Source organism: Selenomonas sp. oral taxon 892 str. F0426 (assembly GCF_000468035.1).
Lineage (GTDB): Bacteria > Bacillota > Negativicutes > Selenomonadales > Selenomonadaceae > Centipeda.
Window position 1 is genome coordinate 57672 of the sequence record NZ_KI260546.1, and the last position, 115343, is coordinate 173014.

Genomic DNA, 115343 nt, shown 5'->3' on the forward strand with positions numbered 1-115343 from the left:
CGCGTCTGAGGGACGAATACGGTAAAGAAACACAGCTGACAAAGGTCGCTGAGAGCTGGGAACTCGCCTGTCATAAGGATGGCATGAGCGTGATTGCAAACGGTGCAGCAGCGGGGCGGACCCTCGCGGATTGGCTTGCCGCAGAAGGGCAGGATGCGCTCGGCAGGAATGCAGAGAAGTTTCCCTATTTTCCCCTGCTCATCAAGCTGATAGACGCACATGACGACCTCTCCGTGCAGGTACACCCAGCAGATGACTATGCGCTGCCCGTTGAGGGGGAGTACGGAAAGACAGAGCTCTGGTATATCGTGGATGCTGCACCGGGAGCGGAGTTGATCTATGGATTTGCCCATGAAATTTCAAAGGAGGAGTTTCAGCACCACATCGAGGATGATACACTGCTTGATGTCGTGCGTCATGTATCTGTACAGAAGGGCGATGTGTTCTTTATCCCCGCAGGAACCCTCCACGCGATTGGCAAGGGGATTCTCATCTGTGAGATTCAGCAGAACTCAAATACGACATATCGCGTCTACGATTATGGGCGCCTTGGTGCCGATGGTAAGCCGCGTGCGCTGAATGTAGAGAAGGCGCTCGATGTGACTTGTCTTGCGCCCTCGCGGGAGCAGGAGCAGCCTGTACCGATGGCTGATATCTTCGCGGGAGCGAAGGGACGCCTTCTCGCTTCGTGCGATTACTTCACCGTTTATCATGTGAACGCAGCGGGTGTATGTACGCTAGAGGCGGGCGCAGATTCGTTTCACTGTCTGACCGTGCTTGACGGCGCGCTGACACTTCAAACGTACAGTGACAAGGTGTGTATGCTGAAGGGAGAGAGTGTATTCCTGCCCGCGGGACTTGGACGCTATAAACTGCATGGCAATGGGGAATTGATCCTTAGCAAAATCTAAATAATCGTGATAAGGGCAGGGCTTGACGGCTTTGTTATAATGAAACCATTAGGAGAACTTTTTAGGAAACCCAAAGGGAAGGTGAGCCTCATCGAATTTCATGCATTGACAAAGGAAGATAAGCCTTTGCTCGACCGATATTTTCGTGCGAATTACTACGAGAATTCGCATTTTAATTTTACGAATCTCTACATGTGGCGCGAGCCGTTCCATGTTCACGTTGCGGAGGAGGACGATGTCCTCTACGTGGTGAGTGAGTGGAAAGCCCGCGTCTCGGCGCTGCAGCCGTTTTGTGATCCTGCACTCTATCCGGCGGCGACGAAGAAACTGCTCGCGTACTTTGAGGAGATCGAGCAGCCTTTCCTCATTTACGATATGGAGCGTGGTTATGCCGATTTCCTCCGCAGCTGTGACTGCGCGAACTTCGAAGTCGTTGCCGATCGCGACAATTTCGACTATGTGTACCTCTCGGAAAAGCTGATCACCCTTGCGGGGCGAAAGCTGCACTCGAAGAAAAACCATCTGAATGCATTCCGCAAGGAGCATCCCGATGCGCAGTTCGTGCCAATCACGGATGAAATCGTAACGCTGTGCAAGCTCGAACTGAACAGTTGGTACAAGCAGCACAAGCAGGAGGATGGCACGGTTGACCCGTTCATCGGCTACGAACGCACGGCGATCCTTGAGGTGCTGAACAACTTCGAGGACTTTGGACTCAAGGGCGGTGCGATTCTTCTGGACGGTCGCGTGATTGCCTTTACGTTCGGTGAACAGCTGAATACGGATACGGCAGTCATCCATGTCGAGAAAGCGGATCCAGAGCTGCGCGGTGCGTATCCCGCGATCAATCAGGGCTTTGTGGAGCATGCATGGAGTCACCTCACCTATATTAACCGCGAGGAGGATATGGGGATCGAGGGACTGCGCAAGGCGAAGGAGTCGTACAAGCCCGAGAAGCTGATTGAGAAGTTTAATGCGACCTTGGTCGGATTTGCAAACTGCTCGTGAATATGGTAAGATAGCACAACGCTAGGATAACGTAGGTTCGTCCTTCGCCCCACATAAGCGGCGAGGGACTTTCTTGTTTTAGTAAGATGTTTTGATAATGCGGGGGGAACGATCATGAATCACACGAAATACACGAAGGGATACTATATGCCGCCCGAGATCCGTCTGGACTGGCTGCGCAAGGACGCACCCGACAAGGCGCCGATCTGGTGCTCGGTCGATCTGCGCGACGGTAATCAGGCACTCATCATCCCGATGAGTTTGGACGAGAAGCTGGCGTTCTTTGATCTTCTCGTACGTGTGGGGTTCAAGGAAATCGAGGTCGGCTTCCCTGCCGCGTCGGAGACGGAGTACGAGTTCCTGCGCCGCCTCGTGGAGGACAATCTCATCCCCGATGATGTGACCGTACAGGTGCTGACGCAGGCACGTGAACACATTATCCGCAAGACATTCGACGCGCTGCGCGGCGTGAAGAACGCGATTGTGCACGTCTACAACCCCACATCTGCGGCACAGCGCGAGCAGGTCTTTGCGCGCTCAAAGGAGGAGATCCTTCAGATTGCCGTGGACGGCGCAAAACTCCTCAAGAAGCTGACGGAGGAGGCGGGGGCGAACTATCGCTTCGAGTATTCGCCTGAGAGTTTTACGGGCACGGAGCCGGAGTATGCGCTCGAGGTCTGCAATGCCGTTCTCGATGTGTGGCAGCCCACGCCCGATCGCAAGGCGATCATCAATCTTCCCTCGACGGTTCAAATGTCGATGTCACACGTCTACGGGATGCAGATTGCCTACGTCAATGAGCGGCTGAAATACCGTGACAGCGTCATCCTCTCCCTCCACCCGCACAACGACCGCGGCTGCGGTGTAGCGGATGCGGAGATGGGGCTGCTCGGGGGTGCAGACCGTGTAGAGGGCACACTCTTCGGCAACGGGGAGCGCACGGGCAACGTCGACATCATCACAGTTGCGATGAATATGTTTGCGCTTGGCGTCGACCCGAACCTCGACTTCTCCGATCTCCCGCACCTCGTCGAGGTCTACGAGCAGGTGACGCGCATGCAGGTCAACCCGCGTCAGCCGTACTCGGGTTCGCTTGTCTTTGCCGCGTTCTCCGGCTCGCATCAGGACGCCATCGCCAAGGGCATGAAGCACTGGGATGAGAACAAGCCCAAGCACTGGGCACTGCCATACCTCTACATCGACCCAAAGGATGTCGGGCGCACGTACGACGGCGATGTCATCCGCATCAACAGTCAGTCGGGCAGGGGCGGCGTTGGTTACATCATGGAGCAGCAGTACGGTGTCATCATGCCGAAGAAGATGCGCGAGGATTTCAGCTATCGGGTGAAGTCCGTCTCCGACAATGGACACAAAGAACTCCTGCCGGATGAGATCTACAAGGTGTTTACAGATACCTATGTCAATGTCATTTTCCCCTTTGAGCTGTCCGACTTTCTGCTGAAAAAACAGCCGGACGGTACGCGTGTGGGCGAGGTTCACCTCAAGGTCGACGGTGAGGATCGTACTTATGAGGCGCGCGGCAACGGCCGCCTCGATGCGATCTCGAATGCGCTGCAGGCGAACCTCGGTCTCCACTATACGAATCTGACGTACAGCGAGCACGCTCTCGAGATCGGTCAGACCTCGCGCGCCATTTCCTACATCAGCATCACAGGTGAGGATGGCAATGTCTACTGGGGCGCGGGACTGGATACGGATATCATCACTTCGTCCATCCTCGCTCTGTTCAGTGCGATCAATCGGATGAAGGCGGGACACTGAGCGTGACAGACCTTGTTGCTGAAAAGCTGAAGCTGCTGCCGGATTCGCCGGGTGTCTATCTCATGAAGGACGCGCGCGGGAAGATCATCTATGTGGGCAAGGCAATCGTTCTCAAAAATCGCGTGCGGCAGTATTTTCAGAGCAGCCGAAACCAGACGCCGAAGGTGCGTGCGATGGTCTCCCATGTCGTAGATTTTGAGACCATCATGACTGCCAACGAGGTAGAATCGCTCATTCTCGAGGCGAACCTCATCAAAAAACATCGGCCGCGCTACAATATTCGGCTCAAAGATGACAAGAGTTACCCCTATGTGAAGGTGACGGTGCAGGAGGAATATCCGCGCGTCTTCATCACGCGGCGTGTGCTGCGCGATGGAGCGCGCTACTTCGGCCCCTATACGAATGTGACGGCGCTGCGGGACAGCTTGAAGCTCCTGAAGCGCCTTTTTCCTCTGCGTACGTGTCGGACAATGCCCGATCGCCCCTGTCTCGAGTATCATATCAAGCGCTGCCTCGCGCCCTGTGTGGGGAAGGTGACGGAGGAGGACTACCGCGCAATGATCCGCGCCGTTCTGCTCTTTCTTGAGGGGCGGACGGATGATGTGGAGCGTGAGTTGGAACACCGTATGCAGCTTGCGGCAGAGGCGTATCATTTCGAGACAGCGGCGCGCCTGCGCGATCAGCTCGCTGCAGTGCGCAAAGCGGCAGAACGGCAGAATATCGTGACGGGTGCAGGGGATCAGGATGCGATCGGTATGGCACGGTCGGCGGCGGGGGTCTGCGTGCAGATCTTCTTCATTCGCGGCGGCAAGATGATCGGGCGCGAGCATTTCCTCCTGCGCGGGAGCGAGGAGGAGAGCGATGCGGACATTCTGCGCGCGTTCCTCGAACAGTATTACAATCAGGCGACCTTTGTTCCTCGCGAAGTTCTGTTGCCGCACGTGATCGACACGGCGGGGCAGGAGATCATCGAGCGCTGGCTTGCAGAACGCAAGGGCGGGGGGAAGGTCGCGCTCCTCACACCGCAGCGCGGGACGAAGCGCGATATCGTCGTGATGGCGACGGGGAACGCGGAGAAATTTCTCACGGACGAGGAGACACGTCGCAGCCTTGCGGATGAGCAGACGATCGGTGCGGTCGAGGAACTGGGGCGGTATCTCGGGCTTAAGAAGCCGCCGTATCGCATGGAGTGCTTCGACATATCACACAATCAGGGGCAGGAGACGGTCGCCTCGATGGTCGTATTTGAAGGCGGCCAGCCGAAGAAGTCGGACTACCGCCGCTTCAAGATCAAGAGTGCGGAGGGAAAACCCGATGACTTTCTCTCCATGCGCGAAGTGACGACGCGGCGCTACGTCGGGCTCCCCGAGGAAGAACTGCCTGACCTCATCATTATTGACGGCGGCAAGGGACAGCTTTCCTCGGCCCTTGAAATCATTCGGAATGAGGCGGGGCACAGAAATGTTCCCGTCGTCGGACTTGCCAAGCAGTTCGAACTCGTCTTTACGGAGGGCAGCTCCGAGCCGGTCGAACTGCCGCGCCGCAGTCAATCTCTCTATCTCATCCAGCGCATCCGCGATGAGGCACACCGCTTTGCCATTACCTTTCATCGTAAACTGCGAGGAAAACGCAACCTTGTCTCTGTACTCGATCACATTGTGGGGGTCGGTCCGAAACGACGCCAGAGCCTCTGGTCACACTTCGGGACACTTGACAAGATCAAGGCTGCTTCGATCGATGAACTTGCTGCTGTTCCGGGAATGAACCGCCCATCAGCAGAGGCGGTCTATTATTTCTTCGAAGCACAGCGAGAACTAAAGGGAAAACAATAGTCTTGGTTTTGCCCCTCTTTTGCATATTTCCTATCCTTGCGACTCATCAAGATAGGATCCTCCCCCAAAAATGACGAACTGTATGATTGCTATGCAGTTCTGATTATTGTAGAATTATCAAAAAGATTTGAAATTGATGACATCTCGTTGAGGAGGTGTCGCACGATGATCATCTTTCAGCGTATGCAGATATGGGGTGCGGCGTTCCTTCTTACAGTAGGTCTCGCACTCTCAGGCTGTGGGACAACACAGACGGTGCAGACAAACGAAAATATCGTTGTCGTTTACAACTGTAACACGGATGACTGGACGGCTCCTCTTGCCAAAGAGTTCCAAGAGCAGACCGGTATCCAGGTGCAGCTGGTCAGCGGCAGTTCGGGAGAACTCATGACACGTGTCCGCACGGAGCAGGAGAGCCCACATGGCGATATTATCTGGGGCGGCACAGCAGATGCCTATGTCTTGCTGGAGTCCTATCTGGAGCCCTATGTCTCTCCTGAAAAGCCTGCGATTTTGCCGGAGTTTGTACGCGCAAACAATGCGTTTTACAATATGGTTATGGATCCTTATGTGATCGCCTACAACACCGATTTGGTGGGGGAGGCGGACGCACCGAAAGGCTGGCGGGATCTCTTTGATCCCCAGTTTCGCGGGCGCATTGTGATCGCAGATCCAACGAAATCGACATCCTCCTATGCTGTACTCATAACGATGATGGATGTTCTTGGCGGTGATTCTGCCGTCATTGGTCAGCTGGCAGATCAGCTTGATGGACGCATTGTTGGCACCTCAGCGGCGCAGATTAAGGCACTTTCCAATGGAGAGTATGCCGTCACAGCGACGTTTGAAGAGCCAGTGCTCAAATACATTGCGGGTGGAGCACATATGAAGATTGTCTATCCAGAAGAGGGGACGGCCGTTTCCTCGAGCTGTGTAGCAATCATTCGCAACGCACCACACGCAGAGAATGCAAAGAAATTCCTTGATTTTGTGATGAGCCGTCGTGTTCATGACCGTCTCGGCGATTATGAACGACGCTCTACCCGTGCCGATATAACGGCACCGCCGAATCTTCGTCCACTGTCGGAGATTCACTATGTTTGGTTTGATACGCAGCGCGCCGTCTCCTTTCGGGATGAGTTCCTAAGTAAATGGCGCGCGGCGGTTATCAAATAAATCCCCATTTCCCCCATCCCCCCATTCCCATATTTTCCCCTTCCAAGACCGTCACTGCATGTGGCGGTTTTTCCTTTGCTGAAAAGTGAAGAATATTTTTCTATTTATCCATAATTTCACTTGACACGAATTGAATTTATCCGTATTCTTTCTTTATAATCTGAACATTAAGGAAGGCCTTGATTTCGTTGGTTGTTTACGATCTGTTTCATGCGGCCGGAGAGGGGGAACAGTCATAGATCACTATCGGATCAGTTATCAAAAGCGTCTGCTCACCTATCTGCTCTTTGGCGGACTCGTTCCGCTCCTGCTCGCCTCGGTGATGATTCTCTATGCAGCTGATCGCGTTTATGAAAATACACAGGCAAAGGGAGGGCGTGCGGAGGTACAGCGCATCTCCCGCGAGATTGACAATCTTGTTGCAAGCTATCAGCGGCTGATGAATCCACTCGCTGTGCGTGGGGAGACGATCTCTTTTCTCCGTGGGGAGCGTGCTGATGTGGAGCATATCTACGGAGATCTTTATGCAATCTTGGCGGGGCGTTCGGGTGAGACTGCGATCTATCTGCTATCGGCTGATGGGGAGCGGATTATTGCTACAGATGATCTGCCGCATGATTATCGACTGCCGGAGAACCTGGAATGGGGGCTTATCAGACGTGCGGCGCGCGCGCAGTCATGGGTGATTTCCTCGGCAGATCGTTATGCCGCAGATCGCACAGAAACCGTTTTTTCGATGGCATGCGCGATTCGGCAAGGGGAGGAGCTGCTCGGCTTTGCCGTGATTGATGTGCGGCGTGAAGCCCTCGTCCCGCTCATTCAGCGTGTGCAGGACGGCAACGAGGGGCAGATCATCCTGACGGACCGCTACAACTATGTGATGATGGATATGCTTGATCATCACCGCGAGGGGTTCTCCTCCGTCTTTTCCCCGGCGGAGGAGGGCGGCGTATCGGAGTCCGTCTTTCGTGATTATGCATATGCCTCAGCGGATACGGGATTTGCCGTGCATCTGCGTCAGCGTCTTGACTCCGCTCCGCTCGACTATCTCTTTCGTCTTGTTGTGATGGTGGATGCCGTTGCCCTCTGTATGACAGCATATCTTGCGTATCGTCTGAGCCGTCATCTGTGGCGTCCCCTGCACAGCCTGGCAATGGCTATGCGTCAGGTGCGCAGAAACGATGATTTTTCGGTACAGGTGGATGTGCAGCGCAGCGATGAGATTGGGGAACTTGCGCTCACATTTAACAACCTCGTCACACACATACGAACGCTCCTTGCAGAGAATCGGGAGCGTGAACGTACGCTGCGCATTGCGCAGGTGAAATCCCTGACGGAGATGATCCGTCCGCACTTTATGTACAATACATTGAATCTCATCAAGTGGAGTGCAAAGCTCGGCGATCATGAGGGGGCGGCAGATACGGCTGTCCAGCTCGGCAAACTGCTGCGTGCTTCGGTGAGCATGAAGGATTTCGTGACGGTTGCGGACGAGCTGAGCCTTCTTCGTACCTATCTAAAAATACAGCAGCGCCGTTTTGAGGGGCGCCTTAAGATAAAGGTGCGTGTTGATACCTCGCTCTATGGCTGCTACGTGCCGAAGCTGATTCTGCAGCCACTCGTTGAGAATGCAATACAACACGGAATTGAAATGGCGGAGCGCGGCGGACATATCGCAATCACAGGGGCACGTGTAGGCGATCATCTCATCTTTCGCGTGAAGGACGACGGGCAGGGGATCTCGGAGGATCGTCAGCGAGAAGTTCTTGCGCAGCGCAATGACAATCATTTCGGACTTTATAATGTGCATATGCGGGCCGTGCTGAATGGGGACGAGGCTTGTGGAATTACACTGCATAGCACAGAGGGGAAGGGAACAGAGGCAATCTTGACACTGAAGCACTGGGAGGAGGCTCCTCATTATGATTAAGGTGCTTATTATTGATGATGAACCCATGCAGCGTCAGGGCATTGTACGCTTGACGCCATGGGAGGATTTTGGTGCTGAGGTGATCGGTGCTGCCGGCAGCGGTATGGAGGGGATTCTCCTTGCGCGCGAGCATCGCCCCGATGTCCTCATTGTGGATATCAAGATGCCGGGCTTATCAGGGTTGGATGTGATTGCGCGGCTGCGGGAAGAACTGGATGCAGAGTATATTATTCTCTCGGGATACAGTGAGTTCGAATATGCACAGCAGGCAATTGCGCTCGGCGTGTGCGCATATCTCCTTAAACCGCTTGATGATGACGAACTTTCCTCTGCGATGCGGCTCGCAGCAAATCATATTGAGGAGCGGCGCTTTCACCTGCACGATGTCGGCGCTGCGGACGTGGGCTGTGCCCGCCTCAATCTGCCAGAGGAGGAGCCGATTCGCGGCTACCTCCTCCATGCCGTTCGGCATATGGAGGAGCATATGGCGGAGCCAATTACCGTGCGTGAGGTGGCGGAAGAGCTCGGCCTCAGTGTGAGCTATCTGCATAAACTCTTCGCACGCTGCGGCACGTCGTTCAGTTCCTATTTGACGGATTGTCGTCTGCGTCGTGCGAGCCAGATGCTGCGTGAGAGCGATGAAAAAATCTACGTGATTGCCGCTGCCTGCGGCTATCAGGACACGCGATATTTCAGCAAGATTTTTCAAAAGCATATGGGGGTCAAGCCGTCAGAATATCGACATGGAAAAGGTTTGTAAAAATTTTATAAAACATCTAGCCAAGAGAGAAAAAATAGTGTAATATAATAATAGTTATTGGATAGTAACTTATATACAAGTTGCTGGCTGATACCGATGTGTGTTATATCATTTTTGTGTATTATATGAAGGAGGACTTCCCATGAAGACGTGGGTTTGTACAGTTTGCGGCTGGGTGTACGATGAGGCAGCAGGAGATCCCGACTACGATTTGGCTGCCGGTGTAGCGTTCGAGGATCTGCCGGACGATTTCGTCTGCCCGCTCTGCGGCGTCGACAAGTCTCTGTTTGAGCAACAGGAGTGACGCCAATCTCTATGAGAATGACCCCGCATATGCGGGGTTTTTTAATGCCATAATTTTGTCTGCGTTGAAATGTTTTTGCTTTTCGGTGGGAAATCCCGTATAATAAGCGACATATCTATTTTAGCGTGAGGGGATTTTCTTTTGACAGAACAAATTGAAATCAGTATTGTATTCCTCATCTACATGCTTCTGATGATGGGGATTGGTGTATACTACTACCGCCGTACGCGCAATATGAGTGATTACTTTCTCGGGAATCGAAAGCTCGGCGCATGGGTCACCTCGATGAGTGCTGAGGCATCAGATATGTCCGGGTGGATGCTTATGGGGCTGCCAGGATTTGCCTATGCCGCAGGGCTGAATGCGGGATGGATCGCTGTCGGGCTTGCGCTTGGAACATGGGCGAACTGGCAGTTCATCGCGGCACGCTTACGCATCTATACAGAGCTTGCGAATAACTCGCTGACACTGCCGGATTTCTTTGAAAATCGTTTTTTTGCGACGTCAGGTGCGCTGCGCGTGGTGCCAGCGGTCTTTATTCTGATCTTTTTTATTCTCTATACGTCTTCGGGCTTTGTCGCCGCAGGGCGCCTTTTCGAGACGATTTTTCAGCTGCCGTATCTGACGGCGCTTTTCTTCGGTGCAGGCGTGGTAGTCTTCTATACACTCGTTGGCGGATTCCTCGCTGTCTCTCGAACGGACTTCATCCAAGGGGTGATGATGTTCTTTGCGATACTCATTGTTCCTCTCGGAGCGACGATGTTGTTGGGAGGTTTTACAGAGACGGCGGCGCTGATCTATGAGGCGCATCCATCTTTTTTTGCGCCGCTCACAAAGGTGGACGGATCAACACTCGGGTTTATTGAGTTTATTTCCTTGATGGGCTGGGGGCTCGGTTATTTCGGACAACCCCATATCCTGGTACGCTTTATGGCGATCCGACATGCAGATGAGCTACCTCAGGCGACGCGGATTGCAATGGTGTGGGTTGTGATCTCGCTTTCAGCTGCAATTTTGGTTGGCATGGTGGGGGCGGTCTATCTGCAGACGCCCCTTGAAGGGACAGCGGCTGAGACGGTATTCTTAACGATGGCAGAAAACCTTTTCCCGCCCATCGTGGCAGCGTTGATCCTTGCAGCCGTGCTTGCAGCGATCATGAGTACGGCATCGGCGCAGCTGCTTGTTGCAGCATCGGCATTTGCACAGGACATCTATCGACGCAGCTTCCGCCCCGATGCGCAGCAGGTGGAACTTGTCTGGGTGAGCCGTCTCTCTGTGCTTGTGATCGCGGCAGCGGCGATCTATCTCGGACTTAGTCCGGACAACTTCATTCTCGATATGGTGGCATATGCATGGGCAGGCTTTGGTGCTGCGTTTGGTCCAGCGCTCCTCATGTGTCTTTTCTGGCGCCGCACGACAGAGCGCGGCGTGCTTGCGGGGATTGTGACGGGCGGTGTGACGGTACTTGTCTGGAAGCAATTTGCGTTCTTTGGTCTCTATGAGATCGTTCCGGGCTTTCTCTTTGGAGCGGTTGCGATCTATGTCGTGAGCAAGCTGGATAAAGCCCCCGCGCAGGAGGTGACGGCACTCTTTGACCGTGTGGATCGGCAGTAGTATGTTGCATTCGATACGGCGCGTGCCGTTTTACTGCGCTATAATATATTTCAATATGGGAGGATACGATGGCATTTACATTTACGCATGTAAACTTTAACGTGCTCGATCTTGCGCGCAGTATGGATTTTTATGAGCGGGCATTTGGCCTTCGTGAGAAGCGGCGCCTCGAAGCAGAGGGGTTCACACTTGTCTATCTCTGGGATGGTGTGACGGATTTTGAACTGGAACTGACGCATCTGCATGACCGCACGGAGCCGTATGATCTTGGAGAGAAGGAGTTCCACCTCGCACTCTATACGGATGATTATGCGGCTGCGCGTGCAAATCATGCCGAGATGGGTATTATCTGCTATGAGAATGCACAGATGGGAATTTACTTCGTCGAGGATCCCGATGGGTACTGGGTGGAAGTTTTGCCAAAAAATATGTGACGAAAGCCATACTTTCGTGTATAATAGGGGAGACGTAAAACAGTTCGTAAAAGAGGGTGAAGATGTATGGGAAAGTTACGGGTGCTGATTGTAGACGACTCTAAGATCAGCCGCGTGATGATTGCTGAGAACTTGAGGGATACGGATTTCGAGGTCTGCGGTATGGCGGCAGACGCCGTGGAGGCACTCAGGCTCTACACGGAGATGCGTCCTGACCTCGTGACGATGGATATGAACCTGCCCGATGCCAACGGTTTGGAGTGCAGCAGACGGATTCTTGCCATGGACCCGGATGCGAAGATTTTGATGGTCAGTGCGATGAAGGATCTGAACCTCATCACACAGGGCAAGGCCGTTGGGATTCGTGCCTTTTTGCAGAAGCCAGCCTCGAAGTCCGATCTGGCGGATACCCTCCATCTGATCTTTGAGTCCAGTGCCAGCCAGGAGTCAGCCTTTCGTGAACTCTATGCCAAACCCTTTGGTCGGGGCCTCCAACAGGGCGTGGCGAGTCTTCTTCGCATGGAGGGCGATATCAAGATTGAGCCATATGACTCACGTTCACTTGATGTGAGCGGTGCGGCGGTCATCATAGGCATTACAGGGTTCACCACGGGACGTGCAATTGTCTACGTGGATGAGCCGATGATCAAGCTTTTTGCGATGCACATGTTAGGGCGTGCATCGGTGGATGAACTCGATGATGATGAGGCTGTAGACGCCGTGGAAGAGGCTGCGAATATCATCGCCGGGCGTGCTGTTTCAAAAATCAACAATGTACTTGAGGGCAAGGAACTGCGTTTGACACCGCCGGGGACAGTTCGCGGGTCACAGGTTCATATTGTCAGCCCTCGTATGACTACGTTCTGTATCAGCATACGGCTGCCAATCGGAATTGTACGGATGAATGTGGGCTTTGCAGAGGGAGAGTAATCAATGGATGCAAAACTGATCAACCCTTTTGTAGATGCCTTTACGACGGTCATGCCGATGCTCGGATTTCCTGAGCCGACACGAGCGAAACTTTATACTGCTTCGACGCGTGTTCAGAGTCGTGGGGTATCGATGTTGGTTGGCTTTACGAAGCAGATTCGTGGGAATGTTGTTTACAACATGAGTGAGGATGCGGCAAAGTTCATTGCATCTCAGATGATGATGGGAATGCCGGTAGAGGTTTTTGATGAGATGGCGCAGAGTGCCATCTCAGAGCTCAGTAATATGCTGACGGCGCATACGGCGACGAATATCACAGGACTAGGTCTCGATGTCGATATTTCTACGCCGTCACTCACTGTAGGGCAGGATTTTGAAGTGAAGATCAGCGATGGGCAGTACCTCGTCGTGGAGATGAATCTGAGTGGTCAGCTGGTGGATCTTGCGATCGCCGTCGACCAGACGTAAGCTGTGCAGGACACTTTTTATCGGAGGGAGCGTTCGATGAAGGGTGCGGAGCAGGTGCGTGTCTTTCTCGATGGGAGACAGGTGGATGCTGCGGGCGAGGAGAGCCGCATTGCGCTGTCCGTTACAGGACGGCGTTTTTTGCGTGGTGAGAGCCATTATATCAGCTACGATGATGGGGAGCTGATTGACGGTGCGGTCATTCCAACGGTGCTGCGCATCAATGCTGTAGGCGTTATGCTGCAGCGACGCGGACTCGTGCGCTGGACACAGTACTTTGCAGCCGGTGAGGAGCGTACGAGCAGCTATCGTACGCCCTATGGCGCATTTTTGATCAATACACTTACGCGACGTCTGCGCATGCGTACATTTCCGGATGGGCGGGAGGAGATCTACATTTTCTACACACTCTATGTGGACGGCGTGCGGCAGAGCGATAATACTTTGGAAATACGAATTGAGCCGATGTAAAGGAGAAGTATCGAAGGTGGATATTAAACAGCAGATTGAGCAGGCACTCATACGTGCCGTGGAGGAGGCTGTGGATGCGGGACAGCTGCCGCAGGGAGCGGCACTCCCCGCCATCCTTCTTGAGGAACCGCCGGAAAAGGAACTTGGTGACTTCGCGACGAACTTTGCGATGCAGTCGGCACGTGTCTTTCGTCAGGCGCCACAGAAGATTGCGGCGGCAATTCAGGAGCATCTCACGGGGGAGTGGCTCGATCATGCTGAGGTTGCGGGACCAGGTTTCCTCAATCTCTATCTCAAGAAATCGGTGATTGCGGATACGCTGCGTGCTGTTCTTGCTGCAGGTGAGGGGTTCGGCACTTTGCCGCCCAATAGTGCGCCGCGCATTCAGGTGGAATATGTCAGTGCGAACCCAACGGGGCCGCTTCATGTCGGCCATGGACGCGGTGCAGCGGTGGGATCGGCGCTCGTCAAGCTGCTGCGTACGGCGGGCTACGCAGTGGACAGTGAATACTATGTCAACGATGCGGGCAATCAGATGAATCTGCTCGCTGTGTCCGTGAATGCGCGTTATCTGGAACTTCTCGGAAAGACTGTGGACTTCCCCGAAAACGGCTACCACGGTGCGGATATTGTGGAAACGGCGCAGCGCATCATTGATCGTGACGGGGATAAATATCTCGCTCTTCCTGAGGAGGAGCGTCTGCGGATTTTCCAAGATGTTGCCTATCGTGAGAAGCTGGCGGCACTTGAGGAGGATCTGGCGGATTTCGGCGTGACATTTGACCGTTGGTTCAGTGAGCGTACGCTCCATCCGGACTCTGTGCGCCGCGTTGTGGATGTTCTTTTGGAGCGTGGCACGGCGTATGAGAAGGACGGTGCCGTCTGGCTGCGCTCGACGGACTACGGAGATGACAAGGACCGCGTCATCTTTCGTGATAACGGTGTGCCTACCTACCTCGCGGCAGACATTGCCTATCATGATGATAAATATAAGCGTGGATACGGTCGTCTCGTCAACATCTGGGGAGCGGATCATCACGGCTATGTGGCTCGTGTCAAGGCTGCGATGGCGGCGCTCGGTCATGATTCGGAGAAGCTCACGGTGCTGCTGCTGCAGATGGTGAGCCTCTATCGTGACGGACAGCTTGTCAAACTCAGCAAACGTACGGGAGAAACGGTCACCTTGCGTGAGCTGATGGAGGAGGTCGGCGTCGATGCGGCACGTTATTTCTTCCTGATGCGCTCGCTCGACAGCCAATTGGACTTCGATCTTGACCTTGCGACGAAGAAGTCCAATGAGAACCCCGTCTACTACATCCAGTATGCGCATGCACGCATATCAAGCATCTTCCGTCAGGCAGATGAGGCGGGCATTGCCGTGAAGAATGGAGAAGAACTTGCACTCTTGACGGATGAGACGGAGATCGCCCTCATCAAGAAGATCGCTGCCTATCCAGAGGAGATCGCACGTGCGGCGGCAGAGTTCGCGCCGCAGCGCATCGCACGCTACAGTCATGAACTGGCGGGTGCATTCCACTCGTTTTACAATAAATGCCGTATTGTCGGTCAGGAGCCGCCGCTTGCATCTGCACGCCTGGCACTCGTGCTCGCAGCAGGACACGTGATTCGTCACAGCCTTGGGGTACTTGGTGTTTCGGCGCCAGAGAAAATGTAATCGCTGAAAGGAGCGCAGCTATGGATTTTGAACATATGTCAGAAGTGGATGCCGCCTATCACCTTCTTGCGAAGAAGGGAACACCGGTACATTACAAGGATCTGATTCTCGAGGTTATCGAAGTGATACACAAGCCCGTCCAGTCACAGGCGATGGCAATCTCCGAGATCTATACGATGATGAATATGGACAGTCGTTTTCACTATGAGGGAGAGAGCAAATGGGGACTGACCGAGTGGGTTCCGCCTGAGGTCAAGCGCTCCTCGTCACGTGCGTCTTCCGCAGCGGCAAAGACGCCTGCCACGAAGGAGACAACGCGCAAGAAGAAGCTCGAGAGTATTCAGAACTGATGTAAGGCGTGAGGAGGAAGGGCATGGCAAAGTATATTTTCGTCACGGGCGGCGTTGTTTCATCGCTTGGGAAGGGTATTACAGCGGCCTCCCTTGGCCGTCTGCTCAAGAATCGCGGACTCAAGGTTACGATTCAGAAATTTGATCCCTATATCAATATCGATCCAGGAACAATGAGCCCCTATCAGCACGGCGAAGTGTTTGTTACAGACGATGGTGCGGAGACGGATCTTGATCTTGGTCACTATGAGCGCTTTATTGACATCAACCTCACGAAGCGGTCGAATATCACGACGGGTAAGGTCTATGCAACGGTGCTTAACAAGGAGCGGCATGGCGACTACCTCGGCTCAACAGTGCAGGTCATCCCGCATATCACGAATGAGATTAAACAGCGTGTCTACGATGTAGCAAAGGCCGACAATGCTGATGTTGTGATCACGGAGATCGGCGGAACGGTGGGGGATATTGAGAGCCTGCCCTTCCTTGAGGCAATTCGCCAGGTCAAGAAGGAAGTCGGGAAGAACGATGCCCTCTATATCCATGTAACACTGCTGCCCTACATCAGTGCTGCGGGGGAACTCAAGACGAAGCCAACTCAGCATAGCGTCAAGGAGCTGCGTGCGATCGGCATTCAGCCGGACATCCTAGTCTGCCGAACGGAGCAGCCAATTCCGCGCGAGATGAAGGAAAAGATCGCACTTTTCTGTGATGTGGATGCAGACGCAGTCATTGAGAACCGGACAGCGTCGACGATCTATGAGGTTCCTCTGATGATGCAGCAGGAAGGCCTCGACCGCATCGTTCTTGAGAAGATGGCGATGAACTTCGACCCGTCCAATATGGAGACATGGGAGAAGATGGTTTTTAAGATCAATCATCCCTCGAAGAAGGTGAAGATTGCCGTTGTTGGCAAATACGTTGCTTTGCCGGATGCCTATATGTCAGTGACAGAGGCGCTCCACCACGGAGGTATCGAGAACGATACCCAGGTTAAGATCGTATGGATCAATGCTGAAGAGCTTGAGGATCCAAATGTGGATCTCGATGAGCTGTTTGTCGGCTGCAGGGGGATTCTCGTTCCCGGCGGATTTGGCGACCGCGGCGTTGAGGGAAAAATCCGTGCGATCCAGTATGCGCGTGAGCATGAGATTCCCTTCCTCGGACTCTGCCTGGGGATGCAGTGTGCTGTTATTGAGTTTGCACGTCACGTTGCGGGGCTTTCCAATGCCCATAGTACAGAGTTCGCTGTTGAGACACCATATCCGGTCATTGCACTGATGGAGGATCAGCAGGATGTTGAGGAAAAGGGTGGTACGATGCGCCTTGGAGCCTATCCCTGCATCCTGGCAGAGGGGTCTCTCTCTCATGCGGAGTATGGAGAGAGAGAGGTCAGTGAGCGGCATCGTCATCGCTTTGAATTCAACAACAGCTATCGGTCGCAGCTGGAGGAGAAAGGCCTGGTGATTGCGGGGACAAGCCCGGATAATCGCCTGGTCGAAGTCGTTGAGATTGCAGATCACCCGTGGTTTGTTGCCTCACAGTTCCACCCGGAGCTCAAGTCGCGGCCGAATCATCCGCATCCGCTCTTTGCCGGCTTTGTGCGAGCAGCGCTCTCTGCCGTTTCCAAATGAACATATTCTTTTCCGAACTGCATGCAGACTCTTCCGTGCGTCGGCTATCAGAGATGCTGAGAGAGGATCCTCGACAGATTCTCGCACATGGCTTTGCAGGCTCGATGAAGCATGCTGCTGTGGCCGCCGCCTATGACGCGAGTCCTCGTCCGCTTGCTGTTGTTACCGCCGGTCGTGAAGCACTCCGGGGCTGGCAGGAGGATCTAACCGCGCTTCTTCCCGAAGTAGATGTCTACGAGCTGCCGGAGCTGGATCACATTGACTTTGCAGCGCCTGGCGCCGCGAAAGGCCTGGAGCGGTCGGCACAACGCATGAATATTCTTGCTCGTCTCCTGCGCGGTGAGCCGATCATTGTTCTTGCGGACATCGGGGCAGCGATGCAAAAGGGCCTCAGTACGGCAGAGTTCTCGCGTGCGGCACTTTCCCTGCGCCTTGGAGAAAGTCTCCCGCGTGAGACACTGCTTGAGCGTCTGAGTGTTCTTGGCTATGAACATGTCGCCGAAGTAGAGCATGTGGGACAGTTCAGTGTACGCGGCGGCATTGTGGATATCTTTCCGATTAATGCACTCTCACCTATTCGTGTGGAGTTCTTTGACGCGGAAATCGATTCCATGCGCGAGTATGACCCTCTGACGAAACGCTCCATCAAAAATATTGGCACGGCTTCCATCATGCCTCTGCGTGCAGCGGATGATGAGGGGGAGGCGTGCTTTTTGACGTACCTCGGCAGCAGAGGGGTGACGGTGTTTGATGAGCCCTCGCGCCTGATTGCGGCACTGACGGATGCCCGCCAGGAGGACGAGGTACGTGCGGCGCGTATGTTTTCATGGGAGGAGATGGTTGCGGCCGGGGCGGCAGGGCATGAGATCTTTGCCTCGCTCATGAGCCGTTCTTTTCCAGCTTGTACACCGAAGACACTGATTGCCTTTCAGATGGTTCCTATGACCGCTTTTCAGCGTCAGTTTGCGCTGCTTGAAAGCGAGCTGCATCGCTATCTTGCTAATGGGACACGTGTGCTTGTGCTTGCGGGCGGTGCCGAGCGGGCAAATCTTATCCGTGATATGCTGATGGGCTGGAAGCTCTCTGCCGTTGTCCTTCGCAAGGAGGGAGATACCGCAGAGGGGGCCGTCCTAATTACCTCAGGGAGCCTGCGCGCAGGATTTGAGCTGGGGTCTGCACACATCGCTGTTCTCACCGAGCAGGACATTTTTGGGCGGCATAAGGTTAAGCTGCGCCGCTCAGTGTCCGCTGGAGAGCGTATTCGTCATTTTCGAGAGATTGCGCCCGGTGACTACGTCGTCCATGCAGCGCACGGCATCGGTAAGTATCTGGGCGTTGAGACACTTGAGGTCGCCGGGGTTCATCGTGACTATTTGAGAATCTTGTACGGCGGGGATGATAAACTTTTCGTACCGACGGATCAGGTTGGACTCCTGCAAAAGTACATCGGCTCTGAGGGCGCAGCACCGCGCTTACACCGCATGGGGACGGCGGACTGGGCACGGGCGCGCGCAAAGGCACAGAAGTCTGTAGAGGACATCGCCGATCATCTGCTCGAGCTCTATGCCGAGCGTCAGCTTGCTAAGGGGCACGCCTTTATGCCGGACGATGCCATGCAGCGCGAGTTCGAGGAGGCGTTTCCCTACGAGGAGACGGAGGATCAGCTGCGCGCCGTTCGAGAGATCAAGCGCGATATGGAGAGTGAGAAGCCGATGGATCGCCTGCTCTGCGGCGATGTGGGGTTTGGCAAGACGGAGGTTGCCGTACGTGCCGCATTCAAGGCGGCGATGGACGGCTTTCAAGTCGCCGTGCTCGTTCCTACGACGGTTCTTGCACAGCAGCACTATCAGACCTTTGCAGCACGCTTTGCGGACTTCGCACCAAAGGTGGATGTCGTCTGCCGCTTCCGCTCTGTGCGAGAGCAGGCGGCAACCCTGCATGAGGTGGCACGCGGGCGCGTGGACATCCTCATCGGTACGCACGCGATTCTCAACCGAAAACGCGTACGCTTTCAGAATCTCGGCCTCTTGATCGTTGACGAGGAGCAGCGCTTCGGTGTTGCGCAGAAGGAGAAGATCAAGGAGTTCGCGGCGGGAGTCGATGTGCTGACGCTTTCAGCGACACCCATCCCGCGCACGCTCCATATGTCGCTTGCGGGCGCGCGTGACATGAGCATCATCGAGACGCCGCCCGCCGATCGTCTGCCTGTACAGTCCTATGTCGTAGAGAGCAGTGATGCAATGATGCGCGGGGCGATTGAGCGTGAACTTGCGCGCGGCGGACAGGTGTACTTCATCTACAACCGTGTGGAGAGCATTGATCGTATGCGTGAGCATCTGCTCCATCTCGTTCCCGAGGCACGCATTGCCTCGGCTCACGGTCAGATGAACGAGGACATCCTAGAGCAGGTTATGATGGACTTCTATGAGGGGCATTATGACATCCTGCTTGCCACAAGCATCGTTGAGAATGGCATTGATGTCGCAAATGCCAATACCATCATTATCTACGATGCAGATCGCTTTGGACTCTCGCAGCTCTACCAGATGCGCGGACGCGTCGGCCGCTCAGCGAAGATGGCATTTGCCTATTTTACCTATCGGCGTGACAAGGTGCTCAGCGAGACAGCGGAAAAGCGACTGCAGGCGATGAAGGAGTTTGCACAGCTTGGCTCGGGATTCAAGATCGCCATGCGGGATCTTGAGATTCGCGGTGCAGGGAGTCTCCTCGGTGCGCAGCAGCACGGTCATATTGCGGGGGTTGGCTTTGAGATGTATGTGAAGCTGCTCGAGGAGGCGGTTGCACGCAAGAAGGGCGAAGCACCTGCACCGCCGCCCATCGAGACGGTCATTGATCTGCCGGTGGAAGCCTATCTCGACGGCGGGTATATTGACGATGCGATGCACAAGATTGAGATCTATCAGAAAATCGCCGCTGTGCGGACGAACGAGGATCTGGATGCGTTGCTCGATGAGCTGATCGACCGCTTCGGTGAGCCTACGCGCCCTGTTCTTGCGCTCCTGGATATTGCGCGGATCAAGAACTATGCACGTTCCTTTTCAGCGCGCAGCATTGTGGCGAAGGGAGAGGTGCTCGATCTTGCCCTGCCTGAGGGAGAGAAGCTGCCGCTGCCGGCACTGATGCGCCTCGATCGCGTCTTTGGGCGGCGTGTTGGTCCTTTGCCGGAGGGGGCTGGATATCGCATTCGCCTCCAGCCAAAGGAGCGCAGAGAGATCTTGGACACGGCACTAGAGGTCGTTCAAATGGTGAGTGAGGGATAAATGGAATGGCAGACCATAAACTGACAGTGGCGGGACTTGGCCCCGGGGATGCAGGGCTTATCACGCGGGAGACATGGGCGCGTATTGAGACGGCGGAACATATCCTCCTGCGCACGCGCATCCATCCGACCGTAGAGGCATTGGATGCGGCAGGGATTTCGTATGAGACTTACGATGCGTTCTATGAGGATGCAGAGGATTTTGATGAGCTGTACGAGCGCATTGTGGATGATCTGTTTACACGCGCACGGGCGGCTGATATCCTCTACCTTGTTCCAGGCAGTCCGTTCGTTGCCGAGCGGACTGTGCAGCTTCTGCGGGAACGGGTGACGGAGATGGAGATAAACATTGAGATCCTGCCCGCGATGAGCTTTTTGGAGCCTCTCTTTGCCGCACTTGGTATTGATCCCGTGAATGGTCTTTCGATTGTTGATGCGCTGAATGAGGAGGCGGTGGCCGCGCCGCCGGATCAGGATCTCGTCATCACGCAGCTTTACTCCCGTGAGATTGCATCTGACCTCAAGATTTTGCTGATGGAGCACTTTCCTGATACACAGGAGGTCATCTATCTGCATCATCTGGCACTCCCCGATGAACGGATTCGGCGCATCCCACTTTTTGAACTCGATTGGCAGGAAGATATCGATCATCTGACCACACTTTTTGTTCCATACACCCCTGTTTTTTGGGAAAAAAGCTAAAAAAATGGGGGATTTTAGGGAAAAAATACTTTTTTTTGTTTTTCCCCCTTGATTTTTCTAGGTAATTCTGTTAAATTCTCTCATGACAGCGCGGCCCACGTGGTCGCTAAGAAAAAGGAAAACATCTAAAAGGAGGATGCTACTTTGAACAAGCAGGAATTGGTCGCAAACGTAGCAGAGCAGGCAGGTCTGACGAAGAAGGATGCAGAGAAGGCGGTCAATGCCGTTTTCGAGACGATCAAGAATGCGCTTTCCAGCGGCGACAGGATTCAGCTCATCGGCTTTGGCACATTCGAGGTGAAGGACCGCAAGGCTCGTAAGGGGCGTAACCCGCAGACGGGCAAGGAGATTCAGATTGCGGCTTCGAAGATGCCTGTGTTCAAGGCTGGCAAGGCTCTGAAGGATGCTGTGAACTAATCGGTTCCCTTGAACGTGAAACCGGACTTCCTACGGGGAGTCCGGTTTTTTTCGGTAAGATGCAGATGAAACACGATTTTTTTTCAAAAAAGTTATTTGCAGAAAAGACGGTACTGATTTCCGGAGGAACATCAGGGATTGGACTTGCTGCAGCAGAGATCTTTTGTGCAAGTGGTGCGCAGGTTGTGCTGATGGGACGCAGTGATCTGCGCGGACAGGCAGCCCTGGATGCGATTGCAGCAGGAGAGCGAACACATTTTGTTCGTGGTGATGTATGCAGCCGATTGGACTGCGCACGTGCGGCAGAGGAGACCATGCGCATATTTGGAGGCATCGACATCCTGGTCAACTCGGCAGGCATCTATGCAGAAGGGGCATTGGACGATCTTGCAGAGGAGGAGCTGGACCGCTTGATGGAGACGAACATCAAGGGGACCTTTCACTTGACGCAGGCATCACTGCCATACTTGCGAAAAACACGCGGCAGTGTTGTCAATGTTGCCTCGGATGCGGGGCTTCATGGAAATTACTTTTGCAGCGCATATGCGGCGACGAAGGGGGCGGTCATCGCCTTTACCCGCTCGCTCGCCCTGGAACTGGCGAACGACCATGTACGTGTGAACGCGGTTGCGCCTGCGGATGTTCTGACACCGATGACAGAGGGGCAGCTCTCTCCGCATCGCTCCCGCAATGAGCAGCTGCGCGAGATGTCTGCCGTCTACCCGTTGGGGCGAATCGGGACACCGCATGAGATCGCTGCTGTAATCGTTTTTCTTGCCTCACCAGCGGCAGCATGGGTGACGGGGAGCATCTATGGTGTCGATGGAGGTCTCACCGCGTAAAAAAATTTTGTCCGTCGCTCAAAATTGTGATAGAATAATCATGATTGTGCGAGGAGGTGGAGCATGGAGCACGCTCGTGTTCTCATTTTGACGGCATCCATTGGCTCCGGACATACGAGGGCTGCGGAGGCAATTCGCGCGGCACTCGAGGCGCATCCTCAGGCGGACGCGATGCAGGTGGATGTCGTCGACTTTATGGCGCGTGAAGTCTCCATCATCCATTACCTGATGAAGCGGATCTATTTGACAATGCTGCGCTTCGTGCCCGATCTCTATGATGTGTTCTTCCGCATTGCCGGGAAGAATACGAGCGGCGGTATTGTACGTGGTGCATTCGCACAGGTGATGGTACGTACCGTAGGCCGTATCATACAGACATACGATCCGCATCTCATCGTTGCAACCCATCCCTTTCCCGAGGGGGCAGCAGCGCTCTGGCGTGCCCGTCACGGAGGCTCCTTTGCACTCACGGCACTCCTCACAGACTATGCCGTCCATGCGATCTGGCTGACACGCAATGTGGACATGTACTTTGTAGCCACGGAGAAGATGGCAGAGGATATGAGGTCGCGTGGATTCGATGCATGCACTGTGCGTGCGACGGGAATTCCTATTGCACCGGCAGACTACGCACTGGAACGCAGGGCGGCGCAGGAACGCATTGGCCTTTCAGAGGATTTGCCAACCCTTCTCCTGATGGGCGGAGGCCTCGGTCTCGGCGGTATGGATCGAACAGTTGCCGCGCTCGAACAGGTAAAACAGAAACTGACCATTCTTGTTGTTGCGGGGCATAATTCAGCACTTGCGGCACACGCACGTACAGCGGCGCAGACATCACGGCATATGATTCGCGTCTATGCCTATACTGATGAGGTGTCTGTACTCATGCGTGCCGCAGACCTCCTCATTACAAAACCTGGGGCGCTTACGATCAGTGAGGCGTTTGCTGCGGAGCTGCCGCTGCTCCTGCATGACCCTATCCCAGGACCTGAAACGGAGAATGCGATTTATGCAACACGGCGTGGGGCGGCAGTGTGGCTGCATCCAGGGGAGCATATGGCTCCTGCTGTGGAGGAGATTCTGACCCATCGGATTCCAGAGATGCGCAGAGCCGCGCGTCTGTGTGCACGCGAGAAGGCGGCACGCGAGGTGGCGAGTGCTCTTGTGGATCTGTTGACAAGGAAGAGAGGACATACGCATGGCGCAGAGAAGATCGTCTAGAAGGCCACGCTGGTTTGTCATTGCCCTGCTGGTTATTTTGGGCTATTTCGGCTCGATGATCGTATCACAGGGACTCTATCTCTCTCACGTTCATGAGGATCAAGCGCTCGCAACGGAGCGTTTGACGGCGGCACAGGCGGAGAACGATCGTCTTCGTGCGGAGAAGGAGCGGTTGGGGGAGCTTCCCTACATCGAAAAGCTAGCTCGTGAGGAGCTGGGGATGACGGGCGCCGGAGAGCTTCCCTATGCACCTGGAAAGCGTTCGAATGGGAATTGAGCTTCTTGACATAAAGCGGCTTTGCCCTGTATAATGAGCGAGTGATAAAAACTGGGGATATCCCCGACGGTTTATATGTTGAAGGGAAGAGTTGTATTGGCCATCGAAGTTGGCAGTGTAGTAGAGGGTGTCGTAACAGGCATCACCAATTTTGGCGCTTTTGTCGAACTCCCCGAGGGAAAGACAGGATTGATTCACATCTCGGAGGTCGCCGATGTCTATGTGAACGATGTGCATGATTTCCTCAAAGAGCGTGATTCGGTCAAGGTTAAGGTGCTCACTGTGGATGATCGTGGAAAGATCGGTCTCTCCATCAAGGCACTTCAGGATAAGCCAGCAGTTCCTGCTCAGCCGGTTGCGGCTCCGGCGCGTCCGCCGCGAGCTCCGCGCGATATGCGCCGCACAGCTGCTTCGCGTCAGATGGGATCTCCTTCCTTCGAGGACAAGCTTTCACGTTTTCTGAAGGACAGCGATGAGCGGCTTACTGACCTGCGCCGCAAGACCGACTCCAAGCGAGGCGGTCGCGGATCTCGCCGCGGCTGATCACAGGGAAGTGCTGATGTCGATGACCTGCGCGTTCTCGCCTTTTATGAGACGCAGCATATGAAGAGAAAAAGCACTCCATGCGGAGTGCTTTTTTTGTATCAGGAGTCGATTTTGCAGAAACAGATTGAACGCATTCTGTCCGCGTATGATTTTTTCAATGCAGGACGTACGCTTCTCGTTGCCTGCTCCGGCGGCATGGATTCGCTTGTCCTTCTCGATCTTCTCCACTGTTTGCAGAAAGAGGGAGGAGCGCAGATCATCTGTGCGCATTATGAGCATGGAATTCGCGGTGCGGACTCTCGTTCAGATGCAGACTTTGTTGCTGACTTTTGTGGTGTACGAGAAATTCCATTTGTATGTGAGTCGGGCGATGTGCCTGCTTATGCGCGTACCCACAAGGCATCGCTCGAGACGGCTGCACGTATCTGCCGCTATGAATTTCTTCATCGGATCTGCGAAGCGCGGCACTGTGATGCTATTGTCCTTGCGCATCATGCGGATGATCTCGCAGAAACGGTCTTGCTGCGTATCCTACGTGGTACGGGACCTGCCGGACTTGCCGCCATGCGGGAGTGGGATGGATTGCACCTGCGTCCTCTCCTTGGCGTGGCGCGTACGGAGATCGAGAAATATACGGAGGAACGTGGACTGTGTCCGCGCCACGATGCGACGAACGACGCATTGGACGCACGGCGCAATGAGATTCGCCATGCTCTGCTGCCGGAGCTCAGGAGAACGTACAATCCAGCCGTTCGCGAAGCGCTCACGCGACTGAGCAGTCTCGCCGGTGAGGAGGATGATTTTCTGACAGGGATTGCGGATGCGTCATTTCAGCGTGCCGTATGCCCGGGGGGGATTTCTGTATCGGCACTGCGTGACCTTCACCCCGCCCTGCAGAGGCGTGTCCTTCGGCTCTTCTGGGCACAGGAGACCGGGAGCATGCAGGATTTTTCCTATCTTCACGAAGAGCGCCTGCGTGCGCTGCTCCATGCAACAGGCACAGCGGGATGTGACATGCCGCATCATTGGTATGCATCCAGCCGTTATGGGGTTTTGTCAATCCTTCGCAGCGGACAAGTGAAGCCCCCTGCGGGAAAAGGAGAAATTTTACTTCCTTTCACTCGTGAATATGCTATAATAAACTTTCGGGGCACGGCGTTTTGTATCCGACGTTTGACCCGTATGAGTGCGGACGACTGGCGTAAGATGCGCGCGCAGGAGGCTGTCTATGCCGATCTTGGCGGGCTGCCTTCGCTGGTTCTCCGAACGCGCCGACCGGGAGACTATTTACAGCTTCCTATTGGCCGAAAGAAACTCAAGGATATCCTGATTGACGATAAGATTCCGCGTGAGATGAGGGATGCAATTCCCCTCGTTGCTGTTGCGGATACACAAGAGATTTTCTGGATTGTGGGCGGACGACGAAGCATTCTTGCACCGCTTACGGAATCCAGTACGGATATTTTGAGCATTACGTGTATGAAGGAGACGATAGCCAGATGATGAGCGATGATATTGAGCGCGTGTGTTTTTCAGCGGAGGAGATTCGCACACGTGTGCAGAAGCTTGGTGAGGAAATTGCGCGCGACTACCGGGACGCTTCCGAAAAGGTTTACTGTGTCGGTATTCTAAAAGGGGCTGCGGTTTTTTTTACGGATCTCGTGCGTGCTATTGATCGGCCCATTGACTTTGACTTCATGATTGTTTCCAGCTATGGAGAGGCTACGGTGTCGAGCGGACAGGTCAAGATTCTCAAGGACCTTGATTTCTCGATCGAGGGACAGCATGTTATTATTGTGGAGGACATCATCGACTCCGGGACGACGATGCACTATCTCCGACAAATGCTCCAGGGACGCCATCCAAAGAGCATCAAGATCTGTTCGTTCCTGTCAAAGCCGTCACGCCGCGTTGCACCTGTTCAGATTGACTACCTTGGATATGAGGTCCCAGACGAATTCCTCGTGGGCTATGGTCTTGACTATGCGGAGAAATATCGGAATTTGCCCTATATCGGGGTGCTGAAGCATTCTGTCTACGAATAATATGGAGGAGGGAAGCCTTGAACCAATCAGTTTTACGAAATCTTGCTTTTTATGCGCTCATGTTCTTCGTTGTGTGGACGGTTGCCGACTATATGTCAGGAAGCCATCAGGGAACGCAGGCGACGGCGCTTGGATACAGTGACTTTAATGCGAAGGTGACGGCCGGTGAGGTGGACAAAGTCGTCATTGTCCAGAACAATATCCGCGGAACGCTCACAGATGGGACGGAGTTTACGACCATCGCGCCGGATGCGCCGAACAGTGACCGGGATCTTTATACGCGCCTCGCGGATAAGGGGGTCAATATCTCGGCAGAGAATCCACCTGAACCGCCGTGGTGGCAGACACTGCTCACCTCACTCATTCCGATCGCACTCCTCATTGGATTCTGGTTTTTCATCATGCAGCAGTCGCAGATGGGCGGCGGGCGTATGATGAACTTTGGAAAATCACGTGTCCGCCTCATGGTGAGTGACAAGAAGAAGGTGACATTCGCCGATGTTGCAGGGGCGGATGAGGCCAAGCAGGAGCTTGAGGAGGTTGTCGAATTCCTCAAGACACCGGATAAGTTCAACGAACTCGGTGCGCGTATCCCAAAGGGCGTGCTGCTGTTTGGCCCTCCGGGTACAGGGAAGACGCTGCTCGCGAAGGCAGTTGCCGGTGAGGCGGGGGTACAGTTCTTCACGATCAGCGGCTCTGACTTTGTCGAGATGTTCGTTGGTGTCGGTGCCTCGCGTGTACGTGACCTCTTTGAACAGGCAAAGAAGTCTGCACCGTGTATTGTCTTTATCGATGAAATCGATGCCGTTGGCCGCCAGCGCGGCGCAGGGCTTGGCGGCGGTCACGATGAGCGTGAGCAGACACTCAACCAGCTGTTGGTCGAGATGGATGGTTTTGCCTCAAATGAAGGAATCATCATCATTGCGGCGACAAATCGCCCCGATGTCCTTGACCCTGCGCTTCTGCGTCCTGGCCGTTTCGATCGCCAGATTGTGGTGGATAAGCCGGACGTACGGGGACGCGAAGAAATTCTTAAGGTACATACAAAGGGCAAACCGATTGCAGATGACGCGGATCTGGATGTGCTCGCACGCCGGACTCCCGGCTTTACGGGAGCAGATCTCAGCAACCTCGTCAACGAGGCTGCACTGCTTGCTGCGCGCCGCAATAAGAAACAGATCCATATGGCAGAATTGGAGGAGGCCATCGAGCGCGTTCTTGCTGGTCCGGAGCGCAAATCCCATGTCATGACGGATGATGAGAAGCGCCTTACGGCTTATCATGAGGGGGGGCATACGCTGGTCGGCCTTTTGCTCAAGCATGCCGATCCTGTGCACAAGGTTACGATCATTCCGCGCGGGCGTGCGGGCGGTTATATGCTGTCGCTGCCGAAGGAGGATCGTTCCTATCGTACGCGCTCCGAACTCATTGACCGTATCAAGGTTGCACTCGGCGGACGTGTTGCGGAGGAGGTTGTACTCGGCGAGATCAGTACGGGTGCCTCCAGTGATATTCAGCAGGCGACAAAGATCATTCGCAGCATGATTATGCAGTATGGCATGAGCGATGTGGTCGGTCCCATTGCCTACGGTGAGGAGAATCATCAGGTGTTCCTTGGACGCGACTTTAACCGTGATCGGAACTACTCTGAGGAAGTTGCTGGAGAGATCGACCGTGAGGTGCGCCGCTATATTGAAGAGGCATACGAGGCATGTCGTGTCATCATTACGGAGAATCGTGACAAACTCGACCTCATTGCAAATGCGCTGCTTGCACGTGAGACTCTGAATGCGAGTGAGCTTGAGGAGCTGATGACAAAGGGCGCAATCAGCGACGAACAAAAGGATGACGACAATCAGGACGATACGGGGAAGCCCGTGCCAATTCCTGTCGATGTCGTGATCGACGACTCTACGCAGACGACCGAGGAAGCGGAGCGTGCTTCCGAGGAGCGCCCCGCACCGATTCCAACGACGGAGCCGAAATTTAACGTGACACAATGGAATAAATAGGGAAACGCAGCCAAGGCGCTGCTGCATCAATAAGCGTGCAGCGGTGCCTTTTCTTTAGATGTGATATCATTTTAACGATAATATAAAAGATGGAATATTGTGGGAGATATGAGTATCTAATTGGGATGTAAAGAGAGGTTCCTATGCAGTGGTATGAGGAAATTATGACGGCAGCAGGAGAGGCAGTCGACTATGTCGCTAATGTGCTGGATGAGAGGGGGACACTCGACGGCAGTGCGCGTCAGGTACTCACGGATTTTGTCGTCGCGATGGATGGAGTTGCGGGCTATTTATCGCGTGAAGAGGGGACTCTGATCGAGAAATGTCGCCGTTATGCCCTTAATGCGGGAAATTCGGCTGAGAAAGCGTTATCCGCTGAAACGAGTGAAGATGCAAAAAAATTCTTTTTCTACGAAGTGCGCCCTCTCTTTCTTGATTTGCGCTATCAGCTGGATTTGGAGTATCATATCCTGCGTCATCCTGAGCGGGAAGAGGCATATCTGGAAGACACCATCGCTGCCTTCGAGGCGGCACGTAAACGTCCGCGCCATACAGATTTCAAGTATCGTGTCTCGATCATCGTGCCCGCCTACAACAAGGTAGAGTTCTCGCGCTGTGCGATCGAGAGCCTTTTTCGTTATACGGACTTTTCGCGTGGGGACATTGAGCTCATTACGATCAATGACGGATCATCTGACGAGACAGAGGCATATTTTAACAGCCTTCCGCACGAGAAGAAGATCAATCTGAAATACAACGTTTACAATCATCTCGGTTGGGGCATTGCACGCCACATTGCCGAGGGTGAATACGTTGTCTACTTCTCGAACGATGCCGTTGCCACGGAGCATTGGCTCGAGAACCTGCTTGCCGTTCACGCAGCGGAGAAGGATGTGTTCTGGGTTGTACCCACCTGCAATGAGGGCTGTATCTCCAACGCACAGGGGATTCCTGTAGACTACAAGAATACCTTTGAAGATATGGAGAATATGCAGGCGTTCGCTGTTCGCAATAATGTATCAAACCCGCTCCTCTGGGAGGAGCGGGCTCTTCTCATGCCGTTTGTGAGCGTTGTGCCGAACCTCTTTGATGTGCCTGAGATCCGCGCGGATTACCGCTATGTCATGTGCGATTTTGAGGATGATGATTTCTCGGTGATGCTGCGTCGTTCGGGATTTCGGCAGATCCTTGCAAAGGATACCTTCGTACATCATTTTGGCGGGATGACGCTGAATGAGGTGCGCTCGAAGCAGGGAAACTACAAGAGTCTTGTCTCCATGCGTCCCGTCTTTCGTGCCAAGTGGAATGTCGACCCTTGGGAATCGAGAGGACATTTGTACTTTTTGGATACCTTTATAAAGGAGTTTCATGGAGAGGACACCCCCGTGCGTATCCTTGCCGTTGAATCTCTCTTTGGTGAAGGTGTTTTGAGCATCCGCAATCATTTCCGTAAACTGCGCCGCCCTGTTGTGATTGATGCAGTTGTGTCCGACAAACGTTATCTTCTTGATATAAAACATATGGCGGACTCAGTGCTGCAGATCGAAACCTGGGACTCTTTTGAGGAGCAGCTGAGTGAACACTATGATATCATCGTGATAGGAACACCCCTCAATGATTTGAACATTCCTCAGATCATCCCGTTTTTTCGATCCTGTTACGAACTCCTCCGCACGCATGGGTTCATCTATGCATCCCTGCGCAATTATAGCAGTTTTGGACATATGATGGAGAATCTACCGAACAATGTCCCTTATCTTATCCAGGATGATATACTTCCGCTTGAAGGACGCCGTATATTCCCGATACAGCGTCTCATCTCTGCACTGCACGATACTTTCTCCATTCCCGCCGTACGCGTGGCCTATGCAAGAGAGGTTTGTCATTTTAGTGGCAGGGATTCTTTTATACAGATGACAGAGGCCATTCTTGAGACCAAGGAGAATGAAAGACTGTATCTGCACCATCTGCTCCAGGGGGATATGCTTGGTATCTGTATAACATCAGATACGCCCCTGCAAACTTGAGCAAGCAGTCTTTGTTGGATTGTTGGGCAGATCCTGTGTCGAAGGGAGCAGGCATATGAAGGTTGTTATTCTAGCAGGTGGTCTGGGGACAAGAATCAGTGAGGAATCTGTACTGCGTCCCAAACCGATGATTGAGATCGGAGGAAAACCGATTCTTTGGCACATCATGAAGATTTATTCGTATTATGGTTTTCATGAGTTCATCATCTGCCTTGGCTACAAAGGCTATATGATCAAGGAGTTCTTTGCTGACTACTATCTGCATACTTCGGATGTTACCTTTGACTTTACGCAGGGGAACAGATTGACGATACACAACAATGTTTCAGAGCCGTGGAAAGTGACTCTTGTTGACACTGGGCTGGATGCGCAGACAGGTGCACGTATCAAGCGGATCCAAAAATATGTGGAGGATGAGCCTTTTTTACTGACCTATGGGGATGGTGTGAGCGATGTTGATCTCAATGCGCTGATCGCCGCACATACGGAGCAAAAGGGGTGTGCGGTTGTAACGATGACAGCCATTCAGCCGGGGGGCAGGTTTGGCGTCTTGGACATCGACCATCGCACGAATACGGTCAGCCAGTTTGTCGAAAAGGCAAAGGAGGATGGCGGATGGATCAATGGCGGTTTTATGGTGGCGGAAAACCGCGTTTTTGACTATCTGCGCGATGAGGATGCCTGCGTCTTTGAAAAGGATCCTCTTGAATTAATTGCACATGATGGCGGACTCCATGCCTATAAACATATGGGATTTTGGCAGTGTATGGATACGCAGCGCGATAAAGGGCGCTTAGAATTACTGTGGGCATCTGGAAATGCTCCATGGAAGCTATGGAAATCGTAAATAAAGATGGACAAATACACTAATGTTTTTATAGGAAGTAGGCATTCATGGCTAAGCTGAGCGTTATTATCCCTGTTTACAATATGAACGCATCGCTCAACCAGTGTCTTTTGACGATACGAGAAACGGTACGTCTGCCGTATGAGGTAATCATTGTTGACGATGGTTCATCGGGCGATGAATGCGTTACAGTCCCTCCGGCGGGAGATGATGTACGTGTTCTGCGCAGTGAGGAGCATCGTGGATTCTCACATGCCGTGAATATGGGGATTCGTGCCTCTGTCGGAGAAGTCCTTCTCTTTCTCCACGCGGATATCCTGCTCGCGCCTCATACGGTGGAGGACATGCTTGATGCACTCATTGCGGACTCCTCGCTTGGTGCGGTGTCCGCCTGCGCTGTTCGCGTGTACGAACGGGCGCAGGTGATGCCTGATCTGCCCTATCAGGGGTGGGATTCTTTTGTCGCAGCAGCAGAAGAAATTCGTGCACGAGGAAAACAGCCGAATCCCGAAATCCTCGCAGAGATGATTGCGTTGATGGCGCCTCGCGCTGTCGTCATAGAGGCTGGACTTCTTGACGAGCAGTATCAGGTCCCGGCGCTTGCCGCATATGACTATACCATTCGCATGACACGTGCGGGGTATGGAGTCGCATCTCTGCCGAGCGTTTATATTCACCACATTGAACATCCCTTGCAGAATATAAAAGAAAGCCAGCATAAACAAAGAGAAGAGCGAGCCCTTTTTTCCTCCAAATGGGGTGTTTCGCTTGCATACTCTTTTCAAATGCGGACCGATCTCTTTCCCCTGATGGATTTAACCAGGGACGGTCTAAACGTGCTGGAGATTGGCTGTGCCTGTGGTGCGACGCTGAGGGAGATTGGAGCGCATAACCCAACTATACAGCTTTTTGGCGTGGAATTGAACGAAGCTGCATCTGCGATTGCTTCGCCTTTTGTAAAAGTTTTATCGATGGATGTAGAAAAACTGGAACCGAAAAAGATTCCTGTACGTTTTGATTATATCATTATGGGGGATGTTATTGAGCATCTGATGGATCCATGGTCTGTACTCACCCATATGCGTGAACTGCTTGTGCCTGGAGGCGCTGTTATCGCAAGTATTCCGAATGTGGCACATATCAGCAATCTACACAATCTTCTTCGTGGATATTGGTCATATCAGGATATGGGGCTGCTTGACCGCACGCACATTCGGTTCTTTACAAAATATGAAATTGTGAATATGGTGCAAAGAGCAGGGCTCATCGTTCAAGAAATTCGACCGAACCGATTGAGCCTGTCAGATCCTGAGAGAGACCTTCTAGAAGAACTGATGTCACTCCGTACGATTTGCCTCAACCGTGAGAATCTTGATACATTTGGATGGTTTGTTGCTGCGCGTCGCCCACAGGACACCGTATAATACTCATTTTCGTCATGGGAACGCTGCTGCTATACGCATAGAAAGAAGAGAAAGCTATGGCCAAGCTGAGCATTATTATCCCTGTTTATAATATGAGTACACAGGTGAGTCGATGTCTTTTATCGATACGAAAAACGGTACGTCTGCCATATGAGGTAATCATTGTTGACGATGGTTCATCGGGCGATGAATGCGTTACAGTCCCTCCGGCGGGAGATGATGTACGTGTTCTGCGCAGTGAGGAGCATCGTGGATTCTCACATGCCGTGAATGTTGGGATTCGTGCTTCTGTCGGAGAAGTCCTTCTCTTTCTCCATGCGGATATCCTGCTCGCACCTCATACGGTGGAGGATATGCTTGATGCATTGATCGCCGACCCGATGATGGGGGCTGTTACAGCCATTTCTCCACGTACATACATATGGGCGGAGCATTGCCCAGATAAGGAGTACCATTCATGGGGTGAATTCATTACCGCCGCGGAGGATATTCGAGCGCAGGAAAAGGGCAAGCAGCTTCCGTTGATTGTGGCCGAGATGTTTGCACTTATGGCACGGAGGGATGTCGTCGATGCAGCGGGATTCCTGGAGGAGGAGTATTCCACTCCGGCACTTGCCGCATATGACTATACCGTACGTATGACACGTGAGGGATATGGAATCGCAGTGCTGGCAAGCGTATATGTTCACCACGATGAGAGTATTCATGCAGAGGTGATGGAGTCGTATGAAGCGCTTCGTCAGCAGGAACGAGAACTCTTCCGTTCAAAGCATGGCCTTTCCCTCGACTATTCTTTCCAGATACGGTTAGATCTTATAGAAATGATGGATTTGCAGCGCGAGGGGCTGCGTGTTCTCGAGATTGGTTGTGCCTGTGGCGCAACGCTGCGTGAGATTGGACACCGAAATCCAACGGCAAACCTCTACGGTGTAGAACTGAATGAGAAGGCCGCTGAAGTAGCGGCTCCATTTGCCACAATTCTGTCGATGGACGTGGAACGGCTCGACCCAGCAGAAATCAAGGAGCGCTTCGACTATATCGTTATGGGGGATGTGGTGGAGCATTTGCTTGATCCGTGGGCAGCAATCCAAAATATGAGGGAACTCTTGGTGCCGGGAGGAGCGATCGTCGCAAGCATTCCAAACGTGGCCCACATCAGCAATCTCTATAATGTCCTCGGTGGACGCTGGACATATGAGGACATGGGGCTGCTTGATCGTACGCATTTCCGGTTTTTTACGAGGCAGGAGATTATTAAATTATTCGAGGGTGCAAACCTTGCTGTTGATGAGATCCGATACAAGAACATTCATATGAATTCGTATGTAGAAAAACTTCGTGAAGAGATTCTTTCACTCCGCACAGTCCATGTGGATCCAGAAGACATTGATGCCTTCCAATGGCTTTTCAGGGCCGTGCGCGAGTAAAAATGTCCGTTTATTTTCGATTTTTGTGGCGGGAAGCCGTTATCTGCGGTATAATGTGGCGGATAACGGCTTTTCGATTAGGGAGGCATGTGATGAGCAGCGATGTATTGGAGCTTCTGCGTGCTGCAGGCGGCTACATATCAGGCGAGAAGATGGCAGAGCGGCTTGGCGTGACGCGTGCGGCGGTGTGGAAGAAGATTGCCGCACTCCGCGATGCAGGGTATGATATCTCAAGTGCCCCGCGCAGCGGGTATATTCTGCACGCAGCACCAGATCGGCTGATTGAGGCAGAGATTACACGCGGACTTGGAACTGAACTCATCGGGCAAAAGATCATTTGTTATGATGTGGTCGATTCGACAAACCTCATCCTCAAAGATCTTGCACGCGATGGCGCTGAGAATGGAATGGTGGTTGTTGCCGACAGTCAGGGAACGGGGCGCGGACGTATGGAGCGTGCGTTTTTCTCACCGCCCGGCAAGGGGATCTGGGTGAGTATCCTGCTGCGCCCTACATTTCTGCCGCAGGAGGCACCGAAATGTACGTTGATGGCAGCGGTTGCCGTAGCGCGTGCGATGGAGAAGTTTGGCCTTCGTGCTGCGATCAAGTGGCCAAATGACATTATGTACGATGGGCGCAAGTTGGTGGGGATTCTCACAGAGATGAGCGCAGAAATGGATCGTGTGAACTATGTAGTCATTGGTACAGGGATCAATGTCAATATTGCACCGGAGGATTTTCCCGAGGAGCTGTGCGCAGTTGCAACCTCTCTTATGCAGATGAAGGGAGAGCCTCTCTCGCGGGTGGAGTTCCTGCAGGAGTTCCTGCGTGCAATGGATGTTCTCTATGCTGATGTGCAGCGTGAGGGATTTGCGCCCGTGCTTGCTGCATGGCGTTCCTATGCCGTGACACTCGGACAAAACGTGCGTGTCATCGGCCCAGTAGGGGAGGAGTTCGAGGGAATTGCCGCGGACATTGATGAAGAAGGCGCTCTTTTGATTGATACGGCAACGGGACAAAGACGCGTGTTGGCGGGGGATGTATCAATCCGCCCGAAGCAATAGGAAGAAATAGTATATAGTATGGAGGAAAGAAATTGCTGCTAGTACTGGACATCGGCAACAGCAATATTGTCATGGGTGCTTATGAGGGCCGAAAGCTTCTCAGGCATTGGCGCATCTCGACGGATCGTCAGAAGACAGGGGATGAGTACGGTATACTTATCAACGAGCTGTTTCGCTATCAGGGAATTCAGATGTCGGATATCGAAGCGATCATTATCTCCTCGGTCGTACCGCCGCTTGTGGTCCCGATGCGCAAGATGTGTGAGCGCTACTTTCGTATTCGTCCGCTCGTTGTCGGCCCCGGCATACGGACAGGAGTGCGTCTCAACTATGAAAATCCGCGCGCAATCGGTGCTGACCGCATTGTGAATGTCATCGGCGCACATGAGCAGTACGGTGGGCCTCTCATTGTCATCGACATCGGGACGGCAACGACGTTTGACATCGTAGCAGAAAACGGAGACTTTCTCGGTGGCGTCATTGCTCCGGGACTCGGTTCGAGTGCGGAGGCACTCTTTCAGCGTGCGGCGCAGCTGCCGCGCATCGAACTTGTACCGCCTAAGACGGTCGTCTGCCGCAGCACAATACAGGGCATGCAGGCGGGCATCATCTACGGTTATGTCGGGCAGATCGATGAGATTGTCCGCCGTATCAAGGCAGAGCTTGCGATGGAGATGAAGGTTGTTGCAACGGGCGGCTTTGCACGCATGGTGGCAAAGGAGTCGCAGACGATTGACAAGGTCGATCACTTCCTGACGCTCACGGGGCTGCGCGTTCTCTACGAACGGAATCAGCCGTGAAACCGATCAAAATAGGATCGTTTATCTTCAATGATCCTGTATTTCTCGCGCCGATGGCAGGGGTGACGGACACGGCGTATCGTGTGATTGCACACGACATGGGATGCCCGCTCGCATTTGCGGAGATGGTGAGCAGTCAGGGCATCCACTACCGCAACGAGCATACGATGAAGATGCTCCGTACGGAGGAGGGCGAGCGGCCGATTGCGATGCAGATCTTTGCAAAGTCGGCGGCGATGGCGGCGGAGGCAGCTGCCTACATCGAGGAGATCGGCACGGCAGACATTCTGGATTTTAACATGGGCTGCCCTGCCCCGAAGGTTGTGAAGAATGGCGAGGGCTCGGCGCTCATGCGCGACCCGAAAAAGGCGGAGGAGATTCTCTCAGCAATTCGGCGCGCAACGAAGCTGCCGTTCACGGTGAAGATGCGGCTCGGCTGGGATGATGCCTCACGCAACGCCGTGGAGATTGCGCGGATTGCGGAGGCAGTTGGCGTGGATGCCGTTGCCGTGCACGGGCGCACGCGTGAGCAGTTCTACAGCGGCAATGCGGACTATGCCGCGATTGCCGAGGTGAAGCGTGCCGTCAATATTCCCGTGATTGTGAGCGGTGACATTCGGCGTCCCGCCGATCTCGCGCGTGCACTCGACATCACGGGGGCAGATGCGGTGATGATCGGACGCGGTGCACAGGGGAATCCATGGGTGTTTCCGCAGCTCATCCATTGGCTTCGCACGGGGGAGGAACTGCCCCCTCCGACGCTCATAGAGCGTGCACAGGTGATCCTGCGGCATCTGGGTCTCCTCGTCGGCTACAAAGGTGAATACATCGGCATCCGTGAGATGCGAAAGCACGCAGCATGGTATACGCGTGGTCTGAAAGGCAGTGCGGAGCTGCGTGAGCGGTTCAATCGTGCGGCGTCGCGTGAGGAGTTTGTGAATATTTTGCGCGAGGCGTGGGAGATATAAATATAAGTTCTGGCACATAATTGTGGTGCATACCCCACGCGAACACCTCGTTACGCAAGCGACCGCGTGCTTATTCGTCTAAATACCTGCGGACTTCTTAAACGCGCTGCGCTTGAACGAAAGAAATCCGCAGGGGACGAAACGCACGCTTTCCTCACTTGCTTCACTAAGGTTCGCTTAGGGGCATCGCACCACGTTCTCCCCTCATTCAACAAAATACAGACGGCATTGAAATATCATATATATTTAAGGAAGGAACTATCATGAGTGACGATAAGAAGACCTCGGTTTGGTCGAAGTACACGCCGGAGGAACGCGCGGCAGTCGATGAACTCGCGCGCGGCTATATTGCTTTTCTCTCGGACTGCAAGACGGAGCGCGAGAGCGTAACGGAGGCCGTGCAGCGCGCGCGTGCTGCGGGGTATCGTGATCTTGCGGATGTCATCGCGAAAGGGGAGACCTTGCAGGCAGGAGACAAGGTCTACGCCGTCAACATGAAGAAGGCGGTCGTGCTCTTCCACATCGGGACGGAGCCGATGGAGCGCGGCATGAATATCCTCGGCGCGCACATCGACACCTGCCGTCTCGATGTGAAGCAGAACCCTCTGTATGAGGACAATGGCTTGGCGTATTTCGACACGCACTACTATGGCGGCATCAAGAAGTATCAGTGGGTGACGATCCCGCTTGCTCTGCATGGCGTCGTCGTAAAAAAGGATGGAACGGTTGTCGAGATCACACTCGGTGAGAAGGAGGATGATCCCGTCTTCTGCGTGACCGATCTCCTCGTGCATCTCTCTCAGGAGCAGCTTGAAAAAAAGGCATCGAAGGTCATCGAGGGCGAGAAGCTGGATGTGCTCATCGGCGGCTACGCACTGAAGAAAGACGACAAGGAATCTGTCAAGGACGGGATTCTCGCGCTCCTCAAGGAACATTATGACATCGCAGAGGAGGACTTTAACTCGGCGGAACTGACGCTTGTTCCGGCGGGGCGTGCCCGTGAACTCGGCTTTGATCGCAGCATGGTACTCGGCTACGGGCAGGATGACCGCGTCTGCTCCTATACGGCACTCTGCTCCATGCTCGAGACAATGGCGCCGAAGCGTACGGCATGCTGTCTGCTCGTGGACAAGGAGGAGATCGGCAGCGTCGGCGCGACGGGCATGCAGTCGCGCTTCTTTGAGAATATGGTGGCTGAGGTGCTCTCCGCCTGCGGACAGTACACGGAGATCGCCCTGCGCCGCACACTTGCGCACTCGAAGATGCTCTCTTCAGACGTGTCGAGTGCATACGATGGTCTGTATGCGGACGCATTCGAGAAGAAGAACGTCGCCTATCTCGGGCGCGGCATGGTGTTCAACAAGTTCACGGGGGCGCGCGGCAAGTCCGGTTCGAGCGATGCGAGCGCAGAGTACCTTGGTGAGCTGCGCCGCATGATGGACGAGAACGGCGTCAGCTATCAGCTCGCCGAGCTCGGGCGTGTCGATCTCGGCGGCGGCGGCACAATCGCCTACATCATGGCGCGTTACGGCATGGATGTCATCGACAACGGTGTCGCTGTCATGAGTATGCATGCGCCGTGGGAGGTCACGAGCAAGGTGGATATCTACGAGATGAAGAAGGGGTATGACGTATTCCTGCGGAATGCGTGAATGGGGTTCAGGTGCCCCTGCCGTTGTATGGTGGCAGGGGCATCCTTTATTTTGAAAAAGGAGTGCACTATATGGTCTCGGAACAGATGTATGAACTTGGCACAAAGAAGTCCACCATCCGCACGATCTTCGAATACGGACAAAAGCGAGCGGCGGAGGTCGGTGCAGAGAATGTCTTTGACTTCAGCCTCGGCAATCCGAATGTGCCGACACCGGACTTCATTCGCGATGCCGCCATCGACATCCTTGTGCACAGCGATCCAATGGAGGTGCACGGCTATACAATCGCGCCCGGCAAGCCGCAGGTGTGCGATGTACTCGCTGCCGATCTGAAGAAGAGGTTCGGCATGGAGATCACGGGAAAAAACCTCTTTCTGACGGCGGGAGCGGCAGCATCGGTGACGATTGCGTTCAAGGCGTTGACAGAGGAGGGGGATGAGTTCGTCTCTATCGCGCCCTACTTCCCAGAGTATCGCGTCTTTGTTGAATCGTGCGGCGGAAAGCTTGTCGTTGTGCCTGCAAAGGTGGATGATTTTCAGATTGATTTCGCGGCACTCGAGGCAGTAATCACAACGCATACGAAAGCGGTCATCATCAACTCGCCGAACAATCCGAGCGGTGCAGTCTACAATGAGGCGACCATTCGCCAGCTTGCGGATCTCCTGCGCGCAAAGGAAATGGAATATGCCCATCCGATCTTCATCATTGCGGATGAGCCATATCGTGAAATCGTTTACGATGGAAATAGCGTCCCGTGCATTCCCCAGTTCTATGACAACACCATTGTCTGCTACTCCTACAGCAAATCCTTCTCGCTGCCGGGCGAGCGCATCGGCTATATTGCCGTTCCGGATTCCGTCGCAGATTTTGCACGTGTCTACGGGGCGATTGCCGGCGCGGCACGCGTCCTTACGCACGTCAATGCGCCATCCCTTTGGCAGCTCGTCATTGCACGCTGCGCAGGCAAGGCTGCCGATCTCAGTACGTACGCGCGCAATGCTGCGCTGCTCTACGAGGGGCTTTCGGCGGCGGGGTTTGACTGCATGCGTCCGCAGGGGGCATTCTATCTTTTCCCCAAAGCTCTTGAGGAGGATGATGAGGCGTTCTGTGCACGCGCGCGCGAGTTCGATCTGCTGCTTGTACCGGGCGCAGATTTTGGCTGCCCCGGCTACTTTCGCGCGGCATACTGCGTGCGCACGGAAATGATCGAGCGGGCTCTGCCGCGGTTTCAAAAATTGGCAGCATTCTACAAAGAAATACATGAATGAAATTCGTTAATAACAGCTTCATTAAAATCCGTATTGACAATCACTCTCCTCAGAGCTATACTTAACATTGATTCACATTAGCAGATGTATTGTTCTCAATGATATACCGCAAATCAATGGGAGACTACATATATCCCTATACGTTCGACAAGGATGGTGTTCTTTTTGACCAGTGCAGAACTCTTTGAAAAGGGCGGCCCGATTATGTATCTGCTGCTCATGTGCTCGCTCACGGTGGCAGCGATTGCGATTGACCGCTTCCTGCTTTACCGACGTGCGGCGCAGGGGGCACAGGCACTCGCAGCAGATGTCTCGACGGCGCTGCGCGGACGACGCCTCGCAGAGGCGAGCGCTGCAGCGGAGGGCAAGGACAACATGGTCGCCCATCTCGTACGGACGGCATTCGATGCGCGCACGGCTGGGGAGGATGTCCCAATGGCACTTGATGCGGCGTATGGCGATGCCGCGATGCATCTGCGCGCTCGTCTGAGCTACCTCTCGATGATTGTGACGCTCGCACCGCTGCTCGGTCTCTTGGGCACGATCTTCGGCATGATTCAGTCGTTCAGCATCTTCAATCTGCAGGCAGGTCAGCCGATGGCGATCACGGGCGGCATCGGAGAGGCACTCATTGCAACGGCGACGGGTCTCTTTGTTGCAATTTTTGCGCTCGTTGTGCATACCTACTATGCACAGCGTATGGACGCGATGCTGACCCTGCTCGAGAGAACCATCAATGCGCTGTGTGCGGGCTTTGCTGCGGCAGACGGAGGGCGTTCTCATGCGTCGTAATTTTCATGATGTGCGCGAACCGCTCGTCATGATTATCCCGATGATCGACATTATGCTCTTCCTTCTCGTATTCTTCATGCTCAGCACGATGTATATGGTGAATACGAGCACGGTGCAGGTGAACCTGCCGCAGGCGGCGAGTGCGCAGCAGGACACGCGCCCGCACATCGTTTCCATCACGGTGACGGAGGAGGGCAAGATCCTCTTTGATCGCGATGACGAGCCGACGCGGGAACTTACAGCACGGGTCAAGGCACAGCTCGAGGACGATCCCGATACGGTCTTCGTCGTGCGCGGCGACCGCAAGGCGGACTATCAGTACGTCGTTGCAGTATTCGATGCGCTCAAGGAGGCGGGGACACGCCATGTGTCCATCGCGACGGAGACGGGAGGGGTCTGAGTGCAGTATCAGACACATTGGCGCCTTGCCTTTGTCCTCGCATTCTTCTTTCATATTGTCGCGTGGCTCTTTTTAATGGTGCTCATCCCTCATGTATTCAAGGCGCTCGAAACACCTCCGCAGGAGGAGCCGATGGAGTGGGTCGAACTCACAGAGGATATGGGAGCACCTGAGGAGGAACAGCAGGAGGAAGAACCTCCACCGCCGCCCCCGCCGCCAGCGCCCGAACCCGAACAGGTGGAAGAAGAACCTGCGGTGGTTGAGGCGGAGATTCCCGAGGAAGCCATCACGGAGATTCTGAAGGAAGTCGAGGAGACCCCGGAGAAGGAGGAGCCGAAGGTGCTCCGCTCAGGCTCCGGCAAGCAGATCGGTCAGCCGGGCAAGATTCTCCACGCCGAACAGCCGCCCTATGGGGTGATTGACTTCAAGGGGCGCATTGCCGTTTCGGCGCATATCGGCACAGACGGCAAGGTCATGTGGACGAAGATACAGATCTCCTCAGGGAACACACTCTATGACCGCATGGCACGACGCATTGTCGAAAAGCAGTGGAAGTTCGAGCCTGCAAAGGATCGCAACGGTCAACCGATGGAATCCGATATGCAGTGTCCCGTTTATTTCAATATGAAGCCCGCACGCAAGATCAAATAACGTGCGATGGGGGAGGAAACAAGCAATCCCATGAGAAAACTCTTTGTATTTATCACGGCACTCTTTTTGCTCCTGCCGGCGGCGTCCACGGATGCCGCGCAGACATGGCAGCAGATTCACGATCGCATCGGTGTCCAGATGGATCAGGTCTACGAGATCTACAAGACGGGCAACACCGAGGGTGCAAAGGATGCCGTCAACGATATCTACTACGGCATCTACGAAAAGGACGGCCTTGAGAGTGCTGTGCGCAGCGGGATCTCCGCGAAGAGCGCAAACCTCACGGAGTACCAGTTCTACACGCTGAAAAAGGCGATTCGTGCGGGTGCACCGCAGTCTGAGGTCGAGGCTGAGGGAGCAAAGCTCCTCGATATGATCCAGACGGAAGTTACAACCCTCGAAACAAAGGGCGTTGAATCGGGCGGCTGGGCGATGTTCCTGCAGGCGTTCCTTATCCTCCTGCGTGAGGGTATCGAGGCAATTCTTGTGCTCGTCGGCATCATTGCCTACCTCAGCCGTGCGGGTCACGAGAAGGAAATCTCCATTGTCTATAACTGGGCAATTGCCGGAATTATCGGCAGCTTTATCTCGGCGTATCTCTTTGTCTCCGTGCTCGACAACACAACGACGACGGGAGCGGGGCGCGAGATCATCGAGGGCTGTACGGCACTCTTTGCCGTGCTTGTTCTCTTGGGGACATCGGCGTGGATGGGTGGAAAGTCCAACGCGAAGGCATGGAAGTCGTATATCGACAGCCAGGTCAAGCTGACGCTCTCGACGGGCAAATCGCGTGCACTTGGCTTTGCGGTCTTCCTTGCGGTCTACCGCGAGGGGGCAGAGGTTATTCTCTTCTATCAGGCGCTCTTTAACAATGCCATCGGCGATATTGATATGATCTGGGCGGGCTTTGTCGCTGCGTGTGTCGTTCTGGCTCTTGTATTCTTCCTCATGCAGCGCGGTGCACTGCGCATTCCGATTGGACCGTTCTTCAAGGTGACGAGCGCATTCATGTTTGTGCTTGCGGTCACGTTCCTTGGCGGCGGACTCAAGGAGCTGCAGGAGGCAGATGTGATTTCCACCTCGGTCATCGATAGCATTCCCGTTCCGAGCATTGATCTGCTCGGGCTTTACCCCACCTATGAAACCATTGTGCCGCAGATTTTGCTGATTCTCGCAGCGGCTGCAATGGTATCATATAGAAAGCGCTCTGCTGCGGCAGAGTCGTAAGTTGTATTTCCTCGCAAGAGGGAGCAGTGTTTCATCTTTTAAGGAGGATTATCCCATGAAGAAATCCGGTCTCAGCATGCTCAAGAAGGCGCTTGCCATCGGCGCCGTCGCGTTCTCCACGTTCGCGATCAATGCGAATGTCAGTGAAGCTGCATTCGAGGAGTTCCCGATCGGCGACGAGATCGAGGATACGACAAACCACTTCAAGGTTGCACTCGTCTACTTCCAGCCGGTCACGATGGACGGCGGCATGAGCCTTCCTGCAGATCAGGCGGATATCCACATTGAAACGGATATCCATGCAACCGAGGGCAACGAGTGCGGCTTCGGCGTCGGTGAGTGGATTCCCTATCTGACGGTGCACTACAAGTTCACGAAGCGTGAGACGGGCGAGAGCCTTGAGGGCGTATTCATGCCGATGAGCGCGGACGATGGCCCGCACTACGGTGCAAATGTCAAGATGCTCGGCGCGGGCACCTATGACTGTGAGTTCTCGATCGACAGCCCCGCGCGTCAGAACTATATGCTCCACACCGATCCCGAGACGGGCGTTCCGGGCAAGTTCTGGACCGAGCCGGTCAAGATGAGCTGGGTGTTCGACTACGTTCCGCGTAAGTGGTAAAATCCGCTCTGTCGGGCTGTGACGGCGCGGTTTGCCCGCGTCGTCCACTGTCCCGTTAGAATGGCTGCCGTCCTCGGTGGACGGCGGCTTTTCTCGTAGTGAAAGGGTTATTACAATGTTACAGGCGTTTCTACAAGAGCTCGTACCGGCACTCGAGGAGAGCATCAAGCTCGCTGTGCCGCTTGGTATTTTGCTTGCAATCATTCTGCCCCTGCCCAATCAAAGCATTCGCCATACCTTTACACGTGTTCTGAAATGGGGCTTCTTCCTCTCGCTCTTTATGACGGCTGTTCGCGTCGGCACACGTTCGGCGGTCAACCGTGAGATCTTCGAGAGCATGGCAATCGTACTCGATCTCACGGCAGCACTCGTGCTGTGCATCATTCTGCTGCGCAGTCTCCACCGCGAATGGACGGCGGGAGAGGAGCGCGCATTCCGCATTGGCACGGGAGCGTTGACGCTCGGACTCTTCCTCTATCACGGACTGGAACTCTGGCTGATTCCCGTTGCGACTGTGCAGGTTGCGATGGGCGAGTATTTTACGCTCGTCTTCTTTATCAAGATTCTCGGCTTCGTCAGTGGAATCTTCTTCGGCTTCCTTTCGGGCTATCTCGCGTATAAGGCTGCCGCAGCGCTTAATCATGGGCGTCTTGTTTTTGTGTTTACCGTGCAGATCGCGGCGACTGCCGTACAGCAGGTCATCTTCGTCATGACGGTCATGATGGCGCGCCAGGTGTTTGGTGCGCAGAGCCTCATCTCCGTGATGGCGCCGTTCATCGACAACCAGAACATGGTCATCTATGCGATCTACTTCGTCTCGATCCTTGTGCCGATCACGCTCTTTCTGCAGCCGCGTCCAGAGCGGCCCGCGTGGGCAAATCCCGCGCAGTATCGCCAACTCGTCTCACGTGCGATTCGACGCAAGCGCTGGGGCGCAGGTCTCCTCGCGATGCTTATTCTGACGATCCTCGTTTCGAGCGCCGGCGGTTGGTATGCGAATAAGAAGGAGTCACTGGCTCCGGCTGTTGCGGTCAAGGCAGTGGATGGACTTGTGCAGATTCCGCTCGAGGAGGTCTCGGACGGACATCTTCATCGCTATTCATATCGCACGGTGAGTGGGACGGAGGTGCGCGTGATCATTGTCCAAAAGGGCGGCTCTGCGTTTGGCGTGGGGCTTGATGCCTGTGAGATCTGCGGCGCGACGGGCTACTTCGAGCGCGACGGTCAGATCGTCTGTCGGCTCTGCGATGTGGTTATGAACAAGGCAACGATCGGGCTGCCCGGCGGCTGCAACCCGATCCCCGTAGAGTACCGCGTTGCGGGCGGCGCTGTGCAGATTTCGGCAGATACGCTCGAAGCAGCGAATGTTCACTTCCGCTGACGGCATGAGAGGAGGAAAGCCATGTTTTGGCAAATGGTAAAAGGAGCGCTCATCCGTCAGCGCGGCAGGTTCATCCTTATCGCCTTGACGGTCGCCCTCGGCGTCTCGCTCGCGACTGCTATGCTGAATGTCATGTTTGACATCGGCGAGAAGGTCAATCAGGAGCTGAAGGCGTTCGGCGCGAACATTACAGTTACGCCGCGCAACTCGATGGTGCTCAAGGATCTCTACGGCGTGGAGACAACGACGAGCACGCATCGTGAATATCTGGATGAGGCGGATCTTGGCAATATCAAGACCATCTTCTGGACAAACAATATCGTCGCATTTGCGCCATCCCTGACGACACATATCACGCTTGGGGACGGTGAGACTGTTCCGTTCTTCGGCACGTGGTTTGAGCATACGTTTACGCTGCCGACGGATGAGGTCTATACGACGGGTGTGAAATTCATGAAATCGTGGTGGCATGTCGACGGCAGCTGGGCCGATGATGCACAGACGGATCAGGTGCTCGTCGGCATGAAGCTCGCCCAGAAACTCGGCGTTACGACGGGCAGCACGATCCCCTACAAAAAGGCGGACGGCTCGGATGGGATGCTTACGGTCACGGGCATCCTCTCGGGCGGCGGCGAGGAGGAAAATCAACTCGTCGGATCACTCGCACTTGCACAGGAGCTTGCGAATGCGGCGGGCAAGATCGAGCAGGTTGAGGTCAGTGCCATAACGACGCCGGAGAACGAGCTTGCGCGCAAGGCGGCGGAGAATCCGAAGTCGCTTTCGCAGTCGGAGTATGATATATGGTACTGCACGGCGTATGTCGGATCGATTGCCTATCAGATTGAGGAGGTCATGCAGAACGCAGCGGCGCATCCCGTGCGCCAGATCGCGGAGTCCGAGGGCAAGATTCTCGACAAGACGCAGCTCCTCATGCTGCTCATTACCGTTCTGTCGCTGCTCTCGTCGAGCCTCGGCGTCAGCAATCTCATCAGTGCGAACATCATGGAGCGCAGCCGCGAACTGGGACTCCTCAAGGCACTCGGCGCGACGAATCTTGCGGTCGTGCTCTCCGTGCTCGCGGAGATCTTTATCGCGGGCATTCTTGGCGGTATCCTCGGCTACGTCGTGGGGCTTGGCTTTGCACAGCTCATCGGCGAGAATGTCTTCGGTTCTGGTATTGCAGTCAACCCGTATGTCGTTCCGATCATCGCCGTGCTCATGTCGCTTGTGCTGATCATCGGCAGTGTGCCCGCGATTCGTATGCTTCTGTCGCTGCAGCCGGCAGAGGTTCTCTATGGCAGGTGATGAATGATGAATCGATATAAAATGTTCTTTATCATGGTCGCCAACTCTCTGCTGCGGCGGCGTGCGCGCATGGCAATCGCCCTGCTCGCCGTTGCCATCGGTGCGACGATCATCTCGGGCATGATTACCGTCTACAAGGAAGTGCCGGAGCAGATGGGGCGGGCATTCCGCGCCTACGGTGCGAATCTCCTCATCCTGCCGGGCACGGATACAGGAGTGATCGAGGAGAGTTCGATCGCCTCCGTGCGCAAGTCGCTTTCGGGCTATGAGATCGTCGGCATCACGCCGTTTCTCTATGATACTCTTCTCATCAACCATCAGACCGTGATGGGGGGTGGCACGGATTTCGCCGTGCTGCAGGAGGTCAGCCCCTATTGGCAGATTCGCGGTGAGTGGCCGGCGGCAGGAGAAAAGGAGATTCTGCTCGGCGCGGAGTTCGCGGCAAAGCTGCGCGTGAACCCCGGCGATACGATTACCGTTTCGGGCGGTGAGGGCACGATCGTGAGCGATTACCGCGTGTCCGGCATCGTCCGCACGGGCGGAAACGAGGAAAACTTTGTCTTTGTCTCCCTGCCCGATATGCAGAACATGAAGGGGCGGCTCGGCGAGCTGAGTCTCGCGCAGGTCTCTGTCGTTGCGGGACAGGATGAGCTGACGCGTGCGGAGGAGAAGATCCGCACGGATGTGCCCGGCGTTGAGCCGCAGCTCGTCAAGCAGATTGCACAGTCCGAGGGCACGGTGCTCGGGAAACTGCAGGCACTCGTGCTCATCGTCACCGTCGTCGTCCTCGTCCTGACGCTGATCTGCGTCTCGACCACGATGATGGCGATTGTGACGGAGCGTCGCCGTGAGATCGGTCTCAAGAAGGCGCTCGGCGCGGACAACCGTCACATTGTCGCTGAGTTCTTCGGCGAGGGGTGCCTCCTCGGTGCGCTCGGCGGCGTGCTCGGCTCGGGCTTTGGCTATCTCTTTGCCCAGAGTGTCAGCGTCAACGTATTCGGGCGCGGCATCGAGTTCTCGGGGACCATCGTCGTCGTTGCACTCGTTATGTCTGTCTTTGTTACCGGACTTGCGTCGCTCCTGCCCGTGCGCATTGCGACAAATGTGGATCCCGCGATCATCCTGCGCGGCGAATGAGTTAGGAGGAAACAATGAGTTTGCTTGAACTGCGACACGTTTCCAAAGCGTACAACGAAAAGGTGCTCGCTCTGGACGATGTCAATCTCAAGGTTGAAAAAGGCGAATGGCTTGCGGTCATGGGCCCCTCCGGCTCTGGCAAGTCCACGCTCATGAATATCATTGGCTGCATGGACAGTGCGACGGGCGGCGAGGTCATCCTCGACGGCGAGGTGCTGACCGATGCGACGCCGGAGGAGCTGACGCGCTACCGCCGCGACAAGATCGGCATCGTCTTCCAGCAGTTCCACATGATCCCGTACCTCACGGCGGTCGAGAACATCATGGTCGCGCAGTACTACCACAGTATGCCTGACCGCGATGAGGCGATGGCGGCACTCGAGCGCGTCGGGCTTGCTGACCGTGCGAGCCATCTGCCGAGTCAGCTTTCGGGCGGCGAGCAGCAGCGCGTCTGCATTGCACGTGCGCTTATCAACTATCCTGTCCTTATCCTCGCGGACGAGCCGACGGGCAACCTCGACGAGCAGAACCAAAAGCTCGTCATGAAAATCTTCCACGAGCTGCACGATGAGGGACACACGATCCTCACCGTTACCCACTCTGCCGAGGTCGGCGATGAAGCACAGCGCTGCGTCATCATCGAGCACGGGCGTATGCGCGAAAGGACGGCGTAATGATGAAGAAAACAGTTCTGGGAGTCGCGGTGCTCCTCTCGATCGGCGTTATGCTCGTCGGCTGCGGCGATGAGAAAAAGGAAGCACCGAAGAGTGATGCAAAGCCCGCCGCACAGGCCATGTCCGTCGATCTGACGGGCGCGAAGGACGGTACGTTTGCGGCGGACAGTGCCAAGCATGACCAGCTTGGCTACTCGCATGTCGAGCTTACGATTGAGAACGGTGCAATTACAAAGGTTGTCCATACGGGCTTTGACAAGGACGGTAAGCAGAAGGACGAGAACTACGGCGCGGATAAGCCTGAGGGAGTCCGCAAGAAGGCGCAGAATGCCTACAAGGCAATCGGGTCGTATGCAAGCCAGCTTGAGAGCAAGAAGGATCTCGCGAAGGTCGACGCCATCGCAGGCGCAACTGTCAGCTACGACCAGTTCAACGAGGCTGTCGCAAAAGCGGTCGAAGCGGCGAAGAAGTAAAGAACGATAATGCGGTGAAGCTGTCACGCAGAGATGTGTGGCAGCTTTTTTGTGTATGTGGTAAAATAGAGAATATGTTTTAGTCAGGAGGCAACGGTATGATCGATGATACAAAAATTTTGGAGACGGTGATCGCGGAGTTTGAGGCACTGACGCACATTCCTCGCCCCTCGGGACATGAGCGTGCGGTCAGTGACTATCTCAAGAAGCGCTTTACGGAGATCGGCTGTACGGGGACGCAGGACGAAGTCCTCAACATCATCGCGGATATGCCGGCATCGAAGGGCTGTGAGTCTGCTCCTCTCACAATTTTGCAGGGGCATATGGATATGGTCTGTGTCGCGGAGGCAGGCATCGCCTATGATCCCCTGAAAGATCCGATCAAGCTTGTGCGCACGGAGAAATATTTGACGGCGGACGGCACGAGCCTCGGCGGCGACGACGGCATCGGTGTTGCGGAGATCCTCGCAGTTATGCAGTACACGGAAGAACACGGTGCACTGCGTGCCATCATCACCGTCGATGAGGAGCAGGGGATGTCGGGGGCGCGCCGTCTGGATGCAGCACATCTCGCAGATGCACGCTTTCTGATCAACTGCGATTCTGAGGACTATCATATCATGACGGTCGGCAGCGCGGGTAGCGTCAACCTCGATTTTTCGCGAGTGCTCTCGCGCAGGGAGTCGGAGCTGCCCGCTTATCGCATCGCGGTGGAGGGAATGCTCGGCGGACATTCGGGCGAGCGCATCGGCGACGGGCGCGGCAATGCGATCCGTACGCTTGCCCTTGCATTGCAGGCGCTTGAGGGGCACGGCGGGATCGAGATTGTCTCTTTTACAGGAGGTACAGCACGCAATGCCATCCCGCCGACAGCGGAGGCGATTATACGTTCGAGCATTGGTGAGCGCGAAATTGTGAATGTACTTGTGGAGGAGGAAAAGCGTTTCCAAGCGCTCTACGGTGCGGCAGACCCTGCGATGAAGTTTGCTTTTTCGGCGGTGGAGCATACGGGGCGCGTGATTGGACGAGAGGAGCAGCACGACCTCATCGCGCTGCTCACGCTCCTGCGCACGGGCGTTCACGATATGTCGCGTCTTCATGTGGGTAAGGTTGAGACTTCAGCAAACATCGGTCTTCTCCATATGGATGAAAATACGGTGAGCATCCAATTTTTCCCGCGTTCCTCGGTGAATGAGCGTCTGGACGAAATCATTGTGATGGTACGGACGATGGCGGAGCGCACGAACTTCAACCTCACGGTGGGCTCGCAGTCGCCTGCGTGGCGTGAGCGTGAGAACAGTGTTCTCGCGAAGATTATGGGCGAGGTGTATGCTGCGCAGAACAGCGGTGCTGCGATGAAGATCGAGAGCATTCATGCGGGGCTTGAGACAAGCTGGCACGCAGCGAAGAATCCGGATCTTGACATGGTGTCCATTGGTGTTACGACAACGGGCATTCATACACCTGCGGAGCGTGTCGAGATCGCGGCGATTGTGCCAGAGGCAAAACTGATGATGGACACGCTGCGGCGTATTGCACATGAAAAAGGATAAGCTGCCCCAATACTACGTCCCAATCATCCCAAGATGAATGTTCTTATTTAATTATTCTTCTCTATAGCAAAAATTTGTCGCTTGTGCTATACTATTCTCATTGATTGTGATTATATGTTAGAGACTAGCATGGGAAATTAACACATGGAGGGGAAGCGTATGGCAGATACCTACACGATGGAAGACTTAAAGAAACGCTTGCAGGCTACACAGCGAAAAATGACGCCGCAGCGGCAGATTGTTCTGCAGGTGATCCTGGATCATCCGGGCGAGCATCTGAGTGCGGAGAAGATCTATGACATTCTGCGCGGCACGGAGTCGGAGATCGGGCTTGCTACAGTGTATCGGAGCCTTGAAATTCTGGTGTCGCTTGGGATTTTGCAGAAGATCGAATTCGGCAAGGAATTCGACAAGCGAAATAAGGGCTCGTACTCCTACGAGCTGAACCCGATTGACCCGAACCAGCACTTTCATCATCATCTCATCTGCACGGAGTGCAAGGAGATCTCGGAGTTCGAGGAGGATATGCTGGATCATTTGGAGGCAGATATCTTCACGAAGACAGGATTCAAGGTAGAAAACCATCAGGCCAAGTTCTTTGGCATTTGTAAAAACTGTCAGGAGAAGATGTAAAAGACGTGAAAATTCGGTCGCTAACGATAAACAGCAGCGCCGAGGTCATAGTCAAAATCGTCCGCGAGGTATTGACGCTCTTCAAGGTGGAGATCGTCGGGCGGGCAGGAGAGGCGGATTACGCCCAGCTGTCGGTGGTAAACCGGCAGTCGGGAGGTGAGCCGCCTTCTGTTATGACTGAGGTCTTTCTCTTTGCCAATGATGGTGCATGTGAGAAATTTATTTTTTCTGCGGATGGCAAGGGCGATGAAATTCCACGTGCCGCCGTGCACCGTGTGATCAAGCGGAATGTTTACGAGTTTTTCCGCGCGCGTTTTGCACTGTCGGCCGCGCCGTGGGGAATCCTCCACGGGGTACGCCCGACCAAGATCGTGCACCGCTGGCTGCGTGCGGGGATGACGCCCGAGGCAATCATCGGGCGTCTGCAGGAGGACTACGACTGCAGCGCGGGCAAGGCGCGGCTCATTACGGATGTCGCCGTGCGTCAGCTGCCGTTTCTCGCACAGGGCGATGCGCGGACGGTGAGCATCTACGTCGGCATTCCGTTCTGTCTCTCTCGGTGTCTCTATTGCTCCTTTCCATCGAACCTGCTGCCGAGCCGTGGGAAGCTGCGTGCCTTTATGGATGTACTCGCGCGTGACCTCGATGCGGCAGCGGAGGACGTGCGCGCTTTAGGGCTTACGATACAGAGTATTTACATCGGCGGAGGAACGCCGACCAGTCTTCCAAATGATTTTTTTGCCGAAATGCTCAAAATGGTATATAATGCGTTTTATGGATCGCATATTGCGGAGTTCACGGTGGAGGCAGGACGCCCCGACAGCATGAGTGCGGAGAAGATTGCCGCCATGCGGGAACACGCTGTGACGCGCGTGAGTGTTAATCCGCAGTCGATGCAGGCAGAGACCTTGGAACGTATCGGACGGCATCACAGCCCTGAGGATATCGTGCGCATGGTGCGTGAGATCCGCGCGGCGTTCGATGTCCACATCAATATGGACGTGATCTTGGGACTCCCAGGCGAAACAGCAGCGGATGTGGAGCGGACGATGGCGGCGGTGACGGCGCTTGCGCCTGATGACATCACGCTGCACGCACTTGCCCTTAAGCGCGGCTCGAATCTCAGGCTCAAGATGGAGACGGAGCACGTCGAGCTGCCGTCCGATGCGGAGACGCTGCGCATGAGCGAGGTCGCTGTGCACGCAGTGGAGGAGGCGGGCTACTGTCCGTACTATCTCTATCGGCAGGGCTATATGAGCGGCGATCTGGAGAACGTTGGCTATGCACGCGCAGGCGCAGAGAGCATCTACAACATTCAGATCATGGAGGAGCGTCAGACGATCATCGGCATTGGCGGCGCCGCTGCGACGAAGGTGCTCGGGATTCGCAGCGGCCGTATGCACTCGGTGTTCAATGCAAAGGATCTCGTGACCTATCTGCGTGATATTGACATCTACATTGAAAAACGCCGTGCGCTCCTGCGTGCGGAATACGAGGAGGAAACGCTCTGATGCTGACGAATGCGCCACGGGGGACAAAGGACATATTGCCCGATACAGTGAACGCGTGGACGTATGTAGAGTCCCGCATCCGTGACATCTGTGACCGCTATGGCTACCATGAGATCCGCACGCCGATCTTCGAGCATACGGAACTCTTTCAGCGCGGAATCGGTGACGGTACGGATGTCGTGGACAAGGAGATGTATACCTTCACCGACCGCGGCGACCGCAGCCTGACGCTGCGTCCCGAGAATACGGCGTCCGCCGTGCGCGCGTACCTGCAGAACAAGCTCTATGCGGACGGCGGGCTGCAGAAGCTCTTCTACATCGGCTCGATGTTCCGCTATGACCGGCCGCAGGCGGGGCGTATGCGCGAGTTCCACCAGTTCGGCGTGGAGGCGATTGGAGAGGCGAGTCCCGCCGTGGATGCCGAGGTAATTCTCCTCGCGTACGATCTGCTCAAGTCATTTGGGCTGGATGGGCTGACGCTGAAGCTGAACTCCGTGGGCTGTCCGAGCTGCCGCCCTGTCTATCGGGAGCGCCTGCAGGCGTATTTCAAGGAGCATCTGACATCGCTCTGCGGCGACTGCCAGAGTCGCTATACCGTGAGACCCATGCGGATTCTCGACTGCAAGGCGGACGCAGAGAAGCCGTTTATGGCGGGAGCGCCTGCGATTACAGACTGTCTCTGTGAGGAGTGTTCCTCGCATTTCGAGGCAGTGCAGGATCATCTGCGGGCGGCCGGCGTATCCTATGAACTCGATTCGCGTCTTGTGCGCGGACTCGACTACTACACGCGGACAGCGTTCGAGATCGCCTATCCGCCGCTCGGTGCGCAGAGTGCTGTTGCAGGCGGCGGGCGCTACGATGGTCTTGTCGAAGAACTCGGCGGGAATCCAACCCCTGCGGTCGGATTTGCGGCAGGGCTTGAGCGCGTTCTGCTCGCGCTTGAGCAGCAGGATCTGCTGCCCGTACAAGCGCCGGCAGCGGATGTGTTTCTCATCGCACTCGGGGAGGCGGCGGCAGCTGCGGCGTTCCCGCTGCTGCACGATCTGCGCCAGGGCGGTGTGCGCACACTGATGGACTACGCGGGGCGCAGCATGAAGGCACAGATGAAGCAGGCGAACAAGTCCGGCGCACGCTATGCTGTCATTCTCGGTGAGGATGAACTCGCAAAGCATGAGGCAGTTGTGCGGGATATGGCAGAGAGTACACAGGAGACTTGTTCTCTTGATGATATTGTAAAACGATTGATTTCTGAGGTGAAGAGCTGAGATGGAAACGATGCAGGGACTCAAACGGACACATGACTGCGGCACGCTCCGCAAGGATCAGGTCGGCGGGGAGGTAACGCTGTGCGGCTGGGTGTCGCGCCGCCGCGACCACGGAGGACTGATCTTTGTAGATATGCGCGATCGCTCAGGATTTGTGCAGATCGTCTTTGACGAGGCGGCGATGGCAGCGGGGACGTTCCATGAGGCGGAGACGCTGCGTTCGGAGTTCGTTATCTGTGTGCGTGGGGCAGTGCGTGCGCGCAGCGCGGAGACGGTGAATCCGAACATGGAGACGGGCGAGGTCGAGATTGTCGTCAATGAGCTGCGCATTCTGAACAAGGCGAAGACGCCGCCGTTCTATATTCAGGACGGCATCGACGTGGATGAGATGATCCGTCTGCGCTATCGCTATCTCGACCTGCGTCGTCCTGAGATGCAGGCGAATATCATGCTGCGCCATCGCGTGACGAAGATCATGCGCGATTTCTTCGATCGGAACGGCTTCCTTGAGATTGAGACGCCGATGCTCTGCAAGAGCACACCCGAGGGTGCGCGCGACTTTCTCGTGCCGAGTCGCCTCAATGCGGGCGAGTTCTACGCGTTGCCGCAGTCGCCGCAGATTTTCAAGCAGCTGCTCATGGTCTCAGGTTTTGAAAAGTATTTCCAGATCGTGCGCTGCTTCCGCGATGAGGATCTGCGTGCCGACCGTCAGCCCGAGTTCACACAGCTCGATATTGAGATGTCCTTTATGGATCAGGACTCCATCCTCACACTGATGGAGGAGATGGTGAAGGAGCTCTTCGAGAAGAGCATGGGCATTAAGGTTGAAACGCCGTTCCGCCGCATGGGCTGGGACGAGGCGATGGAGCGTTTCGGCTCGGACAAGCCCGATCTGCGATTTGGCATGGAGCTGCAGGACATCACGGCCTACGTCGGCGGTTCGGAGTTCAAGGTGTTCAATTCCGTCATGGAGGCGGGCGGCCGCGTCAAGGTCATCAATGTCGAGGACTATGCAAATATCCCGCGTCGTGAGCTTGATGACCTTGTGCTGTATGTGCAGAACTACGGAGCGAAGGGGCTTGCGTGGATTCAGTACACAGAGGAGGGCGTAAAGTCGCCCTTCAAGAAGTTCTATTCGGATGAGACGTTCGAGACGATCAAGAATGCCGTTGGGGCAAAGACGGGCGATCTCCTGCTCGTCGTTGCCGATCAGCCCGCCGTCGTGGCACAGGCACTCGGTGAACTGCGCCTTGAGATGGGCCGCCGCCGCAACTTGATGAATCCCGACGAATTGTCCTTCCTCTGGGTCGTGGACTTCCCGATGTTCGAGTACAGCGCGGAGGAGAAACGCTACAAGGCGATGCACCATCCGTTCACGGCACCGCGCGAGGAGGATATTCCGCTGCTCACGAGTGATCCCGGCCGCGTCAAGGCGAACGCCTATGACATGGTACTGAACGGCGTCGAGATTGGCGGAGGCAGCCTGCGTATTTACCGCAGCGATCTGCAGGAGCAGGTCTTTGAGACGCTCGGCTTTGCGCCGGAGGAGGCACGCGAGCGTTTCGGCTTTATGATGAATGCGTTCGAGTACGGCACGCCGCCGCACGGCGGACTTGCGTTCGGTCTGGATCGCCTTGTCATGATTATGGCAAAACGCCGCAGTATCCGCGATGTTATTCCGTTCCCGAAGACGCAGAGTGCATCGGATGTCATGTGTGAGGCTCCGTCGCCGGTCGATGAGAAGCAGCTGCGTGAACTCTATATCCGCACGGCTGTGCCGAAGAAAAAGGCGGACAATGCCGCGCAGTAACAGTTGAAAATAGGGAGGGCGTCTGGGGACGGGCGCTCTCTTTTCGCGAGGTACAGTTGGGAGGGAAATGCCCTTGAGCGAGCGTGTCAATATACTGGGCGTGCATGTCGATGCGGTTACAATGGCGGAGGCAGTTGCCGCCGTGCGCTCCTATATGGATGAGCCTACAGGTGTGATGATCGCAACGGCGAACGCAGAGATGATTATGCGTGCGACACACGACCCCGAACTGTGCGGCATCCTCAATGCGGCGGCACTCGTCGTGGCAGACGGGGCAGGAACGGTCTGGGCGGCACATCACCTCGGGCACCGGATGCCAGAGCGTGTGGCGGGCTATGATCTCGCGCAGGAACTGCTGCGTGCAGCGCCATCGGAGGGGCGGCGCATTTACTTCTTTGGCTCTGCGCCCGGCGTTGCGGAGAAGGCAAAGGCAAAGGCGGAGAAGCTGTATCCTGGCATCGAGATTGTTGGCGTGCGCGATGGCTACTTCAAGCCGGAGGACAATGCGGCGATCATCGAGGAGATCAAGGCTGCGAAGCCTGACCTCCTGCTCGTCGCACTCGGTGTGCCGAAGCAGGAGAAGTGGATCGCCGCACATCTGGCGGAGCTCGGCGTGCCCGTTGCCATCGGTGTCGGCGGGACGCTCGACGTGATGGCGGGTGTGATGAAGCGCGCACCGCGCTGGATGCAGAAGGCAAAGCTCGAATGGCTCTTCCGCGGGATGCTTCAGCCGAAGCGTGCGGGGCGCCTGCTTGCCCTGCCGAAATTTGTGCTGAAGGTGCACAGCTCGCGAAAATAAAAGCTGTATCTGTGGACAAAGAATAGGCTTTCCATTATAATTGAGAGCAGTGTAATCATTTGAAAAGGAGGCGGATGCGCATGGTCGTTGTAAGCGAAGGCTATAAATTTATTGCTGCAGCGCTTATACTGGCTGTTATTCTCGGGATTTTTGCACATCCGTATGCGGCGATTCCATTCGTCGTACTCGCGTGTTATTTTGCGTATTTCTTTCGCAGCCCTGCACGCGAGATCGTACAAAATGCAAGCCATATTCTATCCCCAGCGGATGGCACGGTCACGGAGATTGCCCCGGTTGGTATAGATGATTTCGTGGGCGAGCCGTGCAATAAGATTGTCATCTTTATGTCAGTGTTCAATGTGCACGTCAACCGCAGTCCCATCAATGGGGAGATCAAGCTTCAAAAATACTACTGTGGACGCTTTCGGCCCGCCTACAAGGATGAGGTCGGCTTTGTGAACGAGCATCATCTGATTGGTATTGACCGCGGCGATCTGCGTATCACGGTGAAGCAGATTGCAGGCATTCTCGCACGGCGTATTGTCTCGTGGGTGACCCTTGATGATCATCTGGGTCAAGGAGATATCTACGGAATGATCCGCTTTGGTTCATGCCTCGAGATTGTCATGCCGGAGCGGGCGGAGATCCTTGTGCAAAAGGGTGAAAAGGTACAGGGCGGCAAGACTGTTCTGGGGAGGATCGAAAGCGAATGAATTACAGACGGCTTTTGCCGAATATCTGTACGGCGATGAATCTTGTTTTTGGTATGTGTTCCATCCTCTCGACGATCGAAGGACATCTCGACTGGAGTGCACTCTTCATTCTGTTCGCACTCATTGCGGATGGACTGGACGGGCGAACAGCTCGTGCGCTCGGTGTATCGAGTGAGTTCGGCAAGGAGATGGACTCGCTCTGCGACCTCGGTTCGTTCGGTATCGCGCCCGCGCTGCTTGCATGGACGCTTGCCCTAAAGAGCTACGGCACTATTGGCATAGCGGTGACGATCTTCTTTGCTGTCTGTGGGATGTGGCGTCTCACGCGCTTTAACGTGAATGCGAGCGTCGTGCACGGATACTTTATGGGGCTGGCGATCCCAGCGGGCGGGAACCTTGTTGCAATGTCGACGTGGCTCTTTCTCTCACTCGATATCGATCCTCTTTCGTTTGGCTGGTTCTATCCGTTTGCCATCGCCCTCACGGCATATCTGATGGTCAGCCATGTGCATTATCCGGATTTTAAGGGCGGCGGAGAGAAAATCTACATGGTCTCCAAAATCTTTGCTCTTGTCGTATTCGTTGGAATTCTGTACCTTGGCAGCGCTGCGATCCTGCCCGCTGTATTTACAGCAGTATTCACGACCTATGCCCTTTTTGGAATCGTCAACCATACGATTGCCGTTATGGCCCGTGCAAAGGAAGGCTGAAGCCGCATGACAGAGTTTATTCAATTTGTCTCGCCCTATCTTCCAGCACATGTCTTTGATATCGTCATGGTTCCTCTGCAGATCATTATTCTGCTCTTTACGCTCTATTTTTTCTGCATTGGTTTCTGTTGCCTTTGGCGCAGGAAAGAGAAGAAGATCCTGACGCCTGAAAAAACCTTTGCCGTTGTAGTCGCAGCGCACAATGAGGCAGCGGTCGTTGGACAGCTGATCGAGAATCTGAAGCGTCTCGACTATCCTGAGGAGCTATACGATATCTATGTGATTGCGGATAACTGCACCGACGAAACGCCACAGATTGCGGAGCGGGCGGGTGCAATTGTTTGTGAGCGCACGCATCCGACGAAGAAGAGCAAGGGCTTTGCGCTCGAGTGGATGTTTGAGCGCCTCTTCGCGATGGACAAGGAGTATGACGCGATTGCAATCTTCGATGCGGACAACCTCGTTCATCCGAACTTCCTCAAGGAGATGAACAATCGCCTGCTCAAGGGAGACAAGGTGATTCAAGGATTTCTCGACGCGAAGAATCCGTACGATACGTGGGTCGCGGGCACGTTTGCGATTGCGTTCTGGGTCATCGACCACATCTCCCATCTTGCCAAGACGAATATCGGACTCTCCGCATGCCTCGGCGGCACGGGCATGTGCATTACGACGGATGTGCTGAAACGTCACGGCTGGCGTGCGACCTGTCTTACGGAGGACATGGAGTTCACGATGAAGCTGCTCGCAGAGGGCATCAAGACGACGTGGGCGCATGATGCCATTGTCTACGATGAGAAGCCGCTGACGTTCAAACAGGCGTGGAATCAGCGCCGACGCTGGGCACAGGGACAGTTCGACGTGGCACACCGCTTTATCCCGACGATGATTCGTGAGGGGTGGAAGCAGCGCGACATCCGTATATGGGATGGCTGCATCTATCTCTTGCAGCCGCACTTCCTCATGATCTCGACATTCTTCATCATTATCAGCTACGTGCAGCTGGCTTTTCCGCCGTTTTACACGAGCATCTACAAGTTCCTGCCGTCACAGCTCATGACAGCCATCATGATCGGGCAGTATGTCCTGCCCATGATCATCCTCATCAAGGTGCGCGCGAAGCTCAAGGCATGGTTCTATCTGCTGCTCTATCCTGTGTTCATCTACTCGTGGATTCCGATCATCTTCCTCGGGTTCATCCACCGCAACAAGCACGAGTGGAGCCATACAAAGCATACACGCGCCATGAGCATGGATGAGGTCATGAGCAACGTGAAGTAACACAAAAGGCTGCTGCATACGTGCGGCAGCCTCTTTTCAATCAAGCATTGCAATAGGAGAACACTATGTATACATTACGCGTCGAAGGGGCATTCGAGGCGGCGCACCGCGTCGTGAACTATCCCGGCAAATGCGACCGTCTGCACGGACACAACTGGGTGGTTGAGGCGACCTTTCAGGGGACGCAGCTCGATGAACTCGGTATGCTGATCGACTTCAAGATTGCAAAGAAAACACTTGCTGAGGTGCTCGACGACTTCGATCACTACTATCTGAACGAGTTTCCTCCGTTCAACGAGGGTGTCAACCCCACGGCGGAGAACCTTGCCCGCATCATTTTCGAGCGCCTTGCGGCGCGTGAGGAAATTGCGGCATCTCCCGCAGACCTTACAGCGCTGACCGTCTGGGAGTCGCCGAAGTCCTCTGTCACCTATACGAAGGGCTGATATGCGCGAGAACATCATCGAAATTTTTTCCTCCATACAGGGGGAGGGGAAATACGTCGGCTGTCGTCAGGTTTTCGTTCGCCTGGAGGGCTGCAATCTCGACTGCACATACTGTGATACGGAGAACGAGGTCGGACGTCATCCGCACTGTATGGTCGAGGAGCGGGTGGGGTCGCACAAACTCGTTCCGTACGAAAATCCGCTTTCTGCAGAGCAGGCGGCGGAGATCATCATGCGGCTTGCGGGCAAAGTTCCGCATCACTCGCTGAGCATCACGGGCGGAGAGCCGCTGCTCCATGTGAGCTTTATCCGTGCACTTGCCGCGCGTGTTTCTTTGCCGATCTTTCTTGAGACGAACGGCACACTTGACAAAGCCCTTGCGGAATGCATTGACTGTATTTCACATGTCAGCATGGATCTGAAGCTGCCGGACGTGCTGTCTGCACCCGTCTGGGATGCACATGCGCGCTTCCTGGCCGTTGCGAGAACAAAGGATGTCTATGTCAAGGTCGTTGTTGCCGCAGAAACGCACGATGAGGATGTGGAGCATGCGGCTCGCCTCGTTGCAAAGACTGCCCCCGAGACGCTCCTTGTCCTCCAGCCGGTGACACCCTATGGCGGCTGCAGCGCACCGAGTCCCGCACGCCTCCTCGAACTCCAACGCATTGCTCTGCGGCATCTCCCCGATGTCCGCATCATCCCGCAGACCCACCGCATGATGGATTTGTTGTAGGATGTTATTTTTGTAACTTCTTTTCAATCACGAATCCACTCCAATTATCTGCATACTGCAGAAGAAGTGTGAGCGGTTCCTCGCGTGCAGCGACACATTTATTCTCCTCGACGTATTGACCGTCGTGGTAGACAATGGCCTGTGTCTCTTCCTCTGTAAGAGGAAAGTGCGGCAGAATGAGGTAAATGCTGCGCACGGGGACACTCAGATAGGTGAGCTTCCGATTCCAACGATAGGGATATCGTGCGTCCTCCTCATCATTTTTCAGATACTGCGGTGTTCCGGGGACGCCCGCTTTGCCGAGATCGTGGAGGAGGGCGACGATGACACAGCTCTCCTCAGATAGGTCAGGAGCGACTGACGCGCGCATCTTCAGCATTGTCTCGGCAACGTTCACGCTGTGCTCGAGCAGGCCGTGCCTGCGACACAGGTGATACTTTGTAGAGGCGGGTGCTGTGAGGTAGGCCGTCTCCTGCTCGATGAAGTGCATCAGTGCGGCAAATGCCGTGCTGCGGTTTCTCACCATGTTCTTCAGAGCCTGATACCTGTGACAGAGCTCCACATCGAGATGCAGCAGCAGAACGCCCTGAGGTGCCTGCGTCGTACCAAGCATTTCCTCAAATACATTTCTGTAATACGATTCCCACTCCTCTCGCGTGGTCTTCTTCATTGTCGGGTCGCCGACAAAGTTCAGCAGCATGAGTTGCACGGAGGGGAAGAACTGTGGTACGCAGCGTGCTTGGATTTCATAGAGAAACGTCAAGCGGTTCGCAAGCTGATAATGACCCTCCGTCCACAGCGCAAAATTTCCTTTCGGGAAATGCACTGCATGGTTTTTCTTCAGAGCATCATTGATCTGATTTATGCTCTTTGGGTCTTTTGCCTTCGACTTCTGTCCTTCGGCCTCCTGCCGATAGGATTTTGCCTCCACCAGATAGAGTGTGCCGCTGTTTCGGCCGATGGCGATGCCGTCCCATTGCGGTTGATTCTTTGGCCAAAAATCGAAGATATTCATCTTGTCCGCACCAGGAAAGAGGCTCGACATCGCTTCATTTTGATTCAGCTTATATTCCTTGAAATTATTTTGGGGGAGTGGGGCAACCCACTCCACATCTTCGCCAACCTGCGCGGCAAATTCCTGTGCCAACAATGGGAAGTGCGGTGCATCGACCAGCCGCTGCATCCACAGACGACTCCCTTTTTCGGCACCTCCCGGTGTCAAATTGCTCTTACCTGTTGTCATTTTTTACCTCCAAATTGTTGATTTCCATGAGCTCATGCATGTGAAACAGAAAATCCCATTGAGGCCTGTCTTTGACGGACAGGCTGCAGGGCGGCGACATTGAAGTCGGCGACGGTGAGCTGCCGCAGGCTGTCCTCCGTGAGGGCGTTCTGTTCACGAAGCGTCCAGAGCCTCTGCGACTGATTCATGAGCGCCTGCTCAAAGACATTTCGCACGAAACGTCCGTTGCCGAAGTCCGCCTGCCTGCACACGGAGGAAAATTGCGTGCGGCAATGCGTCACGATCTCCTCTGTGAGCGTGTAGCCCTGCTGGTGTGCGATCAGCCGCAGGATCTCCGCAAGTTCATCCGCTGTGTAGTCGGGGAAGCTCACGTGGAATGCGATACGGCTCCGCAGTCCCTCGTTGGCATCTAAAAAAGCCTGCATTTTTTTCGGGTATCCCGCGAAGATGACGATCACGTCCTCCCGATGATTTTCCATTTCCTGTACAATGGTGCTGATTGCCTCATCTCCGTAGCTGCCGGAGCGGTCATCGAGAAGTGCATATGCCTCGTCGATGAAGAGGATTCCGCCGCGTGCTGCACGGAATTTCTCTTTGACGCACACTGCGGTCCACCCGACGTACTTGGCTACGAGGTCAGCGCGCCCACACTCGATGAAACGTCCTGTGGGAAGGATGTTCTCCTTGCTCAGAATGTCGGCGAGCAGGCGTGCAACCGTCGTCTTCGCGCTGCCCGGATTGCCTGTGAAGCACATGTGCATGGACGGGCGCTTCGTTTCTGTGCCGAGGGTCGCCCGCATCTTCCGAATGGCGAATGCGGCAACGATTTGCTCTAGGATTTCCTTTTGCTGCTTCAGCCCAACCATGTCCCGCAGTATTGCAGCGGCGTCTTGAACCGGCTTCTGCACTGTTGTTTCGGGATGGAAGTCCAGGTTCTGATATGCACGGTAGGACTTGTTCTTCAGAGCGTCGCGGTAGAGCTTTTCGTGAATTTGGTGAATGTCCGATGCGCGGAAGGTACGCCGATCACCGAGAGCCTGCTCCAATTCGTGCTCGGTGTAGTGGGGCATTGATGACTGTGCATCGAGCCTTTGCAGATATGCCGCTGCCTGCGCACGGCTGCCTGCACCCTCCTCGATGTGCACAAAGGAAATGTCCTCACGCAGTGTGGTCAACAGATTTTTCAGTCCGCCCCTCTGCATGTGGAAGTCGACCAGAATAAAGAGCGTATTGCGCTGATACTTGCGGATCATGCCAGCCACGTACTCATTTACCCGCTCGTAGCTGCCCGCATATCTTTCCTCCTCGGCGCAGCTGCACATCTCGAGGACAACGGTTCCACCCTCTGCATGACGCAGGAGATGATCCAAGTCGGATTCGTCATAGCATTCTTCCTATATGTTGTAAACCCTGTTGATGCGCTGCCCTGCAAGGCGCTTGTTGGAGTAGAGAGCACGCACGAGCAGGCGCGCCATTGCCATCGCAGCGTCTGAATTTCCTGCTGTGATGTGATAATGCACGGGATGCCCGTAAAAAATCTTCCGCTCATTCTTGTCAGAGTAAATCCGTGCCAGCTCATCCAGGAAGCTGCTGTCTGCCATCAGCTCCTCTGCCTCGCGGTATGCCTTCATGCGAGAGAGCTGCGGGCGCATAGCGCCAATCTCCTCCGCAAGCCGAAAGTAGCGATTGTCTGCATAATTCAGCTGCAGATCATACAGGGGACTACAGCAATTCAGGTAACTTTTTTTATCACAAATTTCGATGTAATGGGCGAATTGTTCGCGTGTGATCTCACGCAGACTCTCTACGGAAACTTTTTTCATATCACATACTTCGGACAGCATCGGTGCAAGCAGCTTTCCAAGCAGTCCTGCAGTCATAGGTTTCGTCTGACCCACAGCCCCGCACATGTGGAAGCCGTCCGAAAGGGGACGGTCAATGACAAAAAAATTCTTTCCGTCGGTGTGCTGTGCATAGAGCACTTCATTCAGTTCGGAGAGCCGCTCCTCGCGTTTTCTGCGCTCTTCACCGTATCCGGACGGAAGCTCCTCTGCAGGGTTGCAGCTGATCTGAAATTCGTAAAATAACATTGTTCTCACTCCTTTGATCTATCATTCCGTTATATCAATTGTTTTTACATATATGCGGGGATCCATTCGATTTAGTTTTCAGGGAACAAGGAGGGGCTTCCAGCCCATAGATCTCACACATACGTCGTAGCGCATCCTTTACTGTCGTACGCAGACGCTCGGGTGAGATGATCTCGACATATATGCCGAACTGCAGCGCCCAATACTTCATCGCCTCTTCGTTGCAGCGAAGGGTTACGAGCATGCGCTCTTCGTCTTCCAATTCGAGGCGAAAATTCCTGCCGAACCAGTCTGTAAGCGCATCCATCATATAGGTGTATGTCCGAAGCTGAACGGTGACACTCTCTCCGCTGAACATATAGATGTCTTCCACCATGTGGCGCGGCAGACTGAATCCCTGTGCGAAATCGCGGATTGCGCTCTTTGGCTTTGCAGGCTCATCCAGCATCTTGATGTCTGTAATGCGGTCAATGCGGTAATGCGAGACGTTGTCATATGCATCATAGTTGCCGATGAGGTAATAGCGACCGTTCTGTGTAGCCATCTGATAGGGATTTACCACGTATGGCGCAGTCCGCCGCGGATGCAGTCGGAAATCTGTACCACAGCTATTGTAGGTGAACTGCACCTTGTGCTTCGCCTCTATGGCATCGTTTAGCACGTCCAGAGTGTGCATTACCTGTGCATTCTCCGCGTGGTGGAGCTTTGAGAGATGAGCCACATGGGATACCTTTGGCTGAAAATAACGACTGCCAAGCGATTTCAGCTTTTCGATCAGGCGATTTGCCTGCACTGCAGACAGTTCGTGTGAAAAGAGTACGCTGTCGATCAGCATCCGCAGCTCTGCATTGTCGAATGTCCGATCAATGAGTGCGTATCCTGGGCGCACCTCAATCTCATAGCCCATTTCCTGCAATGCCTCAATGTTGCTGCGCACCGAGCGGCGGTCACAGGTGACGCCGTACATCAGCTTCATCATACGGATGATTTCCTGCTGTGTCAGACGATGTTCCTCATCTGTATGCGTTCGAAGAATCTCCAGAATCATCATGTTGAGCATCTTCTTGCTCCCGCTTGCGTACATTCTTCTGCACCTCCTTGATCACCAGTATAGCACAGTCAATGTGCATTTTTTTGTACACTTTGACTCGAATAGACTGGGAAATGGAGTTTACAATCTGCATGTATTTGTTTCTTCGGTTACAGAAAAACTATTGACGTGTATGGTACACTAAACGAATAGTGACGTAGTTCCTGTAGAAAGTGAAAATATATGAAGATCATTGATGCCCATCTGCACTTCGGCAGAGGGGAGTATTTTGATACGGTGGCACGGGCGGCGGGGCATGAGAATACAGAGGAGGGTCTGCGCCGCGATTTCCGCGCGTCGGGTATTGTCCATGGCATTGTAATGGGCAATCTGCCCGTGGAGGAGATCAACCCTCAATATCCCGATATTTTCCACTACTGTGTTGGAATCGGGGGCGACGGTGTGACAGAGATCGCATCGGGACGCCTCCAAAAGCTCCTGCCTGCGCTCGAGCAGCATCTGCAGAGTGAGCGCTGTGTCGGCATCAAGCTCTATCCGGGGTATCATTATTTCTATATCTATGACGATATGCTCGCACCCGTCTATCAGCTTGCGGCTCAGTACAAGAAACCCGTCGCTGTGCATACGGGTCTGACGGCGACGGAGAAGGCGCTGCTCAAATACGCGCACCCGAATGTGATGGATGAGGCGGCGACGAAGTTCCGCGATGTGCATTTCGTCATGTGCCATTTCGGCGAACCGTATTTCACGGATGCGGTTGCTGTGATGGAGAAGAATCCGAATGTGAGCGCCGATCTCTCGGGTATGCTCGCAGGCAAAATTCAGGATTTTGCGCTATTCTGTCAGCGGAAGAAATTCTATATCGACCAACTGCATGGATGGCTCGCGTATCTGAATACCTATGACCGCCTGATGTTCGGGACGGACTGGCCGCTCGCGAATTTCGATGACTACATTGCGTTCACGAAGCTGCTCATCCCCGAGGAGTATTGGAACGCAGTGTTCTATGATAATGCCGTGCGAATTTACGATTTGCACATATAATTTTGGATAAGGGAAAATCTATGGCAATACTGGAAATCAAAAAGGCGGGTGATCCCGTCCTAAAACAGGTCGCAGAGCCGATCGAACGCCTCACAAAGCGCCATCGGCAGCTGCTCGACGATATGGCGGAGACGATGTACTCCGCCGATGGCGTTGGTCTTGCTGCGCCGCAGGTGGGTAAGTCTCTGCGCATCGTGGTGATCGATGTGCAGGACGAGCATGGGCTGCTTGAACTTGTGAATCCCGTCATCACGATGCGTGAGGGGACGGTAGTGGACTCGGAGGGCTGCCTCTCCGTGCCGCAGGTCTACGGAGATGTGGAGCGTGCCGAGCGTGTGACGGTGGAGTATACGGATCGACGCAGCCGCAGGCGCAGTCTGACGGCAGACGGTCTTCTCGCACGCTGCATTCAGCATGAGTGCGATCACCTCGATGGACGTCTTTTTATCGATATCGCTGTAAGCCTTCGCAAGGAGGAGGAAAAGGGGTGACGAAGATGCGTGTCGTCTTTATGGGGACGCCGGATTTTGCCGTGCCGACGCTTGCAGCGATTGCGGCACGTTCTGATCTCGCGGAGGTCGTCGCCGTCGTCACACAGCCCGACCGTCCGCGCGGGCGCGGGAAGAAGCTCAGCCCGTCACCCGTTAAGGCATGGGCAGCGGAGCATGAGATTCCTGTGCTGCAGCCCATGCGCGCGCGTGATGCGGAGTTTGCCGCACAGCTGCGGGATTTCAAACCCGATGTGGCGGTCGTCGTCGCGTTTGGTCAGATCCTCTCACAGGAGGTACTCGATATTCCTGTGCACGGCTGCATCAATGTGCACGCTTCACTCCTGCCGAAGTACCGCGGGGCAGCGCCGATTCAGCACGCAGTCATGGCAGGGGAACGGGTGACAGGGATCACGACGATGCAGATGGATGCGGGACTCGATACGGGGGATATGCTCCTTTGGCGCGAGGTTCCAATCCATGCGGATACAACATACGGGACGCTTCATGACACCCTGATGGAGACGGGTGCGGCACTCCTCGTCGAGACCCTTGAGCAGCTTGCGGCGGGGACGCTCGTGCGGACACCGCAGACAGGCGACTCCTGCTATGCCGCACGCATCACGCGCGAGACGGCTGTGATCGATTGGACGAAATCTGCACGCGAACTCGATGCACTTGTGCATGGGCTGAATCCGACCCCGTACGCGCAGACGAGCCTCGATGATGCTGTCTACAAGATCGGCGCACTGCGTCCTGCGGGACGTGCATCCGGTGCTCCCGCAGGCACGATTGTCACTGCTGACCGCAAGGCGGGACTCATTGTTGCGGCGGGGGATGAGGATGCGGAAATCACAGAGATTCAAGCACCCGGCAAGAAGATGATGGAGGCGCGTGCCTTTTTGAACGGCTGTGAGCTTCCCGTCGGCGCAAGGTTTTCGTCATGAGTGAGCAGACATTGACGGTGAACGGCAAGACGGCAGGCGAGAAAAAGACCATCGCGCTCCCGTCGCGTCCGAAAAAACGGCTCTTTATCGGTATGCTGCTCCTCGTGACCATGCTCGCAGCGGCACTCCTTTTTGGTATATGGTACATCGGCGTGCCGGGACTCGAGCGCATTCAGCCGTCCTTGCCGTGGGTCATCGGGGGGGCGCTGACGCTCGCCGTTCTCATTTCCTTCCTTGGCATTTTCAATATGGTGCTGGCGATTGCAGGCCTGCCGTATCTTCCCTGGATGAAGCGGCAGACCTACGAGCTGATCAATCTGCTCTTTCCCGCAGCCGTGCGCCTTGGCGCACTCTTTGGGGTAAAACGACGCAGGCTCGAAGGTTCGTTTATCGCGGTGAGCAATCTGCTTTTTCATCGCATGCACATCCGCGTGCCTGCAAACCGTCTGCTCGTCGTGACACCGCACTGTCTGCAGCTTGCGAGCTGTCCGCACAAGGTAACGCGTGATCCGAACAACTGCAAGCGCTGCGGTGGCTGCAACATCGGCGACCTCGTCGCGCTCGCCGAGGAGATGGGCTTTCATTTCTTTGTGGCGACGGGCGGCACGCTCGCACGGCAGATCATCTACAATATGCGCCCGAAAGCGGTGCTCGCCATTGCGTGTGAGCGCGACCTGATGAGCGGCATACAGGATGTCTTTCCTCTGCCGGCGGTCGGTGTGCTCAATATCCGCCCAAATGGGCCATGCTACAATACGAGTGTAGACATGAATGAGGTGCGGCGCCAACTGGAGGAGATCATCGAGCCTACATCGGACGATACGAGAAAGGGCGCATGATGCAGAAGCAGTATCGAGAGGAAAAGATCGACCGTGTGCGTGAGCTGGCGATGCAGGTGCTCCAAAAGGTGCATACGGAGAGTGCATACGCGAATGTGGCGCTTGCGGAAACGCTGCGCGAGATGCGGCTGCCGGAACGTGACCGCCGCTTTTTGACAGAGCTTGTTTACGGTGTTACAAAGGCGGGGGAAACGCTCGACTATATGATCGGGCGCTATGTTGCCGACATCCGAAAGGCACAGCCTGCCATTCGTGAGCTTTTGCGTCTTGGCTTTTATCAGATTTTCTTCATGGATCGCGTGCCGCCGTCCGCCGCATGCAATACGGCGGTGGAATTGGCGAAAAAATACGGGCGCAGGGGTGCAGACTCCTTCGTCAATGGTGTCCTGCGTGCAGCTCTCAGAGAGCCAGAGCGCGCGGAACTCCCCAACGGAAGAGATGCACGCGCACTCGCGCTGCGCACATGGCATCCGAAGTGGATGGTGGAGCGGTGGATGCGTGTCTACGGATACGAGCGGACGGAGGCGCTCTGTCGCTGCAACAATACGAGTGCGCCGCTCTCCGTGCGCGTGAATACGCTGCGCATCAATCGTCCGGCGTTGATGGAGCAATTTGCGGCGGCAGGTGCCGAAGCGCATGCTTCTGCCCTTGCTCCCGAGGGTATCTTACTGCGCGCGCATGGCGCACTTGATGAACTGGCACCGCTGCGTATGGGGCTGGCACAGGTGCAGGATGAGAGTTCCATGCTCGTCGCGCATGTGCTCGCGCCGGAACCGGGCATGACGGTGATTGACGCTTGTGCCGCGCCGGGCGGCAAGACGACGCACATCGCACAGCGCATGGAAAATCGCGGGCGCATCCTCGCGTTTGATATCTATGAGGAGAAGATTCGCCGCATTGAGCGCAATGCACAGCGGCTCGGCATCTCCATCATCGAGGGCGAGGTGCGCGATGCGCGTACAATCGGTGCGGCATACGCGGGGCAGGCGGATCGGGTGCTCGTCGATGCACCCTGCTCGGGACTTGGCGTTCTCAGGCGCAAGCCCGATGCACGCTGGAAGAAGAGCGCAGGGGATCGAAAGACTCTGCCGCCCCTTCAGCGTGCGATCCTTGCGAGCGCAGCAGAGGCTGTGAAGAAGGGCGGCATACTCGTCTACAGTACGTGTACGATGGAGGAATGTGAGAACACAGATGTTGTTCATACATTTCTTGAGACTCACACAGACTTTGCCCTTGAGGAGACGGGATCATTCCTGCCCGAGGAAAAGAGCACAGAGCATATGGTGCAGATCATGCCGGAGACGAACGGTCCGGACGGCTTCTTTATCGCGCGCATGAGGCGTTTATGAATATCTTTGGATGGACAAAGGAGCAGCTTGCCGAGGCTCTCAAAGACCATGGCATTCCCCGCTTCCGTGCGGATCAGATCATCCGATGGATGTATCAGCGCGGTGCGGTTTCTTTTGATGCCATGGATAACCTTCCTAAGTCGTTGCGCACACAGCTTCCGCAGCATTTTTCCATCGATCGACCGAAGGTCGTCTCCCGTCTGCATTCTGCCGATGGAGCGACGATCAAGCTGCTCTATGAATTTGCCGACGGGCAGACGGCGGAGACTGTGCTGATGCGCCATCCATACGGCAACAGCGTCTGCGTGTCTACACAGGCGGGCTGCCGCATGGGGTGCGCATTTTGTGCCTCCACTCTGCATGGACTTCAGCGCAATTTGACGGTGGGGGAGATTGCTGCGCAGGCGATTGGCATTGCGGACTTCCTGCGTCAGGAGGGCGCGCGTGTCGATACCATTGTTGTCATGGGATCGGGTGAGCCGCTCGAGAACTATGACAATGTGATGGCGGCGCTGCGTCTCCTGCATGAGGAATATACCATCGGTCTCAGCTATCGCGGCGTGACGCTCTCGACCTCCGGCATCGTGCCGGGCATTGAGCGGCTTGCAGAGGAGGGCATCCCCATTTCCCTCTCGATTTCACTGCACGCGCCGACGGATGCACTTCGCAATGAGATCATGCCGGTCAATCGCATGTATCCGCTTGCGGATGTCCTGCGTGCGGCGCGTGCGTATGCAGAGCGGACGAAACGCCGCGTCACCTACGAGTACATCCTCATTCGCGATCTGAATGACAGCGTGCGCGAGGCAGAGCAGCTCGCAAAGCTCCTGCGCAGACAACTCGCGAGCGTGAACCTCATCCCGATCAATCCCGTAGCAGAGCGCAATCTCTTTCGTCCAAGCAAAGAGACAATCCGACGTTTCCAAAAAGCACTCGAGGAGCGGCACATTACAGCGACGCTGCGGCGCGAGATGGGAACGGACATCCAGGCGGCATGCGGACAGCTGCGTAACCGCCTGATGGAAGCGGGACTATAATTATTTCTTTTTTTATGCTATGATATAGAAGTCAATCAATTCATTTTATTTCTATGTTATTTGCCAAAGGAGAGTATTGCACGATGCTTGATCGCGTGGAAGCTTTTCTGGGAGATCATATCGAAGGATTCTTTAATCGGAAATTCAGCAGTTATCTGGAGCCAGTTGAGCTTGTAAAAGGTCTCGAAAAAGAGATTAAGAAACAGGCTGCAGGTGTCAGTCTCGCAAACTCCTATCTCATCTCCCTCGGAACGGAGGATTATCAGCGCCTCTGCTCTCATCGTGTGGTGGATGAGCTCGGCGTAGCACTTAAAAAGTCTATTATTCGTGCAGATCTTACGATGGATGGGAAGCTTGGTATCTGCTTTGCACTTGATGACAGCCTGCGTGCGGGATCTTATCGTCTTGCTGCCCGCAGACTGCAGGAAACAGCCACGGCGAAGGAAGAGGTATCCTGTGATACGATGGCACAGACCATCGTATTGGAGCGGCCGTCTCTGATGGAGGCACGATGTCTGAATCTCCCCCCTGTGCATGAGATTGCAAGCCTCACTGTACTCACCGGTTCGGATGAGGGGGTTGACCTGCATCTTGGCGAGCGAAAAATCTATATTGGTCGTATGCCGCGCAACGAGTTCATCCTAACGGATTCGAATATCTCGCGTGTACACGCCTGGGTTTCCTATGAGTCTCATCGACATGTCCTCTACGATGCTGAGAGCCGCAACGGGAGCTTTGTAAATGGGATGCGCGTCCAGGCACAGCGCCTGTGCGACGGCGATGAGATCCGGCTCGGCACAACAGCGCTCCGCTATGGGGTCCTCTGATGCCAGCGGTCGCGCTCAAAGCGCTGCGCGTCCTGCTGGAATATGGTGCACTTCTCTGGCTTGCCTATGTTGTCTTTCGTCTTGGAGGTGCGATGTTTCAGACGATGCGTACAGACCTTCGAGAGGCTGGCTGCAAGCCGCAGCAGTCCTTCGGTACCGCATTTCTCGTCGCCATTGCCGGTGAGGATATTGTTGGACAGCGCTTCCCCATTGGATATGAGATTTCCATTGGGCGCAGCACGGACAATGATATCGTGCTTGCGGATAATTTTGTGTCCCATCATCATTTGTTAATCTATCAGAGAGAAAATACATATATTGCAGAGGATTTGGGCAGCCGCAATCACACCTATCTGAACGATAGGATTTTAACGGGGCGGGCATATCTGCGTACGGGTGATGTACTGCGGATCGGTGCCGCTGTTCTGCGTTTTGAGAGGTAAGCACATGATAGAGGTTTCAAGTGCGTCGGATATCGGGTGCGTGCGAACATCAAATGAGGATAGTTTTGGCGTATTCTCTCCTGCCGTCTATGTAGTTGCCGATGGCCTCGGCGGGCACGCGGCGGGAGAGGTAGCAAGCCGCATCGTGGTTGCCTCTGTGCATGCTATGGCGAGTGAGGGAGCGGCGATCGATACAGCGATTCTTCAGAGTGCTGTTCTGCGTGCCAATGAAGAGGTGCTTGCTGCCTCGGCAGGAAACTCCTCCTATGAGGGAATGGGATCGACGGCGACCGTGCTTCATGTGAATGAAGAGACGGGAATGGCCTACTACGCACACGTTGGGGACAGCCGTCTCTATCTTCTTCGTCGTGGCGTATTTCGTCAGGTCTCTCGCGATCACTCCTATGTGGAGGAGCTTGTGGCACGTGGGCAGCTCAGTGAGTCAGAGGCGCAGCACCATCCGCGTAAAAATCTCCTCCTGCGAGCAGTGGGGGTGGAGGAGCACCTCCATGTCGATGGTGATTCGTTTCCGCTTGAATCGGGGGATCGGCTGCTGCTTGCGACCGATGGGCTGACGAATATGGTGGATGATGATGAGCTTGCCGCTCTGCTCGGCAGCAACTTTGCAGGGGTTGCCGACCGCATGGTGGAACGGGCACTTGCCGGCGGTGGAAGTGACAATATCACAGCGATTGCAATCGCTTATGAAATGTCATGACGTGGGGGATAAAGTTTGCTCCGGTAGGCATTCTGCTCTGTGCACTCGGTGTTCTCTTATTGAAGCAGGGAGCAGGGCAGCCGGGCTGGATATTTGATTGGCGTGTGCAGTTTGCTTATCTGCCATGGTTTACTTTGCTCATATTCCTCGGAGCGGTGAGCTATATATTTGCTGCGCGGCGCGGTCTCGACTGTGTGCCCCTCGCACTTTCTTACGTGCTTCTGGCAGTCGGCCTTGCCGAAATTGCACGGCTCAAACCCGAACTGTTCACAGCCCAGCTGCGATGGGCGAGCATCGGTATTGTCCTCTGGGCATTCGTTATCCTCTTTTGGAAACGCCTGCGGCATATGCTCGACTACCCCTACGTTCTCGGGCTTGCAACGACGCTTGTCCTGCTTCTTCCGCTTATCTTTGGTGTGAGTATTGGCGGAAATCAAAACTGGCTCATGTTCGGCTCGTTTTCGATCCAACCGTCGGAGTTCGGCAAGATTCTGCTCATCTTTTTTCTCGCGGCATATCTCGCGGATCATCTCGCGGTGCTGACACTCCCCGCACGCCGCTTCCTCTTTCTCCACCTGCCGCCCGTGCGCTTCATTGCACCGCTCATTGTGCTCTGGGGACTCGCCGTGCTGATGTTTGTCATTGCGCGTGATCTCGGATCGGCACTGCTCTTCTTTGGAATGGCGGTGCTCATGACCTATATGGGAACAGGGCGCAAATCCTACGTGTTCCTCGCAGGACTCTTCATCATCGTTGCGGCAGCACTCAGCTATGCCCTCTTTGGACACGTCCGCGTGCGCTTTGATATCTGGCTGCATCCATGGGCAGATCCGAACGGTATGTCCTATCAGGTTGTGCAGTCGCTCTTTGCCATCGGCTCAGGTGGGATCTGGGGGACGGGCTTTGCGGAGGGGCATCCGCTGCTCATTCCCGAGGTTCACACGGACTTTATCTTCTCTGCTGTTGCAGAGGAGTTTGGTCTGATCGGTGCCGCTCTCGTGCTCCTGGTCTATGTGCTCCTCTTCTGGCGTGGAAGTCGGATTGCGATGACACTGCCAAAGGCGCAGGAGTCACTGCTTGCAGCGGGCTGCGCCGCGAGCCTCCTGTTGCAGGCCTTCATCATCACGGCGGGAGTAACAAAGCTCCTGCCGCTCACGGGAATTACCTTGCCCTTTGTCAGCTATGGCGGCAGTTCGATGGCGGCGAGCTTCATCCTCGTCGGCATATTGACTGCCCTCTCGGGAGAGAGCAAGGAGGCAGAAGATGACTGACCGAAAAATCCGAAAGCAGATTACGGTCGCAGCAGCTTTCCTTTTGATACTCATCGGCATCCAGCTTCTCTATCTTGCAAAGCTGAGCATTTGGGATGGTAACGAGCTTTCCGCTCACCCGCTCAACATGCGGTCTGCGCTGATGGAGCAGGATATCCGGCGTGGGTGTATCCTTGACCGTGAGGGACGCGTGCTCGCGGAGAGTGCGGCAGACGGCGAACGTTCCTATCCGTATGGACGTATCCTTGCGCCTGTGACGGGCTATCAGACGGAGCGCTATGGCGGTACGGGCGTGGAGCAGGTCACTGGACTGGAACTCAGCGGTGTCACCACGGATGTGGCACATATGGGGCCTCTGCGGACGCTCCTGCGCGCGGATGCGGGCTACGATGTCCGCCTGACTGTGGATGCGGCGCTGTCTGAGGCAGCATGGAATGCGCTGGGCTCACGACGCGGCGCTGTCGTTGTGTTGGATGCGGCGACGGGAGCCGTGCGCACGATGGTGAGTGCACCTTCGTACGATCCCGCCACAGCGGAGAAGCATTGGGATGAACTCACGTCGCGCGAGGACAGTCCGCTTCTCAACCGCGCGTCACAAGGGCTTTATCCGCCTGGATCGACGTTCAAGACACTCATTGCTGACGCGGCGCTTACCGCCGGGATGACGAATCCTGATGAGGTGTTTACCTGCACAGGAGAGCTTGCCATTGGCACAGATTATGTGCTGCATGAGAGCCATCATGAGGCACATGGGAAGCTGCACCTTGCGGATGCCCTGCGTGAGTCCTGCAACGTCACTTTTGCGACGCTTGCCCTGCGCCTCGGTTCGCGTGGACTATCCTCGGCCTTTGACCGTTTCGGCGTTGGTGAGGAGCTCACGGATGCCGAAATCGCAATGACAGCGGCACACGTTCCCAAGATGAGTCGTCTCAGCGATGGGGAAATCGCCCAGATCGGCATCGGACAGGGAGAGCTGCTTGTCACTCCCCTGCAGATGGCACTCATTGCGGATGCGTTTGCAAATGATGGAAAAATCATGCAGCCGTATCTAGTTGAGCAAGTTCTGACGGCAGAGGGGACTCCTCTTTACGAGGCAAATCCTGCGGTCGCCCGCACGGCGACGACGGTGGAACGCGCAGCGATCATTGACAGCTATATGGCGGATGTTGTTGCGGCGGGAACCGGAACGGCGGCGCATGTCGAAGGCGTGCGTGTCACGGGCAAGACAGGCACGGCAGAGAACGCCAGCGGTACAGATCATGCCTGGTTTATCGGTTCGGCAGAGCGCGGCGGACATAAGATCGTCATGGCCATCCTTGTGGAAGAGGGCGGCTTTGGTGGGAGAGCGGCGGCAGGAATTGCGCGCACGGTGATACAGAATTATTTTGATGGGCTTCGATCATTGCATTGAGCGCCCTATTTGGGATAGAGACCTCGGCAGTGTATGGCAGAGGCGTTAGGAGGAACGAACATGGTTGAGCGTGTCTTAGATGGACGCTATGCGCTGGAGATGCTTGTGGGCAGCGGCGGCATGGCGGATGTCTATCGGGCAAAGGATCAGCTTTTGGAGCGCACTGTCGCCGTCAAGATTCTTCATCAGCAGTATGAGAATGACAAGGAATTTATCGAGCGCTTTCAGCGTGAGGCGAAGGCAGCAGCACGCATTACGCATCCAAATATCGTCAATGTCCATGATGTCGGCGTTGCTGAGGGACGCCACTATATCGTAATGGAATATGTTCCGGGACGCACGCTGAAGGAGCGCATCAAGGAGGAGGGGCCTGTACCCGCAGCAGAGGCACTGCACATCGCACGCCAGATTGCTGGAGCACTTGCCCAGGCACACGCGAACAACCTTGTACACTGCGACATCAAGCCGCACAACATCCTTGTCATGCCGGACGGCAATGTGAAGGTTGCAGACTTCGGCATTGCGCGTGCAGTTACAGAGTCTACGATGACCTATAACGACAACATCATGGGATCGGTGCATTACTTTTCGCCTGAGCAGGCGCGCGGGACGATCATCACGCCGAAGTCAGATGTTTACTCCCTGGGGGTATTGCTCTATGAAATGCTGACGGGACGAATTCCCTTTGACGGCAACACGGCAGTCGGGATTGCGCGCAAACATCTTGAGGAGGAACCTCGGTCTGTGCGTTCTCTCGTTCCCAGCATCCCTCCCGTAGTTGAGGCTCTGGTCATACGGATGATGGCAAAGGATCCTGCCCTGCGCCCAGACAGTATGATGCTCGTTCAAGATATCATGCACACAGAGCAGATGATGCGTGGCGATACGGTGATTCAGTCATCATTTGATCCTGACGCTACCCGTGTCCTCTCTCCGATGGAGGCCCAGGAGATCGGCGCCATGGCCGAGGCAGAGGAAGAGGAGTACGATGAGCAGGAGGATGAGCGCTCGTTCTTCCGCACGAAGAAATTCAAGTTTGGGCTTGTCCTCATCCTTCTCTTGGGTTTCTTTACAGGATTTTTCCTGAGTTTCGGCAAATTCTGGAGTTCTGTCGAGATCACGGTGCCCGATGTGACGGGGAAGCAGCTGACACTTGCACGGCAAATACTCGAGGATCAGCACCTGCGCGTCACGGTCGCTGAGACCTTTGATGCCTCCGTGCCTGTTGGCGTCGTCGTTTCGCAGACACCTGAGGCGGGAACAACGGTCAAGGAGGAGCGTACGATCACCATCTACGTCAGCAAGGGCGGTGAGGAACTCGAGATGCCGAATCTGCGCGGGCTGAAACAGGAGGACGCCATTGACCGCCTGCAGAAAATGGGGCTGCGCCTCGGCTCCTCCTATGAGACGTTTTCTGATGAGGACAGCGGTACCGTCATCTCACAGGATCCGCGCAGCGGAACGCGCATCAGCAAAGGGCAGTCCGTAGACATCACTGTCAGCAAGGGACAGAAGATCAAGAAGGTTACAGTGCCCGACGTGAAGGGCGTGCCCTCGGATCGTGCACGTGCCATGATCGAGGGAAGCGGTCTCAAGGTTGGAAGCATCTCGGAGGAAGCGAGCACGCAGGCGGCAGGAACGGTTATCAGCCAGTCGCCCGCAGCAGGTGCAGAAACGGACAGCGATAGTGCCGTTCGCCTGGTCGTCTCGAGCGGCAGTAAGGCCTCTTCCCACAAGGACGATACGAAGAAGAGCGAACCAAAGAAGAATGACAAGGATCCCTCCGGACGCCGCATTCAGACCGAGAAGACAGAATAGGGAGAGCATGGTGGCAGAGCGCGGACGTATTCTAAAGGTCTACAACAATGTGCTCCACGTCGCGGCGGAGGATGGCGTCATTCTCTGCAAGCTGCGCGGCAGGGTCAAGAAGGGACGCAGTGATACGGGGCTAGTCCCCGGTGACATCGTTGCCCTTGAACGTATATCGCCTGAGGAGGGCATAATCGAGCGCATCGAGGAGCGCTCGAATCTCCTGCAGCGCCCGCGCGTGGCGAATCTCACGCAGATTGTCGTCACAGTTGCGGCAGCATCGCCCGATCCGCACCCGCTTGTTGTGAGTCGCTTCCTCGTGCTCGCGGAACGCTCTGGGGTGAAAAAAATTATCCTCTGTGTAAACAAGATGGATCTCTGCCCGGGAAATCCAGAGGACTTTCTTGCGGAATACGAAGCAGCGGGCTATCCCGTCCTGCGTGTCTCGGCGGAGCAGGGGGCAGGGCTTACGGAATTGCGTGAACGCCTTGCGGGTGAGATTACGGTACTGGCTGGGCCATCGGGTGCGGGGAAATCATCGCTGCTCAATGCACTTGATCCCTCCCTTGCTCTTGTAACGGGCGTCATCAGCGAGAAGATCGGGCGCGGGCGGCATACGACGCGTCGTGCCGAACTGCTCCCCTTTGGGGATGGATACGTGGTGGATACGCCGGGCTTTACACAGCAGGAACTTACGGAGATCATGCCCGAAGAGCTTTCGGACTGCTTTCCGGAGTTTTCCAAGTACATGGGGTGTCGCTTTATGCCGTGCAGTCACAGCCATGAGCCGGACTGCGCTGTCAAGGCGGCGGTCGCGGAAGAAACACTCGCGCGAGAGCGCTACGACGCCTATCTCGCGCTGCTGAGTGAAATACGATCGAAAAGGAAATAGGAGAATCCAATGGCACACGAACATGAACACGAGTATGAAGAAATGCAGGAAGAGGAGCACGTTCACATCGAACGTCCTACGATCATCGCGCCGTCCATCCTCTCGGCGGACTTCGCAAATCTCGGTGCAGATGTGCGCCGCGTGGAGGAGGCGGGCGCAGAGTACATCCACATCGACGTGATGGATGGGACGTTCGTGCCGAATATCACGGTTGGTCCCTGTGTGGTCGAGAGCCTGCGCAAGATCTCCAAGGCGGTCTTTGACGTGCATCTCATGGTTGAGCATCCCGAGACGCATATTGAGCCGTTTGCCAAGGCAGGTGCGGATATCATCACATTCCACGTCGAGGCGACGCGCCATGCGCATCGCGTCATTCAGCAGATCAAGGCAGCGGGCTGCAAGGCGGGCATTGCGCTCAACCCAGGGACCTCGATCTACAGTCTTGAGGAGCTGATCGACGATGTGGATATGGTGCTCCTCATGACGGTCAATCCCGGCTTTGGCGGGCAGAAGTTCATTGAGAATACGCTCGGCAAGATTCACGCACTCTATCATACGGTCGCGGATAACGAGCTGGATGTCGATATTGAGGTGGACGGCGGCATCAATGCGGAGACGGCAGAGTCCGTGCGCTCGGCGGGGGCAAATGTGCTCGTTGCGGGCTCGTATATCTACGGCGCGCAGGACGTTGCCGCAGCCATTGCCTCGCTGCGCTGATGAGAGGGAAAACCATGGGGGAAAAGGCGGTAATCCTGCTCTCGGGAGGGCTTGACAGCTGTACCTGTATGGCGGTCGCACAGGCGGCGGGCTATGAGCTCTATCCGATCAGCTTCAACTATCATCAACGCTACGACCGCGAGGTAGACTGTGCGAAGCGTATTGCCGCACATTTTCACGCGGCGGAGCATCTCATCATCGAGACGAATATGGATGCGGTCGGCGGCTCTGCGGTCACGGACAAGAGCATTGACGTACCCGATGGGGACGCAGACCGCACGGATATTCCCGTGACCTATGTGCCCGCGCGCAACCTCATCTTCCTCAGCTATGCCCTTGGGTTTGCGGAGCGCGTGGGTGCGCAGCATCTCTACATCGGGGTGAACTCCGTCGACTACTCGGGCTATCCTGACTGTCGTCCGGAATTCATTGCGGCGTTCCAGACGGCGGCGGATGCCGCAACGGCAGCCGCGACCGAGTGTGGACGGCGCATCGTCGTTGAAACCCCGCTCCAACATCTCTCGAAGGGCGAGATCATCCGTCTCGGCACGCAGCTCGGCGCGCCCTATGAGCTGACGACGAGCTGCTATCGGGGGGGGGCGGAGGCGTGCGGCGTCTGCGACAGCTGTCTCCTGCGTCTGCGCGGCTTTGCTGAGGCGGGGCGGCACGACCCGATCTCGTATGCGGCAGGAGTACGATGATGCTGGACGTACAGAACCGCGAGGACGAACGCGGCATTGCGATACAGCGCGTCGGCGTCAAGGAGGTGCGGCTGCCCTTCCTTATCAAGAAACAGGCGGGCGGCTATCAGCAGGTGCTTGCACGCATTGCATTCACCGTCTCTCTGCCGATGGAGTTCAAGGGAACGCACATGAGCCGGTTTCTCGAAATCCTCCTGCCGTGGAGCGAAAAGCCGCTTGCAGAGGAGGAGATGGACGCGATGCTCACGGAGGCGCTCGACCGTCTCCATGCCGAGGCAGCAGAGGTCTCGCTCGCGTTTACGTATTTTATCGAAAAGAGGGCACCCGTCAGCGGGCGTACATCGCTGCTTGATGTGGACGCCTCCTTTACGGGGCGCAAGCGGCGCGGAGAGCCGATGCGGTTCGAGCTTGGACTTTCGATGCCGTTCACCTCGCTCTGCCCGTGCAGCAAGGAAATTTCTGCCTATGGAGCGCACAATCAGCGTTCTACAGCGCGTGTGCGGCTGCGCTATCAGGAGGGCGTTCCGTGCATCTACATCGAGGAACTGGCGGCACTCCTAGAGCAGCAGGGCTCTGCTCCCATCTATCCGCTCTTAAAGCGTGCGGATGAGAAATACGTCACCGAGATGGCGTACGAAAATCCGAAATTCGTTGAGGACATCCTGCGCGACACGGTTCTCGCCCTGCGCTCACTGCCGGGGCTTGCATATTTTTCGCTCGAATGCGAGAATGAGGAATCCATTCACAGCCACAACGCCTTTGCGGCACATGAAGAGTATTTATCCGAGTAGAAGAGAGGGGAGAGCGTAGGCATGAGTAAATTCACGCGGCGCTTTCTCCTTCTTTTTGTGCTCGTCGTTGGCATCTCTGCCGCAGTCATCTACACGACGGTGGATATCAATACACTCCAGAATCTGACGCGCTTTCATCCGTGGTCGCTTCTCTTGGCGCTATTTGCCGTCGGGCTTGGGATGTTCTTCGACGGCAGCCGCCTCATGCATCTTGTGAAGATCTCCAACGAAAAAATCACCTTGTACCAAGCGGTACAGGTGATCTTTGGCAATTATTTTCTCGCGCTCCTCACGCCGGGTGCAACGGGCGGTGCAGTGGCGCAGGTCATGTTCCTGCGCCATGCAGGCGTGCCGACAGGAAAGGCAGCTGTTCTCGTCATTGTGCGCACGCTGCTCTCGATCTTCTTCCTCGCTCTGTGTATGCCGTTTATATTTCTGCATGATGAGGGCATTGTGCCGGGCATATCGAACGACATCCTGATGGCGGTGACGCTTGCGGCATTCATCGGCATCGTACTCATCGTCATAGGTGCGCGGCGCGGCTACCTTGACTATGTCGTCGTCTGGATTGCACGCCGTCTGCGCGACAAGAAGAGACATCAGCTCTTTAGTCTCTACCGTGATACGAAGAGCGCGATCTCGCTTCTGCTCGGCGCGCCGCGTCAGATGCTCGTCGTCTTTGTCGAGTCGGGGCTGAACCTCCTCTGTATCTATGCCGTTGTTCCGTGTCTCCTGCTCGGACTCGGCGTCACCGATGCGGACTGGTATACCGTTATGGGACGCATGATCTTCCTCAACATGCTCCTCTACTTCAGCCCCACGCCAGGCGGTTCGGGCATTGCCGAGGGGGGATTCGTCCTTCTCTTTGCGGCGACCGTTCCAGCGGGTACCGTCGGCATCGTCGCCGTCTGCTGGCGTCTCATCGCCGAATACCTCCCGTTCCTCATTGGATTCTACTACACCGTCACCGTCTTTGGCCGCGAATTTTTGCGGCGGTATTGATGAGATGTTCGCTGCGCCGTTCATAACGGCGCTTTTTCTTTGAGCGAATGTCGCATCAAGTAGGATTCATGGAATCTCATGGATATTCCGTCAAGCCGAAATTCTCCGTTCATGTGCCTCATTATGTCGTAATGACAGGCAATTCTTTTAACGTAGGCTCTATGTCCCCATGGCGGAGGGATGTCCAATTTTCTGAGGCATCAACTTTTTTCTTGGTGGCAGTAAAAATGACTGATAGGAAGACATTTTGTCGGTAGTCATAGCAGTTCACTGTTTTTCCATAATGTATCGTGCTGCGTCTGGCTTTTTACGGGCGGCACACCCCGCAGGACGTGTATCCGTCGGCAATCGCTGCCTCGCGTGAACTGTAGTGTACGAAGTGCGGCGCGTCGGGATACTTGATTGTGCGGCAGGTTGCGTAGTGGAACTTGCCGGATTTTGTATTCGCGAGATAATCTGTTGCAAGAGCGGGAGTCGCCGCACTGAATGCGACGGCGGCGAGGGTTGCGAGGGCGATCTTTTTGATCATGTGGATTCTCCTTTCAGGAATTGCTGATAAAATGACGTCCATCGAACTGGGATAGAATTTTGTCCTGATAAATAATTATGACTTAAAACGCATCATGTCGCAAGAGAAAAGTATTTTTTTCGTTGAAGATTCTCAGTCGGCAGTATGCTCATATAAAGGAAGCACTGATAAATTCAGCGCCGCCATCTTGACGCATCTTTTTTGCCCGCACTGTGTCGGCAAATCCTCCACATAGCTTTGGCTATGCGTCCGGCTTGCCTCCTTGTTCGGCCGAAAAATCTACGCCAAACTGACGGACTTCATTTTATCAGCGATTCCTAAAGATATCGTAAAATATATCTCCCCTTGATATAATTGCTACTTGCTAAAAGTCAAAAAAACAAATATAATAGAGAAAAGCACAATTAAGGAAACAGAGAAGGTGATATAATGAGCAACATTGCCGATATGATAGAGTCGTATATCCTCCGTCAGCTTGCCACGCGGCAGGATGGACAGGTGGAACTGCGGCGGACCGACATTGCCGATGAGATTTCATGTGCGCCTTCGCAGATCAGCTATGTGCTCTCCACGCGTTTTACACAGGATAAAGGTTTCGTGGTGGAGTCGCGGCGCGGTCTCGGCGGATTTATTCGCATCGTCCAGGTGCCGCTGCGCGATCTTGTTTATCAGGATATGCTTTCGAAGATTAACGAAGAGACCACCATGGAGACGGTACAGTCAATGGTGCGCTATCTCGTCCAACATGGCATGGTCGAGACGCGTGAGGCGGCACTCTTAATGCAGATGGTGACAGGTCTCTTCCACTCGGAGACGCTTGCCGTGGAGGAACGCGTTCATATGCTGAAGACGATGATCTTGACACTGGAGAATTTTCGATAGTTGTTCGATATAGATAGACATAGAGACAATATGCCTTGCGTATGATGGAAAGGTACCTCTTATGATTTGTGAGGAATGCGGCCGCAATGACGCGATCGTGCACATAGTGCAGATCGGACCAGGTGGTCGAAGTGAAAAAAATATATGTATGAGCTGTGCTGCGCGCTATGGTGCATCGATTCTTCGTGCGCAGCAGGAAAATGTGTCGGCGGTGGATTTCCTCAAGGGCATCTTCGGCAGTAATCAGCAGGAGAATGCGGCCGAGGAGGATGCACCTCATATCACATGTCCGAACTGCGGCATGCGGTTTCAGGATTTCCCGCAGACGGGGCAGATTGGCTGCTCGGTCTGCTATGAGACGTTTCATCATGAGCTCACGCCTCTTTTGCGGCGAATTCATGGCTCAAGCGTCCATCGCGGAAAGATTCCGCGTCGCTCGGGGAGTTCCATCATGCTGCGCCAGGAGGCAGAGCAACTGCGTGTCCGTTTGAAAGAAGCTGTTGCGCGTGAGGAATATGAAAAGGCCGCAGAGTATCGCGACCGCATTCGTGGCCTGGAACGTCAGATGGAGGAACAGGACCATGGCCGTTGAGGAGCTCCTTCAGAGCAGCAGACTCTCTTGGTTCGGGGCCGAGGGGCAGGACAGTGATGTGGTGATATCGAGTCGTGTTCGACTCGCTCGCAATCTCGTGGGGCTTCCCTTTCCTGGCCGCGCTGACCTCGGACAACTTGCACAAATTCGACAGACAGTGGAAACTGCTCTCGTGGATCTTGATACAGAGCTTGGACAGCCCTTTGATCAAATTGCGGTGGATCAGCTGAGTGCCTTGGCGCGTGAGGTCTTGATCGAGAAGAGGCTGATCAGTGAGAAGTTTTCCGAAGCACAGCCGCATCGAATGGCGTATATCAGTGACGATACAAGCATCAGTATCCTCATCAACGAGGATGACCATCTGCACATTCAGGCGATGACCTCTGGTCTTTCACTGAATGCCGCATTTGAGATGGCATCGCGCGTAGATGACTACATTGAGGCTCGTCTGGATCTGGCCTTTGATGAGACGATGGGCTATTTAACGGCATATCCAACGAATCTCGGTACGGGGCTGCGAGCCTCCGCCATTCTTCATTTGCCGGGGCTTGTCTATACACGCAACATCGATAATATCGTTAACACATCACCACAGCTTGGCCTTGCCGTGCACCCCCTTGAGGGGATTGACGAAGGGGCGCACCTCTACAAGATCTCGAACCAACTGACACTTGGTTACTCCGAGGCAGAGATGATCGAGAACCTTCAGGCAGCGGTTGGCGAGATCGCTGCCCACGAACGTCGCGCCCGCCAGGCGCTTTCCTACTTTGGAAAGGATGGTGTGGAGGATGGTGTATGGCGTGCTTATGGTATCCTGTCTTATGCGCGTTCTCTGACGGAGCAGGAGCTTTTTGCTCTTGTCTCACGTGTACGCTATGGCATCGACCGAGGAATTATCAAAGAGGTGGCACTGAGTTGCTATGCCGAGATCATCGTTGCTGCACGCGAAGCTTATCTCAAGTATGCGGCAGAAAACGAAAATTTATCTGCGGGAGAAATCAGCGCGATGCGTGCCTCGCGTGTACGCACGATCTTACAAAAATATCGAACAGCGGGATGAGGAGGGGGACAGCTTGAACTATCGTCAATTTTTTACGCAGGCGGCGATTAAAGCCGTAGAGTTTTCACAGTATATTGCGCAGCGACGCGGGAAAGGGTATATTGGAACCGGACAGCTTCTGCTGGGAATTTTGCATATGCGTGATACGATTGCGGCAGAGGCGCTGGATAAATTCGGTGTCGACTATGACAGTGCAGAGCAGGTGATTCGTGAGGCGGACGGCTTTCAGGACGTCCTGCATCCGGCGGAGGATGTTCCGTATTATACGCGGCGTGCACAGCGCGTCATGCAGGGAGCAATTGATGCTGCGCGTGAAGAGCGTTCCTTTGTGACGACGGAGCATATCCTGCTCAGTCTGCTCACAGAGTCCGATGGCACAGCAGTCCATACGATTGAGGAGATGGATGTTGATATAGAGGACCTGCAAAGCGAGGTCTTGGAGCGCATGAGTGAGACAGCTGCGTCTAAGGAGAAGCCTGCGCGCAGGAAAAAAGGAAAGGGCGAGGGGAATGATCTGCCCGCGTCTTTGAAGAAATTTGGCCGCGACCTGATTGGTATTGCCCGTGGAGGCGGCTTAGATCCTGTTATTGGACGTGCAGCAGAGATTGACCGTGTCATCCAGATTCTTGCACGGCGCACGAAGAACAACCCCATCCTTCTCGGTGAGGCAGGGGTTGGAAAGACTGCCATTGCTGAAGGTCTTGCGCAGCGCATTGCGGACGGCGAGGTACCGTTTCTGCTCGAGAATAAGCGCGTCGTGACTCTGTCGATGACGGCACTCGTCGCGGGAACGAAGTACCGCGGCGAATTCGAAGAGCGCCTCAAAAATGTGGTGGATGATGTAATCAAGGCAAAAAACATCATCCTCTTCATCGATGAGATTCATACGCTCATTCGTGCCGGCGGAGCAGAGGGATCCCTCGATGCGGCTAATATTCTGAAGCCTGCGCTTGCGCGCGGAGAAATGCAGATCATTGGTGCAACGACACTCAGTGAGTATAAGAAACATTTTGCGAAGGACTCTGCTCTTGCGCGGCGCTTTCAGACCGTCATGGTCGAAGAGCCGACGGAAGAGGATGCGGAAAAGATCCTCTTGGGGCTGCGCAGGCGATATGAGGAGTTTCACCATGCGCGCATTGAGGATGCTGCAGTTACGGCTGCGGTTCGATTGTCCAAGCGATACATCACAGATCGCTACCTTCCGGACAAGGCGATTGACCTTATCGATGAGGCCGCATCACGTACACGTATGAAGAGGATCGGCGATACCGACCAAATTGTTGGGCTGCGCACCGAGATCGCAGAGATCGTGAAGCAGAAAAATGCAGCGATCAGCGGGCAGGACTATGAGGGCGCGGCACAGCTGCGTGATCGTGAGCAAGAACTGCGTGCGCAGCTTGATATCTCGCGGCGCGGGGATGATCAGCGCTCGGAGATTGTCGTCACGGAACATGAAATTGCAGATGTGGTAGCTCAGTGGACAGGAATCCCAGTGCAGCGCATTGCGGCGAAGGAGTCCGATCGGCTGCTTGCACTCGAAAAACATATCGGCCGCCGTGTAATCGGTCAGGATGAGGCCGTGCGTGCCGTCTCGAAGGCTGTGCGCCGTGCGCGTGCGGGCGTGAAGGATCCGCGCCGTCCGATCGGCTCCTTCCTCTTCCTCGGCTCCACGGGAGTCGGCAAGACGGAGCTGGCACGGGCTCTCGCAGAGTCCGTCTTTGGCTCGGAGGAGGCGATCATCCGCTTCGATATGTCTGAGTATATGGAGAAGCATACAACAGCGCGCCTCGTTGGAGCGCCTCCAGGGTATGTTGGTTATGAGGAGGGCGGACAGCTTACGGATGCGGTTCGGAAGAAGCCCTTTTCTATCATCCTCTTTGATGAGGTAGAGAAGGCACACCCCGATGTGTTCCATATGCTGCTCCAGGTACTCGAAGATGGACGTCTCACGGATGGACAGGGGACGGTTACGGATTTCCGCAATACGATTATCATTATGACATCGAATGCAGGTGCAAATCATCTGCGCTCTACGACGGGCTCCATTGGATTTTCCATTGGGCAGCAGGCGATGGGCTCGGATGAAGAGCGTGCAAAGAAACGTGTCATGGAGGAGGTACGGAAGGTTTTCCGTCCCGAGTTCCTGAACCGTGTTGACGATATGATCGTCTTTAATGCACTCGGTGAGCCGGAGCTGACAAAGATCGTGGACATTCTGCTGCGCGATGTGAAGGCACGTCTTGCGGAGCAGAAAATCAACCTTGAGATCAGTCCATCGGCGAAGCGTGTGCTCATCTCAAAGGGGACGGATGTCAAATTCGGCGCGCGTCCTCTGCGCCGTGCTATCCAGAAGAACATCGAAGATGAACTTGCGGAACGTATTCTTGCGCGTGACTTTACAGCGGGCGATGTCATCTCTGTACGCAAGGTGGGCGATGGTCTGGATTTTGTGAAGAAGGACACGAGCCGCAATAGTAAGCGTGCCAAGAATGAGAAACAGGCATCGTATCATGAGGTCTGACGGTGGTCGAAACAATGTGCTTGCGCCTCCAACGCGTGCAGGACGCATAGGGGATTTCCTCCTCAATCTGGGCTGGTCGGTGTACTGGCTTGCGCGTTCTACGGGGCGCCTGCTGAAATATTGGAAACAGGAGGGACTGTAGCGGCAGTCCCTTTTCATTTGGTATTTGTTCGATGTGATCCAGGAGTTTATATGGCGAAGAAGAAAAAGACAGCGTACGTCTGTCAGGAATGCGGCTACGACACCATGAAATGGATGGGGAAATGCCCCGGATGCGGCGCATGGAATACGCTCGTAGAGGAGATCATAACACCTCCGATCGAGGAGCGCAGAGGCGTCGGTGCCCTCCAATCGGAACCGCCGCAGCCCATCAGCAGTATCGCTGTGGAAGACCTGCCGCGCTTTTCTACCGGCTCAGACGAGCTTGACCGTGTGCTTGGCGGCGGCGTGATTCCTGGTTCAATGGTACTTATCGTTGGGGATCCGGGCGTCGGCAAGTCGAGCCTCACGCTGCGCATCTCCGCAGACATTGCCCGTGAGGGACGGCGTGTCCTCTACGTGACCGGAGAAGAGAGCGCACGACAGATCCGCATGCGTGCCGATCGTCTGCAGGCGATCGCGGATGACCTGCTTGTCGTCAGCGAGACGAATCTCGATGCGATCTGTGCCCATGTGGAACGCGAACAGCCTGCGCTTTTCATCATCGACTCAATTCAGACTATGTATCGCCCCGGCATTGAGAGCGCGCCGGGGAGTGTCTCGCAGGTGCGCGAGTGTGCGATGGAGCTGATGCGTGTGGCAAAGATGGCGGGAATTGCAGTCTTTGTCATCGGCCATGTAACAAAGGAGGGCAGCCTCGCAGGGCCTCGCGTCCTCGAGCACATTGTCGACACCGTGCTCTATTTCGAGGGGGAGCGCAATGCCGAGTACCGCGTGCTGCGCGCCGTGAAAAATCGTTTTGGCAGCACAAATGAACTGGGACTTTTTGAGATGCGTGATGTTGGTCTTGTCGATGTACCGGATGCATCGAAACTTTTCCTCTCGGAGCGTGCGATGGAGAGCGGCTCGATCATCGTTCCAACTGTAGAGGGAACGCGTCCCTTGCTCGTCGAGGTACAGGCGCTCGTTGCGCCGACTCCATACCAGCCGCCGCGGCGGACGGCGGACTCAGTAGATGTGAAGCGGATCCAACTCCTCCTTGCAGTGCTTGAAAAACGTGTAAAATTACCTATTGGGGTCGCCGATGTCTATGTGAAGGTAGCGGGAGGGATACGGCTTGACGAGCCGGCAGCGGATCTTGCACTCTGCGTTGCCATGGCATCCAGCTTTGCAAATCGGTTGCCCCGCCCGCATATGGTCGTCTGCGGTGAGGTCGGGCTCTCCGGTGAGGTGCGTGCCGTCTCACAGGCAGAGCTGAGGGTCACTGAGGCACGTCGCCTTGGTTTCAAATCCGCACTTTTGCCGATGAAGAACTATCGGCAGCTGCAGGGGAAATTTTCCGACATGGAACTTTTTGGTGCAGAGAGCATTGGCGATGCGTTGAAATGTGCCATGCCCAGGGAAAAAACATTTAAGGAATGATGAGTTTGTTTCGATAAACAACATAGAAGAGGTGATGTGTAGATGAATGCAGGTAATCTCATAGCTGCAGTGACAGCAGATGGGATCTCTGCAGGGGCAGGAACGTCAAAGGGACGCGCTGCATCTGCAGAGAATCGTGCGCAAACAACCTCAGGGAAGAATTCGTTCAGCGATACGTTTGGTGCGCTGCAAAAGGGAATGACAGCAGAGACACCAAAAACAGAGATGCGTGAAATGACTGCGCCTCAGGCTCAGACAGATGCGCCTAAGGCAAAGGCTCATGCGCCGTCGGAGAATGCAGATCAGCAACGGTTCGATGCCAAAACTGGGGCAGAATCGTCGGCGGATGATTCTGCGCTTTCTTCGCCAGCCGCAGTGGCAATTGCGGCCCTCATGAATATGAATACGACGCTCGTAGATGCTGATCTAAACGAGGGACTTGATGCCTCGCTTATAGAGATTCTCCAGCGCTATGAGCTCACTGCGGATCAGCTCAGTGACACGAAGCTGCAGACCACTGTGCAGAGCCTTCTCCAGCAGCTGCCGGAGGATGGGGGGAAAAGTCGGAATTTCCTTCTTGCACTTGCTGGACAACCCCTTACGGAAGACGACAGCAGCAACTCCTTTATTGGACAGCCGCTCGTTAAGGAGGCGGCAACAGCAAATGTCAATATGCCGGTACAGATCAGATCTGTAGCGCAGGATCTTGGTGACGCATCTCAGGTTCTGCGTTCGACGGCGTTGGGCTCCGATCTGCACATTGAACAGAGCGCGGTATTGAACACAGCTGCTCCTATGATGAGTGAGCAGATGCCTGATGTCGATGCTGCACACCTGCTCCATGGACAGAATCTCAAGGCAGAGACTGTGAAAACCCCTGCTCCTCTGAACACGGCAGTGACGGCAGGAAATCCACAGACATCCATAGAAACAGCCGCAGCGCCGACCCTAGCTGCACAGGCAGAGATTATGCCGGCAGCACAAGCAAAGTCTGTAGCTCAGACTGTTGGTGAGAACCTGATCGTCGATGAGGGAACGGATCCGCCAGCTCTGCTGACTGCACTTGCACAGCGTACGATGCGCCATGATGCTTCGCAGGATGAGGAGGGGGCAGGACAGGGCACACGGCAGGAAGAGCAGCCCGTGTCGAGTGGGCAGCAAACTTCTCGTATGACGACGTCGATGCCATTTGAAATGCCTTCGCGGACTGCGGAGCCGGTGCAGCAACCCGCACAGCCCATTACACTGCAGACCGGGACGAGTGCACATCCAGCACAGGAGGCCATAGCACCTGCAGCGACACAGGAGACACAGCGGCCACAGCCGGACTATGAGATTCCGCGTCAGATCGTCGAGCAAGCGCGTCTCCTGCGTACACTAACTGATACACAGATGGTCATTAGGCTTCGTCCCGAACATCTGGGCGATCTTACACTTCGCGTTTCAGTCGGGTCGAACGGTGCTGTACAGGCATCTTTCCACAGTGATAATGCCCATGTGCGTAATGTGATTGAGAACTCCCTCGTTCAGCTTCGTCAGGAGCTGAACAATCAGGGGATCAAGGTCGATCGTGTTGGAGTCTATACCGGACTTGCGGACGGGCAGATGCCTCAGGGCCAGGGACAGGAAGCTTGGCAGCAGAGCAGCCGTCAGCAGAGCGGAGCACAGCAGGTCTACGCGCGCGGGGATGCCGATGACTATCTCGATGAGATCGATGGGCTCGCGCCGGCTGCGGCGGGGGAGACTGGCGGAAGCGTCGGTACCGATGGCGTAGATTATCGCGTATAACATGTTGAGGAGGAAATATCGTGGCAAGTTCAAATCCACTGAATACAATTAACGTCGGCGGCGTCGTGCAGAAACTGTCCGACTACGAGACAGCGCAGAATCAAGCAAAAGCGAAGGACAAGAAGAATGATGCGCTCGGCAAGGACGCATTCCTCCAGCTGCTCGTCACGCAGATGAAGTATCAGGATCCCCTCGATCCGCAGGACAACAGCGAGTATCTCTCGCAGCTTGCGCAGTTCTCTGCACTCGAGCAGATGACGAATGTCTCCAAGGGACTTGAGAATGTCTCGAAGATTGTGGATAATATCAACTCCTCCGTTCTCATCGGACAGCTCAGTTCCATGATCGGACAGCCTGTCCAGTGGAACAGCGTGGTCATGGGCGAGGACAAAAAGCCTCTCAAGAACAGCGATGGAACAGTGAAGACGCAGAGCTATGAGGGCAAGATCATCGGTGTGAGCATTACCGATGGTCAACCAAGCGTCATTGCCGACGTGAATGGAAAGACCTATCAGGTTCAGGTATCCGAGATCGTGCGAGTTGGTCGTATCAAGGCAGCACCCTGAGCAAACGAATAGGAATGAGATGCCGCCGAAGAATTCCTTCGGCGGTATTTTACACTTGCATATGATCTTCACATCTATTATAATATCTGCATAATATCCCAAAGGAGAATGGGGTAGAAATGAAATGGAGGGACCCATCATGGCAATACCGGCAATCAGCAGCGGTGGTTTTGGAAGCAGCCTTTTTCAGCGGGCGAATCGTGAGGCTCAGCGCATCGGCGGACAGGTGACCCATCAGAAGATGCAGGAGGTCGCATCTGTCATTGGTGGCTCGAACTTCGGCTCGGGCACAAAGATCGGAAAAGGACAGTTCCATCAGACGCAGAATCGCGTCATTCAGGAGGGGACGCAGAGTGCGTCTCGAGCCGCGCAGCAGTCAATGGCGTATATGGATCCGCGGCGTCTTGGAACGAGCAAGTTCCAGAAGTCCAATCGTGAGGCGCAGCAGATCGGTGGACAGGTGACGCATGAGCTCATGCAGCAGGTCAAACAGGCCTATGCAACAAGCCATCCAGTCCAGAATCTCGGCAAGAATGTCGATATCGCAGCATGATTTGAGAAAAATAAACCGTGAAGAGGTCCGCATTGCGAATCTTCACGGTTTATTTTTATTTCACCCGTTCACTGACGGGCGACGCTCCAGAGCGTTATCGAAACGTCGGATCAAAAACTGCTGAAAACAGACGGCTGCAGGGGACATTTTACGTTGCGTATTCCACGCAACGCCGACAGCCCTCTTGCAGATGGGGAAGGAAACGGGGATATAGCGAAGTTCTGGATGCTCAACTCCAGCGAGCTTTGGCAGGAGGCTGACCCCAAGGCCTGCGGCGACAAGTCCTGATACGGTCGATATATCATCACCCTCGAACATAATTTCAGGATGGACGCCTGCGAGATCAAAGAACTGATCGACAAGGATGCGTAGGCTGTAGCTGCTCTTCATTGCAATCAGCGGCTCATCAGCAAGCTCGTTCAGATTGATGCTGTCATGCTCAGTGAATCGATGCCCCAGAGGAACCGTAACGAAGAGCTCTTCCGACCAGAGATAGACCCACGTGCTGTACTCTGTCGTCGGCATTGTGGAGCAGAGACAGAGATCCGTTTCACCGGCGGCAACCTGCTGTGCCAGTGTTGCTGAATCCTGCTGATTAAGCAGAATGCGAATGTCTGGGTAACTTGCACGAAAATCTTGGATGATGCGCGGCAGGGCATAGCTGCCGAGTGAGTGGATGAAGGAGAGCCGAAACTCCGAGGACGTCTTTTCATCGGTGAGACATGCTTCTGCCCGCGCACACTCGACCTCGCGCAGGATACGATCGACCCGACGCAGAAGACGCGCTCCCTCGGCGGTCAGTTCGATCTCACCATCGCAGCGTTTGAATAGACGTACATCGAGATCCTTTTCCAGCTTTGACATAGAACGGCTCAGCGCTGGCTGCGTCACATCGAGTATGCGTGCCGCACGGGTGAAGTGCCGGATATTCGCCATTACTTGGAAGTATTTTAATTGTGCAAGTTCCATTCCATTATTCCTTTCTTTTATACTTATTATATCGAGTAAAGGTCATGTAGACAATGAAGATAGGGTAATTTTTTATATGGATTTTGTATTTTTTTTATTACTCTTATTCATGTTCGCGGGAGGACTGATATTTCCGGATACGATCGGCACTTGTCCTTCATTTTCTTCTTGACAACCTTTATATGTTCTGCTAATATATCTCATGTCGCAAAGAGCGCGTGAAATGAATATGGAGTGGTACTCAAGAGGCTGAAGAGGACGGTTTGCTAAATCGTTAGAGTGGGTAACCGCTGCGAGAGTTCGAATCTCTCCCACTCCGCCATTTTTATTCTGAGCCTGATCGGGCTTTTTTTGTTTCTAAGGAGATGCTTACATGGAGATACAGGGGACATCGCCGTCCTTTATCGAGCGGTATTTCAAGGTACGAGAAAAGGGATCGTCTGTCCGCACGGAGCTCATCGCAGGACTAACGACCTTTATCGCGATGGCATACATTCTCTTTGTCAACCCCAACATTCTCACGGATGCAGGGATTCCAAAGGATGCTGCGATTGCTTCGACGATCTGGATTGCGGCGCTTGCTTCTATGACGATGGGCATCTTTGCGAACTATCCGGTTGCTCTCGCACCTGGCATGGGGCTTAATGCGTTCTTTGCCTACTACGTCTGTGGTGTTCTTGGCCTCCATTGGACTGTAGCTCTCGGTGCCGTGTTCTTCTCGGGCGTTCTCTTTCTCATTCTGACGCTCGGCGGTATACGACAGGCAATTATCAATGCCGTACCGCGTGATCTGAAGCTGGCGATCAGTGTCGGTATTGGACTCTTTATTGCATTCATCGGACTGAAGGGAACAGGTCTCATCGTCGAGAACTCGGCGACCTATGTCTCTCTTGGTCATGTAACTGAGCCAACCACATTGCTCTCACTCTTTGGGCTTCTCTTTACGGCGGCGCTGATGGCACGCAATGTGCATGGCGCTATCCTGATTGGCATTTTTGTGACCACTGTTCTCGCGATGGTGCTCGGTATGACGCCGGCGCCTCATGGAATCAGCGATATTGTCAGTACCTCTCTTCCGCATATGGGCGATACATTCGGTCAGCTCGATCTTGCTGGGGCATGGCACTATGGCCTCGTTTCCATCATATTTACGTTTACGGTTGTTGAACTGTTCGATAATATGGGAACTCTCATTGGTCTTACAACGAAGGCAAAGATGGTCAAGCCAGACGGCCGCATCGAGAACATCGACAAGGCTCTGACGACGGATGCTGTTGGAACGATGGTGTCTGCTGTATTTGGTACGTCAACGGTTACATCCTACATTGAGAGTGCGGCAGGAATTGCTGCTGGCGGACGCACGGGGCTTACCGCTGTGGCTGCCGGGGTTCTCTTCCTTGCGGCACTGCTTTTTACACCGCTCATCGGTCTTGTTCCTGCTTTTGCGACGGCGCCTGCGCTGATTCTCGTGGGAGCACTGCTCATGTCCGAGGTCGGCAAGATTGACTTCTCAGACTTTACGAATGCACTGCCGGCATTCCTTACGATCATCATGATGCCGCTTACCTCGAGCATTGCGAACGGTTTTGCCTTTGGCTTTATCAGCTATACGGTGATGAAACTCTTTGCGGGACAGTATAAGAAGGTCAGCTGGATCATGTATCTCGTGTCACTCGCTTTCCTAGTCAACCTGGCGCTGCGTTCGTAAATAACGGAGAGGGGATTGCAAATGAAACGGTGGATTGTCTCTGCCCTTGCGGGAGCAGCATTCCTCGCTGCGCAGTTCCTTATGGGCTGCAGCACTGCGCCTGTCTCGGATGCTGCGCATACTGCAGCGGGCACGATTACGGTCAAGGTTCTCAACATTGGGCAGGGAGATGCGATTCTTGTCCAGACAGGGGAAAAAAACGTTCTCGTGGATACGAGTGATGTGGACGAGCGGGACAAGCTCCGTGCCGAGCTGAAAAAGGCAGACATCAAGAAAATCGATACGATCATTCTCACGCATCCCCATGCCGATCACATTGGGGGCATGGATGTCCTGCTCAATGAGTACTCCATTGGCATGGTCTATGACAATGGGATGCCCTCAACTTCGAAGCTTTTTCTTGGCTATGTAAAGAAGCTCAAGGAGAAGAAAATTGAGCGCAAGGGACTCGTCGCGGGTGACCGTGTCGATCTCGGCGGAGGTGCCGTGTTTGAGGTACTTGCCCCATCGGCGCAGCTTGTGAAGGAAGGAAATGTGAAGGGTTATAAGCACGATCCAAACAATGAGTCTGTGGTTGGGCGGATTGTCTTCGGAGATTTCACGATGATGTTCACGGGCGACGCGGAGAAGAAGGAGGAGCATGACATTCTTGCCGCAGGGAGCAATGTGCAGAGCAAAATTCTAAAGTCCGGACATCATGGCAGCAAGACTTCCTCCTCGGCGGATTTCCTGCGTGCTGTTCAGCCCGAGGCGGCAGTCATTTCCTGTGGGGTGAACAACGACTATGGACACCCGCACAAAGAGACAATGAAGAAGTATCATGCACTTAATATTCCTGTTTATGTAACAGCTGAGAACGGGACGATCACTATAACCAGTGATGGAAAGACCTACCATATATCGTTCGAACGGGGGGAGAAACAATGATTTCGGCCTATCTCGACCGTTTTGAAGGAACATACGCGGTCCTTTTGCTTGGCGATGCCATGGAAAAAGTAAATTTTCCGCGCAGTTTTCTTCCTCCGGATATTTCCGAGGGAGACTATCTGACGATCTCGATGGAGCGTGACGCGGCAGCTACAGAAGCTGCAGAGGCTGAGGCGCTGGACCTGCTGAAGGAATGAAGAGGAGGTGTTATCGGTATTGATACGGTGGAATGACTTTCGTTGGGTGAGGATGCTGCTCACATTGGCAGTGCTTTTTGTCTGCTCTTGTACTCTTTTTATGAGTGGGACTGGTGAGGCAAAAGGGAAAATCCACCGCTTGATGAGCATTGAGAGCCATGCCCTCGAGATTGATGGGCGAGATGCCGTGCGGATTCAGATCGGTATGAACCGCAGAGATCTTTCCTATGCCATCATGGCAAACGAGCAGAGTGAGCTGCGCATTGCACTTGAGGATGTGAAGCTCGACAAGAAACTCCCGTCCGAATATGTACCGCAGGGGACACTTGCGGATAAGGTTACCATCATGCCGGAGGGCAAGGATGACGCGATACTAACGATTGAGGCAAAGGATTCTTTTCTCCATAAAGATGCTTTCCGCATTCGTACAATGCCGGGGGACCCGCACGACAAGGTGAAAGAATATCTCGTCGTAGATATTCTCGCGCCGGCGGCACATCCAAGTCCTGCACAGGGACACAGCATTGTGATCGATCCCGGCCACGGCGGCAGTGACTCGGGGGCGGTCGGCTACTCGGGGCTTCGTGAAAAGGATGTCGCCCTTGCCGTGTCCAAACGTCTGAAGGAACTCCTGTATGAGGCCGGTGCAGCGGTGATTATGACGCGCACAGAGGATGCGGATGTCTCCCATGCGGGCAGCTCGCCATCACGCGAGCTTGGCGCACGTGTGGACGTCAGCCGAGAACATCCGGAAGCAGAGATCTTCCTCTCTGTGCACTGCAACTCGTTCACAAATCCAGACGCACACGGTATGGAGACGTACTACTACCCGAAGACGGATGCGGATGAACACCTCGCAACCCTCCTCAATGAGGAACTGGCGGAGGCAGGCGGACTCTATAATCGCGGCGTGAAATATGCGCGTTTCTACGTTTTGCGGCAGACTAATATTCCGGCATCCCTGGTAGAGCTTGGTTTTCTCTCGAATCCAGACGAGGAGGCTCTGCTTGCAGACACAAACTATCAGGAGAAGCTCGCGCAGGCACTCTTACGTGCCATTGAACGATACTTTGATGAGGAAGGAGAAAAATAGAGATGTCAATGCGAACGAAAGTGATAACATATACACTGGCGTCACTTGTCTGCGCTGCTGCTTTGCTCTTGACAGCGGGATGCGGTGATGAGCAAAAGGGGACACAGCCAGGAACTGCTACACAGGCAGAACAGATGAAGGATAAAGAATCTCCTGCTGCGACAGTACCGAAGGAATGCCAGGTGAACGTTTACTATCCAAGAAATGACGGGACTGGGCTCGTTGCTGTCAGCCGCACAGTGCATACGGACAAAGATGATAAGTATACGGCAGCAATGAAGTCCCTCCTCACGGGTACGAAGGAGAAGGGGCAGACGAATGTTTTCCCTAAGAAAGCAAAGCTGCTTGGAGTCACTGTAAAGGATGGCGTTGCCACTGTAGATTTCTCCAAAGAGCTTCAATCGAATTTCAGCGGCGGTTCGACGGGAGAGGAAATGCTTATCGGCTCCATTGTGAACACGCTGACGGACTTTCCTGAGATACAGAAGGTACGCATTCTTATCGATGGCGCATCTGTGGAGACCCTATCGGGACATATGGATCTTTCCGATCCACTCCCACGCATGACGGAACTACTGAACTAAGGCAAGAATTCCGTCGCTTGTCATTTCGGCATTTTTGTGATACCATACAGGTACAATCGCGGGCGCTATGCTCTTTGCATGTCCGCATAGCGGGAGGCGCATAAGCGTACTTCCATAGGAAAAAAGCAGGAGGTTGTTTTATACAATGAAGGTTACGGCAGAGCATGGTGAGAACCGCGAGGTCACTCTGACGATTGAAGTTGAGCAGGCAAACCTGGAGAAGGCGACGGAGAGCGCTGCAAAGCGTATCTCTGGACGCGTGAACATTCCTGGTTTCCGTAAGGGCAAGGCACCCCGCAAGATTGTTGAGAATTTCGTCGGCAAGGATGCGATTCTGCAGGAAGCGTTCGAGAGTGTTGCACAGCAGGCTTTTGAGGATGCACTGACTGAGCAGGATATGGAGCCTGTAACGCGTCCCGAGATTGACATCGTAACGCTCGAGGAGGGGAAGGATGTCGTCTTTACAGCGAAGTTCACGCAGCGCCCGGAGGTTACGCTCGGCGACTACAAGGGACTGACGGTGGAGAAGCCGGAAGTTACCGTGTCCGATGAGGACATCGACCGTCAGATCGAGGGCATGCGCCAGCATCAGGGAACCCTCGTGGACGCACCGGCAGATGCCGCAGTCAAGAAGGATGACTTTGTAACGCTTGATTTCGAGGGCTTTGTTGACGGCACGGCATTCGAGGGCGGCAAGGGGGAGGACTACCCGCTTCAGATCGGTTCGGGCAGCTTCATCCCGGGCTTTGAGGATCAGCTCATTGGTGCAAAGATCGGTGAGGAGCGCGAGGTGAACGTTACGTTCCCCGAGGAGTATCATGCGGAGAATCTGAAGGGCAAGCCAGCACTGTTCAAGTGCACCATTCGCAGCATCAAGTCGCGTGAGCTGCCGGAGCTGAATGACGAGTTCGCGAAGAAGGCGAGCAACTTCGAGACACTTGCAGAGCTTCGCGAGGATATCCGCAAGAATCTTCTTGCAGCTGCGGAGCGTCAGGCAGAGGCCGATCGCCGCACGAAGGCGATCGATATGGCGACGGATAACTGCACGATGGAGATCCCCCCTGTCATGGTGGATAATCGTATTACAGCGATGATTCAGGAGATGGCGATGCGTCTCGAGCAGCAGGGAATGAGCCTCGAGCAGTATCTCCAGTACGCGGGGCTCGACATGGCGCGCATTCGCGACGAGTACCGCGAGACGGCAGAGAAGAACGTCCGCACGGATCTCATGCTTGAGGAGGTCGCAAAGGCTGAGGGAATTAAGGTCGAGGGAAGGGATCTCGATCAGGAAGTCTATGCGATGGCTCTTTCGTACGGTGCGACGCCGAAGCAGGTTCAGAAGATCATCAAGGAGCAGGGACGTGTCAGTGACCTTGCCGCGACCGTTCTGCGCAAGAAGACGGCGCAGTTCATTGTGGACAACATCACGGCATAAGACACCCCCTGTGGGAGGAACACATGAGTTATTACGTACCAATGGTGGTGGAGAACTCGAGCCGCGGGGAACGTGCCTACGACATATACTCCCGTCTGCTCAAGGAGCGCATCATCTTTTTGGGGGGACCGATTGACGACAGTGTAGCTAACGTCGTTGTGGCACAGCTGCTGTTTCTCGAGTCCGAGGATCCGGACAAGGATATTCACCTCTACATCAACAGCCCAGGCGGTGTCGTGACAGCAGGACTTGCTATCTATGACACGATGCAGTATATCAAGCCCGATGTTTCAACGATTTGCATCGGGCAGGCGGCGAGCATGGGATCTATCTTGCTGACGGCGGGGGCGGCAGGGAAACGCTACGCGCTGCCGCACGCACGTATCATGATCCATCAGCCGCTCGGCGGTGCGCAGGGACAGTCGACCGACATCCAGATCCAGGCGAAGGAGATCCTGCGCCTGCGCGAGGTGGGCAACAATATCCTTGCACGCCACACGGGGCAGGACCCCGAGAAGATCAATGTAGATACGGAGCGCGACAACTTCATGTCGGCTGAAGAAGCCAAGGCCTACGGGCTGATCGACGAGGTTGTTACCCGTCCCAAGGCTGCATCCGCAAAGGATAAAGGCTGAGGGGGTGACGCGATGAAATTTGGAGAGGAAGACAAGGGGCAGCTGAAATGCTCGTTCTGCGGCAAGACGCAGGAGCAGGTGCGCAAGCTCGTAGCAGGACCCGGTGTCTATATCTGTGATGAGTGCATTGAACTCTGCAACGAGATCATAGCAGAGGAGTTCAGCGATGATGTTGAAGTCGGACTCAAGGATGTTCCGAAACCAAAGGAAATCCGCCACATTCTAGATCAATACGTCATTGGTCAGGACGAGGCGAAGAAATCGCTCTCTGTCGCTGTCTACAACCATTACAAACGCATCAACATGGGGCAGGGGAAGAACGAGGATGTGGAGCTGAAGAAGTCCAACATCCTCATGCTGGGGCCGACAGGAAGCGGCAAGACCCTGCTTGCCCAGACGCTTGCACGTATTCTGAAAGTCCCGTTTGCAATCGCGGATGCAACTTCTCTCACCGAGGCGGGCTACGTCGGTGAGGATGTCGAAAATATCCTGTTGAAGCTGATTCAGGCGGCGGATTACGACATCGAAAAGGCACAGCGCGGGATCATCTATATCGATGAAATCGATAAGATTGCACGCAAGTCGGAGAATCCCTCCATCACGCGCGATGTCTCTGGTGAGGGCGTACAGCAGGCGCTCCTCAAGATTCTTGAGGGAACGACGGCATCGGTGCCCCCCCAGGGCGGGCGCAAGCATCCGCAGCAGGAGCTGCTGCAGATCGATACGACGAACATTCTCTTCATATGCGGCGGTGCGTTTGACGGCATCGAGGAGATCATTGAATCACGCCTCGGGAAGAAGCAGATGGGGTTCGGAGCAGAGGTGCGCTCGAAAAAACGTGTTTCCGTCGGTGAATCGCTCAGCAAGGTGATCCCTGAGGATCTGATGAAGAACGGCCTGATCCCTGAGTTCATCGGGCGGCTGCCCGTTGTTGTGACGCTGAACTCGCTCGATGAGAATGCGCTCGTACGCATCTTGACAGAGCCGAAGAATGCTCTTGTCAAGCAGTTTCAGAAACTTCTTGAGCTCGATGGCGTGCGGCTCACCTTCGAGGATGAGGCACTTCATCTCATTGCGAAAGAGGCGCTCACACACAAGACGGGGGCGCGTGGACTGCGATCCATCATCGAGGGGATCATGCGAAATGTCATGTATGAAGTGCCTTCGATTCAGGGCGTAACCGCATGTCAGGTTACAAAGGATGTCATTGTGAACCACAGTGATCCTATCTTAACCATTGACGGTGCCGGTGCTGTAAAGATGGCAGTTGCCAACTAAGGTGATACTTTACGAAAGGAGCCTGCATAGCGGAGCTCCTTTTTTTGATAGATTGACGGAAGGAAATACAATGTCTGAGAAACGAACTCTCCCACTTCTCCCGCTTCGCGGACTTGTGGTCTATCCCCATATGATGGTCAACCTCGACGTGGGGCGAGATCGATCCGTTGCCGCGATCGAGAGCGCCATTTCTGGTGATAGTCGTATCCTTGTCGTGGCGCAGCGTGATCCCGAGAATGATGATCCAACATCGGACGATCTCTACGATGTCGGTACTATTGCGGAGATTCGTCAGTTTCTGCGTATGCCTGAGGGTGTCCTGCGCATTCTCGTTGATGGACAGAAGCGTGCGGAGATCCTTGCCATCCGCGAGGGGGCAAACTATGCCGAGGCGGATGTGCATGCGGTCGATGAGCCGGAGGACGAACCATCAAGTAAGGATGTGGAGGCGCTCGTACACGGGATCACAAGTAAATTTGAGGAATGGGTCAAACTCTCTCATAAGATACCACCGGAGGCGCTCGTATCCATCTCCATTATGGAGGATATGGGGCGTCTTGCAGACATCATTGCGAGTCACCTGAACCTGAAGTACGAAGTGCGTCAAGAACTTCTTGCGGCAATCAACGTGAATGATCGTCTGGAACGCCTCTATCAGGCACTTGTGCACGAGCTGGACATTATGGGAATCGAGAGTGAGATCAATCGACGCGTCCGCAAGCAAATGGACAAGATCCAGCGTGATTTCTACCTGCGCGAGCAGATCAAGGCCATTCGCAAGGAACTTGGCGACGATGTGGATAAGGCGGCCGAGGTGGATCGCTATCGCGAGGCGCTGGCGGCAAAGGAGTATCCTGATGTCGTGCGTGAGACCATTGAACGTGAAATTCATCGGCTCGATATGAGTCATTCCATGAGCGCAGAGGTCGGCGTCATTCGCAACTATCTTGATACTCTGATCGAGCTTCCATGGGCGGAGATGACAGAGGAGCATGTTGACCTGACAGAGGCACAAGCGGTACTCGAGCAGGACCACTATGGCCTCGAAAAGATCAAGGAGCGAATCCTGGATTATCTCGCTGTACGCCGCCTTGCCCCCGAACAGAACGCACCCATTCTCTGCCTCGTCGGTGCGCCGGGTGTTGGAAAGACATCGCTTGGTGCATCGATCGCACGCGCGATGGGGCGCAAGTTCACGCGCATCTCGCTCGGCGGCATCCGTGATGAGGCGGAGATACGCGGACACAGGCGCACCTATGTCGGGGCAATGCCGGGGCGCATCATCGAGGGGATTCGTCGTGTGGGTACGCGGAATCCGGTCTTCCTGCTCGATGAGGTCGATAAGATTGCCATGGACTTCCACGGGGATCCCTCGGCGGCACTCCTCGAGGTACTCGACCCTGCACAGAACTGCACGTTCAGCGATCACTTTGTCGAGCTGCCCTTTGATCTCTCGCGTGTCTTCTGGATCGTGACGGCGAACAATGCTGCTAAGATTCCATCTCCTCTGCGTGACCGCATGGAGATTCTGAACCTGTCGAGCTATACGGAACTGGAGAAAATCGAGATTGCGCGACGCCACCTTTTGCCGCGTCAGCGCACCCAGAACGGGATAAAGGCGAAGGACATCCGTGTGGGTGCGGGTGTCTGGCCTGAGATCATCCGCTCCTATACGCGTGAAGCTGGGGTACGCGAACTTGAGCGCGTTATCGGACGTCTCTGCCGTAAGGCGGCACGCCGTATTGTCTCCGATGAGAAAACGCCCATCTCTGTGACGAAGGCGAATCTTGCGGACTTTCTTGAACGTCCTAAGTATCACGCGGCAAAACAGGAGAAGAAGCCGCTCGTCGGTGTTGTGACGGGGCTTGCGTGGACGGAGGTCGGCGGCGATGTGCTGCGCACCGAGGTCAATATTCTGCGCGGCAAGGGCAAGCTCATCCTCACGGGACAGCTCGGCGAGGTGATGCAGGAATCGGCGCAGGCGGCGCTTTCGTACGTTCGCAGCCGTGCGGGTGCTCTCCATCTCGCCGAGGACTTCTACGAAAAGGATGATATCCACATCCATCTGCCTGAGGGGGCGATTCCAAAGGACGGCCCCTCGGCCGGGATTACGATGGCGACAGCAATGATCTCAGCGCTCACGGGTCGCAAGGTGCGCTCCGATGTCGCCATGACGGGGGAGATTACACTGCGCGGGAATGTGTTGCCCATCGGCGGACTCAAGGAAAAGACTCTCGCCGCTTATCGTGAGGGGGTCAAGACCATCGTCCTGCCGCAGGAGAACGAGCGTGATATTGAGGACATCCCCGATGCCGTACGCTCCTCACTCGAATTTGTACCCGTTGCCCACATGGACGAGGTACTCAAGATTGCTTTGTATAACTAGGAGGTGTGGACGTGCCGGAGTCGGTTGTTATCACAAAAGCGACCTATCTTGCCTCCGCCGTACGGCGGGATCAGTATCCTGAGGAACGCCGTCCTGCCGTCGCCTTCATCGGGCGTTCAAATGTTGGAAAATCCTCTCTCATTAACTCCTTGACACGCATTCGCCAGCTTGCGCGTGTCTCCTCGAAGCCGGGCAAGACACAGACCATCAACTTCTATGAACTGCTTCTCAAGATCGACGGGGGAGAGGAGCGTCATTCCGTTCATCTCGTCGACCTGCCGGGCTACGGCTATGCAAAGGTCGGACGTGAGAGCAGAAAGACGTGGGCGAAGTTTATCGAAGAGTATTTTCTCCATGCGGAGGAGCTGCGCTTTGTCTGTCTCCTGCTCGACATTCGTCACACACCGATGGAGTCTGACCGCAGGATGTTTGACTGGCTCGTTGAGCATGACATCCCCGTGCTCGTTATCGCCACGAAGGCAGATAAGATCGGAAAGAACGCGCGGCGCACGCAGATTGCAGCGATGCAAAAGGCACTTGGTGTGCCGGAGCTGACCATTCTGCCCTACGCCTCTCCAAAAAATGAAGGACGTTCAGAATTACTTGACGTGATGAGGGAGTATTTGGTAGAATAGGCACAGAAAGAAATGAATTCGGTTCATCTTTCTGCGCCTCATGATGCGGACGATGCGTATACGCGTATGTCCAAAGCCCCTGAGCAAGGCGAAATCTGTGGCTGCAGAAGAGTGCCGCGCTGTGTATTATGGGGGATGTTTGCAATGACACCATTGACGGCTTTTGATAAACGGCTGCTGAACCTCCTGCAGGGAAACCTGCCGGTGTGTTCGCGGCCGTTTGCGCGTTTGGCAGAGATGTTGGAGACAACGGAGGAGCATGTGCTCAGCCGTTTGGAAGACCTGAAGCAGGAAGGGTACCTTCGGCACATCGGCACATTCTTTAACTCGGAGCACCTTGGCTACCACGGGACGCTTATTGCTCTGCGCGTTGCGGAGGAGCATTTGCCCTCTGTGGCGCAGGCGGTCAATACTTATGCCGGAGTAACGCACAACTATGAACGGGAGGGGAAATATAACCTCTGGTTTACCCTGCTGACCCCATCACCTGCGGCCGAGGAGAGAATTCTCGCGGACGTTGCAGCGCTGCCGGGGGTCAAGGGGCTGATGGGCCTCAGAGCTAATCGCCGTTATAAGATCAATGTGCAGTTTAAATTGGCGTGACCTGCGGGAAGGGGGATTATCATGACAGAGACCGTCGAGATCGAGGAACTCGATCGCAAGATTATCCGTCTGCTGCAGGGCGAGTTTCCTCTGGTGGCAGAGCCGTATAAGGTACTGGCGGAGGAGATCGGCATCACGGAGGAAGCTCTGCTTGCACGCATCGAAACCATGCGTGAAGAAAAGAAAATTCGCAAAATGGGGGCGGTTCTCCGGCACCGCGAGGTGGGGTTCACTTCGAACTGCCTTTGTGTGTGGAATGTGCCTGACGAGCGCGTGGACGAGGTCGGAGGCCGGATGGCAGAGCATCCTCGCGTCTCGCACTGCTATGACCGCAACCGCACTCCGGACTGGCCTTACAATCTCTACACCATGATTCACGGGTACAGCCGTGAAGAATGCGAAGTCATTGCAGCGGAACTTGCCGCCACAGCGGGCATCGAGGAGCGCTGCATGCTCTACACCAAAAAAGAGTGGAAAAAGGCTTCGATGCGATATTTTATGGAATAACCGATTTGGGACAAAAAACCGGAAGGGATCGAACCCTTCCGGTTTTTTATGTCTCTTACAACGCGAGAATCTGGTCACGCAGTCCTGCGAGTTGCTCGGCAGAGGGGACGTAGAGCATGCGCACTTTGTCCATGACGATCTCGCAGCCGCCCGCCTTGAGTTCGTCCTCGATCTGCTGAATGCTCTGTCCGCCCCAGCCGTAGGAGCCGAATGCAAATGCTTTGCGCCCCTTCGGCGAAAGCCCCTTCAGATAGCAGAGGAAGCCGGCAATGGTTGGAAGCATTTGATTGTTGAGGGTCGGCGAACCGATGGCGAGGTAGCGGCTTGTGAGCACGTCTGTCATGATGTCGGCGTGTGTGTTCTTTTGGATGTCGTAGTAGCCGACGGAGAAGCCCTTATCGATGAATGCCTCAGCGATCGTATGCGCCATCATCTCAGTCGAGTGCCACATGCTGTCAAAGACGATAACCGCACGGTCTTCCGTTTTGCCGAGCGACCATTTGTTGTAGAGGTCGAGGATCTCGGGGATGTGTGAGCGCCAGATGATTCCGTGCCCCGTGGCGATCAGTTCGATGTCGAGTTCGTGTACCGCCTTGAGTGCCGTCTGTGCCTGCTTGGCATAGAGGAAGAGAATGTTCGCATAGTATTTCTTTGCCTCTTCGATGACAACAGAGAGATCATTGTCGTCGTCATAGCGCTTGCCGGAGGCGAGATGCTGACCAAAGGCGTCGTTCGAAAAGAGGATCTTCTCCTCCGGGCAGTAAGTTACCATGCTGTCCGGCCAGTGGAGCATCGGTGTCGGGACAAATACGAATGAACGCTTGCCAATGGAAAGCGTGTCGCCTGCCTTGACTGTTTCATAGGGCATTTCCCCGTAGTAGGCACGCAGCCCCTTGAGTCCGTTTGGCGCACTTGTGATGACCTTCGCATTCGGTGCGAGTGAGGATATGAGCGGAACACCGTAGGAGTGATCTGGTTCGACATGATTTGAGATGATGTAGTCGATCTGTGACGGATCAATAACGGAGGAAATACGCGCAAGCATTTCAGGCTCAAAGCCCTGCTTCACCGTATCGATCAATGTGATTTTGTCATCAATAATGAGGTAGGCGTTATAGGTGGAACCGCGCTGCGTATCGTAGCCATGAAAACTGCGCATGGACCAATCAATCGCTCCAACCCAGTAAATACCATCGCGGATTTTGACAGCGTTCATGAATGTACTCCTTTCGAAAATAGAATCATTTATACAATTTATACTTTCTTTCTATAAATGAGAACAATTTTTATAGAAGTATTCTAGCCTAATTCAAAATCTTTTGCAACAGGAATTTCAATGCATTTTTTTTATAAAAGGCGCGTGATGCATGGGGTTTCTTGACAGATGATAGACCATACGGTATAATATTTATGACGAAAGCCATACAAAAATGGGATAAAATGACTAGAAAAGGAAGGACTTTCATGCTAGGAAAAATTCTGGTCTTTGATACCGAGACAACGGGTTTTCGCAGTGACGATGAGGTGTTGACGCTTGCCGTTGTCGACGGCAGTGGGACAACGGTGATAGATGGGATGTACGCACCGGCACGCAAGAGCGCATGGCCGGATGCGGAGAAGATCAATCGGATTTCTCCTACAATGGTCATGGGCTGCCCGACTATTCTCTCACAGCGGGCAGAGCTGGAGCAGATGTTCAACGATCCCGATACACTCCTCGTTGGATATAATATTGAGTTTGACATTCGCCTTTTGGGGCAGTCAGGCATCCGCATTACGAACCCCAACCGCCACGATGTTATGCTTGCGTTCTCGGAGTTCCGCAAGGTTCCCGATGCACGGCGCGGCGGTTATCGTTGGTGGAAGCTCACCGAGTGCGCAGACTATTACCGCTATGACTGGGGGATAAGCCAGGCACATGGGGCTCTCGCAGATACGTTTGCAACGCTCTATTGCTATAAGAAAATGCAAGAGCCAGTATATGAGGAGCAGAGTCTATTTTAATCTCGGCTGGAAGTGAAGAGAGGAGGAGACGCTTTTATGGCGAAGAATCCATATAGAAGCACGAATCCAAGTCCCGCAGAGTCAATACGGGAACGTAAGAAGAGGGAGTTGGAGCGGGGGCTTGAACGCGTGCGGAAGAGACGCGCCTCCTATCAGCGTAAGATCATCGGTACGGTGATTGTTTTCTTCATCATCCTTATTATTATATGTGCACTCTTGCCCTCGGATGACAGAGCTGGCTATGAAAACAGGTGGGATAAGGATGTGAACTCACGGCAGGCGCAGATTATGCAGAGTTTACAGCAGAATTTTAAGTAGAGGTTTGTTTTTGGCTTGATATTTTTCAAAAACCGCGTATTCTATATAGGAACGCGGTTTTTTAATTAAGGAGTTGTTTGCATGAAATTCCAGGAGGTCATCCTCGCATTGCAGGGGTTCTGGTCGAATCAGGGATGTATCCTTGCTCAGCCCTATGACGTGGAGAAGGGCGCAGGTACGATGAGTCCGTGGACGTTCCTGCGCGTGCTCGGCCCCGAGCCGTGGAACGTCGCCTATGTCGAGCCGTCGCGCAGACCTGCGGACGGACGTTACGGGGACAATCCGAACCGTCTCTATCAGCATCATCAGTTCCAGGTCATTATGAAGCCCTCGCCGGACAACATTCAGGAACTCTACCTTGAGAGCCTCGCGCGTCTCGGCATCCGTGCCGAGGAGCATGACATCCGCTTTGTCGAGGACAACTGGGAGTCGCCGACGCTCGGTGCGTGGGGACTCGGCTGGGAGGTTTGGCTCGATGGCATGGAGATCACGCAGTTCACGTATTTCCAGCAGGTCGGCAGTCACGACGTGAAGCCCGTCTCCGTTGAGATCACCTATGGTCTCGAACGCCTTGCCATGTATATTCAGGGCGTGGAGAATGTCTACGATATTGCGTGGACGGACGATGTGACCTATGGCGATGTCTTCCATCAGAACGAATTTGAGCAGTCCACCTATGCGTTTGATCTCTCGGATGAGGCGCTGCTCTTTGATCTCTTTGACAAATATGAGGCAGAGGCGGTGCGCGTCATCGGCGCAGGACATGTACATCCCGCGCATGACTACGTGCTGAAATGCTCGCATGCGTTCAATCTGCTCGATGCGCGCGGCGCGATCAGCGTCTCACAGCGGACGGCGTTCATCGGACGCGTCCGCAAACTCGCGCGCCTCTGTGCGGAGGCGTATCTCGCGCAGCGCGAGGCACTCGGCTATCCGATGCTGAAGAAGGAGGGGAAGGCATGAGTAAGGATCTGTTGCTTGAAATCGGGACGGAGGAAGTTCCGGCACACGTTATGCCCCGCATGCTCTCCGACTTGGCGCGTTTGGCGGAGGCGCTTTTCAAGGAGCGCCGCATTGCCTATGAGAGTCTGCGTACGATCGGCACGCCGCGCCGTACGGCACTCATCGTCACAGGGCTTGCCGAGCGGCAGGAGGATGTCAGCACGGAGACACGCGGTCCATCGGTCTCCATCGCCTTTGATGCGGAGGGGAATCCGACGAAGGCGGGTGCGGGCTTTGCGCGTGGGCAGGGAATCGATCCCTCCGCGCTTATTCAGCGCGATGGCTATGTCTATGCCTCTGTGCATGAGCAGGGCGCGGAGACGCGACAGCTGCTCACGGAACTGCTGCCTGAACTCATCCGTACGCTCCCCTTACCGAACAGCATGCGATGGGGCGATCTGGACTTCCGCTTCATCCGCCCGATTCGCTGGATTGTCGCGCTTTACGGGACGGAGGTCGTGCCCTTTACGTTTGCGAACGTCACGAGCGGGAATGCCTCGCGCGGACATCGGACGCTTGCACCTCAGGACTTCGTTATTTCTTCGCCCGCAGACTATGAGACGGCGTGCGAAAGGGCATACATCATCGTCGATCCCGTGCGCCGCCGTTCCATGATTACCGAGCAGATCAACGAAGTGGCAAAGTCGTGCGGCGGGACGGCGGAGATCACGCCCGACCTCCTTGAGGAGGTGCTCTACCTCGTCGAGTACCCAACGGCGCTCTGTGGTTCGTTTGAGGAAAAATATCTTGCACTGCCGGCAGAGGCTGTCATCACGCCCATGCGTGACCACCAGCGCTATTTCCCTGTCAAGGCGGCGGACGGCAGCCTACTGCCCGTATTCATCACCGTGCGCAACGGAGGGAAAGAGCATCTGGACGTGGTCGCGCACGGCAATGAGCGCGTTCTGCGTGCACGCCTTGCGGATGCCCAGTTCTTCTTCGACGAGGATCGCAAGAAGTCGCTCGCAGAGCATCGCGAGAAGCTCAAGACCGTCGTGTTCCAGCAGGGACTCGGCTCGATGTACGAAAAGACCGAGCGCCTGATGGGGCTTGTTACGGCAATCGTCGAGGAGCTTGCTCCGGACGAAGCTGCGTATGAGGCGTTGGAGCCGGATGCACGCCGCGCGGCAGAGCTGTCGAAGGCGGATCTCGTGACGGGTATGGTCACGGAGTTCACGGAGCTGCAGGGCATTATGGGACGCGAGTATGCGCTCCTCGACGGCGAGCAGCCGGAGGTTGCGCGCGCGATTGACGAGCAGTATATGCCGCGCTTTGCGGGGGACGAACTGCCGCAGAGCGATCTCGGCTTTGCGCTCAGCGTTGCGGACAAGATCGACAACATCGTCGGCACATTCAGCCGCGGCAAGATTCCGACCGGCTCGCAGGATCCGTTTGCCCTGCGTCGTCAGGCACTCGGACTCGTGCTCATGCTGATCGAGCACGAGAGCGGGCTGCTGCTCTCCGATCTCGTCGATGAGGCGTATGATCTCTATGCACTTGAGGAAGTGTCGCGGGACAAGATGCAGGCGGACGTTGCCGACTTCATCCGGCTGCGCCTCAAGAATGTACTTACGGAGCGCGGCGTGCGCTACGATGTGCAGGAGGCGGTGCTCACGGATGTGGACTTCGTCGCAGATGTACCCGTGCGCGCCGCCTATGTGGAGCGTTTGCTTGCAGCGGACGGCGCGGATGCACTCGTGCAGTCCTTCGTTCGTGTCGGAAATATCGCGCGCATGACAGAGACCGGGATCGTCGATCCGGCGCTCTTTGCGGCGCAGGAGGAGGGAACGCTTCACGCCGCATACGAACGTGCAGTCGCGGCACGCGCAGAGGGGGCAGATACGCTTCCGGCAGAGCAGGCGCTTGCAAAGGCAATCGATGCGTTCTTTGATGCGGTCATGGTGATGGACAAGGACGAGCGCATCAAGACAAATCGTCTGACGCTCCTCAAGGTGATTGACAACTATCTGCTCTGCACGGCAGACTACAGCAAGATTGTATTGAACTAAGATTCCGATCGGCTCATGAGGCACTTCCCTCGTAAACATGGGCAGCAAATAATGTGAGATTATCCTTCTTCGCATGGCGGAAGAGGGACCGCAGCGTGATGGAAGGGTTATCACCATTTTTCTTTTCTCCTCTAGTCAAAGCAATCACTTTATGTTATTATGAGCACGTTATAAATGATAGGGGCTATCATTTGTGGGAATGCTTGTTCGGGGAGGTGATGACTTGGATGTTACCGTAAAGGAAAAATACCTGTCATGGGGAGCGTCGTTCGGGATTCACTTCTGTATCATCGCGGTGGCTGCTGCGATGGGGCTTTTCTCGATGGCAGCGGAACCGGAAAAGCGTCCGATCGACGTTGTGATCTATGATGCGTCCGCGCCGGAGAGCGCACCCGAGCCTGCGGCAGAGGCAGCGCCGCCGATGCCGAACATCGACGACATACCGCTCGAGCCGCCAAAGAAGGAGCAAACCGAGCAGCAGCAGGAACCCCCGAAGGACATGCCGAAGACGAACGCGACGAATACGAGCGCAGCGCCGACCTCGCAGGGAACGGGTGAGAAGCCGAGTGCCGCGCCCTCGGCGAATACGGGCACGGGCTCTGGAGAGGGAACCGGACGCGACGCGGCTGCGGCACAGCGTCCTCGTACACCGCCGAAGCTGATCTCGGGGGCGGCGCCGGTCTATCCGAAGGAATTGGAGCGTAAGGGGATTACGGGATCGGTCGGAATCGCCATTGTAGTGGGTGCGAATGGCAGCGTGCAGAGCGTCGATGTCACGAGTTCCTCGGGACACGCTGAACTGGATCAGGCGGCGATCACAGCGGCGTACACCTATTACTTCGAGCCGGCACGCAACATCTACGATGAGCCGGTCGCGTGCCGCGTCAATCGGGCGTTCTCGTTCTCGTAGAGCAGGTGACATCGGTTGCTGCACGGCATCTGCTCGAAGGAACGAACGCTTGTGAACCAAGCAGAGGAGCAATAGAAGTAAGGGAATCTGTATTCGGTGGAGTACAGATTCTTTTTATTTGACAAAATTCGAGTGCGCCCCTAAGATGAACAAATGTGAATGGAGGGATTGGATGCGTGTAAAGATGTGCGGAATGAAGACGGCTGCGGCTGCGCACGCGGCAGAGGAGGCGGGTGCAGACTATATCGGCTTTATCTTTGCGAAAAATAGTCGGCGCTATGTTGCGCCAGAGACAGCGCGGGAGATTGCACGCGCACTGTGCCACGTAAAGAAAGTTGGTGTCTTTGTGGATGCGCCGATGTCGGACGTGAACACGATTGCCGATCTCGTGGGTCTGGACTACGTGCAGCTGCACGGGCATGAGACGGTGGAGATGGCGCGGCAGGCGGAGCGTCCCGTCATCAAGGCGTACCGCTATGGCGACGACTTCGATGCAGATGCGGCAAACGCCTATCCCGCCGAGATGATCCTTGTGGACAGTTACGTTGCGGGCGCGGCGGGCGGCACGGGGACGGCGTTTCACTGGCAGGAGGCGGCACGGGAAATTGCGCGTGTGACGAAACCCGTGCTGATCGCGGGCGGAATTACGGCGGAGAATGTCGGCGAAGCCGCTGTGATCTTTCATCCGTTCGGTGTGGATGTATCGGGCGGACTGGAAGAAGGCGGAGAGAAGTCCGAGGCGAAAATCAGAGCTTTCATGGAAGTGGTGCGAGCGGCGTGTGCTTCCTAAGATTGACAAATTCTCTCTCCTCCACTAGAATGGGGGAACATACGTCAATTATAGAAGTCCGAAGGAGGTGCAGTGTGCGCGATACATTAGCTGAAATCGTAGAAAAGAAGCGCGCAATCGTGGCAGAGGCGAAGAAAAACCGCCCGCTCGATGATCTGAAAGCAGATCTCCCATGCGGTACGTTTCGCATGGCGGAGCACTTCCGATGGCGGGGCTGGGGACTGATTGCGGAGTGCAAGCTCCAGTCGCCTGCAAAGGGGCGGCTGACGACCGTGCACAGCGTTACGGAACTTGCCGATATTTACACGGCGGCGGGCGCAGCGGTGCTCTCCGTGCATACCGATCCGCACTTCCTAGGGAGCAACGAGGACTTTGCAGCGGTGCGTGCGCGTGTGGATACGCCGCTCCTGCGCAAGGACTTCATCATCGATCCGTATCAAGTCTACGAGGCGCGTGCCCTTGGTGCGGATGCCGTGCTCCTGATCGTACGCATCCTGACGCCCGAGGAGCTGAAAGAGCTGCTCTACCTCACATGGAGCCTCGGTATGGATGCCCTCGTCGAGGTGCATGACCGCGCCGATCTTGAGATTGCGCAGCAGACGCCGGCGGAGTTCATCGGCATCAACAACCGCAACCTCGTGACCTTTGAGACGAGCGTCCAGACGACGCTCGACCTCCTGCCGTACGCGGACAAGAACCGCACGCTCATCAGTGAGAGCGGCATCTTTACACGCGAGGACGCCGTACGCGTCCATGAGGCGGGCTGCAAGGGCGTGCTCGTCGGCGAGGGGCTTGTGCGTGCTGCCGATGTCGGCGCGTTTGCAGGGGAACTATCCGAAGTTGGAATAAAGGAGCAATGATATATGAGCAAGAAGGGAAGATTCGGCGACTACGGCGGGCAGTATGTGCCCGAGATCGCGATGCCCGCACTGAACGAGTTGGAAGAGGCATATCTGAAATACCGTGCGGATGAGGAGTTCCTCACGGAGTTTCGCGGTTATCTCCGTGACTATGCAGGGCGTCCGACAAATCTCTACTTTGCCGAGCGGCTGACGAAGCACTACGGCAAAGCGAATATCTATCTGAAACGCGAAGATCTTCTGCATACGGGTGCCCACAAAATCAACAACGCGCTCGGACAGGCGCTGCTTGCAAAGCGCATGGGCAAGAAGCGTATCGTCGCAGAGACGGGCGCAGGTCAGCACGGTGTCGCGACGGCGACGGTCGCGGCCCTCTTCGGCATGGAGTGTCATGTGTTTATGGGGGCGGTTGACGTCGAGCGTCAGCGGCTCAACGTGTTTCGCATGCGTTTGCTCGGGGCGACGGTCATTCCTGTATCGAGCGGCACGGGCACGCTCAAGGATGCAACGAGCGAGGCGATCCGCTACTGGGCGACGAACATCACAGACACCTACTACGTGATCGGTTCTGCGGTCGGCCCGCATCCGTATCCGGAGATGGTGCGCGACTTCCAGAAGGTCATCGGCGAGGAGATCCGCGTGCAGTCGGCAAAGGCGTTTGACGGAAAGCCCGACTACCTCGTCGCGTGCATCGGTGGCGGCAGCAATGCAATCGGGACATTCTATGATTTTCGCGACGATGCAGATGTCAAGAAGTTCTGCGTCGAGGGCGGCGGACGCGGCGACGCAGACGGGGACAACGCCAAGACCCTCAGCGGCGCGGGTACGCCCGGTATTCTCCATGGTGCATACAGCTACCTCCTGCAGGATGCGGACGGACAGGTTGTCGAGGCGTACAGCATCTCGGCAGGTCTGGACTACCCCGGTGTCGGTCCCGAGCATTCCTATTTCAAGGACAAGGGCATCGTTACCTACGTTTCCGTGACCGATCAGGAAGCACTCGCGGCATTTCAGCGTCTCTCGCGCATCGAGGGCATCATCCCCGCGCTCGAGAGCTCGCACGCGCTTGCCTATCTCGAAAAAATCATGCCCGAGACGAAGGCGGGCGAGAATGTCGTCGTCTGTCTCTCGGGGCGCGGCGATAAGGACGTGCAGATGGTCGCAAAGGAACTGGGGGAGGAGATCGCATGAGCAAGCGGCTGGATGAAAAACTCGCGAAGCTGCGCGCCGAGGGGCGTACAGGACTCTATATCTATGTGACGGCAGGCTGCCCGAGCGCGGAGGCGACCGTGGACATCGTGCGCCGTGCTGAGGAGGCGGGCGCAGACGTGATCGAACTCGGACTTCCGTTCTCCGATCCGATGGCGGATGGACCCGTCATTCAAGAGGCGAGCGTTATTGCTCTCAAGAACGGCATGACGATGGCAAAGGCTCTTGAGGTCGTCAAGGAGATCCGCAGGCACTCCGAGATTCCGCTCATTGGTATGGGCTACATCAATATGGTGCATCACTACGGCTTTGAGAAATTCGTTGAGGATTTCAAGGCGGCAGGCATGGACGGCGTGATCTTCCCCGACGTGCCGCACGAGGAGTCTGACGATATGCGCCGTATCTGTGCCGCGCATGACTTTACACTCACGGAGTTCATTACGCCCGGCACAACCGAGGAGCGCATGGAGGAAACGTGCAGGGACGCACGCGGCTTTATCTACTGCATCTCGAACTATGGCGTCACGGGCGTCAAGGAGATCGACTACTCCATCATCGGCGGCGTCTGCAAGGCGGCACGCCGCTATACGGACGTACCGCTTGCCATCGGCTTCGGCATCGGCACACCCGAGGCGGCGGCACGCGCGGGCAAGCAGGCGGACGGCGTTATCGTCGGCAGTGCGGTCGTCAAGCAGATTCTCGAAGGCAACATCGACGGCGGCATTCAGCTGATCGCCGATATGCGCAAGGCGCTCGATGCGTAAATGAATAAGGGGCGCTTACAGCGATATATCTGACATAAAGACAGGGGTTGTCCATGAAGCTAGAGACTTCGTGCAACAGCTCCTGTCTATTTGTTTTGTTGAAAGGAATAGTACACATGAAATACTTACTCGACACAGCAAACCTTGATAAGATCCGTGAACTCTGTCAGCATGCGTTTGCCGCATATTCAGGTGACGGCACAGGACTATGACGGCATGATGGGTGACTGCATTGCTCCCTATTTCAATCGGATATTAGGGAGTTGTTTTTACAAATGTTAGATAAAAATGAAAATAAATAACAGGGAATTCAGAAGATATGTAGAAATATATAGGCGGAGTGTGATAGAGATGAAGCAGTATCTTGCTCATATCCGACGCGACGGATCAGCGGAGCAGACCGTGCGTGCCCATCTACTCCGCGTGGGGGAACTGATGGAAGGCTATGCTGCGGGGATCGGTTTATCGGCAACTGCACGGCTGATCGGCGTGCTGCATGATCTTGGGAAATGTACAGCAGAGTTTGTTGCGTATCTTGACTATTGCCGCAAACATCCGGGGGATTACAGCCGTAAGGGGGATGTTGACCACTCGTCGGCCGGCGGACAGCTGCTCATGAAGAAATATGGACAGTCAGGTGAAGATGAATGCCTTGTGGTGCAGATGGCAGCGCTTGTCATCTTTTCACACCATGCAGGGCTGATGAACTATCTTAGCGAAGATGGAAAATCTGATTTCCTGCGGCGCATGGAGAAAATAGATGTGCCGAATGTCGATCTTTCCTATTATTATGATACAGTCATTTCGGAATCAGAGCTTGATTTGCTTTTTGAGCATGCTGTCCATGAATTTACTGTACTTGATGCAAAGATTACGGCGCTTGATCCGGAGAGGGGCGAGAAGTATCATTTTTACTGGGGCATGGTGCATAAGCTGCTGCTCAGTATGTTAGTTGATGCTGATCGGCTGGATAGTGCGGAGTTCGAACTGGACAAACCGCTGACAGACGAATGGGACACGGCCGGGGTCTGGGCGGACTTCTCTGATAAGTTGGAGCAGAAACTTATCGGATTTTCCATTCCTCCAGAGCCAAAGGCAGAGAAAATTACTCGACTTCGTCAAAAGATCAGCGATGACTGCCTCGAATCGGGGGACGAGCCCCCTGGGATTTTTAGGTTATGCGTTCCAACGGGCGGTGGTAAGACCCTTGCAAGTATGCGGTTTGCCCTGCGTCATGCGCAGAAATACAATAAAAAAAGAATTGTTGTTGTCATTCCTTATACCTCGATCATCGATCAGAACGTCAAGGAGATTCGTGATATTTTCCACATGGATGAGGCGATTCTGGAACATCATTCCAATGTCATTACGGAGGACGATGGAGAAGATACTGAGAGTATGGACTTTCGGCGTATCCTTACGGAGCGATGGGATGTTCCGGTCATCTTTACGACGCAGGTGCAGTTTCTGAACACTGTGTTTGCGGGCGGCAACAGCCCCTTGCGCAGGCTGCATGCGCTGGAGGACAGCATCATTATTTTTGATGAGATTCAGACGCTTCCTATTC

110 protein-coding genes and 1 tRNA gene (2 of these 111 cut by a window edge) are annotated in these 115343 nt (G+C 54.9%); 104 read left to right on the top strand and 7 right to left on the bottom strand.

Features of this window, described 5'->3' with window-relative positions:
- The 56 genes from HMPREF1992_RS09715 to HMPREF1992_RS09990 form a co-directional block, all read left to right on the top strand.
- Window positions 1–911: the 3' portion of a type I phosphomannose isomerase catalytic subunit gene (locus tag HMPREF1992_RS09715; protein ID WP_037359530.1), read on the top strand. The gene continues 55 nt to the left of window position 1, outside the view; the window shows 911 of its 966 coding nt (coding positions 56–966); the start codon falls outside the window, past its left edge; it ends in the stop codon at window positions 909–911.
- A gap of 81 nt (window positions 912–992) precedes the next feature.
- Window positions 993–1919, top strand: a complete 927-nt coding sequence (locus HMPREF1992_RS09720; protein WP_037359533.1) for a phosphatidylglycerol lysyltransferase domain-containing protein — start codon at window positions 993–995, stop codon at window positions 1917–1919.
- A gap of 114 nt (window positions 1920–2033) precedes the next feature.
- Window positions 2034–3701, top strand: coding sequence for a 2-isopropylmalate synthase (locus HMPREF1992_RS09725; RefSeq protein ID WP_021685727.1), 1668 nt, complete (start codon window positions 2034–2036; stop codon window positions 3699–3701).
- A 2-nt stretch (window positions 3702–3703) separates the two neighbouring features.
- Window positions 3704–5533: an excinuclease ABC subunit UvrC gene (uvrC, locus tag HMPREF1992_RS09730; RefSeq protein ID WP_021685728.1), complete on the top strand. Its 1830-nt coding sequence runs from the start codon at window positions 3704–3706 to the stop codon at window positions 5531–5533.
- 165 nt (window positions 5534–5698) lie between these two features.
- Entirely contained in the window at window positions 5699–6709 is a 1011-nt protein-coding gene (locus HMPREF1992_RS09735; protein WP_021685729.1) for an ABC transporter substrate-binding protein, read from the top strand.
- Window positions 6710–6944: 235 nt separating this feature from the next.
- Window positions 6945–8639: a sensor histidine kinase gene (locus HMPREF1992_RS09740; protein WP_037359658.1), complete on the top strand. Its 1695-nt coding sequence runs from the start codon at window positions 6945–6947 to the stop codon at window positions 8637–8639.
- Window positions 8632–9399, top strand: a complete 768-nt coding sequence (locus HMPREF1992_RS09745; RefSeq protein ID WP_021685731.1) for a response regulator — start codon at window positions 8632–8634, stop codon at window positions 9397–9399. The genes HMPREF1992_RS09740 and HMPREF1992_RS09745 overlap by 8 nt, the downstream gene beginning before the upstream one ends.
- Before the next feature lie 142 nt (window positions 9400–9541).
- Complete coding sequence (locus tag HMPREF1992_RS09750; protein ID WP_021685732.1) at window positions 9542–9703, top strand: rubredoxin; 162 nt, start codon at window positions 9542–9544, stop codon at window positions 9701–9703.
- A 141-nt stretch (window positions 9704–9844) separates the two neighbouring features.
- On the top strand, window positions 9845–11317 hold the full coding sequence (putP, locus tag HMPREF1992_RS09755; protein WP_021685734.1) for a sodium/proline symporter PutP: 1473 nt from the start codon (window positions 9845–9847) through the stop codon (window positions 11315–11317).
- A gap of 68 nt (window positions 11318–11385) precedes the next feature.
- Entirely contained in the window at window positions 11386–11751 is a 366-nt protein-coding gene (locus HMPREF1992_RS09760; protein WP_021685735.1) for a VOC family protein, read from the top strand.
- A 66-nt stretch (window positions 11752–11817) separates the two neighbouring features.
- Window positions 11818–12681 carry a response regulator gene (locus tag HMPREF1992_RS09765; RefSeq protein ID WP_021685736.1) on the top strand — a complete coding sequence of 288 codons (864 nt, stop codon included), beginning with the start codon at window positions 11818–11820 and terminating at the stop codon, window positions 12679–12681.
- Between the two features lie 3 nt (window positions 12682–12684).
- Entirely contained in the window at window positions 12685–13149 is a 465-nt protein-coding gene (locus tag HMPREF1992_RS09770; RefSeq protein ID WP_021685737.1) for a chemotaxis protein CheX, read from the top strand.
- 36 nt (window positions 13150–13185) lie between these two features.
- Complete coding sequence (locus tag HMPREF1992_RS09775) at window positions 13186–13617, top strand: DUF1934 domain-containing protein (protein WP_021685738.1); 432 nt, start codon at window positions 13186–13188, stop codon at window positions 13615–13617.
- Window positions 13618–13633: 16 nt separating this feature from the next.
- Window positions 13634–15292, top strand: a complete 1659-nt coding sequence (gene argS / locus HMPREF1992_RS09780) for an arginine--tRNA ligase (RefSeq protein ID WP_021685739.1) — start codon at window positions 13634–13636, stop codon at window positions 15290–15292.
- A gap of 20 nt (window positions 15293–15312) precedes the next feature.
- On the top strand, window positions 15313–15642 hold the full coding sequence (gene rpoE, locus HMPREF1992_RS09785; protein ID WP_021685740.1) for a DNA-directed RNA polymerase subunit delta: 330 nt from the start codon (window positions 15313–15315) through the stop codon (window positions 15640–15642).
- A gap of 23 nt (window positions 15643–15665) precedes the next feature.
- Window positions 15666–17276, top strand: a complete 1611-nt coding sequence (locus HMPREF1992_RS09790; RefSeq protein ID WP_021685741.1) for a CTP synthase — start codon at window positions 15666–15668, stop codon at window positions 17274–17276.
- Window positions 17273–20557, top strand: coding sequence for a transcription-repair coupling factor (gene mfd / locus HMPREF1992_RS09795; protein ID WP_021685742.1), 3285 nt, complete (start codon window positions 17273–17275; stop codon window positions 20555–20557). Before HMPREF1992_RS09790 ends, mfd begins: the two co-directional genes overlap by 4 nt.
- A gap of 5 nt (window positions 20558–20562) precedes the next feature.
- Window positions 20563–21258, top strand: coding sequence for an SAM-dependent methyltransferase (locus tag HMPREF1992_RS09800; RefSeq protein WP_021685743.1), 696 nt, complete (start codon window positions 20563–20565; stop codon window positions 21256–21258).
- A 144-nt stretch (window positions 21259–21402) separates the two neighbouring features.
- The gene (locus HMPREF1992_RS09805; protein WP_021685744.1) at window positions 21403–21675 is read left to right on the top strand and encodes an HU family DNA-binding protein; all 273 of its coding nucleotides are present in this window, start codon (window positions 21403–21405) and stop codon (window positions 21673–21675) included.
- A 65-nt stretch (window positions 21676–21740) separates the two neighbouring features.
- Window positions 21741–22517 (top strand): SDR family NAD(P)-dependent oxidoreductase, encoded by a 777-nt coding sequence (locus HMPREF1992_RS09810; RefSeq protein WP_037359661.1) that lies wholly within the window; start codon window positions 21741–21743, stop codon window positions 22515–22517.
- A gap of 63 nt (window positions 22518–22580) precedes the next feature.
- On the top strand, window positions 22581–23738 hold the full coding sequence (locus HMPREF1992_RS09815) for an MGDG synthase family glycosyltransferase (RefSeq protein WP_021685746.1): 1158 nt from the start codon (window positions 22581–22583) through the stop codon (window positions 23736–23738).
- Window positions 23716–24015: a septum formation initiator family protein gene (locus tag HMPREF1992_RS09820; protein ID WP_021685747.1), complete on the top strand. Its 300-nt coding sequence runs from the start codon at window positions 23716–23718 to the stop codon at window positions 24013–24015. Before HMPREF1992_RS09815 ends, HMPREF1992_RS09820 begins: the two co-directional genes overlap by 23 nt.
- A 96-nt stretch (window positions 24016–24111) precedes the next feature.
- On the top strand, window positions 24112–24558 hold the full coding sequence (locus HMPREF1992_RS09825) for a S1 domain-containing RNA-binding protein (protein WP_037359540.1): 447 nt from the start codon (window positions 24112–24114) through the stop codon (window positions 24556–24558).
- 60 nt (window positions 24559–24618) lie between these two features.
- A complete protein-coding gene (gene tilS / locus HMPREF1992_RS09830) occupies window positions 24619–26064 on the top strand; it encodes a tRNA lysidine(34) synthetase TilS (RefSeq protein WP_051290511.1) in 1446 nt (481 codons plus the stop codon).
- On the top strand, window positions 26061–26606 hold the full coding sequence (hpt, locus tag HMPREF1992_RS09835) for a hypoxanthine phosphoribosyltransferase (protein WP_021685751.1): 546 nt from the start codon (window positions 26061–26063) through the stop codon (window positions 26604–26606). The genes tilS and hpt overlap by 4 nt, the downstream gene beginning before the upstream one ends.
- Window positions 26607–26623: 17 nt before the next feature.
- Complete coding sequence (ftsH, locus tag HMPREF1992_RS09840) at window positions 26624–28618, top strand: ATP-dependent zinc metalloprotease FtsH (protein ID WP_037359546.1); 1995 nt, start codon at window positions 26624–26626, stop codon at window positions 28616–28618.
- Between the two features lie 143 nt (window positions 28619–28761).
- Window positions 28762–30645, top strand: a complete 1884-nt coding sequence (locus HMPREF1992_RS09845) for a glycosyltransferase family 2 protein (protein ID WP_021685753.1) — start codon at window positions 28762–28764, stop codon at window positions 30643–30645.
- A 55-nt stretch (window positions 30646–30700) separates the two neighbouring features.
- The gene (gene rfbF, locus HMPREF1992_RS09850) at window positions 30701–31492 is read left to right on the top strand and encodes a glucose-1-phosphate cytidylyltransferase (RefSeq protein ID WP_021685754.1); all 792 of its coding nucleotides are present in this window, start codon (window positions 30701–30703) and stop codon (window positions 31490–31492) included.
- Between the two features lie 47 nt (window positions 31493–31539).
- Window positions 31540–32916 (top strand): bifunctional glycosyltransferase/class I SAM-dependent methyltransferase, encoded by a 1377-nt coding sequence (locus HMPREF1992_RS09855; protein ID WP_021685755.1) that lies wholly within the window; start codon window positions 31540–31542, stop codon window positions 32914–32916.
- 56 nt (window positions 32917–32972) lie between these two features.
- Window positions 32973–34343, top strand: a complete 1371-nt coding sequence (locus HMPREF1992_RS09860) for a bifunctional glycosyltransferase/class I SAM-dependent methyltransferase (RefSeq protein ID WP_021685756.1) — start codon at window positions 32973–32975, stop codon at window positions 34341–34343.
- A 92-nt stretch (window positions 34344–34435) separates the two neighbouring features.
- Entirely contained in the window at window positions 34436–35407 is a 972-nt protein-coding gene (locus tag HMPREF1992_RS09865; RefSeq protein WP_037359549.1) for a biotin--[acetyl-CoA-carboxylase] ligase, read from the top strand.
- A 32-nt stretch (window positions 35408–35439) separates the two neighbouring features.
- Window positions 35440–36207, top strand: coding sequence for a type III pantothenate kinase (locus HMPREF1992_RS09870; RefSeq protein WP_021685758.1), 768 nt, complete (start codon window positions 35440–35442; stop codon window positions 36205–36207).
- A complete protein-coding gene (dusB, locus tag HMPREF1992_RS09875) occupies window positions 36204–37175 on the top strand; it encodes a tRNA dihydrouridine synthase DusB (protein WP_021685759.1) in 972 nt (323 codons plus the stop codon). Before HMPREF1992_RS09870 ends, dusB begins: the two co-directional genes overlap by 4 nt.
- Before the next feature lie 263 nt (window positions 37176–37438).
- On the top strand, window positions 37439–38827 hold the full coding sequence (locus HMPREF1992_RS09880; RefSeq protein ID WP_021685760.1) for an aminopeptidase: 1389 nt from the start codon (window positions 37439–37441) through the stop codon (window positions 38825–38827).
- Window positions 38828–38898: 71 nt separating this feature from the next.
- Entirely contained in the window at window positions 38899–40095 is a 1197-nt protein-coding gene (locus tag HMPREF1992_RS09885; RefSeq protein ID WP_037359552.1) for a pyridoxal phosphate-dependent aminotransferase, read from the top strand.
- Between the two features lie 204 nt (window positions 40096–40299).
- A complete protein-coding gene (locus tag HMPREF1992_RS09890; RefSeq protein WP_037359664.1) occupies window positions 40300–40887 on the top strand; it encodes a MotA/TolQ/ExbB proton channel family protein in 588 nt (195 codons plus the stop codon).
- Window positions 40877–41287: a biopolymer transporter ExbD gene (locus HMPREF1992_RS09895; RefSeq protein WP_021685763.1), complete on the top strand. Its 411-nt coding sequence runs from the start codon at window positions 40877–40879 to the stop codon at window positions 41285–41287. The genes HMPREF1992_RS09890 and HMPREF1992_RS09895 overlap by 11 nt, the downstream gene beginning before the upstream one ends.
- Window positions 41288–41938 (top strand): TonB family protein, encoded by a 651-nt coding sequence (locus HMPREF1992_RS09900; protein WP_021685764.1) that lies wholly within the window; start codon window positions 41288–41290, stop codon window positions 41936–41938. It begins immediately after the preceding gene.
- 30 nt (window positions 41939–41968) lie between these two features.
- Complete coding sequence (locus tag HMPREF1992_RS09905) at window positions 41969–43165, top strand: FTR1 family protein (protein ID WP_037359555.1); 1197 nt, start codon at window positions 41969–41971, stop codon at window positions 43163–43165.
- Between the two features lie 55 nt (window positions 43166–43220).
- Entirely contained in the window at window positions 43221–43787 is a 567-nt protein-coding gene (locus tag HMPREF1992_RS09910) for an iron transporter (RefSeq protein WP_021685766.1), read from the top strand.
- Between the two features lie 115 nt (window positions 43788–43902).
- The gene (locus tag HMPREF1992_RS09915) at window positions 43903–45168 is read left to right on the top strand and encodes a DUF2318 domain-containing protein (protein ID WP_021685767.1); all 1266 of its coding nucleotides are present in this window, start codon (window positions 43903–43905) and stop codon (window positions 45166–45168) included.
- A 21-nt stretch (window positions 45169–45189) separates the two neighbouring features.
- Complete coding sequence (locus HMPREF1992_RS09920; protein ID WP_021685768.1) at window positions 45190–46473, top strand: ABC transporter permease; 1284 nt, start codon at window positions 45190–45192, stop codon at window positions 46471–46473.
- Window positions 46474–46476: 3 nt separating this feature from the next.
- Complete coding sequence (locus tag HMPREF1992_RS09925; protein ID WP_021685769.1) at window positions 46477–47610, top strand: ABC transporter permease; 1134 nt, start codon at window positions 46477–46479, stop codon at window positions 47608–47610.
- 14 nt (window positions 47611–47624) lie between these two features.
- A complete protein-coding gene (locus HMPREF1992_RS09930) occupies window positions 47625–48284 on the top strand; it encodes an ABC transporter ATP-binding protein (RefSeq protein WP_021685770.1) in 660 nt (219 codons plus the stop codon).
- 2 nt (window positions 48285–48286) lie between these two features.
- A complete protein-coding gene (locus tag HMPREF1992_RS09935) occupies window positions 48287–48757 on the top strand; it encodes an FMN-binding protein (protein WP_037359667.1) in 471 nt (156 codons plus the stop codon).
- Between the two features lie 98 nt (window positions 48758–48855).
- Window positions 48856–50310: a beta-Ala-His dipeptidase gene (pepD, locus tag HMPREF1992_RS09940; RefSeq protein WP_021685772.1), complete on the top strand. Its 1455-nt coding sequence runs from the start codon at window positions 48856–48858 to the stop codon at window positions 50308–50310.
- Between the two features lie 159 nt (window positions 50311–50469).
- Complete coding sequence (locus HMPREF1992_RS09945) at window positions 50470–50943, top strand: Fur family transcriptional regulator (RefSeq protein ID WP_081689304.1); 474 nt, start codon at window positions 50470–50472, stop codon at window positions 50941–50943.
- Between the two features lie 5 nt (window positions 50944–50948).
- The gene (gene hemZ / locus HMPREF1992_RS09950; protein WP_021685774.1) at window positions 50949–52454 is read left to right on the top strand and encodes a coproporphyrinogen dehydrogenase HemZ; all 1506 of its coding nucleotides are present in this window, start codon (window positions 50949–50951) and stop codon (window positions 52452–52454) included.
- A complete protein-coding gene (hisS, locus tag HMPREF1992_RS09955) occupies window positions 52454–53719 on the top strand; it encodes a histidine--tRNA ligase (protein WP_021685775.1) in 1266 nt (421 codons plus the stop codon). Before hemZ ends, hisS begins: the two co-directional genes overlap by 1 nt.
- 1 nt (window position 53720) lies before the next feature.
- The gene (gene aspS / locus HMPREF1992_RS09960; RefSeq protein WP_021685776.1) at window positions 53721–55529 is read left to right on the top strand and encodes an aspartate--tRNA ligase; all 1809 of its coding nucleotides are present in this window, start codon (window positions 53721–53723) and stop codon (window positions 55527–55529) included.
- Window positions 55530–55602: 73 nt separating this feature from the next.
- The gene (locus HMPREF1992_RS09965; RefSeq protein ID WP_037359558.1) at window positions 55603–56328 is read left to right on the top strand and encodes a WecB/TagA/CpsF family glycosyltransferase; all 726 of its coding nucleotides are present in this window, start codon (window positions 55603–55605) and stop codon (window positions 56326–56328) included.
- Window positions 56329–56408: 80 nt separating this feature from the next.
- Window positions 56409–57041 (top strand): phosphatidylserine decarboxylase, encoded by a 633-nt coding sequence (locus tag HMPREF1992_RS09970; RefSeq protein WP_037359561.1) that lies wholly within the window; start codon window positions 56409–56411, stop codon window positions 57039–57041.
- Entirely contained in the window at window positions 57038–57751 is a 714-nt protein-coding gene (gene pssA, locus HMPREF1992_RS09975) for a CDP-diacylglycerol--serine O-phosphatidyltransferase (RefSeq protein ID WP_021685779.1), read from the top strand. The genes HMPREF1992_RS09970 and pssA overlap by 4 nt, the downstream gene beginning before the upstream one ends.
- 6 nt (window positions 57752–57757) lie before the next feature.
- Window positions 57758–59032 carry a glycosyltransferase family 2 protein gene (locus HMPREF1992_RS09980; protein ID WP_021685780.1) on the top strand — a complete coding sequence of 425 codons (1275 nt, stop codon included), beginning with the start codon at window positions 57758–57760 and terminating at the stop codon, window positions 59030–59032.
- Between the two features lie 65 nt (window positions 59033–59097).
- Window positions 59098–59478, top strand: coding sequence for a 6-carboxytetrahydropterin synthase QueD (gene queD, locus HMPREF1992_RS09985; protein WP_021685781.1), 381 nt, complete (start codon window positions 59098–59100; stop codon window positions 59476–59478).
- Window position 59479: 1 nt separating this feature from the next.
- A complete protein-coding gene (locus HMPREF1992_RS09990; RefSeq protein WP_021685782.1) occupies window positions 59480–60211 on the top strand; it encodes a 7-carboxy-7-deazaguanine synthase QueE in 732 nt (243 codons plus the stop codon).
- Window positions 60212–60215: 4 nt separating this feature from the next.
- Here HMPREF1992_RS09990 and HMPREF1992_RS10980 read toward each other — a convergent pair whose 3' ends face one another.
- Genes HMPREF1992_RS10980 through HMPREF1992_RS10005 form a run of 4 tightly spaced genes read right to left on the bottom strand, consistent with a single transcriptional unit; the run spans window position 60216 to window position 64628 of the window.
- Window positions 60216–61454, bottom strand: coding sequence for an HD domain-containing protein (locus HMPREF1992_RS10980; RefSeq protein WP_021685783.1), 1239 nt, complete (start codon window positions 61452–61454; stop codon window positions 60216–60218).
- Window positions 61455–61486: 32 nt separating this feature from the next.
- Window positions 61487–62824, bottom strand: coding sequence for an AAA family ATPase (locus tag HMPREF1992_RS10000; RefSeq protein ID WP_231366988.1), 1338 nt, complete (start codon window positions 62822–62824; stop codon window positions 61487–61489).
- 24 nt (window positions 62825–62848) lie between these two features.
- Window positions 62849–63544: a hypothetical protein gene (locus tag HMPREF1992_RS11855; protein WP_021685785.1), complete on the bottom strand. Its 696-nt coding sequence runs from the start codon at window positions 63542–63544 to the stop codon at window positions 62849–62851.
- Window positions 63545–63578: 34 nt separating this feature from the next.
- Window positions 63579–64628, bottom strand: coding sequence for a YafY family protein (locus HMPREF1992_RS10005; RefSeq protein ID WP_021685786.1), 1050 nt, complete (start codon window positions 64626–64628; stop codon window positions 63579–63581).
- Window positions 64629–64817: 189 nt separating this feature from the next.
- On the opposite strand from HMPREF1992_RS10005, the gene HMPREF1992_RS10010 reads away from it, so the two are divergent.
- The 17 genes from HMPREF1992_RS10010 to HMPREF1992_RS10090 all read left to right on the top strand — a co-directional run bounded on the left by HMPREF1992_RS10010 (window position 64818) and on the right by HMPREF1992_RS10090 (window position 80881).
- On the top strand, window positions 64818–65639 hold the full coding sequence (locus HMPREF1992_RS10010) for an amidohydrolase family protein (protein WP_021685788.1): 822 nt from the start codon (window positions 64818–64820) through the stop codon (window positions 65637–65639).
- 20 nt (window positions 65640–65659) lie between these two features.
- Window positions 65660–66130: a peptide deformylase gene (def, locus tag HMPREF1992_RS10015; RefSeq protein ID WP_021685789.1), complete on the top strand. Its 471-nt coding sequence runs from the start codon at window positions 65660–65662 to the stop codon at window positions 66128–66130.
- A gap of 5 nt (window positions 66131–66135) precedes the next feature.
- Entirely contained in the window at window positions 66136–67074 is a 939-nt protein-coding gene (fmt, locus tag HMPREF1992_RS10020) for a methionyl-tRNA formyltransferase (protein ID WP_037359675.1), read from the top strand.
- Window positions 67071–67913, top strand: coding sequence for a DUF116 domain-containing protein (locus HMPREF1992_RS10025; RefSeq protein ID WP_021685791.1), 843 nt, complete (start codon window positions 67071–67073; stop codon window positions 67911–67913). Before fmt ends, HMPREF1992_RS10025 begins: the two co-directional genes overlap by 4 nt.
- Window positions 67910–69262, top strand: coding sequence for a 16S rRNA (cytosine(967)-C(5))-methyltransferase RsmB (gene rsmB / locus HMPREF1992_RS10030; RefSeq protein ID WP_021685792.1), 1353 nt, complete (start codon window positions 67910–67912; stop codon window positions 69260–69262). The genes HMPREF1992_RS10025 and rsmB overlap by 4 nt, the downstream gene beginning before the upstream one ends.
- On the top strand, window positions 69259–70299 hold the full coding sequence (rlmN, locus tag HMPREF1992_RS10035; RefSeq protein WP_021685793.1) for a 23S rRNA (adenine(2503)-C(2))-methyltransferase RlmN: 1041 nt from the start codon (window positions 69259–69261) through the stop codon (window positions 70297–70299). The genes rsmB and rlmN overlap by 4 nt, the downstream gene beginning before the upstream one ends.
- An 83-nt stretch (window positions 70300–70382) precedes the next feature.
- Complete coding sequence (locus tag HMPREF1992_RS10040; RefSeq protein ID WP_037359566.1) at window positions 70383–71126, top strand: FhaA domain-containing protein; 744 nt, start codon at window positions 70383–70385, stop codon at window positions 71124–71126.
- On the top strand, window positions 71126–71569 hold the full coding sequence (locus HMPREF1992_RS10045; protein ID WP_021685795.1) for an FHA domain-containing protein: 444 nt from the start codon (window positions 71126–71128) through the stop codon (window positions 71567–71569). The genes HMPREF1992_RS10040 and HMPREF1992_RS10045 overlap by 1 nt, the downstream gene beginning before the upstream one ends.
- Window positions 71570–71573: 4 nt before the next feature.
- Window positions 71574–72287 carry a Stp1/IreP family PP2C-type Ser/Thr phosphatase gene (locus HMPREF1992_RS10050; RefSeq protein ID WP_021685796.1) on the top strand — a complete coding sequence of 238 codons (714 nt, stop codon included), beginning with the start codon at window positions 71574–71576 and terminating at the stop codon, window positions 72285–72287.
- On the top strand, window positions 72284–73558 hold the full coding sequence (locus HMPREF1992_RS10055) for an FtsW/RodA/SpoVE family cell cycle protein (RefSeq protein WP_021685797.1): 1275 nt from the start codon (window positions 72284–72286) through the stop codon (window positions 73556–73558). Before HMPREF1992_RS10050 ends, HMPREF1992_RS10055 begins: the two co-directional genes overlap by 4 nt.
- Window positions 73551–74969 carry a penicillin-binding protein 2 gene (locus tag HMPREF1992_RS10060; RefSeq protein ID WP_021685798.1) on the top strand — a complete coding sequence of 473 codons (1419 nt, stop codon included), beginning with the start codon at window positions 73551–73553 and terminating at the stop codon, window positions 74967–74969. Before HMPREF1992_RS10055 ends, HMPREF1992_RS10060 begins: the two co-directional genes overlap by 8 nt.
- 60 nt (window positions 74970–75029) lie before the next feature.
- A complete protein-coding gene (pknB, locus tag HMPREF1992_RS10065) occupies window positions 75030–76787 on the top strand; it encodes a Stk1 family PASTA domain-containing Ser/Thr kinase (RefSeq protein WP_037359570.1) in 1758 nt (585 codons plus the stop codon).
- A 10-nt stretch (window positions 76788–76797) separates the two neighbouring features.
- Entirely contained in the window at window positions 76798–77670 is an 873-nt protein-coding gene (gene rsgA / locus HMPREF1992_RS10070) for a ribosome small subunit-dependent GTPase A (protein WP_037359677.1), read from the top strand.
- A gap of 9 nt (window positions 77671–77679) precedes the next feature.
- The gene (gene rpe / locus HMPREF1992_RS10075; RefSeq protein ID WP_021685801.1) at window positions 77680–78387 is read left to right on the top strand and encodes a ribulose-phosphate 3-epimerase; all 708 of its coding nucleotides are present in this window, start codon (window positions 77680–77682) and stop codon (window positions 78385–78387) included.
- Between the two features lie 14 nt (window positions 78388–78401).
- Window positions 78402–79088, top strand: coding sequence for a 7-cyano-7-deazaguanine synthase QueC (gene queC / locus HMPREF1992_RS10080; RefSeq protein ID WP_037359574.1), 687 nt, complete (start codon window positions 78402–78404; stop codon window positions 79086–79088).
- Window positions 79088–79879: a GTP cyclohydrolase FolE2 gene (gene folE2, locus HMPREF1992_RS10085; protein WP_037359577.1), complete on the top strand. Its 792-nt coding sequence runs from the start codon at window positions 79088–79090 to the stop codon at window positions 79877–79879. The genes queC and folE2 overlap by 1 nt, the downstream gene beginning before the upstream one ends.
- A 21-nt stretch (window positions 79880–79900) precedes the next feature.
- Complete coding sequence (locus HMPREF1992_RS10090; RefSeq protein WP_021685804.1) at window positions 79901–80881, top strand: lysylphosphatidylglycerol synthase transmembrane domain-containing protein; 981 nt, start codon at window positions 79901–79903, stop codon at window positions 80879–80881.
- Window positions 80882–81188: 307 nt separating this feature from the next.
- On the opposite strand, the gene HMPREF1992_RS10095 is transcribed toward HMPREF1992_RS10090, so the two are convergent.
- Window positions 81189–81410 (bottom strand): nuclease, encoded by a 222-nt coding sequence (locus HMPREF1992_RS10095; RefSeq protein WP_081689302.1) that lies wholly within the window; start codon window positions 81408–81410, stop codon window positions 81189–81191.
- Window positions 81411–81839: 429 nt separating this feature from the next.
- Between HMPREF1992_RS10095 and HMPREF1992_RS10100 the strand changes: the two genes are divergently transcribed.
- The 8 genes from HMPREF1992_RS10100 to HMPREF1992_RS10135 all read left to right on the top strand — a co-directional run bounded on the left by HMPREF1992_RS10100 (window position 81840) and on the right by HMPREF1992_RS10135 (window position 90953).
- Window positions 81840–82292, top strand: a complete 453-nt coding sequence (locus tag HMPREF1992_RS10100) for a CtsR family transcriptional regulator (RefSeq protein WP_021685807.1) — start codon at window positions 81840–81842, stop codon at window positions 82290–82292.
- A 61-nt stretch (window positions 82293–82353) separates the two neighbouring features.
- Window positions 82354–82884, top strand: a complete 531-nt coding sequence (locus tag HMPREF1992_RS10105; protein ID WP_021685808.1) for a UvrB/UvrC motif-containing protein — start codon at window positions 82354–82356, stop codon at window positions 82882–82884.
- Window positions 82874–83944 (top strand): ATP--guanido phosphotransferase, encoded by a 1071-nt coding sequence (locus HMPREF1992_RS10110; protein WP_021685809.1) that lies wholly within the window; start codon window positions 82874–82876, stop codon window positions 83942–83944. Before HMPREF1992_RS10105 ends, HMPREF1992_RS10110 begins: the two co-directional genes overlap by 11 nt.
- A 13-nt stretch (window positions 83945–83957) precedes the next feature.
- Window positions 83958–86465: an ATP-dependent Clp protease ATP-binding subunit gene (locus HMPREF1992_RS10115; protein ID WP_037359580.1), complete on the top strand. Its 2508-nt coding sequence runs from the start codon at window positions 83958–83960 to the stop codon at window positions 86463–86465.
- 192 nt (window positions 86466–86657) lie between these two features.
- Window positions 86658–88046 (top strand): DNA repair protein RadA, encoded by a 1389-nt coding sequence (radA, locus tag HMPREF1992_RS10120; protein ID WP_021685812.1) that lies wholly within the window; start codon window positions 86658–86660, stop codon window positions 88044–88046.
- A 42-nt stretch (window positions 88047–88088) separates the two neighbouring features.
- Window positions 88089–89834 carry a flagellar hook-length control protein FliK gene (locus HMPREF1992_RS10125; protein WP_021685813.1) on the top strand — a complete coding sequence of 582 codons (1746 nt, stop codon included), beginning with the start codon at window positions 88089–88091 and terminating at the stop codon, window positions 89832–89834.
- 20 nt (window positions 89835–89854) lie between these two features.
- Window positions 89855–90400 carry a flagellar hook assembly protein FlgD gene (locus HMPREF1992_RS10130; protein WP_037359583.1) on the top strand — a complete coding sequence of 182 codons (546 nt, stop codon included), beginning with the start codon at window positions 89855–89857 and terminating at the stop codon, window positions 90398–90400.
- Between the two features lie 139 nt (window positions 90401–90539).
- Window positions 90540–90953 carry a hypothetical protein gene (locus HMPREF1992_RS10135; RefSeq protein WP_231366989.1) on the top strand — a complete coding sequence of 138 codons (414 nt, stop codon included), beginning with the start codon at window positions 90540–90542 and terminating at the stop codon, window positions 90951–90953.
- 60 nt (window positions 90954–91013) lie between these two features.
- Here HMPREF1992_RS10135 and HMPREF1992_RS10140 read toward each other — a convergent pair whose 3' ends face one another.
- Entirely contained in the window at window positions 91014–91922 is a 909-nt protein-coding gene (locus HMPREF1992_RS10140; protein ID WP_021685817.1) for a LysR family transcriptional regulator, read from the bottom strand.
- Window positions 91923–92153: 231 nt separating this feature from the next.
- On the opposite strand from HMPREF1992_RS10140, the gene HMPREF1992_RS10145 reads away from it, so the two are divergent.
- From HMPREF1992_RS10145 to HMPREF1992_RS10205, 13 genes are all read left to right on the top strand, one after another.
- Window positions 92154–92244: transfer RNA gene (locus HMPREF1992_RS10145), tRNA-Ser, on the top strand.
- Between the two features lie 51 nt (window positions 92245–92295).
- Window positions 92296–93630: an NCS2 family permease gene (locus HMPREF1992_RS10150; RefSeq protein ID WP_021685819.1), complete on the top strand. Its 1335-nt coding sequence runs from the start codon at window positions 92296–92298 to the stop codon at window positions 93628–93630.
- 21 nt (window positions 93631–93651) lie between these two features.
- Window positions 93652–94557, top strand: a complete 906-nt coding sequence (locus HMPREF1992_RS10155; RefSeq protein WP_021685820.1) for a ComEC/Rec2 family competence protein — start codon at window positions 93652–93654, stop codon at window positions 94555–94557.
- On the top strand, window positions 94554–94754 hold the full coding sequence (locus tag HMPREF1992_RS10160; RefSeq protein WP_021685821.1) for a DUF3006 domain-containing protein: 201 nt from the start codon (window positions 94554–94556) through the stop codon (window positions 94752–94754). The genes HMPREF1992_RS10155 and HMPREF1992_RS10160 overlap by 4 nt, the downstream gene beginning before the upstream one ends.
- A gap of 52 nt (window positions 94755–94806) precedes the next feature.
- Window positions 94807–95847 carry an N-acetylmuramoyl-L-alanine amidase gene (locus HMPREF1992_RS10165; RefSeq protein WP_051290513.1) on the top strand — a complete coding sequence of 347 codons (1041 nt, stop codon included), beginning with the start codon at window positions 94807–94809 and terminating at the stop codon, window positions 95845–95847.
- Between the two features lie 2 nt (window positions 95848–95849).
- Window positions 95850–96431, top strand: coding sequence for a GerMN domain-containing protein (locus HMPREF1992_RS10170; RefSeq protein ID WP_037359589.1), 582 nt, complete (start codon window positions 95850–95852; stop codon window positions 96429–96431).
- A 145-nt stretch (window positions 96432–96576) separates the two neighbouring features.
- Window positions 96577–97866 carry a trigger factor gene (gene tig, locus HMPREF1992_RS10175; protein WP_021685824.1) on the top strand — a complete coding sequence of 430 codons (1290 nt, stop codon included), beginning with the start codon at window positions 96577–96579 and terminating at the stop codon, window positions 97864–97866.
- Window positions 97867–97889: 23 nt separating this feature from the next.
- Window positions 97890–98501: an ATP-dependent Clp endopeptidase proteolytic subunit ClpP gene (gene clpP, locus HMPREF1992_RS10180; protein ID WP_037359592.1), complete on the top strand. Its 612-nt coding sequence runs from the start codon at window positions 97890–97892 to the stop codon at window positions 98499–98501.
- Between the two features lie 12 nt (window positions 98502–98513).
- The gene (clpX, locus tag HMPREF1992_RS10185) at window positions 98514–99779 is read left to right on the top strand and encodes an ATP-dependent Clp protease ATP-binding subunit ClpX (RefSeq protein WP_021685826.1); all 1266 of its coding nucleotides are present in this window, start codon (window positions 98514–98516) and stop codon (window positions 99777–99779) included.
- A gap of 70 nt (window positions 99780–99849) precedes the next feature.
- Entirely contained in the window at window positions 99850–102165 is a 2316-nt protein-coding gene (gene lon / locus HMPREF1992_RS10190; protein ID WP_037359595.1) for an endopeptidase La, read from the top strand.
- Window positions 102166–102176: 11 nt separating this feature from the next.
- On the top strand, window positions 102177–102800 hold the full coding sequence (gene yihA / locus HMPREF1992_RS10195; RefSeq protein WP_037359598.1) for a ribosome biogenesis GTP-binding protein YihA/YsxC: 624 nt from the start codon (window positions 102177–102179) through the stop codon (window positions 102798–102800).
- 144 nt (window positions 102801–102944) lie between these two features.
- Complete coding sequence (locus HMPREF1992_RS10200; protein WP_037359601.1) at window positions 102945–103403, top strand: AsnC family transcriptional regulator; 459 nt, start codon at window positions 102945–102947, stop codon at window positions 103401–103403.
- Window positions 103404–103424: 21 nt separating this feature from the next.
- Window positions 103425–103910, top strand: a complete 486-nt coding sequence (locus HMPREF1992_RS10205; RefSeq protein ID WP_021685830.1) for an AsnC family transcriptional regulator — start codon at window positions 103425–103427, stop codon at window positions 103908–103910.
- Window positions 103911–103965: 55 nt separating this feature from the next.
- Here HMPREF1992_RS10205 and HMPREF1992_RS10210 read toward each other — a convergent pair whose 3' ends face one another.
- Entirely contained in the window at window positions 103966–105126 is a 1161-nt protein-coding gene (locus HMPREF1992_RS10210) for an FprA family A-type flavoprotein (RefSeq protein WP_021685831.1), read from the bottom strand.
- Window positions 105127–105374: 248 nt separating this feature from the next.
- On the opposite strand from HMPREF1992_RS10210, the gene HMPREF1992_RS10215 reads away from it, so the two are divergent.
- The 10 genes from HMPREF1992_RS10215 to HMPREF1992_RS10260 all read left to right on the top strand — a co-directional run.
- Entirely contained in the window at window positions 105375–105914 is a 540-nt protein-coding gene (locus HMPREF1992_RS10215; RefSeq protein ID WP_037359604.1) for a 3'-5' exonuclease, read from the top strand.
- Between the two features lie 36 nt (window positions 105915–105950).
- Window positions 105951–106232 (top strand): hypothetical protein, encoded by a 282-nt coding sequence (locus tag HMPREF1992_RS10220; protein WP_021685834.1) that lies wholly within the window; start codon window positions 105951–105953, stop codon window positions 106230–106232.
- A gap of 81 nt (window positions 106233–106313) precedes the next feature.
- Window positions 106314–107195 carry a glycine--tRNA ligase subunit alpha gene (glyQ, locus tag HMPREF1992_RS10225; protein WP_021685835.1) on the top strand — a complete coding sequence of 294 codons (882 nt, stop codon included), beginning with the start codon at window positions 106314–106316 and terminating at the stop codon, window positions 107193–107195.
- On the top strand, window positions 107192–109243 hold the full coding sequence (gene glyS / locus HMPREF1992_RS10230) for a glycine--tRNA ligase subunit beta (protein ID WP_021685836.1): 2052 nt from the start codon (window positions 107192–107194) through the stop codon (window positions 109241–109243). The genes glyQ and glyS overlap by 4 nt, the downstream gene beginning before the upstream one ends.
- 223 nt (window positions 109244–109466) lie before the next feature.
- Entirely contained in the window at window positions 109467–110153 is a 687-nt protein-coding gene (locus tag HMPREF1992_RS10235; protein WP_037359607.1) for an energy transducer TonB, read from the top strand.
- Window positions 110154–110325: 172 nt separating this feature from the next.
- Entirely contained in the window at window positions 110326–110943 is a 618-nt protein-coding gene (locus tag HMPREF1992_RS10240; protein ID WP_037359610.1) for a phosphoribosylanthranilate isomerase, read from the top strand.
- Window positions 110944–111017: 74 nt separating this feature from the next.
- The gene (trpC, locus tag HMPREF1992_RS10245; protein ID WP_037359613.1) at window positions 111018–111803 is read left to right on the top strand and encodes an indole-3-glycerol phosphate synthase TrpC; all 786 of its coding nucleotides are present in this window, start codon (window positions 111018–111020) and stop codon (window positions 111801–111803) included.
- A gap of 3 nt (window positions 111804–111806) precedes the next feature.
- Entirely contained in the window at window positions 111807–112994 is a 1188-nt protein-coding gene (gene trpB, locus HMPREF1992_RS10250) for a tryptophan synthase subunit beta (RefSeq protein ID WP_021685841.1), read from the top strand.
- Entirely contained in the window at window positions 112991–113776 is a 786-nt protein-coding gene (gene trpA / locus HMPREF1992_RS10255) for a tryptophan synthase subunit alpha (RefSeq protein ID WP_021685842.1), read from the top strand. Before trpB ends, trpA begins: the two co-directional genes overlap by 4 nt.
- Before the next feature lie 351 nt (window positions 113777–114127).
- Window positions 114128–115343, top strand: the 5' portion of a protein-coding gene (locus tag HMPREF1992_RS10260; RefSeq protein ID WP_037359616.1) for a CRISPR-associated helicase/endonuclease Cas3. Its footprint extends 1199 nt past the window's final position; 1216 of the gene's 2415 nt are visible here — the first part of the coding sequence; its start codon is at window positions 114128–114130; its stop codon lies beyond the right edge, outside the window.

What these genes read in the sequence shown, in the direction of transcription:
- HMPREF1992_RS09725 (WP_021685727.1), top strand. Translation starts at nt 2,034, where the DNA reads ATGAATCACACGAAATACACGAAGGGATACTATATGCCGCCCGAGATC.
- HMPREF1992_RS09735 (WP_021685729.1), top strand. Translation starts at nt 5,699, where the DNA reads ATGATCATCTTTCAGCGTATGCAGATATGGGGTGCGGCGTTCCTTCTT.
- HMPREF1992_RS09745 (WP_021685731.1), top strand. Translation starts at nt 8,632, where the DNA reads ATGATTAAGGTGCTTATTATTGATGATGAACCCATGCAGCGTCAGGGC.
- HMPREF1992_RS09750 (WP_021685732.1), top strand. Translation starts at nt 9,542, where the DNA reads ATGAAGACGTGGGTTTGTACAGTTTGCGGCTGGGTGTACGATGAGGCA.
- HMPREF1992_RS09760 (WP_021685735.1), top strand. Translation starts at nt 11,386, where the DNA reads ATGGCATTTACATTTACGCATGTAAACTTTAACGTGCTCGATCTTGCG.
- HMPREF1992_RS09765 (WP_021685736.1), top strand. Translation starts at nt 11,818, where the DNA reads ATGGGAAAGTTACGGGTGCTGATTGTAGACGACTCTAAGATCAGCCGC.
- HMPREF1992_RS09770 (WP_021685737.1), top strand. Translation starts at nt 12,685, where the DNA reads ATGGATGCAAAACTGATCAACCCTTTTGTAGATGCCTTTACGACGGTC.
- HMPREF1992_RS09775 (WP_021685738.1), top strand. Translation starts at nt 13,186, where the DNA reads ATGAAGGGTGCGGAGCAGGTGCGTGTCTTTCTCGATGGGAGACAGGTG.
- rpoE (WP_021685740.1), top strand. Translation starts at nt 15,313, where the DNA reads ATGGATTTTGAACATATGTCAGAAGTGGATGCCGCCTATCACCTTCTT.
- HMPREF1992_RS09790 (WP_021685741.1), top strand. Translation starts at nt 15,666, where the DNA reads ATGGCAAAGTATATTTTCGTCACGGGCGGCGTTGTTTCATCGCTTGGG.
- mfd (WP_021685742.1), top strand. Translation starts at nt 17,273, where the DNA reads ATGAACATATTCTTTTCCGAACTGCATGCAGACTCTTCCGTGCGTCGG.
- HMPREF1992_RS09800 (WP_021685743.1), top strand. Translation starts at nt 20,563, where the DNA reads ATGGCAGACCATAAACTGACAGTGGCGGGACTTGGCCCCGGGGATGCA.
- HMPREF1992_RS09810 (WP_037359661.1), top strand. Translation starts at nt 21,741, where the DNA reads ATGAAACACGATTTTTTTTCAAAAAAGTTATTTGCAGAAAAGACGGTA.
- HMPREF1992_RS09815 (WP_021685746.1), top strand. Translation starts at nt 22,581, where the DNA reads ATGGAGCACGCTCGTGTTCTCATTTTGACGGCATCCATTGGCTCCGGA.
- HMPREF1992_RS09820 (WP_021685747.1), top strand. Translation starts at nt 23,716, where the DNA reads ATGGCGCAGAGAAGATCGTCTAGAAGGCCACGCTGGTTTGTCATTGCC.
- tilS (WP_051290511.1), top strand. Translation starts at nt 24,619, where the DNA reads ATGAAGAGAAAAAGCACTCCATGCGGAGTGCTTTTTTTGTATCAGGAG.
- hpt (WP_021685751.1), top strand. Translation starts at nt 26,061, where the DNA reads ATGATGAGCGATGATATTGAGCGCGTGTGTTTTTCAGCGGAGGAGATT.
- HMPREF1992_RS09845 (WP_021685753.1), top strand. Translation starts at nt 28,762, where the DNA reads ATGCAGTGGTATGAGGAAATTATGACGGCAGCAGGAGAGGCAGTCGAC.
- rfbF (WP_021685754.1), top strand. Translation starts at nt 30,701, where the DNA reads ATGAAGGTTGTTATTCTAGCAGGTGGTCTGGGGACAAGAATCAGTGAG.
- HMPREF1992_RS09855 (WP_021685755.1), top strand. Translation starts at nt 31,540, where the DNA reads ATGGCTAAGCTGAGCGTTATTATCCCTGTTTACAATATGAACGCATCG.
- HMPREF1992_RS09860 (WP_021685756.1), top strand. Translation starts at nt 32,973, where the DNA reads ATGGCCAAGCTGAGCATTATTATCCCTGTTTATAATATGAGTACACAG.
- HMPREF1992_RS09865 (WP_037359549.1), top strand. Translation starts at nt 34,436, where the DNA reads ATGAGCAGCGATGTATTGGAGCTTCTGCGTGCTGCAGGCGGCTACATA.
- HMPREF1992_RS09880 (WP_021685760.1), top strand. Translation starts at nt 37,439, where the DNA reads ATGAGTGACGATAAGAAGACCTCGGTTTGGTCGAAGTACACGCCGGAG.
- HMPREF1992_RS09885 (WP_037359552.1), top strand. Translation starts at nt 38,899, where the DNA reads ATGGTCTCGGAACAGATGTATGAACTTGGCACAAAGAAGTCCACCATC.
- HMPREF1992_RS09890 (WP_037359664.1), top strand. Translation starts at nt 40,300, where the DNA reads ATGTATCTGCTGCTCATGTGCTCGCTCACGGTGGCAGCGATTGCGATT.
- HMPREF1992_RS09895 (WP_021685763.1), top strand. Translation starts at nt 40,877, where the DNA reads ATGCGTCGTAATTTTCATGATGTGCGCGAACCGCTCGTCATGATTATC.
- HMPREF1992_RS09905 (WP_037359555.1), top strand. Translation starts at nt 41,969, where the DNA reads ATGAGAAAACTCTTTGTATTTATCACGGCACTCTTTTTGCTCCTGCCG.
- HMPREF1992_RS09910 (WP_021685766.1), top strand. Translation starts at nt 43,221, where the DNA reads ATGAAGAAATCCGGTCTCAGCATGCTCAAGAAGGCGCTTGCCATCGGC.
- HMPREF1992_RS09915 (WP_021685767.1), top strand. Translation starts at nt 43,903, where the DNA reads ATGTTACAGGCGTTTCTACAAGAGCTCGTACCGGCACTCGAGGAGAGC.
- HMPREF1992_RS09920 (WP_021685768.1), top strand. Translation starts at nt 45,190, where the DNA reads ATGTTTTGGCAAATGGTAAAAGGAGCGCTCATCCGTCAGCGCGGCAGG.
- HMPREF1992_RS09925 (WP_021685769.1), top strand. Translation starts at nt 46,477, where the DNA reads ATGATGAATCGATATAAAATGTTCTTTATCATGGTCGCCAACTCTCTG.
- HMPREF1992_RS09930 (WP_021685770.1), top strand. Translation starts at nt 47,625, where the DNA reads ATGAGTTTGCTTGAACTGCGACACGTTTCCAAAGCGTACAACGAAAAG.
- HMPREF1992_RS09935 (WP_037359667.1), top strand. Translation starts at nt 48,287, where the DNA reads ATGAAGAAAACAGTTCTGGGAGTCGCGGTGCTCCTCTCGATCGGCGTT.
- pepD (WP_021685772.1), top strand. Translation starts at nt 48,856, where the DNA reads ATGATCGATGATACAAAAATTTTGGAGACGGTGATCGCGGAGTTTGAG.
- HMPREF1992_RS09945 (WP_081689304.1), top strand. Translation starts at nt 50,470, where the DNA reads ATGGCAGATACCTACACGATGGAAGACTTAAAGAAACGCTTGCAGGCT.
- hisS (WP_021685775.1), top strand. Translation starts at nt 52,454, where the DNA reads ATGCTGACGAATGCGCCACGGGGGACAAAGGACATATTGCCCGATACA.
- aspS (WP_021685776.1), top strand. Translation starts at nt 53,721, where the DNA reads ATGGAAACGATGCAGGGACTCAAACGGACACATGACTGCGGCACGCTC.
- HMPREF1992_RS09970 (WP_037359561.1), top strand. Translation starts at nt 56,409, where the DNA reads ATGGTCGTTGTAAGCGAAGGCTATAAATTTATTGCTGCAGCGCTTATA.
- pssA (WP_021685779.1), top strand. Translation starts at nt 57,038, where the DNA reads ATGAATTACAGACGGCTTTTGCCGAATATCTGTACGGCGATGAATCTT.
- HMPREF1992_RS09980 (WP_021685780.1), top strand. Translation starts at nt 57,758, where the DNA reads ATGACAGAGTTTATTCAATTTGTCTCGCCCTATCTTCCAGCACATGTC.
- queD (WP_021685781.1), top strand. Translation starts at nt 59,098, where the DNA reads ATGTATACATTACGCGTCGAAGGGGCATTCGAGGCGGCGCACCGCGTC.
- HMPREF1992_RS09990 (WP_021685782.1), top strand. Translation starts at nt 59,480, where the DNA reads ATGCGCGAGAACATCATCGAAATTTTTTCCTCCATACAGGGGGAGGGG.
- HMPREF1992_RS10980 (WP_021685783.1), bottom strand. Translation starts at nt 61,454, where the DNA reads ATGACAACAGGTAAGAGCAATTTGACACCGGGAGGTGCCGAAAAAGGG.
- HMPREF1992_RS11855 (WP_021685785.1), bottom strand. Translation starts at nt 63,544, where the DNA reads ATGTTATTTTACGAATTTCAGATCAGCTGCAACCCTGCAGAGGAGCTT.
- HMPREF1992_RS10005 (WP_021685786.1), bottom strand. Translation starts at nt 64,628, where the DNA reads ATGTACGCAAGCGGGAGCAAGAAGATGCTCAACATGATGATTCTGGAG.
- HMPREF1992_RS10010 (WP_021685788.1), top strand. Translation starts at nt 64,818, where the DNA reads ATGAAGATCATTGATGCCCATCTGCACTTCGGCAGAGGGGAGTATTTT.
- def (WP_021685789.1), top strand. Translation starts at nt 65,660, where the DNA reads ATGGCAATACTGGAAATCAAAAAGGCGGGTGATCCCGTCCTAAAACAG.
- fmt (WP_037359675.1), top strand. Translation starts at nt 66,136, where the DNA reads ATGCGTGTCGTCTTTATGGGGACGCCGGATTTTGCCGTGCCGACGCTT.
- HMPREF1992_RS10025 (WP_021685791.1), top strand. Translation starts at nt 67,071, where the DNA reads ATGAGTGAGCAGACATTGACGGTGAACGGCAAGACGGCAGGCGAGAAA.
- rsmB (WP_021685792.1), top strand. Translation starts at nt 67,910, where the DNA reads ATGATGCAGAAGCAGTATCGAGAGGAAAAGATCGACCGTGTGCGTGAG.
- rlmN (WP_021685793.1), top strand. Translation starts at nt 69,259, where the DNA reads ATGAATATCTTTGGATGGACAAAGGAGCAGCTTGCCGAGGCTCTCAAA.
- HMPREF1992_RS10040 (WP_037359566.1), top strand. Translation starts at nt 70,383, where the DNA reads ATGCTTGATCGCGTGGAAGCTTTTCTGGGAGATCATATCGAAGGATTC.
- HMPREF1992_RS10045 (WP_021685795.1), top strand. Translation starts at nt 71,126, where the DNA reads ATGCCAGCGGTCGCGCTCAAAGCGCTGCGCGTCCTGCTGGAATATGGT.
- HMPREF1992_RS10050 (WP_021685796.1), top strand. Translation starts at nt 71,574, where the DNA reads ATGATAGAGGTTTCAAGTGCGTCGGATATCGGGTGCGTGCGAACATCA.
- HMPREF1992_RS10055 (WP_021685797.1), top strand. Translation starts at nt 72,284, where the DNA reads ATGACGTGGGGGATAAAGTTTGCTCCGGTAGGCATTCTGCTCTGTGCA.
- HMPREF1992_RS10060 (WP_021685798.1), top strand. Translation starts at nt 73,551, where the DNA reads ATGACTGACCGAAAAATCCGAAAGCAGATTACGGTCGCAGCAGCTTTC.
- pknB (WP_037359570.1), top strand. Translation starts at nt 75,030, where the DNA reads ATGGTTGAGCGTGTCTTAGATGGACGCTATGCGCTGGAGATGCTTGTG.
- rpe (WP_021685801.1), top strand. Translation starts at nt 77,680, where the DNA reads ATGGCACACGAACATGAACACGAGTATGAAGAAATGCAGGAAGAGGAG.
- queC (WP_037359574.1), top strand. Translation starts at nt 78,402, where the DNA reads ATGGGGGAAAAGGCGGTAATCCTGCTCTCGGGAGGGCTTGACAGCTGT.
- folE2 (WP_037359577.1), top strand. Translation starts at nt 79,088, where the DNA reads ATGCTGGACGTACAGAACCGCGAGGACGAACGCGGCATTGCGATACAG.
- HMPREF1992_RS10090 (WP_021685804.1), top strand. Translation starts at nt 79,901, where the DNA reads ATGAGTAAATTCACGCGGCGCTTTCTCCTTCTTTTTGTGCTCGTCGTT.
- HMPREF1992_RS10095 (WP_081689302.1), bottom strand. Translation starts at nt 81,410, where the DNA reads ATGATCAAAAAGATCGCCCTCGCAACCCTCGCCGCCGTCGCATTCAGT.
- HMPREF1992_RS10100 (WP_021685807.1), top strand. Translation starts at nt 81,840, where the DNA reads ATGAGCAACATTGCCGATATGATAGAGTCGTATATCCTCCGTCAGCTT.
- HMPREF1992_RS10105 (WP_021685808.1), top strand. Translation starts at nt 82,354, where the DNA reads ATGATTTGTGAGGAATGCGGCCGCAATGACGCGATCGTGCACATAGTG.
- HMPREF1992_RS10110 (WP_021685809.1), top strand. Translation starts at nt 82,874, where the DNA reads ATGGCCGTTGAGGAGCTCCTTCAGAGCAGCAGACTCTCTTGGTTCGGG.
- radA (WP_021685812.1), top strand. Translation starts at nt 86,658, where the DNA reads ATGGCGAAGAAGAAAAAGACAGCGTACGTCTGTCAGGAATGCGGCTAC.
- HMPREF1992_RS10125 (WP_021685813.1), top strand. Translation starts at nt 88,089, where the DNA reads ATGAATGCAGGTAATCTCATAGCTGCAGTGACAGCAGATGGGATCTCT.
- HMPREF1992_RS10135 (WP_231366989.1), top strand. Translation starts at nt 90,540, where the DNA reads ATGGCAATACCGGCAATCAGCAGCGGTGGTTTTGGAAGCAGCCTTTTT.
- HMPREF1992_RS10140 (WP_021685817.1), bottom strand. Translation starts at nt 91,922, where the DNA reads ATGGAACTTGCACAATTAAAATACTTCCAAGTAATGGCGAATATCCGG.
- HMPREF1992_RS10150 (WP_021685819.1), top strand. Translation starts at nt 92,296, where the DNA reads ATGGAGATACAGGGGACATCGCCGTCCTTTATCGAGCGGTATTTCAAG.
- HMPREF1992_RS10155 (WP_021685820.1), top strand. Translation starts at nt 93,652, where the DNA reads ATGAAACGGTGGATTGTCTCTGCCCTTGCGGGAGCAGCATTCCTCGCT.
- HMPREF1992_RS10160 (WP_021685821.1), top strand. Translation starts at nt 94,554, where the DNA reads ATGATTTCGGCCTATCTCGACCGTTTTGAAGGAACATACGCGGTCCTT.
- HMPREF1992_RS10165 (WP_051290513.1), top strand. Translation starts at nt 94,807, where the DNA reads ATGCTGCTCACATTGGCAGTGCTTTTTGTCTGCTCTTGTACTCTTTTT.
- HMPREF1992_RS10170 (WP_037359589.1), top strand. Translation starts at nt 95,850, where the DNA reads ATGTCAATGCGAACGAAAGTGATAACATATACACTGGCGTCACTTGTC.
- tig (WP_021685824.1), top strand. Translation starts at nt 96,577, where the DNA reads ATGAAGGTTACGGCAGAGCATGGTGAGAACCGCGAGGTCACTCTGACG.
- clpP (WP_037359592.1), top strand. Translation starts at nt 97,890, where the DNA reads ATGAGTTATTACGTACCAATGGTGGTGGAGAACTCGAGCCGCGGGGAA.
- clpX (WP_021685826.1), top strand. Translation starts at nt 98,514, where the DNA reads ATGAAATTTGGAGAGGAAGACAAGGGGCAGCTGAAATGCTCGTTCTGC.
- lon (WP_037359595.1), top strand. Translation starts at nt 99,850, where the DNA reads ATGTCTGAGAAACGAACTCTCCCACTTCTCCCGCTTCGCGGACTTGTG.
- HMPREF1992_RS10200 (WP_037359601.1), top strand. Translation starts at nt 102,945, where the DNA reads ATGACACCATTGACGGCTTTTGATAAACGGCTGCTGAACCTCCTGCAG.
- HMPREF1992_RS10205 (WP_021685830.1), top strand. Translation starts at nt 103,425, where the DNA reads ATGACAGAGACCGTCGAGATCGAGGAACTCGATCGCAAGATTATCCGT.
- HMPREF1992_RS10210 (WP_021685831.1), bottom strand. Translation starts at nt 105,126, where the DNA reads ATGAACGCTGTCAAAATCCGCGATGGTATTTACTGGGTTGGAGCGATT.
- HMPREF1992_RS10215 (WP_037359604.1), top strand. Translation starts at nt 105,375, where the DNA reads ATGCTAGGAAAAATTCTGGTCTTTGATACCGAGACAACGGGTTTTCGC.
- HMPREF1992_RS10220 (WP_021685834.1), top strand. Translation starts at nt 105,951, where the DNA reads ATGGCGAAGAATCCATATAGAAGCACGAATCCAAGTCCCGCAGAGTCA.
- glyQ (WP_021685835.1), top strand. Translation starts at nt 106,314, where the DNA reads ATGAAATTCCAGGAGGTCATCCTCGCATTGCAGGGGTTCTGGTCGAAT.
- glyS (WP_021685836.1), top strand. Translation starts at nt 107,192, where the DNA reads ATGAGTAAGGATCTGTTGCTTGAAATCGGGACGGAGGAAGTTCCGGCA.
- HMPREF1992_RS10240 (WP_037359610.1), top strand. Translation starts at nt 110,326, where the DNA reads ATGCGTGTAAAGATGTGCGGAATGAAGACGGCTGCGGCTGCGCACGCG.
- trpB (WP_021685841.1), top strand. Translation starts at nt 111,807, where the DNA reads ATGAGCAAGAAGGGAAGATTCGGCGACTACGGCGGGCAGTATGTGCCC.
- trpA (WP_021685842.1), top strand. Translation starts at nt 112,991, where the DNA reads ATGAGCAAGCGGCTGGATGAAAAACTCGCGAAGCTGCGCGCCGAGGGG.